Annotated in this window: 99 protein-coding genes, 2 rRNA genes, 2 pseudogenes and 1 riboswitch (2 of these 104 only partly in view); of the genes and pseudogenes, 86 read left to right on the forward strand and 17 right to left on the reverse strand. The window is 49.6% G+C overall.

Going from position 1 to position 115,343, the window contains the following annotated elements; all coding sequences use genetic code 11:
- Both MHH48_RS04690 and rrf read left to right on the forward strand, forming a co-directional pair.
- Window positions 1–516, forward strand: a 23S ribosomal RNA gene (locus MHH48_RS04690) (it extends 2,413 nt beyond the left edge of the window).
- Window positions 517–582: 66 nt separating this feature from the next.
- Window positions 583–699 (forward strand): 5S ribosomal RNA (gene rrf, locus MHH48_RS04695).
- Window positions 700–865: 166 nt separating this feature from the next.
- Here rrf and MHH48_RS04700 read toward each other — a convergent pair.
- Both MHH48_RS04700 and MHH48_RS04705 read right to left on the reverse strand, forming a co-directional pair.
- The gene (locus tag MHH48_RS04700; protein WP_256720791.1) at window positions 866–1,726 is read right to left on the reverse strand and encodes a hypothetical protein; all 861 of its coding nucleotides are present in this window, start codon (window positions 1,724–1,726) and stop codon (window positions 866–868) included.
- A 169-nt stretch (window positions 1,727–1,895) separates the two neighbouring features.
- On the reverse strand, window positions 1,896–2,801 hold the full coding sequence (locus MHH48_RS04705) for a LysR substrate-binding domain-containing protein (protein ID WP_179090722.1): 906 nt from the start codon (window positions 2,799–2,801) through the stop codon (window positions 1,896–1,898).
- A gap of 173 nt (window positions 2,802–2,974) precedes the next feature.
- On the opposite strand from MHH48_RS04705, the gene MHH48_RS04710 reads away from it, so the two are divergent.
- From MHH48_RS04710 to MHH48_RS04765, 12 genes are all read left to right on the forward strand, one after another.
- Window positions 2,975–4,012 (forward strand): ABC transporter ATP-binding protein, encoded by a 1,038-nt coding sequence (locus MHH48_RS04710; RefSeq protein ID WP_076325657.1) that lies wholly within the window; start codon window positions 2,975–2,977, stop codon window positions 4,010–4,012.
- Between the two features lie 22 nt (window positions 4,013–4,034).
- On the forward strand, window positions 4,035–5,102 hold the full coding sequence (locus MHH48_RS04715) for an ABC transporter substrate-binding protein (protein ID WP_076325645.1): 1,068 nt from the start codon (window positions 4,035–4,037) through the stop codon (window positions 5,100–5,102).
- A 306-nt stretch (window positions 5,103–5,408) separates the two neighbouring features.
- A complete protein-coding gene (locus tag MHH48_RS04720) occupies window positions 5,409–7,052 on the forward strand; it encodes an iron ABC transporter permease (protein WP_179090725.1) in 1,644 nt (547 codons plus the stop codon).
- Window positions 7,049–8,359 carry an MBL fold metallo-hydrolase gene (locus MHH48_RS04725; RefSeq protein WP_076325644.1) on the forward strand — a complete coding sequence of 437 codons (1,311 nt, stop codon included), beginning with the start codon at window positions 7,049–7,051 and terminating at the stop codon, window positions 8,357–8,359. Before MHH48_RS04720 ends, MHH48_RS04725 begins: the two co-directional genes overlap by 4 nt.
- Before the next feature lie 175 nt (window positions 8,360–8,534).
- The gene (locus MHH48_RS04730; RefSeq protein WP_179090724.1) at window positions 8,535–9,515 is read left to right on the forward strand and encodes a ketoacyl-ACP synthase III; all 981 of its coding nucleotides are present in this window, start codon (window positions 8,535–8,537) and stop codon (window positions 9,513–9,515) included.
- Window positions 9,516–9,726: 211 nt separating this feature from the next.
- Window positions 9,727–11,079 (forward strand): extracellular solute-binding protein, encoded by a 1,353-nt coding sequence (locus MHH48_RS04735; RefSeq protein ID WP_076325642.1) that lies wholly within the window; start codon window positions 9,727–9,729, stop codon window positions 11,077–11,079.
- Between the two features lie 115 nt (window positions 11,080–11,194).
- Complete coding sequence (locus MHH48_RS04740; protein WP_076325641.1) at window positions 11,195–12,151, forward strand: sugar ABC transporter permease; 957 nt, start codon at window positions 11,195–11,197, stop codon at window positions 12,149–12,151.
- Window positions 12,148–13,011, forward strand: coding sequence for a carbohydrate ABC transporter permease (locus MHH48_RS04745; protein WP_076325640.1), 864 nt, complete (start codon window positions 12,148–12,150; stop codon window positions 13,009–13,011). Before MHH48_RS04740 ends, MHH48_RS04745 begins: the two co-directional genes overlap by 4 nt.
- A gap of 80 nt (window positions 13,012–13,091) precedes the next feature.
- Window positions 13,092–14,813 (forward strand): sensor histidine kinase, encoded by a 1,722-nt coding sequence (locus MHH48_RS04750; RefSeq protein WP_076325639.1) that lies wholly within the window; start codon window positions 13,092–13,094, stop codon window positions 14,811–14,813.
- A gap of 16 nt (window positions 14,814–14,829) precedes the next feature.
- The gene (locus tag MHH48_RS04755; RefSeq protein WP_076325638.1) at window positions 14,830–16,173 is read left to right on the forward strand and encodes an extracellular solute-binding protein; all 1,344 of its coding nucleotides are present in this window, start codon (window positions 14,830–14,832) and stop codon (window positions 16,171–16,173) included.
- Window positions 16,174–16,197: 24 nt separating this feature from the next.
- A complete protein-coding gene (locus MHH48_RS04760; protein ID WP_076325637.1) occupies window positions 16,198–17,796 on the forward strand; it encodes a response regulator in 1,599 nt (532 codons plus the stop codon).
- A gap of 328 nt (window positions 17,797–18,124) precedes the next feature.
- Entirely contained in the window at window positions 18,125–19,096 is a 972-nt protein-coding gene (locus MHH48_RS04765) for a ring-cleaving dioxygenase (protein ID WP_076325636.1), read from the forward strand.
- A gap of 119 nt (window positions 19,097–19,215) precedes the next feature.
- Here the strand turns inward: MHH48_RS04765 and MHH48_RS04770 are convergent, their stop codons facing one another.
- Window positions 19,216–20,169, reverse strand: a complete 954-nt coding sequence (locus tag MHH48_RS04770; RefSeq protein WP_076325635.1) for a WYL domain-containing protein — start codon at window positions 20,167–20,169, stop codon at window positions 19,216–19,218.
- Between the two features lie 130 nt (window positions 20,170–20,299).
- Here MHH48_RS04770 and MHH48_RS04775 point away from each other — a divergent pair, with 130 nt between their 5' ends.
- A complete protein-coding gene (locus MHH48_RS04775) occupies window positions 20,300–21,193 on the forward strand; it encodes an SDR family oxidoreductase (RefSeq protein WP_076325634.1) in 894 nt (297 codons plus the stop codon).
- 170 nt (window positions 21,194–21,363) lie between these two features.
- Here the strand turns inward: MHH48_RS04775 and MHH48_RS04780 are convergent, their stop codons facing one another.
- Entirely contained in the window at window positions 21,364–21,621 is a 258-nt protein-coding gene (locus tag MHH48_RS04780) for a GlsB/YeaQ/YmgE family stress response membrane protein (RefSeq protein WP_076325633.1), read from the reverse strand.
- A 196-nt stretch (window positions 21,622–21,817) separates the two neighbouring features.
- Between MHH48_RS04780 and MHH48_RS04785 the strand changes: the two genes are divergently transcribed.
- From MHH48_RS04785 to MHH48_RS04830, 10 genes are all read left to right on the forward strand, one after another.
- Window positions 21,818–22,552: an acyl-ACP thioesterase domain-containing protein gene (locus MHH48_RS04785; RefSeq protein WP_306024481.1), complete on the forward strand. Its 735-nt coding sequence runs from the start codon at window positions 21,818–21,820 to the stop codon at window positions 22,550–22,552.
- A gap of 61 nt (window positions 22,553–22,613) precedes the next feature.
- On the forward strand, window positions 22,614–23,306 hold the full coding sequence (locus tag MHH48_RS04790; protein ID WP_076325631.1) for a response regulator transcription factor: 693 nt from the start codon (window positions 22,614–22,616) through the stop codon (window positions 23,304–23,306).
- 9 nt (window positions 23,307–23,315) lie between these two features.
- Window positions 23,316–24,302 carry a sensor histidine kinase gene (locus MHH48_RS04795; protein WP_076325630.1) on the forward strand — a complete coding sequence of 329 codons (987 nt, stop codon included), beginning with the start codon at window positions 23,316–23,318 and terminating at the stop codon, window positions 24,300–24,302.
- Window positions 24,303–24,859: 557 nt separating this feature from the next.
- On the forward strand, window positions 24,860–25,630 hold the full coding sequence (locus tag MHH48_RS04800) for an ABC transporter ATP-binding protein (RefSeq protein WP_076325629.1): 771 nt from the start codon (window positions 24,860–24,862) through the stop codon (window positions 25,628–25,630).
- Window positions 25,605–27,533 (forward strand): ABC transporter permease, encoded by a 1,929-nt coding sequence (locus MHH48_RS04805; protein ID WP_076325628.1) that lies wholly within the window; start codon window positions 25,605–25,607, stop codon window positions 27,531–27,533. Before MHH48_RS04800 ends, MHH48_RS04805 begins: the two co-directional genes overlap by 26 nt.
- 86 nt (window positions 27,534–27,619) lie before the next feature.
- The gene (locus MHH48_RS04810) at window positions 27,620–28,438 is read left to right on the forward strand and encodes an MBL fold metallo-hydrolase (protein WP_076325627.1); all 819 of its coding nucleotides are present in this window, start codon (window positions 27,620–27,622) and stop codon (window positions 28,436–28,438) included.
- A 280-nt stretch (window positions 28,439–28,718) separates the two neighbouring features.
- Entirely contained in the window at window positions 28,719–29,381 is a 663-nt protein-coding gene (locus MHH48_RS04815) for a response regulator transcription factor (protein ID WP_340390545.1), read from the forward strand.
- Between the two features lie 3 nt (window positions 29,382–29,384).
- Window positions 29,385–30,785, forward strand: a complete 1,401-nt coding sequence (locus MHH48_RS04820; RefSeq protein WP_076325625.1) for a HAMP domain-containing sensor histidine kinase — start codon at window positions 29,385–29,387, stop codon at window positions 30,783–30,785.
- A 61-nt stretch (window positions 30,786–30,846) separates the two neighbouring features.
- Entirely contained in the window at window positions 30,847–31,935 is a 1,089-nt protein-coding gene (locus MHH48_RS04825) for a hypothetical protein (protein ID WP_076325624.1), read from the forward strand.
- A 197-nt stretch (window positions 31,936–32,132) separates the two neighbouring features.
- The gene (locus MHH48_RS04830; RefSeq protein ID WP_340390548.1) at window positions 32,133–33,557 is read left to right on the forward strand and encodes an N-acetylmuramoyl-L-alanine amidase family protein; all 1,425 of its coding nucleotides are present in this window, start codon (window positions 32,133–32,135) and stop codon (window positions 33,555–33,557) included.
- 166 nt (window positions 33,558–33,723) lie between these two features.
- Here the strand turns inward: MHH48_RS04830 and lepB are convergent, their stop codons facing one another.
- Complete coding sequence (gene lepB / locus MHH48_RS04835; protein WP_076325622.1) at window positions 33,724–34,365, reverse strand: signal peptidase I; 642 nt, start codon at window positions 34,363–34,365, stop codon at window positions 33,724–33,726.
- Between the two features lie 465 nt (window positions 34,366–34,830).
- Between lepB and MHH48_RS04840 the strand changes: the two genes are divergently transcribed.
- Window positions 34,831–35,766, forward strand: a complete 936-nt coding sequence (locus MHH48_RS04840) for an NAD(P)/FAD-dependent oxidoreductase (protein WP_218641289.1) — start codon at window positions 34,831–34,833, stop codon at window positions 35,764–35,766.
- A gap of 266 nt (window positions 35,767–36,032) precedes the next feature.
- Here the strand turns inward: MHH48_RS04840 and MHH48_RS04845 are convergent, their stop codons facing one another.
- Both MHH48_RS04845 and MHH48_RS04850 read right to left on the reverse strand, forming a co-directional pair.
- Entirely contained in the window at window positions 36,033–36,488 is a 456-nt protein-coding gene (locus tag MHH48_RS04845; protein ID WP_144023514.1) for a hypothetical protein, read from the reverse strand.
- 256 nt (window positions 36,489–36,744) lie between these two features.
- Window positions 36,745–36,969 (reverse strand): hypothetical protein, encoded by a 225-nt coding sequence (locus tag MHH48_RS04850; protein WP_076325621.1) that lies wholly within the window; start codon window positions 36,967–36,969, stop codon window positions 36,745–36,747.
- Between the two features lie 196 nt (window positions 36,970–37,165).
- Between MHH48_RS04850 and MHH48_RS04855 the strand changes: the two genes are divergently transcribed.
- From MHH48_RS04855 to MHH48_RS04895, 9 genes are all read left to right on the forward strand, one after another.
- Entirely contained in the window at window positions 37,166–38,182 is a 1,017-nt protein-coding gene (locus MHH48_RS04855; RefSeq protein WP_083659812.1) for a zinc-dependent alcohol dehydrogenase family protein, read from the forward strand.
- Window positions 38,183–38,468: 286 nt separating this feature from the next.
- A complete protein-coding gene (locus MHH48_RS04860; RefSeq protein WP_076325620.1) occupies window positions 38,469–39,152 on the forward strand; it encodes a sigma-70 family RNA polymerase sigma factor in 684 nt (227 codons plus the stop codon).
- Window positions 39,152–39,604, forward strand: a complete 453-nt coding sequence (locus MHH48_RS04865; RefSeq protein WP_083659811.1) for a GNAT family N-acetyltransferase — start codon at window positions 39,152–39,154, stop codon at window positions 39,602–39,604. Before MHH48_RS04860 ends, MHH48_RS04865 begins: the two co-directional genes overlap by 1 nt.
- Window positions 39,605–39,963: 359 nt before the next feature.
- A complete protein-coding gene (locus MHH48_RS04870) occupies window positions 39,964–41,130 on the forward strand; it encodes a bis-aminopropyl spermidine synthase family protein (RefSeq protein ID WP_076325618.1) in 1,167 nt (388 codons plus the stop codon).
- Window positions 41,131–41,192: 62 nt separating this feature from the next.
- Window positions 41,193–43,328: a DNA topoisomerase III gene (locus MHH48_RS04875; RefSeq protein WP_076325617.1), complete on the forward strand. Its 2,136-nt coding sequence runs from the start codon at window positions 41,193–41,195 to the stop codon at window positions 43,326–43,328.
- 138 nt (window positions 43,329–43,466) lie between these two features.
- Entirely contained in the window at window positions 43,467–43,604 is a 138-nt protein-coding gene (locus MHH48_RS04880; RefSeq protein WP_012819087.1) for a hypothetical protein, read from the forward strand.
- 234 nt (window positions 43,605–43,838) lie between these two features.
- Window positions 43,839–44,102, forward strand: a complete 264-nt coding sequence (locus MHH48_RS04885; RefSeq protein WP_076325616.1) for a DUF1294 domain-containing protein — start codon at window positions 43,839–43,841, stop codon at window positions 44,100–44,102.
- A 120-nt stretch (window positions 44,103–44,222) separates the two neighbouring features.
- On the forward strand, window positions 44,223–44,657 hold the full coding sequence (locus MHH48_RS04890; protein ID WP_076325615.1) for a universal stress protein: 435 nt from the start codon (window positions 44,223–44,225) through the stop codon (window positions 44,655–44,657).
- Window positions 44,658–44,847: 190 nt separating this feature from the next.
- Complete coding sequence (locus MHH48_RS04895; protein ID WP_076325614.1) at window positions 44,848–45,126, forward strand: hypothetical protein; 279 nt, start codon at window positions 44,848–44,850, stop codon at window positions 45,124–45,126.
- 34 nt (window positions 45,127–45,160) lie between these two features.
- Here MHH48_RS04895 and MHH48_RS04900 read toward each other — a convergent pair whose 3' ends face one another.
- Window positions 45,161–45,772, reverse strand: a complete 612-nt coding sequence (locus MHH48_RS04900; RefSeq protein ID WP_076325613.1) for a histidine phosphatase family protein — start codon at window positions 45,770–45,772, stop codon at window positions 45,161–45,163.
- A 587-nt stretch (window positions 45,773–46,359) separates the two neighbouring features.
- Window positions 46,360–46,461, forward strand: a riboswitch (purine riboswitch).
- Between the two features lie 196 nt (window positions 46,462–46,657).
- On the opposite strand from MHH48_RS04900, the gene purE reads away from it, so the two are divergent.
- From purE to MHH48_RS05005, 21 genes are all read left to right on the forward strand, one after another.
- Window positions 46,658–47,143 (forward strand): 5-(carboxyamino)imidazole ribonucleotide mutase, encoded by a 486-nt coding sequence (gene purE / locus MHH48_RS04905; protein ID WP_009592351.1) that lies wholly within the window; start codon window positions 46,658–46,660, stop codon window positions 47,141–47,143.
- A complete protein-coding gene (gene purK / locus MHH48_RS04910) occupies window positions 47,140–48,327 on the forward strand; it encodes a 5-(carboxyamino)imidazole ribonucleotide synthase (RefSeq protein ID WP_076325612.1) in 1,188 nt (395 codons plus the stop codon). Before purE ends, purK begins: the two co-directional genes overlap by 4 nt.
- Window positions 48,328–48,330: 3 nt before the next feature.
- Window positions 48,331–49,626, forward strand: a complete 1,296-nt coding sequence (gene purB, locus MHH48_RS04915; RefSeq protein WP_076325611.1) for an adenylosuccinate lyase — start codon at window positions 48,331–48,333, stop codon at window positions 49,624–49,626.
- A 283-nt stretch (window positions 49,627–49,909) separates the two neighbouring features.
- Window positions 49,910–50,800 carry a phosphoribosylaminoimidazolesuccinocarboxamide synthase gene (locus MHH48_RS04920; RefSeq protein WP_076325610.1) on the forward strand — a complete coding sequence of 297 codons (891 nt, stop codon included), beginning with the start codon at window positions 49,910–49,912 and terminating at the stop codon, window positions 50,798–50,800.
- Between the two features lie 50 nt (window positions 50,801–50,850).
- Entirely contained in the window at window positions 50,851–51,096 is a 246-nt protein-coding gene (gene purS, locus MHH48_RS04925) for a phosphoribosylformylglycinamidine synthase subunit PurS (RefSeq protein WP_006208285.1), read from the forward strand.
- 4 nt (window positions 51,097–51,100) lie between these two features.
- Window positions 51,101–51,790 carry a phosphoribosylformylglycinamidine synthase subunit PurQ gene (gene purQ, locus MHH48_RS04930; RefSeq protein ID WP_076325609.1) on the forward strand — a complete coding sequence of 230 codons (690 nt, stop codon included), beginning with the start codon at window positions 51,101–51,103 and terminating at the stop codon, window positions 51,788–51,790.
- Window positions 51,768–54,011: a phosphoribosylformylglycinamidine synthase subunit PurL gene (gene purL / locus MHH48_RS04935; RefSeq protein ID WP_076325608.1), complete on the forward strand. Its 2,244-nt coding sequence runs from the start codon at window positions 51,768–51,770 to the stop codon at window positions 54,009–54,011. The genes purQ and purL overlap by 23 nt, the downstream gene beginning before the upstream one ends.
- Window positions 53,996–55,474, forward strand: coding sequence for an amidophosphoribosyltransferase (gene purF, locus MHH48_RS04940; RefSeq protein ID WP_076325607.1), 1,479 nt, complete (start codon window positions 53,996–53,998; stop codon window positions 55,472–55,474). The genes purL and purF overlap by 16 nt, the downstream gene beginning before the upstream one ends.
- 117 nt (window positions 55,475–55,591) lie before the next feature.
- Complete coding sequence (purM, locus tag MHH48_RS04945; RefSeq protein ID WP_076325606.1) at window positions 55,592–56,632, forward strand: phosphoribosylformylglycinamidine cyclo-ligase; 1,041 nt, start codon at window positions 55,592–55,594, stop codon at window positions 56,630–56,632.
- A complete protein-coding gene (gene purN / locus MHH48_RS04950) occupies window positions 56,632–57,243 on the forward strand; it encodes a phosphoribosylglycinamide formyltransferase (protein ID WP_076325605.1) in 612 nt (203 codons plus the stop codon). Before purM ends, purN begins: the two co-directional genes overlap by 1 nt.
- A 152-nt stretch (window positions 57,244–57,395) precedes the next feature.
- Entirely contained in the window at window positions 57,396–58,943 is a 1,548-nt protein-coding gene (gene purH, locus MHH48_RS04955) for a bifunctional phosphoribosylaminoimidazolecarboxamide formyltransferase/IMP cyclohydrolase (protein WP_076325604.1), read from the forward strand.
- A gap of 218 nt (window positions 58,944–59,161) precedes the next feature.
- Window positions 59,162–60,430 carry a phosphoribosylamine--glycine ligase gene (purD, locus tag MHH48_RS04960; protein WP_076325603.1) on the forward strand — a complete coding sequence of 423 codons (1,269 nt, stop codon included), beginning with the start codon at window positions 59,162–59,164 and terminating at the stop codon, window positions 60,428–60,430.
- 436 nt (window positions 60,431–60,866) lie between these two features.
- Window positions 60,867–61,583, forward strand: coding sequence for a response regulator transcription factor (locus tag MHH48_RS04965; protein ID WP_076325602.1), 717 nt, complete (start codon window positions 60,867–60,869; stop codon window positions 61,581–61,583).
- Between the two features lie 137 nt (window positions 61,584–61,720).
- Window positions 61,721–62,659, forward strand: coding sequence for a HAMP domain-containing sensor histidine kinase (locus MHH48_RS04970; protein ID WP_256720782.1), 939 nt, complete (start codon window positions 61,721–61,723; stop codon window positions 62,657–62,659).
- 91 nt (window positions 62,660–62,750) lie between these two features.
- Window positions 62,751–63,671 carry an ABC transporter ATP-binding protein gene (locus tag MHH48_RS04975; protein WP_076325600.1) on the forward strand — a complete coding sequence of 307 codons (921 nt, stop codon included), beginning with the start codon at window positions 62,751–62,753 and terminating at the stop codon, window positions 63,669–63,671.
- Window positions 63,668–64,375: an ABC transporter permease gene (locus tag MHH48_RS04980; protein WP_076325599.1), complete on the forward strand. Its 708-nt coding sequence runs from the start codon at window positions 63,668–63,670 to the stop codon at window positions 64,373–64,375. Before MHH48_RS04975 ends, MHH48_RS04980 begins: the two co-directional genes overlap by 4 nt.
- Window positions 64,376–64,389: 14 nt before the next feature.
- Window positions 64,390–65,124 (forward strand): ABC transporter permease, encoded by a 735-nt coding sequence (locus MHH48_RS04985; protein WP_076325598.1) that lies wholly within the window; start codon window positions 64,390–64,392, stop codon window positions 65,122–65,124.
- A 579-nt stretch (window positions 65,125–65,703) separates the two neighbouring features.
- A complete protein-coding gene (locus MHH48_RS04990; RefSeq protein ID WP_076325597.1) occupies window positions 65,704–67,014 on the forward strand; it encodes a maltose ABC transporter substrate-binding protein in 1,311 nt (436 codons plus the stop codon).
- A 97-nt stretch (window positions 67,015–67,111) separates the two neighbouring features.
- Window positions 67,112–68,425, forward strand: a complete 1,314-nt coding sequence (locus MHH48_RS04995; protein ID WP_076325596.1) for a sugar ABC transporter permease — start codon at window positions 67,112–67,114, stop codon at window positions 68,423–68,425.
- Complete coding sequence (locus tag MHH48_RS05000; protein WP_076325595.1) at window positions 68,425–69,267, forward strand: sugar ABC transporter permease; 843 nt, start codon at window positions 68,425–68,427, stop codon at window positions 69,265–69,267. Before MHH48_RS04995 ends, MHH48_RS05000 begins: the two co-directional genes overlap by 1 nt.
- A gap of 130 nt (window positions 69,268–69,397) precedes the next feature.
- Window positions 69,398–71,434, forward strand: coding sequence for a methyl-accepting chemotaxis protein (locus MHH48_RS05005; RefSeq protein ID WP_076325594.1), 2,037 nt, complete (start codon window positions 69,398–69,400; stop codon window positions 71,432–71,434).
- A gap of 644 nt (window positions 71,435–72,078) precedes the next feature.
- Here the strand turns inward: MHH48_RS05005 and MHH48_RS05010 are convergent.
- Window positions 72,079–74,220, reverse strand: a complete 2,142-nt coding sequence (locus MHH48_RS05010) for an alpha-amylase family glycosyl hydrolase (protein ID WP_076325593.1) — start codon at window positions 74,218–74,220, stop codon at window positions 72,079–72,081.
- A 436-nt stretch (window positions 74,221–74,656) separates the two neighbouring features.
- Here MHH48_RS05010 and MHH48_RS05015 point away from each other — a divergent pair, with 436 nt between their 5' ends.
- The 12 genes from MHH48_RS05015 to MHH48_RS05070 all read left to right on the forward strand — a co-directional run bounded on the left by MHH48_RS05015 (window position 74,657) and on the right by MHH48_RS05070 (window position 91,001).
- Window positions 74,657–75,802 (forward strand): serine hydrolase domain-containing protein, encoded by a 1,146-nt coding sequence (locus MHH48_RS05015; protein ID WP_076325592.1) that lies wholly within the window; start codon window positions 74,657–74,659, stop codon window positions 75,800–75,802.
- 313 nt (window positions 75,803–76,115) lie between these two features.
- The gene (locus tag MHH48_RS05020) at window positions 76,116–77,072 is read left to right on the forward strand and encodes a GNAT family N-acetyltransferase (RefSeq protein ID WP_076325591.1); all 957 of its coding nucleotides are present in this window, start codon (window positions 76,116–76,118) and stop codon (window positions 77,070–77,072) included.
- Between the two features lie 39 nt (window positions 77,073–77,111).
- The gene (locus MHH48_RS05025; RefSeq protein WP_076325590.1) at window positions 77,112–77,819 is read left to right on the forward strand and encodes a PIG-L family deacetylase; all 708 of its coding nucleotides are present in this window, start codon (window positions 77,112–77,114) and stop codon (window positions 77,817–77,819) included.
- Between the two features lie 508 nt (window positions 77,820–78,327).
- Window positions 78,328–78,942 carry an alpha/beta hydrolase gene (locus MHH48_RS05030; RefSeq protein ID WP_076325589.1) on the forward strand — a complete coding sequence of 205 codons (615 nt, stop codon included), beginning with the start codon at window positions 78,328–78,330 and terminating at the stop codon, window positions 78,940–78,942.
- 140 nt (window positions 78,943–79,082) lie between these two features.
- Window positions 79,083–80,030 carry a sugar ABC transporter permease gene (locus MHH48_RS05035; RefSeq protein WP_076325588.1) on the forward strand — a complete coding sequence of 316 codons (948 nt, stop codon included), beginning with the start codon at window positions 79,083–79,085 and terminating at the stop codon, window positions 80,028–80,030.
- Between the two features lie 18 nt (window positions 80,031–80,048).
- Window positions 80,049–80,888 carry a carbohydrate ABC transporter permease gene (locus MHH48_RS05040; RefSeq protein ID WP_076325587.1) on the forward strand — a complete coding sequence of 280 codons (840 nt, stop codon included), beginning with the start codon at window positions 80,049–80,051 and terminating at the stop codon, window positions 80,886–80,888.
- Window positions 80,889–81,042: 154 nt separating this feature from the next.
- Complete coding sequence (locus tag MHH48_RS05045; RefSeq protein WP_076325586.1) at window positions 81,043–82,410, forward strand: sugar ABC transporter substrate-binding protein; 1,368 nt, start codon at window positions 81,043–81,045, stop codon at window positions 82,408–82,410.
- Between the two features lie 98 nt (window positions 82,411–82,508).
- Window positions 82,509–84,320 (forward strand): sensor histidine kinase, encoded by a 1,812-nt coding sequence (locus MHH48_RS05050; RefSeq protein WP_076325585.1) that lies wholly within the window; start codon window positions 82,509–82,511, stop codon window positions 84,318–84,320.
- Window positions 84,313–85,935: a helix-turn-helix domain-containing protein gene (locus tag MHH48_RS05055; protein WP_076325584.1), complete on the forward strand. Its 1,623-nt coding sequence runs from the start codon at window positions 84,313–84,315 to the stop codon at window positions 85,933–85,935. The genes MHH48_RS05050 and MHH48_RS05055 overlap by 8 nt, the downstream gene beginning before the upstream one ends.
- Window positions 85,936–85,985: 50 nt before the next feature.
- Window positions 85,986–87,812 (forward strand): heparinase II/III family protein, encoded by a 1,827-nt coding sequence (locus MHH48_RS05060; RefSeq protein ID WP_076325583.1) that lies wholly within the window; start codon window positions 85,986–85,988, stop codon window positions 87,810–87,812.
- An 18-nt stretch (window positions 87,813–87,830) separates the two neighbouring features.
- On the forward strand, window positions 87,831–88,967 hold the full coding sequence (locus MHH48_RS05065) for a glycoside hydrolase family 88 protein (protein ID WP_076325582.1): 1,137 nt from the start codon (window positions 87,831–87,833) through the stop codon (window positions 88,965–88,967).
- A 147-nt stretch (window positions 88,968–89,114) separates the two neighbouring features.
- Window positions 89,115–91,001, forward strand: coding sequence for a DUF2264 domain-containing protein (locus MHH48_RS05070; RefSeq protein ID WP_076325581.1), 1,887 nt, complete (start codon window positions 89,115–89,117; stop codon window positions 90,999–91,001).
- 148 nt (window positions 91,002–91,149) lie between these two features.
- Here MHH48_RS05070 and MHH48_RS05075 read toward each other — a convergent pair whose 3' ends face one another.
- Window positions 91,150–91,857 carry a hypothetical protein gene (locus MHH48_RS05075; protein WP_076325580.1) on the reverse strand — a complete coding sequence of 236 codons (708 nt, stop codon included), beginning with the start codon at window positions 91,855–91,857 and terminating at the stop codon, window positions 91,150–91,152.
- 285 nt (window positions 91,858–92,142) lie between these two features.
- Between MHH48_RS05075 and ilvA the strand changes: the two genes are divergently transcribed.
- Window positions 92,143–93,408 (forward strand): threonine ammonia-lyase IlvA, encoded by a 1,266-nt coding sequence (ilvA, locus tag MHH48_RS05080; RefSeq protein ID WP_076325579.1) that lies wholly within the window; start codon window positions 92,143–92,145, stop codon window positions 93,406–93,408.
- Window positions 93,409–93,548: 140 nt separating this feature from the next.
- On the opposite strand, the gene MHH48_RS05085 is transcribed toward ilvA, so the two are convergent.
- From MHH48_RS05085 to MHH48_RS05095, 3 genes are all read right to left on the reverse strand, one after another.
- Window positions 93,549–94,487, reverse strand: coding sequence for a hypothetical protein (locus tag MHH48_RS05085; RefSeq protein WP_076325578.1), 939 nt, complete (start codon window positions 94,485–94,487; stop codon window positions 93,549–93,551).
- 126 nt (window positions 94,488–94,613) lie between these two features.
- On the reverse strand, window positions 94,614–95,276 hold the full coding sequence (locus tag MHH48_RS05090; RefSeq protein WP_076325577.1) for a DUF1129 family protein: 663 nt from the start codon (window positions 95,274–95,276) through the stop codon (window positions 94,614–94,616).
- Window positions 95,277–95,278: 2 nt separating this feature from the next.
- The gene (locus MHH48_RS05095; RefSeq protein WP_076325576.1) at window positions 95,279–95,614 is read right to left on the reverse strand and encodes a PadR family transcriptional regulator; all 336 of its coding nucleotides are present in this window, start codon (window positions 95,612–95,614) and stop codon (window positions 95,279–95,281) included.
- A gap of 82 nt (window positions 95,615–95,696) precedes the next feature.
- Between MHH48_RS05095 and MHH48_RS05100 the strand changes: the two genes are divergently transcribed.
- The 4 genes from MHH48_RS05100 (at window position 95,697) to MHH48_RS05115 (ending at window position 98,383) form a co-directional block, all read left to right on the forward strand.
- Complete coding sequence (locus tag MHH48_RS05100) at window positions 95,697–95,831, forward strand: hypothetical protein (protein ID WP_256720781.1); 135 nt, start codon at window positions 95,697–95,699, stop codon at window positions 95,829–95,831.
- A 225-nt stretch (window positions 95,832–96,056) separates the two neighbouring features.
- Window positions 96,057–96,311 carry a hypothetical protein gene (locus tag MHH48_RS05105; RefSeq protein ID WP_076325575.1) on the forward strand — a complete coding sequence of 85 codons (255 nt, stop codon included), beginning with the start codon at window positions 96,057–96,059 and terminating at the stop codon, window positions 96,309–96,311.
- Window positions 96,312–96,701: 390 nt separating this feature from the next.
- On the forward strand, window positions 96,702–97,529 hold the full coding sequence (locus tag MHH48_RS05110; RefSeq protein WP_076325574.1) for an alpha/beta fold hydrolase: 828 nt from the start codon (window positions 96,702–96,704) through the stop codon (window positions 97,527–97,529).
- A 77-nt stretch (window positions 97,530–97,606) separates the two neighbouring features.
- Window positions 97,607–98,383, forward strand: a complete 777-nt coding sequence (locus MHH48_RS05115) for a class III extradiol ring-cleavage dioxygenase (RefSeq protein ID WP_076325573.1) — start codon at window positions 97,607–97,609, stop codon at window positions 98,381–98,383.
- A 951-nt stretch (window positions 98,384–99,334) separates the two neighbouring features.
- On the opposite strand, the gene MHH48_RS05120 is transcribed toward MHH48_RS05115, so the two are convergent.
- The 3 genes from MHH48_RS05120 to MHH48_RS05130 form a co-directional block, all read right to left on the reverse strand.
- Window positions 99,335–99,874 (reverse strand): DoxX family protein, encoded by a 540-nt coding sequence (locus MHH48_RS05120; RefSeq protein WP_076325572.1) that lies wholly within the window; start codon window positions 99,872–99,874, stop codon window positions 99,335–99,337.
- Window positions 99,875–101,203: 1,329 nt separating this feature from the next.
- Window positions 101,204–101,728, reverse strand: a complete 525-nt coding sequence (locus MHH48_RS05125; RefSeq protein ID WP_083659814.1) for a DoxX family protein — start codon at window positions 101,726–101,728, stop codon at window positions 101,204–101,206.
- Between the two features lie 263 nt (window positions 101,729–101,991).
- A complete protein-coding gene (locus tag MHH48_RS05130; RefSeq protein ID WP_076325570.1) occupies window positions 101,992–102,534 on the reverse strand; it encodes a DoxX family protein in 543 nt (180 codons plus the stop codon).
- 1,005 nt (window positions 102,535–103,539) lie between these two features.
- On the opposite strand from MHH48_RS05130, the gene MHH48_RS05135 reads away from it, so the two are divergent.
- Both MHH48_RS05135 and MHH48_RS05140 read left to right on the forward strand, forming a co-directional pair.
- Window positions 103,540–104,028 (forward strand): DUF6022 family protein, encoded by a 489-nt coding sequence (locus MHH48_RS05135; RefSeq protein WP_076325569.1) that lies wholly within the window; start codon window positions 103,540–103,542, stop codon window positions 104,026–104,028.
- A 20-nt stretch (window positions 104,029–104,048) separates the two neighbouring features.
- Window positions 104,049–104,327: pseudogene (locus MHH48_RS05140) on the forward strand (acetyltransferase); the annotation flags it as partial.
- A gap of 8 nt (window positions 104,328–104,335) precedes the next feature.
- Here MHH48_RS05140 and MHH48_RS05145 read toward each other — a convergent pair.
- Entirely contained in the window at window positions 104,336–104,620 is a 285-nt protein-coding gene (locus MHH48_RS05145) for a hypothetical protein (protein ID WP_076325568.1), read from the reverse strand.
- Window positions 104,621–105,203: 583 nt separating this feature from the next.
- Here MHH48_RS05145 and MHH48_RS05150 point away from each other — a divergent pair.
- The 11 genes and pseudogenes from MHH48_RS05150 to MHH48_RS05200 all read left to right on the forward strand — a co-directional run.
- Window positions 105,204–105,881 carry a response regulator transcription factor gene (locus MHH48_RS05150; RefSeq protein ID WP_076325566.1) on the forward strand — a complete coding sequence of 226 codons (678 nt, stop codon included), beginning with the start codon at window positions 105,204–105,206 and terminating at the stop codon, window positions 105,879–105,881.
- Window positions 105,878–106,888, forward strand: coding sequence for a HAMP domain-containing sensor histidine kinase (locus MHH48_RS05155; protein ID WP_076325565.1), 1,011 nt, complete (start codon window positions 105,878–105,880; stop codon window positions 106,886–106,888). The genes MHH48_RS05150 and MHH48_RS05155 overlap by 4 nt, the downstream gene beginning before the upstream one ends.
- Before the next feature lie 92 nt (window positions 106,889–106,980).
- Window positions 106,981–107,694 carry an ATP-binding cassette domain-containing protein gene (locus tag MHH48_RS05160; RefSeq protein WP_076325564.1) on the forward strand — a complete coding sequence of 238 codons (714 nt, stop codon included), beginning with the start codon at window positions 106,981–106,983 and terminating at the stop codon, window positions 107,692–107,694.
- Window positions 107,691–108,440 carry an ABC transporter permease gene (locus MHH48_RS05165; RefSeq protein ID WP_076325563.1) on the forward strand — a complete coding sequence of 250 codons (750 nt, stop codon included), beginning with the start codon at window positions 107,691–107,693 and terminating at the stop codon, window positions 108,438–108,440. The genes MHH48_RS05160 and MHH48_RS05165 overlap by 4 nt, the downstream gene beginning before the upstream one ends.
- Window positions 108,437–109,195, forward strand: a complete 759-nt coding sequence (locus MHH48_RS05170) for an ABC transporter permease (RefSeq protein ID WP_076325562.1) — start codon at window positions 108,437–108,439, stop codon at window positions 109,193–109,195. Before MHH48_RS05165 ends, MHH48_RS05170 begins: the two co-directional genes overlap by 4 nt.
- 473 nt (window positions 109,196–109,668) lie before the next feature.
- Window positions 109,669–110,292, forward strand: a pseudogene (locus tag MHH48_RS05175) (erythromycin esterase family protein); the annotation flags it as partial.
- A 596-nt stretch (window positions 110,293–110,888) separates the two neighbouring features.
- Window positions 110,889–111,965, forward strand: coding sequence for a DUF3048 domain-containing protein (locus tag MHH48_RS05180; protein ID WP_144023513.1), 1,077 nt, complete (start codon window positions 110,889–110,891; stop codon window positions 111,963–111,965).
- A 231-nt stretch (window positions 111,966–112,196) separates the two neighbouring features.
- Window positions 112,197–112,811, forward strand: a complete 615-nt coding sequence (locus MHH48_RS05185) for a DUF47 family protein (RefSeq protein WP_053489885.1) — start codon at window positions 112,197–112,199, stop codon at window positions 112,809–112,811.
- Window positions 112,812–112,825: 14 nt separating this feature from the next.
- Window positions 112,826–113,815, forward strand: a complete 990-nt coding sequence (locus MHH48_RS05190; protein WP_076325560.1) for an inorganic phosphate transporter — start codon at window positions 112,826–112,828, stop codon at window positions 113,813–113,815.
- 100 nt (window positions 113,816–113,915) lie between these two features.
- The gene (corA, locus tag MHH48_RS05195) at window positions 113,916–114,872 is read left to right on the forward strand and encodes a magnesium/cobalt transporter CorA (RefSeq protein WP_076325559.1); all 957 of its coding nucleotides are present in this window, start codon (window positions 113,916–113,918) and stop codon (window positions 114,870–114,872) included.
- Between the two features lie 200 nt (window positions 114,873–115,072).
- Window positions 115,073–115,343, forward strand: the 5' portion of a protein-coding gene (locus tag MHH48_RS05200) for a YrhK family protein (protein ID WP_076325558.1). 95 nt of this gene lie beyond the right edge of the window; 271 of the gene's 366 nt are visible here — the first part of the coding sequence; its start codon is at window positions 115,073–115,075; its stop codon lies beyond the right edge, outside the window.

Here is a 115,343-nt window from a genome sequence, read left to right on the forward strand (position 1 = left end):
AAAGTCGGGCTTAGTGATCCGGTGGTACCGCATGGAAGGGCCATCGCTCAACGGATAAAAGCTACCCTGGGGATAACAGGCTTATCTCCCCCAAGAGTCCACATCGACGGGGAGGTTTGGCACCTCGATGTCGGCTCATCGCATCCTGGGGCTGAAGTAGGTCCCAAGGGTTGGGCTGTTCGCCCATTAAAGCGGTACGCGAGCTGGGTTCAGAACGTCGTGAGACAGTTCGGTCCCTATCTGTCGTGGGCGTAGGAAATTTGAGAGGAGCTGTCCTTAGTACGAGAGGACCGGGATGGACGTACCGCTGGTGCACCAGTTGTTCCGCCAGGAGCATGGCTGGGTAGCTACGTACGGAAGGGATAAGCGCTGAAAGCATCTAAGCGTGAAGCCCCCCTCAAGATGAGATTTCCCAACTAGTAAGACCCCTTGAAGACCACGAGGTAGATAGGTTGGAGGTGGAAGTGCAGCAATGCATGGAGCTGACCAATACTAATCGGTCGAGGGCTTATCCAAAACATATTTCAATGTGCTGCAAATTCGTTTCGTATCTAGTTTTCAGGTGATCAAGCATCTGAAGCGTTTGGTGGCGATGGCGGAAGGGTTCCACGCGTTCCCATACCGAACACGACCGTTAAGCCTTCCAGCGCCGATGGTACTTGGACCGAAGGGTCCCGGGAGAGTAGGACGTCGCCAAGCGAACAACCATAAAGACCGTTATCGAGTAATCGATAGCGGTCTTTTTTGTTATCCCCCGCACGAACTCGTGAAAAGAATCATGAAGCATCAGAAAGAAGGGCACCCGCTATTGGGCGCCCTTCTTTTCTTTACCTTAATATCTTTTTTTATCTTAAATATCTTTATCTTAGTATCTTTCCAATATCAGCTGTGTTTTCAAGCCGTCCGCAGGAAGCAGCCAACCGTTAGATCCGAGGGTGTCCATTAGCTCTGATCGGAGTTGGGAAGCAACCGAGACATCGGACGTTTTAAAAGAGATTTCGATCAGATTCTCGGTTCCTGTGCCGTCTGCATTGCGGATCGGCCAAACTTCGAGGCTCATTTTCTGGCCTTTCCATGATCCTTCATAGCGGTAGAACGTCAGCGGTCCATGAATACGGGACTGTGAGAGCTTTTGTTGACCCCAATTCGGAGAGGACCATTTTTTGAGCTTACCCGGTAGTTTGTCCAGCAGTAAAGCCAAAGCGTCTTGTTCGGATGGAAGCGTTGTGCCGGTTGTATTCGTGCCTACTTTCTTGGTGTTGGAGAAACTAAGCGTTTGTTTGCCGTAGCCCCAATCAATCTCGGCCTCGTAATTGTCATCCGAAGCATCAAAGCCTTCCTGGTTTGCCAAGCTGAGCGCCGCGTTAATATCTCCATTCACGATGGGATACCGTTTCTTATAGGTAAGCTCGTAGTTATCTTTATCCTCTTTTTTGCGAAAACGGACATTCCAGCCTTCGGCATCCAGTTCCAGGTTGTTTGTATCATAATAAGCAACACCGATCGCTTGGGGAACAGAGGCTATTCCGAATGCTTGAATGACTTCGCTCCGCAGGCTCCCACTGGATTCCAGCACGGTTTCGGGTTTGGCAAGGAACTTCACTTCATACGAAGGCACGGCATTGGCGGCGGCCGAAACCTCCGACTGGAGACCGGTTAGTCCACTTCCTAGAGTCGCGAAACCTACCATGAAAGACAACGTCAGCTGTTTCCATTTTCTCAACACAATCACTCCCATAAGCTGGATTTAGGTACACAGCTTACTTTAAACGCTGAATAATTGTGAGTTGTTAACGGGGGAGGGCGATTGTATCAAATGTTTATAGAATTATTGAATAGCAGCATACATTTTTTGTTAATCCATCCACATAGCTTACAGAATATACTCACCTAGATCACAGGACCTGCTCCAATTGTTTGCCCACTTCACGCAAAACCTCTTGAAAACGCTGAATTTGGACGGAAGGAAGACGGTCCTTATTATGGACGCTGAATATGTGCCGGGATGCTCGATGGCCGGGAATCGGCATAATGTGCAGTAAACCTTGCTGCTGCTCCCGTTGTACCGCCATCCGTGACATAAAGGAAACATGGTCCCCCAACAACACAAGTTGCTTGATCGCTTCCAGCGAGTCCAGCTTTACGGGACTCCGCATATGCAAACCATGCTGCTCCAGCCACAGGTCGGTCAGCTGCCTTGTGCTGGATTCGGTTCCATGCAAGGCGAAGGGAGTGCGAATGATCTGCTCGGGCTGCAGCGAATCCGTTTTGGCTAGCGGATGGTCAGGCGAACATATTAGGGCCAGATCATCTTTGCACAAGGACTCGGCCTGCAGACTGGACCCCGTAAAGGGTTCGGATGAAATAATGCCCAGATCAATCTGGTGCCGCGCTAGCATCTCACGGATAACCGGAGAAGGCTTGACGGATAAGGAGATCCGTATGCCAGGAAACTCACGGGCAAAGGTATTCAATATCGCGGGCAGCAGATAGGTGGCAGGGACATAACTGGCTCCAATGTGCAGCGTTCCCCGATATAAGCTGTCGTATTCGCGGACGACCCGCTCCGACTCCTTGGCAAGCGCGTTTATTTTTACCGCATAATGCAGCAGAGCTTGTCCAGCCTCGGTGAGAAATGTTTTTCCGCTTCGGGACTCAAACAGCCGGACTTGCAGTTCTTCTTCTAGTGACTTCATATGAAAAGTAACTGTTGGCTGCTTAATGCCAAGTATTTCTGCCACGCTGGTCATATGATGATGCCGGTCGATTAGCTCCACAATTTGCAGCTTCATCAGATTCATTCGTATATCTCTCCCTTGATGATTTCTTATTTATGCTCTCTATATAGATTTAATCTATGAGTATCAACAGAATTCAAACAAAAAGTTAATTCTGAGTTTACATTGGTCTAATACAACGCTTAAACGTAACCCTTACACTGGAAATAGCTTAAGAAGACAGGTTGGGATCGAAAGTGGATATTGAAATCAGGGGCATTCAAAAATCGTTTCAAGGTACACCCGCGTTACTTCCTACCGATTTAAAACTGCGTCACGGTCAATTCACCACATTGCTCGGGCCGTCAGGCTGCGGCAAAACGACACTGCTGCGGATGATCGCCGGGCTGGAACAGGCGGACGGAGGAGAAATCTATGCGGAAGACCGGTGTATCTACTCCGTGCACAAGAAGATTGATGTGCCGGCGCACAAACGCAACTTCGGGATGGTATTTCAGGATTTTGCCCTCTGGCCGCATATGACGGTATACGAGAACGTTGCTTTCGGATTAAAAGCGGCCAAGCTTAAGACGGATCTCAGGCAAAAAGTAACCGAAGCGTTGGCTATGGTCCGTTTAGAAGGAATGGAAGACCGTTATCCGCATCAGCTGTCCGGTGGACAACAGCAGCGGGTTGCATTTGCCAGAGCAGTAGCGATCCGTCCGGCTCTAGTACTGTTCGATGAGCCTCTGAGTGCGCTGGATGCGGTGCTTAGGGAGGAAATGCGGATCGAAATGATGTCGCTTGTGAAGGATATGGGGTTGACTGCCCTTTATGTCACACACGATCAGGTGGAAGCCATGTCGATGTCGGATGAAATTGTGGTCATGCGGAAAGGGGAAGTCCTGCAGCGTGGAACCCCGGAGATGATATATGAAACACCCAGTCATCCCTTTGTGGCTTCGTTTATCGGCAAGTCCAATTGGTTGACGGTCGATCACTCCATGGTGAGGCCGGAGCATGTGAGCTGGAGCAGGACAAGCACGGAGGATGCATGCTATCAGGCAACCGTGCTAAGCGTGAGCTATGTAGGCGAGCGATACGAAATTCGCTTACAGGTGGATGGTTTGGACAAGTGGACCGCTTACCTGGACAAGAGAATTCCGGTCGGAGAACGCGTGAATCTGTACGTGTCTCCGCATACGATCTGCCAGATGGGTGAAGGAACAAGTCATGATAAGAACGTGAGCATGCAACAGAATATAGCAAAACGCACACCTGCTGCTGCAGGCTAAGATGAAGGGGAGTTGGGGAGAAATGAGTCAATTGAAGTTCCGGAAAAAAAGCGCGGTACTGTTGTTGGCATCGGTTATGAGCCTAAGTCTGTTTGGATGCGGTAGTACGCCGAATGGGGATTCAGCTACTAAGCCGGCACAGGATACAGGCAAGCAAACTGCATCGGGGAGTGCGCAAGCCGGAGGTAAGCTCGTCCTTTACAGCGCTGGCCCTCAAAAGCTTGCCGACAATATCGTGAGCGGTTTTGAAGCTAAGACCGGAGTGAAGGTAGAGATGTTCCAAGGCACAACGGGCAAAATTTTGGCACGGATGGAAGCGGAAAAATCGAATCCGGTCGCGGATGTTGTCATTCTGGCCTCCCTCCCATCCGCACAGGCGCTCAAGGCGGATGGTCTGACATTGCCTTATCCTGAAGCTGCCAATGCGGACAAGCTGAATAAGGATTGGTCCGACGCGGAAGGAAATTATTTCAGCACAAGCGCATCGGCGCTCGGGATTGTATACAACACCAATCTGGTCTCTGCGCCGCCTCAAAGCTGGGCGGACTTAGGCTTGCCAGAGTGGAAGGATGCGGTCAATATTCCGGATCCGACGCTGTCGGGATCGGCGCTGGATTTTATCACGGGCTATTTGAGTGTGAAGGGCGACGCAGGCTGGAAACTGTTCGAGGATTATAAAGCCAATGGGACTGCTATGGCAGGAGCGAACCAGGAAGCGCTGGACCCTGTGATCACCGGTGCCAAGAGTTTGGTTGCTGCAGGCGTGGATTATATGGCTTATTCGGCTAAAGCCAAAGGCGAGCCGCTTGACATTGTATACCCGGAGGAAGGAACTGTCGTGAGTCCGAGACCGGCTGCGATTTTGAAATCCAGTCCGAACGTAGATAATGCCAAGGCTTTCATCGACTACTTGCTGTCTGACGAAGCGCAGAAACTGGTGGCGGATGCCTATCTGATTCCGGGTCGTGAGGATGTGGAGGCCGAAGGCCGGACCAATCTGAAAGATATTCCGGTGTTTAAAGTGGATTGGGCTTGGATGAATGACCATGGGGACGAGACGGCAGCACGTTTTTCCGAAGTATTCAAGTAAGTGCATAAGAGTGCGTGTTCAAAAAGGTCGGTTTTCAGCACCGAAGCTTATGCTTCCGATGTGCGTTTTTACAAAACGCCTTAGTTGGATGAAGCTAGGGAGTGAGGAGCGGAGCGTACGTAGTTTGTACGTGAGCACCGGAAGGCCCGGATGAATTCAAGATTCGATGCCGAGTTGCTTCTTGATTCACTTCGTGATCAAAATCGGACTTTTTGAACAACCTCTAGGAGCGAACCACAGGAAGGCAATGTGAGGTGAACCGCAGTGAGACCTGTCATCATGGACAGTCAGCGATTTTTACGGAAAATGGGCGTTATTCTCGCCCTTTTTCTTCTTATTATAAGCATCGGTGTGCCATTGCTGCTTATTTTTTGGCAAAGTGTATACCCGGATCAGCACTTCGATTGGCTGGCGCCGATACGAACGATAGCCGGTCATGAGCTGTCCGGTATTTTGCTGCAAACCATCTGGCTAGGGGTATGCGTGGTGGCAGGATCGACACTGTTTGCGCTGCCGCTTGCCTGGATGATGGCCAAAACCCGGTTGGGACAGCATCGGTGGGTGGACGTGATCTTGATGATTCCGTTCATGACCCCGCCGTATATCGGTTCGATGGGCTGGATTCTATTTATGCAAAAGGGCGGATATTTACAGCAGTGGCTGCCGGGAGCAGCGAGATGGAGCGATTCCTTCTTCAGCTTCGGAGGCATGGTGCTGATCATGAGTCTGCACTTGTTCCCGTTTCTCTACCTGCTGCTGCGGGACGCTTTGATCCGGATCGGCGGTAATCTTGAGGAGGCCGGAGCGGTTCATGGCGGAAGCGCAGGATACCGGTTTAGAAGAATCATAATGCCGCTGCTGTTATCCTCTTACGGCATGGGTGCGATGCTGGTGTTCGTCAAAACCATTGCGGAATTCGGCACGCCGGCAACGTTTGGTCGCCGCATCGGCTATTATGTGATGACCTCGGAAATCCACAAATATATTTCTAGCTGGCCCATCGATTTCGGTAAAGCGACCTCGCTGGCATCAGTCCTGCTGTCGGTTTGTCTGGTGATGTGGTACATGCAGTCTACGATCAGCCGGAGGTTTACCTACCGTCTTGTCGGCGGCAAAGGTCAGCGCTCCAAAAGATATTCGCTGCGCGGCAGCAAAGGCGCCGTCTGCGCTTTATACATCGGTTTGCTGCTGATATTGTCTGTCGGCATTCCTTATTTTTCAATCATTGCGGCATCCCTGATGAAGCTCCGCGGAGCCGGATTGTCCTTAGATAATCTGACGCTTGATCATTACAAGGAATTGCTGTCCTGGGGATCGGTCAGCCAGAAAGCCATTAGTAACAGTCTGGGTCTGTCGCTTGCAGCATCTACGGTTGCTGTTCTACTCGGTACCGGTTTTGCCCTAACGATCGGCAAGTCCCAGGCACGGCTGCAGCGGGTCATCGATCTGTTAAGTCTTTTGCCGAATACGGTCCCCGGCATTGTGATGGTGGTCGGTTTGATCCTGCTCTGGAATGCGCCATGGATGCCGGTTACGCTCTACAATACCTATGGGATGGTGGTGCTGACGTACGTCGTGCTGTTCCTCCCATACACGGTGCAATATGTGAAGGCCAGCTTTACGCAGATTGACGGTACCCTGTTTCAGGCGGGGCAGGTATTTGGAGGCGGTCCTCTGCTTATATTGCGGCGGATTCTGCTGCCGCTGATTATGCCCGGCATGCTGGCAGGATGGATCATGACCTTCACGATTGCGTCACGGGAGCTGGTCGGGTCACTGTTCATTTTGCCTCCATCGATGCAGACATCAGCTACATATATCTTTGCGCAGTTTGAGCAGGGACAGGTGTCTCTCGGGATGGCGATGGCCGTCGTCTCCGTCGGTATGACGGTGCTGCTGTTACTGCTGGTCGAAGCTATGAATTCTAAAAGAAAGTGGAATGCATCATGATGAAACTGACGGTGTGGGGCGGTGCAGGCGAGCATGGCCGTTCCGCCTATTTACTAAGTGGCAGCCAGGTTCATTTACTCCTGGATTGTGGCGTCAAGAAGGAAGGATCGGGAGACTATCCCATGATCCAGCAAGAACAGGTGCCGAAGCTGGATGCCGTGTTTCTGTCGCATGCCCATGAGGATCACTCGGTGGCGATTCCGCTCCTGTACCGGCTTGGCTATCAAGGAGAGGTGTGGACCACCCGTGAGACGGCAGCGCAGTTAACGACCTACTTTGCCTCTTGGAGAGAGTACACGGCAAGGGCAGGCGTAGAGCTTCCTTATATGGAGGAGGATCAGCTGGCGATCCGCTACCGGTACCTGGAGGAAGAGGCTGAGAAGTTGACATGGTTTGAAGCGCTTCCCGGCGTAGAGGTCATGTGGGGGCGAAGCGGACATATGGTGGGGGCTGTCTGGTTTTTGGTACAGGCTGAAGGAAAACGGATCTTTTATTCAGGAGACTATACATCCGAATCGCTGCTGCTTGAGGATGACAGCCCTGCGCTGGTAGACAAGCCTTCTTCCATGCTGCTGGATCTGGCTATAGTGGATGCGGCTTACGGGACCGACGCTAATTCACAGGCAGATAAACTGAAGCAATTGGAACAAAAGATTGAGAGCACGCTGCAAACCGGCGGGAAGGTATTATTACCGGTGCCGGCTGCCGGCCGAGGGCAGGAAATGATCCTATGGGCATACAGGAACTGGGGAAACGTGCCGATCGTGATCGAAGCGCCGCTGATCGAGGGGATGAAGCGACTGCTCGAGCGTTCGGAGTGGCTTCGCAGCCAGGAATCGGATCAAGGAATGAGAGATCAGCTGGAGTTATTACTGAATCGGAACGATTGGATCATACCGGCTAGCGAGGTGGAACGCGAGTCCTTGCTCCAGAAGCACGGGGCATCGCTATGGTTCGTAACCGATGGGATGATGCAGTCGAATCTTGCGCAGTGGTATTATAGCCAGATGTCCAGCGATACCCGGAATCTGGTCCTGCTCACGGGTCATGTTTCCCAGGGGACTTTTGGACATCGTCTCCTTCAACATCCGGCGTCATACGGTGCCTGCTCAGTCACAAAAATCAGGTATAAGGTACACCAGGGCCTGACGGACGTGCGCCAGATGATAACCGGCGTTCCAGCACTGCATACCGTACTCGTCCATGCAGACAAACGAGAAACGGACCGATTACGAGCCCGTCTGACAGAGGAAGCACCGAACCTTAACATTTATTCCATGTCGGTCGGTGAGGAAGTCTATTTCTAGTCGTGCTTAGAGAACCTTTATTGCTTTCGCGATAAAGGTTTTTTTGTGGAATGGCTGTTATGTGTTTAGATGTAGGTGAAGTTGGTGAAGGCTGTAATGAACATATATAAAAATAAATTAGTACCAAGTACTAGTACTTGGTGATATAATAGCTATAAACTTGGAGGTGTGAATGATGAGCCAATCAAAGTCAAGAATTACGGCAATCGGGACCTATGTTCCTGAACGGATATTAACCAATACGGATTTAGAGAAGATGGTTGAAACGAGTGATGAGTGGATTGTCCAGCGAACAGGCATGCGGGAACGCCGGATTGCCGCCCCGCACGAGTACGTGTCGGATCTTGCCATTAAAGCTGTGGAGGATATGGTTGATCGGTACGGCGTTACCGTGCAGGATGCGGATATGATTCTTGTAGCCACAAGTACTCCGGAGTATTCTTTTCCAAGTACAGCCTCCCGGGTGCAATCGAAGCTGGGCATTGCGAGCACGGGTGCGCTGGATCTGAATGCCGCCTGTGCGGGATTTGTATATGCGCTCCAGATGGCTGACGGATTAATATCCGGGGGAGCCTACCGTAAGATCCTGGTTATCGGGGCGGAAACCTTATCGAAGATTACGGATTACACCGACCGGACGACATGCGTATTGTTTGGGGACGGCGCCGGTGCCGTATTGCTGGAGAAAGATGAGGATTCGCCAAGTGTCATAGCGTCTGTATCGGGAACCTTTGGCGAAGGCGGCATTCATCTGTATAAAACAGCGCTCTCCGAGCAAATGGACGGCACGGAATTAAAGAGCGGCTGCCTTGTTCAAAATGGCCGGGAAATTTATAAGTGGGCCATTCGGAACATTCCGGACGGCGTTCGCGCTCTTTTGGCTAAAGGGGGCATGACTCCAGCCGAAGTGGATTGGTTTGTCCCGCATAGCGCCAATCTTCGCATGATCGAAGCGATTAACGAGCGGGGGCCATTTACAATGGACCGCACCTTAACCAGCGTCGAGTACCGCGGGAATACGTCGGCAGCCTCCATTCCGCTTGCACTTCAGCTGGCGGTGGATGAAGGACGGCTAAAAGCGGGAGACCACGTCTTACTCTACGGGTTTGGCGGGGGAATGACCTATGCCGGCTCCATCGTAAAATGGACGATATAAATTCGTTACATGAAAACGATGGAACATCATGAAATCTATAAGACCGCTATCGACATTCGATATGCGGTTTTTTTGTGCTGCAATTTTTGGATAAACGAACCTGAATCGTAATAAATTCAACTCAAATTCGAAAGTTTACCACCTCAAAATTTGGCGCCGCTTTCATTAGACTAAAGAAGAAAAATACGTTTCATGGAAGAGGGGTAGAACGATGAAAAGGTTTAAGTCATGGAGCATGCTGCTCCTGAGTATCATCATGGTGTTCACGCTGGCCGCATGTGGAGGCGGAGGCGGTAACGGAAGCAGTACGGCTGAATCTCCGGGGGGAGGCAGCAGCAACGAAGAGACGGACAATACGAAAGAAGGAACCGAGTCCACAGAGAAAATCGAGCTCTCCTTCTGGTCGCTGGGAACGACCAACTATGAGGATCTGGCGAAGGAATATACGAAGGAGCATCCGAACATCACGTTCAGATTCCAGAATACGTCGGACCAAACCGCACATCACAACAATCTGACGACAGCGTTGTCCGCAGGTTCGGGTGCGCCTGATATTTTCCAATTAGAAATCGCCTTTATGGAGCGTTTTATCAACAACCAGGATAAATTCTACAATCTGTACGATCTTGGCGCCAAAGACTTAGAAGGCAACTACCTGGAGTGGAAATGGAAGCAGGCCACATCGGTTGACGGCTCCTTCCAACTCGGTCTGCCTACAGACATCGGTCCTACGGTTGTATATTACCGTACGGATCTGGCTGAGCAAGCCGGATTGCCAACGGATCCGGACGGGTTTAGCGCAGCGATTGATTCATGGGATAAATTCGCCAGCGTAGCCAAGGACTTCACAAGCAAAACAGGAAAACCGTTCGCGGACTTGACGGACCTGGTATATAACGGGGTGCGCGACCAGTCCCCGGATCAAATCTACTTCAACAAAGAGGACGGCTCCTTTATCGGAGATACGAATCCGCAAGTGAGAAAAGCTTACGACTTTACGGTAAAAGGAATTCAGGAAGGCTGGATCGGCAACTGGATTCTGTGGTCTCCTGAATGGCAAAAAGCGATTAATGATGGAGACTTTGGCGTCATGCTCGGCCCGGCTTGGATTGCCGGCACGATCCGCAATGCCAAGGATACCGCCGGCAAATGGCAGATTGCCCAGCTTCCTGAAGGAGCAGGCAACTGGGGCGGTTCGTTCCTGACCTTGCCGAAGGAAGGCAAGCATTCTAAGGAAGCCTACGAATTTATCTCGTGGGTGCTCAACAAGGAGAATCAGCTAAAATCGTTCAAGGACAGCGGCTTGTTCCCATCTATCCCGGCGGTTTACAGCGAGCCTTCATTCACGGAAGAGAAGGATGAATTCTTCGGCGGCCAGGTCATTTCTGAAGCATATGCCAAATCGGCGGAACGCATCAAGCCGGTTTACTACGGACCGCTTCACGACCAGACCGACACGATTATCAAGAACGCGCTCAAAAACGTGCTGGAGAAAAAGGCCGACCCGCAAAAAGAATGGGAAAGCGCAATGAAACAAATCAAGACGCTGGTTGATCGCAGCTAGGAAAAGGATCATTCCTCGCTAGCCCGTTTAGCCCGTAATCCGTCCGAATCCGAGTAGGGAGGAAGCTCTCTTCGCTCGGATTCGGATTTATCCTTACCTACCTGGAGGTGCATTCATGGCAGACACAGCTACAGCAGAGTCACCGCAACCGGTGCCCCAGAGGCGGCGTTTGTTGACGGAGACCGTGCGAAGCCGGTTTACGGCTTATACATTCATATCGCCTTTCTTCATCTTGTTCGCAATTTTTGGACTGTATCCGATTCTGTTTACCATCTATTTGTCCTTCTTCAAATGGGACGCACTCGGACCGATGAAGTACGTCGGCTTCAAGAACTACGAGCTGATTACAAGCGACCCGACCTTCTGGATCGCGTTTAGCAACACACTCATTATGGCTTTGATGGGTACCGTGCCGCAGCTGATTGTGGCATTATTTGTTGCGGTTATGCTGGGCTCGGCATTGAACAAATTCAAGAACACATTCCGCATTCTGTATTTCATGCCGAACATCACCTCCATCGTTGCCGTGACGCTGGTGTTCAGTACGATGTTTGGCAACAACGGGATGGTCAACTGGATGCTGAACACCTTCGGCGCGGAAAGCGTACCGTTCAACTCCGGCTGGTGGGGTGTCAAAATCGCGATTTCGACCATGGTGATGTGGCGGTGGATGGGCTATAACGCCATTATTTTTCTGTCGGGTCTGCAGAGCATTCCGACCGATATTTATGAAGCGGCCAAAATCGACGGCGCCACCCGAGGCCAGCAGCTGCTCTATATCACGCTGCCGCTTCTTCGGCCATTCATTCTGTTTGTGACCTTGGTATCGACGATCGGCGCGCTCCAATTGTTTACGGAGCCATATGTATTCCTCGGTCAGTCCGGCACGGGCTCTACGCGTCAGGAAGGGGTAACGATGGTCACTTATCTGTATAATGAAGCATTTAAGAACGGATTTTTCGGTACGGCTGCGGCAACGGCGGTGCTCTTGTTTATCGCCACCATTCTGTTCTCGGTATTGAATATGATGGTGGGCCGCGAAGGTAAAGATACGGGAGGTAAAAAAGCATGAGCACAGTCGCCATAAGCCGAAAAAAACCGGATGAACCCGGTGTTGTCGCCAAATTCTTCTTCTACCTCTTCATGATCCTTGGCGCGCTGGTCTCGATCTTCCCGTTCTACTGGATGTTTGTCGTAGCTACGAATGACAAGGATGCGGCATTTCATATCCCGCCGCTGCTTACGCCCGGAACGGAGTTTCTGGATAACTTCTCGCGCGTGCTGGAGCGAACGGATTTTTTCAGGGCATTGATGAACTCGGTCGTTGTGTCTACAGCCGTTACATTGTCCGTTGTGTTCCTCTGTACGCTGGCGGGTTATGCTTTTGCCAAGTATGAGTTCCCTTTGAAGAAGACGCTGTTTGTTTTTGTCATTGCCACGATGCTTGTGCCTGCTCAGCTGGGCGTGCTTCCACAGTACGTCATCATGGCCAAGCTGCACTGGATCGACAGCTACAAAGCGCTGATCGTTCCCGCCATGGTCAATGCCTTCGGCATCTTCTGGATGCGGCAGTACATTGCTTCTGCCGTTCATACCGAGCTGATCGAAGCGGGGCGGATTGATGGCGGCGGACATTTCCGGATTTTCTGGAACATAGCCATTCCTGTCGTAACACCGGCGATGGCTACACTGGGGATTCTGAATTTCATGAATGTGTGGAATGATTTCTTCTGGCCGCTCGTCGTATTGAAAAACAGAGAGAATTACACCATTCAAATTGCGCTGCAGCAATTGTTCACCAATAAGGACGGCCTTGATTTCGGAATGATCATGTCGGCCACCTTCACGGCGACGCTGCCGCTTCTCATTGTGTTTCTATTGTTTAGCCGCTATGTCATCGCGGGTCTGACATCAGGCGCGATAAAAAGTTAACATGCGGGGTGATGTCTTACAAGGAATGCGGACTGTCATGAAGAATAATAGACATAGTAGAGTGGAGGGAGGAAGGATCCATGAAACTCCGCCGAAAGATATTGCTCGCTATTATTCTTCTGGTCTTCATTCCGGTTATTGCGCTGGGCGGGGTATCCTATTACAGCTTTTCAGAAGCGATGGAGAAGAAGTCGAATGATTTCTACTGGATTTCGCTTCTGGAAACGGATCGGAAGCTGAAGTTTGCCTTGAATGAAATCACGACGATATCGAACTCGGCGATCACCCAGCAGTCGGTTCAGCAGATGTTGAAACAGCCGGAATACGCGGTTACCTACGAGCAGCGTCAGGAGATCAACAATTTGATCAATCATCCGATGATTGCGTCGTTTGCCTTTTATTCCAACGACCAATTGCTTTATCATACGAATGGCGGAATGGAGCTTCAGGAGCTGAGACAACAGGAATGGTATGAAGCGGTGGAGGAGGCGGAAGGGCGCCCTGTATGGGTCGGTCCCGGCGAGAACGGCTCTGCGGCATCCGGTTCTCCCGTTTTGATCCAATCCAGAGTCATTAAGGATTATTACTCGCTGGAGGATATTGGGACTGTCATGATTTATGTGAAGCCGGATCTGCTCGATCAGGTATTCTGGGAGGCGGCAACGCTGAAGCAGGGAGATATTTTGCTGGTCAATAAGCAGGGTCGGATCGTATTCAGCAAGTCGGGCGGACATATCGGGGAGCGGACGGCGTTCCCGTTTCTGTCGGATAGCTATACGAATGGAAAAGGCTATTATATCGATCAATATGCCGATGAAAAATCGCTGATCACGTATTCTCCTTCGCATAATAAAGAATGGTTTCTGGTCGCTATCACGCCAAGCAAACTTATCTCGGCCGAATCGGTCTCGATTCGTAATCTGGCCTTGATTCTGGGATTGATCTCGCTCGTGTCGGCATTCCTGTTCGACCGTTTTTTTGTGCGCAGAATGGTGCGCAGCATCATCAGCGCGGTGAACGGGATGAAGCGCGTCAAGCAGGGAATCTTCGTTCCGATCCCATCGCATAAAGTGGCGGAGGACGAGACGGATCTGTTAATTGACGGCTTTAACCGGATGAGCACGCAGATCCAGGAATTGATCGGACAGGTCGAGACGGAACAGGCTCGGAAAAAGGAAGCGGAACTCCAGGCGCTGGTCGCTCAAATCAATCCGCATTTTATATACAATTCATTGGAATCGATTAATTCGATGGCCGTGCTACAAGGAAACAAGGATATCAGCAAGATGGTGGTCTCTCTTGGAAAGCTGCTTCGCATCAGCATCAGCGAGCATCATGAGCTCATACCGCTGAGTATGGAGCTGGAGCATGTCCAGCATTATATGCGGATACAGAAATTCCGGTTTGAAGAAAAGTTTGATTACGGCATAGAGCTTCCGAATACGCTGAAGCACTACGTTACGCAAAAGCTGATTGTTCAGCCGATTGTTGAGAACGCTTTATATCACGGGATTGAGCCGATGGAGGAAAGCGGATTGATCTCGATCAGGGTGTCCGAAGACGGCGAGGATATCGTGATTGATGTGGAGGACAACGGTCCGGGTTTTGATCCGGAGACGCTGATCAAACTGTGGAATACGGACCAGGGACAACTGAAGAAGTATCGCGAGAATGGAGTCGGTCTGAAGAATGTGCATGAAAGGCTGCGGATCCGGTTTGGCAGTCGTTACGGATTGATGATCTGTTCCTCGCCCGGTTACGGCTCCTTGATACGAATCCGAATACCGAAAATACTGACATGACAGGGGGTGCTGCAGCGTGAGGTGGTTTTGGAATTGGGGCTGGATTGTCGGATATGCCACGCTGCTAACGCTGTCTGTCGCGTGGGTTACGGTGCAGAGTCAGGGACCGGCCCAGGAGGAACAGCCGGAGAAAATTACGCTGACGTTCCGGCATTTCTGGAACAAGGAGCATGACAAACCGGTGCTGGCCATATTCGAGAGCATTGTCCGCACGTATGAGAAAGCGCATCCCAATGTAAAGGTGAACTTTGAGAGCATCGATCAGACGATTCATCGGGAGCAAAAGCTGAAAAGCGAGATGGTCACGGGTACGCCGCCGGATATGTTTGTCCTGTTCGGCGGAGCCGAGATTATGCCGTATGCCAGATCCAACCGGCTGATGGATTTAACGGATTTTTTGCAGGATACCGGTCTGAAGGAGCAATTCAAGGATCTGCACCATTGGACCTTCGACAATCGGATCTACGGCCTGCCTTTTGAGGGGCACGCGGAGCCGATCTATTATAACCGGGCTTTATTCCGGAAGCTGAATCTGGAGCCTCCGAAGACGCTGGCAGAGCTGAATGAGGTGATTCGCAAGCTTCGCGAGAACGATATCATTCCCTTTGCGCTTGGGAATGAAGACCGCTGGCCGGCAGGGATTTTTGCGCATTATTTCATGGATCGATACGCGGGGCCGGAGCTGATTGACCGGCTGGTTGAAGGAGAGGATCAGGTCAGCTTTGTGCATGAGTCATATTTGAAGGCGTTTGAGCAGCTGGAGTCGTGGATCAACGAAGGGGCGTTCAGTCCGAACGCGAATGATATTTCCACGGAAGAAGCGATAGCCCAGTTCACTGAAGGGAAAGCAGCGATGTATTTGAACGGCAGCTGGGACATCACGCTGTTCCGGAATGAGGATCATCCGGATTTTCAGAACGAGGTAGGCGTCATTCCCTTTCCGTCCCTTCTTCCCGGTGAAGAACGATCCTTGGCAGGCGGATACACCATTGGCATCGGGCTGTCATCGGATATGGATGAGTCGAAGAAGCAAGCGGCTTTGGAGCTGCTGGGCATGTTCTATACCCCAGAGGTGCAGACGCGGCTGGTGTATGAAGGGCTCCGCGTCCCTTCGATGAAGGTTGCCTATGATTCGAAGAAAACCGGGCCGGTGTTTGCTCAGGTCACGGAATTGATGGAGGAATCCACGAGTACCTTTCTGCCATATGACAACAAGCTGTCACCTGAGGTGAACCGTTTATTCCTCAAAGTGATCGAGGATATGATTGGAGGACGGACGCAAGCGGCCGGCGCACTGGAACAGATACAGAAGTCCTCGGTGCGCTATTGGCAGCTAAGGCGAAACACGGTGCCGGAGTAACCAAAAGAGACAAGGGGGAACGTCATGGGCGGATCGGATGGAAAATTCAGAGTCATTCTGGTTGATGATGAGCCGATCATTCTGCGCAGTCTAAGGGCAGCCATTCCCTGGGATGAGCTGGATCTGGAAGTCGTAGGGGAGGCCAAGACAGGGGACAGCGCTCTCAAGCTGGCGCGTGAAGTGTCGCCGCATATGATCATCAGCGATATTCGGATGCCGGGAATGGATGGCATTACGCTCATGAAGGAGCTGAAGGCGGATCAGGCACGGCGGATCATTATTTTCATTAGCGGGTACGGAGAGTTCGAATACGCAAGGGAAGCGCTGCGCGAAGGGGCTTTCGATTACTTGCTGAAGCCGATCGATCACGATGAGCTGACGGAAACGATAGCCAAGGCAGCCAGAACCCTGGAGAAGCAGATTGCGGATGACCACATGATGCACTCGATCAAGGTTTTATCGCTGCTGGCCCGGGAGAGGATGCTGACGGAATTTATCGAGGGAAATCGAAGCCCCTTGCAGCATATGCAGTGGTTGGAAGACAGCGAGCTGGAGCATGGATACACGATGGCCGTCATTCAATTGGATCATTACTTGCGGCTTAACGAGTTGTGGAGCATGGATGAGAAGCGCCTGTGGCTCTTTGCGGTACGGAACGTCCTCGAGGAATGGTCTTTGCAGCATGGCGGACTGACGGTATTCCCTTTCCGCAGCGGTGAATGGGTGCTGCTGTTTCCGAACCTGACGAAAGAGCGGCAGGAGGATATCGGCAGGGATCTGGTGCAATTGATCAAGCGGAATACGAAGCTGTCCTGCTCGGTCGGCTTCAGCCCCAGCATGGCCGGGATTGACCGCTTGGGGACGGCTTACGAGACGGCCGTCCGCGCCTTATACCAGCGGTTCTATTCCGGGGAAGAGGGTGTGTTCCTCGGGACTCCCGATTCCATTATGGAAACGGCCAGCGAAGCAAAGTATCCGAAGCATCTAGAGTCGCTCATGGTGGAAAGCATCCGCACGCTTCACAAGGAGAGGCTGTTGGAGCTTTTTGACGAGACCAAGGCTTATATCGAGGAGCATGCCTTCAGCCGGGAGATGACCGAGCGGGTGCTGCTGGAGATGAGCGTTGTGCTGTATCGGCAGTTTGAGCATATGAAGGTGCTGTTTGAGTGGTCGCTGGAGGAACTGCTGCAGGAGCTTCATGCTTCCCGCACCCTTCAGCAGCTGATGGATGTCATCAAGAGCCATTTCAGCAAATGGATTGCCGAGAGCCGGTCCGGGCAGGCCAAGGACAATGTCCAGGCCGTTATGGGTAAGGCCAAGGATTATATCGCGGAAAATTATCAGAAGGATCTCAGCATTGAAGAGGTTTCGGAGCTGGCGGATTTGAGCATCAGCCATTTCTGCACCCTGTTTAAGGCAACAACGGGATATACGTTTCTGGAGTACTTGACGGAATGCCGGATCGAGAAGGCCAAAAGCATTTTGCTGAATACGGATGTGAAGGTATACCAGGTAGCGCCGCTGGTAGGGTATCAGGACCCTCGATATTTCACGCAAGTATTCAAGAAAATAACAGGGAAAACGCCCTCCGAGTATCGCGAAGAGGCGATATCCAATACATAAAGAGGCGATGATTCGTTCGTGGTGTTACTGGGCCAATCATGTGAGGATAGCCTTCAGCATAGCAGGGAATGAATAACAGATCTATTTTTTCCGGGTTTGATCAGGGAAAAAAGGAGTTCTGTTATTTTTACTTTAAATATCTTAATATTAAGACTTGACGATTCCTGAGTTAAATACTAAACTGAGATTAAGCGCCAGATGCACACGATAAGTTGAGGAAGCAAAAGTGAAGGTGTTTTTTGAATAAGGCGTTTATCCAACAGGACAGGTGCCTGAGATAGTGTTTTGTTAATGAAGAATAAATCAAATATAGATGGAGGTTGAAGTCATGAAGTTTAAAGGAATTCATCACGTATCTGCGTTAACGGCTGCGGCTTCGCGGAACTTCGAATTTTATACGAAGGTTCTTGGCATGCGGCTGGTCAAGAAAACGGTGAACCAGGACGATGTATCGGTATACCATCTGTTTTATGGCGATGAAAAAGGAAACCCTGGGACGGAGCTGACCTTCTTCGAAATTCCGATGGCAGGCCGGACCCGCGAGGGAAACAACAGCATCTCGGCAACATCCCTCCGCGTACCTAGTGACCGCGCTTTGGAATATTGGACCCAGCGGCTGGATGAACATGGGGTAGAACGCGAGGAGATCAAGGAACGTGCCGGCCGATTGACGCTTCTCTTCAGAGATTTCGAGGGCCAGCGCATCATTCTGGTTTCGGATGAACATAATGAGGGAGTTCCTGGGGGCATCCCTTGGGAAAAGGGACCGGTTCCTGCGGAATACGCTATCATCGGATTAGGTCCGGTGCAGCTGACTGTACCTAATCCAGTGCAGACCGTGAAGGTATTGACGGAGCTGATGGGCTTCCGTTACAAAGGTCAGTATGCCTCGCCAGTAGACGGGCAGGCGGACATCCTTGTTTTTGAAACAGGAGAAGGCGGCGCGGGAGCGGAAGTGCACGTTGAAGAAAGAACGGACCTTCCGCAGGAGCGGCTTGGTCGGGGCGGCGTTCATCACGTTGCATTCCGCGTAGAGGACGAGGAGGAGCTCCGAGCATGGATCAACCGGATTGGCGATGTAGGATTTTCGAATTCGGGGTTTGTTGATCGTTTCTATTTCCGTTCCTTGTATTTCAGAGAGCCTAACGGTATTTTGTTCGAGGTAGCTACTGATGGCCCGGGTTTTGACACGGATGAGCATATCGATCATCTCGGCGAATCCCTTGCGCTGCCACCGTTCCTTGAGAAGAAGCGGGAACAGATTGAAGCCAACCTAAAGCCTCTCCATACCATTCAATAATGAGGGCGCATATATGCGCAGCAAAAAGCACCGGGCAAGCCTCCCTTTTGAGGCATTTGCCTGGTGCTTTTTTTTAGATAGCAGAAAGAAAGTATGTCGTTAGGCGTTTTTCTTATGATCTATTCATATAGCCGTGAAATGGCTTTTGCGGCTGTGCTGACATGCTCACGCAGCTCCTGCGGGGCCATCACCTCGATTTCCGCTCCGCAGCTTAGAAGTAATGCTGAGGCCGATTCTAAGGTGTTGAATTCCAAATCGGCTGCTATCCATCCGTCGTGCTGGCTTTCCATGTGGCATCGGATTATTTTTACGTATCGCTCGCGCTCAAAGCGCTTGATCAGAGAGACGGTCATTCGAACCTGTGCCGGATACTGCGGAAGATTCTGCATGAACCGTGCCAGCGACTCCTCCCAATACTCGGATAGATTAAAATCAGCCGGGCGCTCGAAGGTATCCTCGGACATGACGGCATCCACGATTCTCGATACACGGTAGGTTCGCATATCGCCTTCGGATTCCGCGACCACATACCAGGTGCTGCGTTTGGCAACTAGGCCGAGCGGATGAATGATTCTTTCGACCCGCTCCTCTCCCTTCATATATTGAATACGGGTGATACGATCCAGCCATAGTGCCTCCTGAAGCACTGTAAGATACGGATGCGATTCACGGTAGGAGTGCCAGCCTGCGCCATCAATATGGATTTTCTCCCGAATGATTTCGGCGTCCTGCCGAATGGAGCGGGGGGAAGAGGCCAATAATTTCTGATAAGCCGCATCAAACTGTTTGCGGATTCCCAAATCTCCGATGAGCGGACTATGACTGGAGACCAGCAGGGAGATAAGCTCGTCAGGCGTCATTCCGGTCAGGTTCGTTCGATAGCTCTCCTCCAGCACCCAACCGCCGAAGGAGCCTCTTTCCGCATAGACGGGAATACCGGCCGAGCTTAGACTTTCCATATCTCGTATGATGGTTCGTTCCGATACCTCGAGCTGCTCCGCTAAATAACGGGTGTTCTTCTTACCTCCGTTCTGGAGCATCAGCATAATGGACAATAGACGATCCGCCCTCAAGTCATGTCACCTCTTTAATATCTGTAGAAGATAATTGTATTGTAGCACGGATATAAGACAAGGGATGTCATATATGACTGATACGATAAGGATGTTGAGAAAATTCAGTATACAGGTAGGAGGTTACGCTATGAATAAGAATGAGCACAAGCCATTACAAGGTAAAGTAGCCGTCGTTGCCGGAGCGACCCGAGGGGCTGGCCGCGCCATTGCGGTGATGCTGGGTGCCTCTGGGGCAACGGTGTATTGCACAGGACGGAGCGTACGGGGGCAGGTATCGGATATCAAGCGTACCGAGACCATTGATGACACGGCGGATATGGTCACGGCGCGAGGCGGGATCGGCATAGCCGTGCAATGTGACCATACCGTGGAAGAGCAAGTAAAAGCATTGTTTGAACGGATTCGCGAGGACCAGCAAGGACGACTGGACATCCTCGTCAATGATATATGGGGAGGCGAGAACCTCACGCACTGGAACATCCCGTTCTGGGAGCAGTTTCTATCCGATGGATTGCTAATGCAGGAGCGAGCTGTCACCACACACATGATCACAAGTTATTACGGTGTTCCGCTGATGGTGGAGAACGGTAGGGGACTGGTTATTGAAGTTACGGATGGATCTACGTATCGGTATCGCGGGAACTTGTATTACAGCCTGGCAAAAATTTCGGCGATTCACCTTGCTGTAGCCATGGCGGAAGAGTTACGTCCATATCAGGTAACCGCGCTGTCCGTTACACCAGGATTTCTGCGTTCCGAACAAATGCTGGATCACTTTGGTGTTACGGAAGAGAATTGGCAGGATGCCACAGCGCAAGAGCCGCATTTCATAGAGTCGGAGACCCCGTATTTCCTGGGACAGGGCATTGCGGCGCTTGCGGCCGATCCCAATGTTGCCGACAAGAGCGGCAAAGCGCTAACTAGCTGGGATTTATCGGATGAATACGGGTTTAGCGACATCGATGGACGCAGGCCGCATTGGGGCAATTATGCGAAGAAGCAAGGACTTCCTCTTTCTTAAAAAGAAAGGGGAGCATGTAAAACAGGGTGACCTACCGCCATGATAGCGAATAGGTCACCCTGTTTTGTTGTGGATTTTTATTCGTTCATTCGCGAATACCGCTGCGTAATCTGGATCGTGCAGTTGCCGGTGAGTCACACCATGAAATCCAAAAATCCAGTTCAAGCAAGTTAGGAACGGCCGCGTCTCATCGAACCCATGATCAGGCTGACGATAAAGACAAGCACGACGGCACCGATCAGAGCAGGCAGGATGTAGAATCCTCCCATTTCCGGTCCCCAAGACCCGAGCAGAAGTCCACCCAGCCAAGCACCGACAAAACCGGCAATGATGTTACCGATGATACCGCCGGGGATGTCTCTGCCCATAATCAAGCCTGCAATCCAACCAATGATACCACCAACGATTAATGACCAAAGAAAACTCATTGTTTATCACCTCGTATAAGTTATAGTTGTTTGTGCCTTACTATTAACCAAAGACGTGATTTTTAAACCGGATGATGACGAAATCACTTTTTTCCAGCAGACGAAATACCGTGTCATGCTTTGATAAACGCCGGGTATTTGATTATGCTTGAAATAGGGTTAGTCTGATAATAATAAAGGAGCTGGCATGGGACTTATGGTTGAAAAATGGACAGAAGAATATACGATTCAATCGGTTGATGCAGATTTTAAAGGGGATTGCCGTTGGTCTTCGCTGCTCAGTATTTTGCAAAGAGCGGCTGACCGGCATATTGAGGCGCTCGGGATCAGTCGCGAGGAGATGATCGAGCGGGGCATGGGCTGGATGCTGATTACGCTGGAGCTTGATATGCGGCGCATGCCAAGGGATATGGAAACCGTATATGTGGACACCTGGAGCCGCGGGGCCAAAGGGGCGCTGTGGCATCGGGATTATCGGATAAAGAACGGCGATGGAGAATTGCTGGGCGAGGGCCGCTCGGTATGGGCGCTGGTGGATATTCATAAACGGAGAATTTTGCGTCCGTCCATGTTTCCATACGAGGTGCCGATCGGTCAGGAAACGGTTGGAGAACTGCCAAGCAAAGCCGTTTTGCCGGAAGGGGTACAGCTGGATGAGGCGTATACCTATACGGTCCGATACAGCGGAATCGATACGAATGGTCATTTGAATAATGCCCGTTATGCAGATCTGTGCTTTGACGTGTTAGATGATCAGGAGCTTCGGGAAGGGCAAGTGACCGGCTTCAAGATTACATATCATCACGAGGCCAGACTGAAGGATACGATGCTGATCAAGCGTTCGGTCGAAGAGAACAATCGGGTGTATGTGCAGGGCGCATCGCCGGACGGAATCAACTTTTTTGAAGCGGCTATCGTTAGGGAGTCATAACCATCAGGCGAATTCTTTCGAAGGGGAAAGAGCGGCCTGACGCTTCATGGAGGGTGAACGGATGTACAAAATCATGATTGTTGAGGATGACCCGAAGCTGGCGGGGATGCTGCAATCGCATATCGAACGGTACGGAAATGATGGGAAAATCATCGAGGATTTCGATCATGTGCTGGAGCAATTCCACGAGATAAAGCCGCATATCGTTCTGCTCGATGTGAATCTGCCAAGCTTTGACGGATATTATTGGTGTCGCCAGATCAGGTCGGTATCCACCTGTCCGATTATTTTCATATCCGCTCGGAACGGGACGCCCGATCAGTTAAGGGCACTGGAGAACGGAGCGGATGATTATATCACCAAGCCGTTTGCTTACGATATCGTCATCGCCAAAATCCATAGCCAGCTGCGTCGCGTATATGGCGATTATGCAGCAGCATCCGCCGAGCGTACGGTTGAGAAGGACGGGCTGGTCCTGTATCCCGAACGGATGGAGCTGATTCTCGAGGATCGGACATCCTTACTCACGAAAAAAGAAACAATCCTCCTGGAGACGCTGCTGAGCCGGAGCCCCCGTCTGGTCACACGCGAGACGATTCTGGAGAAGCTGTGGGATGATACGTTCGTTGACGATAATACGCTGAGCGTGAATATTAACCGGGTACGAAAACGGCTTGCGGAGTTAGGGATTGAGAATGCGCTGGAAACGATCCGTGGCTCCGGGTATCGGCTGCACACGGTTTGGAAGAGGTAAGGGAAGGCTATGAAAAAGCTGTTTTGGCGTGAGCAACTGCCCCTGATTCTATTTACGGTCGCCGAGTTGTTCGTCGTGCTGCTCGTATTCTGGTATGACGGTTATGATCATCCGGTGACAGCGGCCTATGCCGTTTTCCTCGGTCTGACCATTCTGGGCGGATACTTGGCATTCCGGTACTTCACGCACCGGGATTTCTACGAGCGGCTGTCACAGCCCATCAGGTCGCTGGAGGAATCGATCAAGCATAATGAATCGGCCCCGCTGCCTACGGCCCTTAGCGAGCTGATGGAAGAGCAATACCGTCAATACCGAACGGTCATGGAAGAATGGGAGCGCCGGCGGAAAGAGCATATGATCTTCATGAATCAATGGGTGCATCAGATGAAAACGCCGCTATCCGTCATTGAGATGATCATGCAAGAGGATTATAACGACTCCTTCAAGAGTATATCCGAAGAGTCCGACCGGATTCGGCGCGGGCTGGAGATGGTGCTCTACATGTCCAGGCTCGAAACCTTTGAGCAGGATTTCAGTGTGGAGCCCGTGAAGCTGCATCAGGCGGCAGTCGATGCAGTTCACGAGAATAAGCGTTATTTTATTCACAGTCATGTGTATCCGGAAGTCCGGATTGATTCGGATCTCACCGTCCAGACGGATGCCAAGTGGCTTCGGTTCATCCTGCTGCAGCTGCTATCCAACGCCATCAAATATTCCGCCGGTACCGGACTTAAGGTGACGATCCAAGCCCACCGGAGCGAGGATCACCGCCATGTCGTGCTGGAGATCACGGACCGGGGGATGGGCATACCCAAATCCGATATGAAGCGGGTGTTCGACCCGTTTTATACCGGGGAAAACGGACGCAAACTGAAGGAATCCACCGGCATGGGCTTGTATCTCGTTAAGGAGGTCGTTCATAAAATGAATCACCAAATCGAGCTGGAATCCGAGCCGGGGAGAGGAACGACCGTGAGGTTGATATTCTCGGGGTGAGGCCTGCTTGGTGTAGACGTCTCTTGGGTGGTTAGAGTTCATTTATTACAGTTGCAGGTGACATTGATGAAAATAGCATTATGTAGGCTGTAAAGCATGTGTTAGAGATATCTAGTTCGATTTCTTGTTAAACTTTGGATTGAATCACTTAAATACTTTATGAGGGCACCTTATCTCGGATAAACGATGGTTATTGAAATCATCATGAAGCCCTGAGATAAGGTTCTTTCTTTTGTTTTAAATAATGAGTAGGTATCGGCACGCGCCAGCGGAGAGGACGAAACGATTCCGAAGAAGCGAAGCGGTCGCCTTTGCACATTTTCACCACAGTGTAATCGTTCAGAAAATTTGGGGGTAACAGCGATCATAGGAACGTTACGTACTCGGAGCGGTCTTGAGAAGCGCATAAGTGACGTTTTTGGTGCTCCTTTTACTTTTAGTAAACATGAATCTTACATCGATGTAAGATTGGTGAAAGAGTGATCGATAGGAGAAGCTCCGGGGATGCTATACACTTACCTTACAAGATATGAAATAACGAAGGTGAGGTTTACAAGATGGAAATACTAAACGTGCGCAATCTGGGCAAAGTCTATAAAGCCGCGGTGTCCCACGAGGCGCTTTCCAATATCAATTTGAGTATTAACGAAGGGGAATTCGTTGGCATTATGGGACCTTCCGGCAGCGGAAAAACGACGCTGCTCAACATGATCTCCACCATCGACCGTCCCACGTCCGGGGAGATCACCATTGGCGGGGAAGATCCGTTCCGATTATCCCAGGATAAACTCGCCATGTTCCGCCGCCGTGAGCTTGGATTTGTCTTTCAGTCCTTCAACCTGCTGAATACACTGACGGTGAAGGAGAACATCCTGCTGCCGTTGGCACTGGACGGTGTGGATCTGGATGAGATGAACCGCCGGGTGGGCATATTGGCCGAGAAGCTGGGCATTACATCGATTCTGGATAAGCGGACTTACGAAATCTCGGGGGGGCAGGCGCAGCGGACGGCCGTTGCACGGGCCATGATCCATGTACCGAAGCTGGTCCTGGCCGATGAACCGACGGGCAACCTGGACTCCAAATCGGCGCGCGACGTGATGGAGATCATGGACCGGAGAAACAAGGAAGACCAAGTGACGATGCTATTGGTTACGCATGATCCGGTTGCCGCAAGCTACTGCAATCGGGTGGTGTTTATTAAGGACGGTCAGTTGTACAACGAAATCACGTACGGTGAGAGCCAGTCGGCCTTTTATCAAAAAATCATCAATGTGTTATCGCTGCTGGGAGGTTCGGGACATGAATTTTCGCCAGTTCGCCATTAACAATGTCCTGCGCAGCAAGCGCACGTATATCGCCCATTTCCTGAGCAGCGCCTTCTCCGTCATGATTTTCTTTACTTACGGATTGCTTTCGTTTCACCCCCAGATGAAGGACGGCCTGGTCTCTTCCAGCGAAACCATGTCCATGCTGGGAACGATGGGCATGACGGTATCCCAGTATATTGTGTTTGTCTTTTCATTCTTTTTCCTTCTGTATTCCGTGGGGGCCTTTATCAAAGTCCGGAAGAAGGAATTCGGCATACTGCTGATTCTCGGGATGTCCCGCAAGCAGCTGAACCGGATGCTGTTCATCGAAAATATTCTGATTGGCGTTGCTGCAATCGTAGCCGGGATCGGGACGGGCGTGCTGTTCTCGAAGCTGATTCTGTTAATCAGCGCCAAATTGCTGGCTGTGGATAACGGACTTCCGTTTTATTTTCCACTCAAAGCGCTTCTCATCACAGCAGCAGCTTATGCCGTCCTGTTCCTGTTGATTGCATTGTGCTCCTCGTTCATGCTGCGGAAGGGTACGCTGCTTGCGCTCGTGAAAGCGGAGGAAAGTCCCAAACCGCAGCCGAAGGCATCACCTTGGCTGGCCGTGCTGGCTGTCCTGTTGATTGGTGCTGGATACGGCATGGTTATGGCTTTTGCGATTCTCCAAATCTTTAATTTTATTCTGCTGTTTGGAGGGGTTGTACTTGTTATCATCGGTACGTATTTTCTCTTCACCCAGTTTAGCGTTTATTTTATGCGGTATTTGCAGAGGAAGGAGCGATTCTTCTTCCGTCGAACCAATCTGCTGACGGTATCGGAGCTACTGTACAGAATCAAGGACAATGCGGTAATGTTCTTCCTCGTTTCAGTCATTTCAGCATCTGCCTTTACCGGGATTGGTACCACGCTCGCGATCGGGGATCCGGGCCTGTCGGCCATGGAGAACCCCTATGCTTATACGTATTCCTTGTATAACGAGGATGCGGACAAAGGCAATCGGCATCTTGATATCATCAGGGAGGAGCTCAAGAAGGGCGGATTTGATTATAAGGAGGCGGAGGTTACCCCGATTTTCTCGGATAACGGGGTGATGCTGATTAAACTTAGCGAATATAACAATCTCATTCAGTCGCTGGGTTACCCGGCAGAAACATTGGGCAATCTTGAAGGGATCTTGACTCCGGGAACGGTCTCGGAGAAGAATAGCTACCGAATCGACGGTCCCTTGAATGATCAGTTAGAGGTATTAAACGGCAAGAAATCGGAAATCGTAAAGGTGCTCAAAGCCGAAACGTTCATTGCTGTACCTGCAGCCTACGGCGAGACACTGGTCGTATCCGACCGCTTGTACGAGGATGCGTTCCAGGCACAACAGGATCAGGATTACGGTTATGCGGCATACCATACATTTTACGTACAGGATTGGAAGAATACAGGGGATGTGTCCAGATCGATTCAGGATCGTCTTAACAAGAATGAAGACTACAGCTATTATCTAAAATCATTGTACTTGGAGTGGAAAAGCGCCCAGCAGCAGAACGGAATTCTGCTTATGGTTAGCGGCCTGGTTGGCATTGTCTTCTTCACCTTCGCGGCAAGCTTTGTTTATTTCCGGCTGTATGCGGATCTTGCTCGGGACGAACAGCAGTATCGCATGATTGCTAAGGTCGGCCTTAGTAAAAAAGAGCTTGGTACCATCATTACGAAGCAGCTTGTCATTATGTTCTTTCTGCCGATGCTTATCGCACTCATTCATAGCGGCGTTGCCTTCGTAGCCCTGCAGCAGCTGGTAGACTTCTCGATCGTAGGGCACAGTTTGAAGATTTTCATCTTCTTCCTGAGCATACAGATTATTTATTTCTTTATTACTCGCTGGCGTTATCTAGATCGTCTTAACAAAATCATTCAGTGAAAATCGCCATTTCTTCGTTGAAAAGTGCCAAAACGGGTATGTTATTACAAGAAGCACTTACAACGAGAAGTGGGGGCGATTCCATAATGAATCACAGCATGTTAAAGACGGGTGCCGTAGAGACTGAAGAGATTACGCCGGATATTCTTTCTTTGCGTACTGTAATGGTGAACGTCCAGATGATCGGTACGCCTGGAACGGGAGATTGGGTACTGATTGATACGGGACTCGGAAATTTTGAAGGCTCCATTGTAGAAGAAGCGGAGAAAAGATTCGGAAAGCCGCCGGTTTGCATCGTGCTTACGCACGGCCATTTTGACCATGTCGGGAATGTGAAGGCGTTGGCGGACCGCTGGAGCGTACCTGTCTACGCTCATCCGAGCGAACTGGCGTTTCTTACGGGAAAAGAAGACTATCCACCAGGAGATCCAAGCGTAGGCGGCGGATTGATGGCCCGCGTTGCTCCGATGTATCCGAACAAAGCCATCGATCTGGGCTCCAGGATACAACCTCTGCCGGAGGACGGCAGCGTGCCGGGTCTTCCTGAATTCAAATGGCTGCCGACACCAGGCCATAGCCCCGGCCACATCTCTCTGTTCCGCGAACGGGACCGAGTCCTCGTAGCGGGAGACGCGGTGATTACGGTGAAGCAAGAGTCGGCGCTAGCCGTCATCGGGCAGGAGAAGGAGCTGCATGGTCCGCCGATGTATTTTACGCCGGATTGGGATCTCGCGCGGGAATCGGTTCGCCGCCTGGCAAGCCTGAATCCCGAGGTTCTGATCACGGGACATGGGGTCTCGATGCGGGGTGAGGAGCTTACGGCTTCACTTGCACGGCTGGCCCGGGACTTTGATCGTTTGGCCGTTCCCGACCAAGGCCGATATGTGGATAAGGATATGAATTGATTGAGAACGGATCTAATTATCCGTTTCATGATATGAACGATTTATAAGCTAAACGAGACACCGTGAGGGCGATGGCCTTGCGGTGTTTTTTAATATGAGGCAGATTGTAATATGAAGTGTCTATATTAACTTGATACACACTTGGTGATGAACAGGCCGAAAAGTTCTATATAAATAAGAATGCGCTTAAAAGTTCGCGGAAATCGCGTATTTTTTATTTTATGGATATAATTCTTATACTAGGCATGCGACAAGATCTTATATTCATAGTGGAGGATTAATGATGGCAAAAATATTGGTAGTTGAAGATGAAAAACCGATTAGCGACTTGATTACAATGAATTTAAAGCTTGTGGGGCATCAGTTTTTTAAAGCTTTCAATGGGATGGAGATGCAGACAATTCTGGAACAGGAGAAGGTTGATCTCATTTTGCTCGACGTTATGCTGCCCGGTTTGGACGGTTTTGAGCTCATGAGACGCAATCGGCATTTAAATGTTCCGGTTATTTTTATTACCGCTAAAGATTCATTATATGACCGCATTACAGGGTTTGAACTCGGCGCGGATGATTATATTATTAAGCCTTTTGAAATTTTAGAGCTGCTTGCACGCATAAATGTGGTTTTACGTCGAAACGCACAGGAACATGACGGATTTATTGCGGAAGGGGTTGATGTCCGTTTGGCGGCACGGAAAATTTACAAGAACGGACAACTTGTCGAATTGACTGCAAGAGAGTTTGAACTGTTGGAGGTTTTGATTCAGAACAGAAATATCGCGTTGTCCAGGGAAAAGCTGTTGGAGCTTGCCTGGGGATATGAATTTGAAGGCGATACACGCACCGTGGACGTACATATCAGGCAGCTTCGCAAAAAATTAGGGTGGGAAGAACGCATAAAAACGATTTATAAGCTTGGTTACCGTCTAGAATCGGAGGGATGAGGCATGCGATTTTGGCAGAAAACACTACTGGTCGTGCTTATCTTGTTCATTCTGACCCTTGATGTAAGCGTAATTATGATTATGAAAAAAAGTTGGAATCTTAACATGGAAAGAGAGATTCAAAGGGCTTCTAGTGAGCAGGCATTAATTGCCAACAACATCTATGAAAATTTGAATTCAATCAAATCCCGGGGGATGTCCATTAATGATACCGTATTATTTGATGTTGCACGCTCTTATGCAGATTATTATCGGCAGCAGGGAATCGCTTTACAATTATGGGATCAGGGGCAGTTAGTGTATAGTGATGAGTCTGCTAAGAAGGACATGCCCTTAATACCAAATGAACAAGCAGATGAAGAAACGGCACACGAAGTTATCATATCCAAAGAGCTGCCATTTCCGTACAATCACCTCTTGCTGACATACCGGCGGGATATCGAGGAGTTGTATGCCAAACAAGCCGAATTAAATCGTTATTTTGTTTTTATCAATTTTATCGCCAGTCCAATTCTTATTATTTTGCTGTATATCCTGATCCGACAATTAACGAAACCTTTGCGGTTATTATCCAATACGACCAAAAATATCGCAGAAGGAAATTATGGTGAACGGGTGACTTTAAAGAACAACGATGAATTTGGTGAATTGGCGCAAAATTTTAACCAAATGGCCGAAGCTGTTGAACGTCATGTAACCGAGCTTTCTGCTATGGCTGAGGCAAAGCAAAGAATTGTCGATAACCTGGCTCACGAATTGAGAACCCCTCTGACAAGTATGCAGGGTTTCGCCCAATATTTGAATTCCGCAAACATTGGCGAAGAAGAACGAATGACGGCTAGCGGTTATATCTGGAGCGAAACATTGCGCTTGAAAAATCTGGTCTTTAAGCTGCTGGATCTCTCCATCCTAAGTCACCAGCCGATAGAACGTACACCTGTGTCAGTTGTTGATCTGTTTGAATCCGTCCGGCGAACGGAACACAATAATTTGGAGATGGCTGGTATTGAACTTGTCCTGCAGGTTGAACTCGACAGCGTATGGGGGGATCGTGATCTGCTAGCGTCTTTTCTGATCAATTGCATTGAAAATTCAATTCACGCTTCATCCGAGGGTTCCGAAATCAGACTTCTTGCTTATGAACAGAATTCCACAGCTGTACTGGAGGTGCGCGACTTTGGGAGAGGTATGAGCGCCAAGCAGGTGGAACATGCGTTTGAGCCATTCTATCGAGTGGACAACGCCCGTTCGAGAGAACATGGAGGAGCAGGACTTGGTTTATCTTTATGCCGTCAAATTGCGGAGGCGCATCAGGCGATGCTGTTTCTCGAATCCAAGGAATATATCGGCACAACCATCCGAATTAATTTACAACTTCATAACAACAACCTTCTAACTCCATAACATATTTAAATTAAGGTATGCATAGGCGGACAAGCCTACTTAAAAAGTGGAGGTTTTAACTGTGAACAAAAAGAATGTCCTGGCGGCCCTCGCTATAATCGCCATTTCTGGGGGATTGCTTGCAGCCAGCACGTTTGCTGTCCTGCATTTTGTTCCCACGCCTGTACCTGAACTGTATGGGGAATCTAAGCGGCAAGGAATACCCCCAATGACTTTAGCAAACAGCAAGATACCGATTTTAAAGGTAGAAGCGTCAATGCCGGCAACGACTGTTAAGGAATATCTGGAACAAACGATGACGGAGGAGGATATTCAACAAATCTATCATTATTTTGACAACATCAAGGTTGAAGTGGAAGCAAGTAACCGTAAAATAACTGATCCGGAGGCTAAAAGGTTGGAGGTACTGAAGGAACAATATATTTATGAAGGCGTCCGTCCGCAAAAGCCTTTGCCCCTTAAAGAGGGAAATTATAGTTTCTATTTAGACTTGAGTAAAGCAACTTATGTATATCCCGAGCGGCTTCTGACAGATGAGGAATTATTGCAGTATATTGATTGGCACTCCCGAGTGAATTTTGCTCTGAGCAAACGGATTGTCAAACCCCAGCCCGATTCGAAAGATATAAGTGAAGCAGATGCGTTGGCAAAGGCTCATGACAGTGTAACTCGTCTGTTTGATGTCGATGTCTCCAAACTGAAAGTAACCATATTGTATAATAAATTTGGCCCTGGGCAAATTGGAGAATGGATTGTTCATTTTCAGCCTTACAATGTGGAGAGACTGCAAGCAAGCGCAGAAACTTATTTTATGTATGATGTATTCATAGATTCCTTGACTGGGAATGTGATCGATACCACTCTTTTCAATTCTAACTATAAGAGAACGCCCATCACAGCGGCTATGAAAGAGCAGATCAAACAGGATCACAGCTGGATCGATGCGGCTAAAACCATAGTAAGAGAGAAACAGGGGGATACTCGTGCAATCACAAATACGTCATTCATTGAGGATGTCAAAAATGATCAACGTGGTGTTGTAGCCATATCCATCAGCTTGGAAGACGGTAACGCATATACAGCAGAATTGCGATATCCCGAAAAAACGTTACGATGTCTTATATATGAACCAGCTCCAAAGAAGATATAGTCATAGAATATGTTTTATATAAAACAGAAAAATGTTGCATGTGATAACATAGAACTCTTTCAGAATTGGTTTGTCTAATTAAATCATCTACAATGTATCATCAGACAAAAATCCCATTTCTATATTGAAGTGGGATTTTTGCGTCCATAAACGAATGTATTAAAAATATGTAGCAAAAGAAATCATAGTAGAGGTGCATGATGAAAAAAGCCATTCTCTTATTGTTTTTATCCCTATTCTTTCTTATCATTTTACCAGATCAAAGCCATGCATCAGCTAATCAATCTAAGATCATATTAGACGGTCAGGAAGTGATATTACCTTCTGATGTCCAGGTCACAGTGATGAATAAGCATGTTATGATCCCAATTCGTGTTGTTGCTGAGAATCTAAAGTTTAGAGTTAATTGGGATCAAAAATCGCATCTTGTAAAAATCCAGCAAAATTCAAAGATAATCTCTTTACACGTTGACCAAAGAGAAGCGAAGGTAGCAGGGAAGCCCGTATTACTGGATATTGCTCCTCAAATTCTGAATAAAAGTGTAGTCGTTCCGATACGCTTCGTAAGTGAACAGATGGGACTGTCTGTGAGTTGGGACAACAAAGATAAAATTGTACATCTGACAAGCAGCACCAATAATTCCGCTCAAACTGAAGATTCCACTCCCAATTCAGAAAACAATGAAAAAGTATCGTTAAAACATATCAACGAAATTAATTTTTTGAATAACCAACTCGTTGTAAGCATGGATGGAAAAGTTACCCCAATCATTTCACATTTAAAAGACCCTAATCGAATTGTTTTTGATTTACCTAATACAACGTTTGGTGATTTATCTCAACCATTAGATTCGGGATCTATGGGGAAATTGGATGTTAGTGGTCAACCCCATGTATCGGAAGTGAGATATTCGTTATTTAGTCGTGATCCAGATCAAGTCAGAATCGTGATTGAATTAAAACACGCTAATACAATTCAAGTAAATCATGAATTTATCGGTGATCAACTGGTTATTGATTTAAACGATACAGGCGATTTCGAATCTCCTATTCAAGAACCCTTGGCAGGTGAGCGGGGGAGAAAGATTGTAATGATCGATCCTGGACATGGAGGGAGTGATCCGGGAACGACAAGTATTTCTAATAAACATGAAAAAGATTTTAACCTTGCTTTATCTCTAAAAGTACAAGAACTCCTTTTGAAGGAGCCTGAAATCGAAGTATGGATGACCCGCGATAGTGACGTGTACCCTACCCGAACGGAACGTGTGCAGCTCGCCAATAAAATAAATGCCGACGTATTTGTATCTATACATGGAAACAGTGTTCTCGAGTCACCTCAAGCCAATGGTACAGAGACTTACTATTATCAGCGAAGCAGCAGTAAAGAGCTGGCTGATGCTATTCACAAGCGTTTAATTAAAGCGATAGGTCTGAAAGACCGCGGTGTAAAAGATAACAGTTTTCAAGTTATTAGAGAAACGAAGATGCCTGCTGTTCTATTGGAAGTTGGGTTCCTGAGCAATATCTCCGATGAAAAAGCGATGCTATCCAATACCGTACAATACAAAGCTGCTCAAGCTATTGTCGATGGAATAAAAGAATATCTTAGCATCAGGTAAGTAAAACAGGAAAAATGCAAACTGGCTATGTTTATTAAATTGTTGATATATGGAGATTGTTTTAGGAAAACGAAGGAGGACTAGAACTTTAATCGATTATAGGAACCGCATTTTATCACTCAACGCTCGTTGAAAAGAATACATAGAATTTTTCCATTAAAATTCTTTAGTAACCCCTAGCCCCTAGTACTTTACCTTGAATATTTTTTAAAGGAACGGGGCCAAAATGACGACTGTCCACACTTCTTTCCCAATTATCACCTAAGACAAATATATGTTCTTTAGGAATTTTAATTTTAACCATATTCTGTTTGAAAAAATCATTTTCTTCCTGAGTTAATTTAAAATTAGAGTCACTTTCTTTTTGTTTATCAATGTATTCCTGCTCAGTTAGACCGTATTTTGCTGCCACACCGTAAAAACCATCAAGTTTTTTGTCATTGACATAAACCACTCCTTTTTTTATTTCCACATTATCCCCCTCACTTGCGATAAGTCTAGAAATATAATGATCAGCTAATTTAAAATCTGGGTTATCTTTAAATCCCTCGAACTCTGGAGGTATAAAATAAACAATATCGCCCGGCTTCATGATCATACGGTCAATTTCCGAGTCAATTACTAACGCACCATCTTCAGTATAATGATATTCTGATCGTTGACGGCTCATGTTGTCGATTTTATAGTCAACTGTTTTTAATACCTTTGGTTTTTCTGAATCATTTAAGCTTTCCGTAGAAGTCTTATCTGTAGAACATCCCGACATTAGAAAAATCAAAATAATACCAAGAATCCACTTTCTTCTCATCTCAGCACCTCCTGCTGTAGTACTTCCGGTCAAATCATAATATGCACTCTATTAAATTAAATGAGTCCATATTATATGAACTATTTTAATTCAACCACGGATACATGTTTTCCACTCCATCTTTAATGAATTCTGAGATGTTTACTGAGTTTTGCTCAGTTAGTAATCTCCCATTCATAAATATCTGCCTTTATTCTCTCTGAAATTGTTGCGGTAACATTCACATCAGGATTAAACGTTTGCCATGTGTATCCCGTGTTTCTATTATTGCGGTAAGTGTTATTTTCATGAACGATGTTAGCTCCGCTCCCATACATTCTAAAGTTTTCCGTCGTTTGCCTGACGCCACCCCTTAAAGAAAAACATTCTTGACAGCTTTCATTCTTTACGGTTATTATAGACCCGTAATATCCATTATATAATCGTACTCATTTCACTAAGAGATCGTTATAAGGAGGAAAGAACATGATGAATCGCAATACTTCAGAAGACCATGATGATATCTTCGATGTGGCGGTGGTAGGGGCAGGAGCTGCAGGGCTAAGTGCAGCACTGTTTCTCACTCGAGCTCGTCGCCGAACAGTCATTTATGACGGAGGACCCGTTCGTAATTCAATGATCTCTAAGATTCATGAATACCTTGGGTATGAAGGAAGTACACCGGCCGAATTCCTGGAACGTGGGCGTTCCGAGGTGGTAAGCTACGGCGGAGAAATTCGCAGTGAGACCGTATTGAAGATCGAAGCAAGGCCCGATGGGCTCTTTGATGTCTGGGGCAGCAAGATGAAGATCACGGCTCGGGCCGTAGTACTGGCCACAGGGCTAGTCGATGTGCTCCCCATGGTGCCTGGCTTAAAAGAGGGGTTGGGCAAGTACGTTCATCTGTGCCCATGCTTCAGCGGATATGAAGTTCGGGACAAACCTTTCGTAGCCTTTGGACTACCGGAGCGCCTTGCCCAGCTTGGAAAGTTCCTGACCGCGTGGTCTTCAGACGTAACGGTCGTAAGCCCACACGAGTTCGACTCCGAAACGCTGACAAGGCTTGATGGATTCGGAGTTAAAACCGTTCAAGACGAGGTGACCGGTCTGGTAACGGAAGGGGACCAACTCGTCTCCATCGCCACAGCGAGCGGCACGGAAGTGCCATGTGAAGCAGTTTTTGTGGCGGCCCCTTTCAAAGCTGCGTCTGAACTGGCTGCCTCTCTCTGTGAAGTAGACGAAGCCGGTTTCGCAGTTACCGATACGTACGGAAGAACGAGCCGACCAGGAGTATGGGCGATCGGGAATGCTACGGATCAGCTTGCCCATCTCGTTCATTCAGCCGCCTCCGGTGCGAATATTGGACCTTGGGTCGTTGACTATTTGCTTGAAACATCCCTGAATCCGAAGAAGAAAGAATAGGCACGGATGACCGAAATTTCTTTTTCGCGCACCCAGGCGCTGACGGTGAATCGGCTGATGGCTGCGTATTTTGGAGACATGGACCACGCATCAATGGTGAAATTAATCGAGTCTCTAACTATGTGAATACAGTGCTGCGACACAAACAAATAAAAAGATAAAAGCATCGCTTAAGCCTCTGTATAAGCTTAAACGATGCTTTTTCTATATTAGGGTATTGCGAAATCAAATCTATTTCCGATTTTTCCTTTTAAAACCGTTTTCTATTACCGGAACTCATCCTTGTGTCCGCCAAACTGGAAACCGAATTGACCACTATAACCGCCTAAATGGCCCCCGGCATCGAAGCCAAAACCATGTCCCCCACCAAGATGTGCACCGGTATAACCACCGACACCATATTTTCCACCAAGATATCCACCTGCATGAACTCCCATCCCATGACCACCACCGAGTTGGCCGCCAGCATGAACTCCTACTCCATAGTCACCGCCGAGATGGCTCCCAGCATGAGCTCCTATTCCATGGCCACTCCCGAGATGACCACCGACAAACATACCTGCTCCATAATCACCCCCAAGCTGTCCACCAGCATGAACACCAATGCCATGTTCGAAATGATTGCTATTAGAAGGATAAACGCCATAATATGGTGCAGGATACGGATAATAAGATGGTTGAGGGGATTGACGATATGAGCATAAATATGGGTTAATTATCATTAATAAGCCTCCAATCTGATCGATGATTGTAGCTTATTCAGAACTAATAAAACATGATACTTGACCATTCCAATATAGGAAAAATACAGAATACAGGGTCTGCAAGGGCTTCATATTGTCGAGAATCCCTGTCCTTTTTCACCTCAGCCCAGTAGACTATCGAACGTAGGCTGTGGCTTAGAGGATTTTTTTAGATGTCTACTTGACGGGGGGAACTTCATTCAGCGGTAGCCTCTTGTTTATGGTTGTTGAGCTCTTAATCCTGGGCTGGATCCTCATCCATGCCGACGCCTGAATCAAATACACTGTCCCGCGGAACTTTCGTGAGATCTAGCTTTAGCTTCACTTGGTCATTGATATTCCCATACCAGGCCTCAAAGGAGTCATCCAACTGCTCCTCTCGATCACGATCCTCGTTCACATCTGAATCAACTTCGATTTTATTACCTAATACCTCGTAGTCGTCTTTGGGGTGGATCATACTTTACTTCAACTCCTTCGTATACGAATTGAATTAAAATTCCCTATAAAACTAATTTTATACATGGTTTTCTTTTAAAGCTTAGGTGAACAAGCTGATAAAACAAAAAGAGGGTGTCCATCGTCATTTTTATGCTAATTACAATTCGACAGCTATTCCATTAATCTAACGGGCTGCAAGGATAATTCAGTAAGGAGTGAGACGCATTAAGGAGTTTATTTCTTTACAGTATAAGAAGTTTGGAAATCCTCTTGAGGTGTTGGAATTAGAACAACGAGTAGACGATATACAACTTCAGCACGACGAAATAGTGGTTCGAATGATTCTTAGTCCAATCAATCCTTCTGACCTAATTCCGATTCGAGGTGCCTATAAACATCGAATTCAGCTGCCAGAAGTACCAGGATATGAAGGGGTTGGTGTTGTTGAAGCTGTTGGTTCATCCGTAACAACATCCCTTTTAGGTAAACGGGTACTGCCTCTACGTGGTGAGGGAACTTGGCAACAGTACGTGAAAACAAAAGCCAATTTTGCAATTCGAGTTCCCGTTGAAATTAATAACGAAACAGCAAGCCAAATGTACATTAACCCTATGACAGCGTGGCTTATTTGTACAGAAGAATTGCGGTTAAAGTCTGATGATGTGTTAATTGTAAATGCTTGCGGTTCTGCAATAGGACGTATTTTTGCACAGTTTTCAAAGGTGTTTGGATACAGATTGATTGCGGTGGTAAGAAATGATAGACATACCCAGGAACTGCATTCGCTTGGTGCTTGGGCGGTAATTGACACGTCTAAAGAATGGCTTGTCCATCGAGTTTTGGAATTGACCTGTGGGATGGGGGCAACGGCCGGTATTGATAGCATTGGCGGGCAAGATGGACACGACCTGATTGAGTGTATCCGTCCAGGTGGCACAGTCTTAAGTATTGGTCTTATGTCAGGAACCCAAATGAATTGGGCTCAGATACACCAAAAACATTCTAATATCAGAGTGAAGCCATATTGGCTTAAAAGATGGATTGAAGGTATCTCCGATGTTCGGTGGCATGAAACTTTTGGTGATGTATTCAAATTGGTGATAGATGGGGAATTGACTATTCAAGCACCAAGAACGCGTTTTAGTCTACGGGAATATGAGAAAGCAATTATAGAAACTCAACAAAGTGGTCACATAGGGAAGGTGATTTTGGAACCATTTTTATTCAACTAACGCGCTAATGGTCTTCGTTCGCATTAAGAGTTATAACCGGCCTCGTAAATGTACTAGGCTGGAAGTCCGATCACGAAGCCTTCATGGAAGAATTGTCGAACTTTGATTGATAATGCATCATGACGAATATTCAATATGGAAATGATGAACGGATTTGTGCGAAAATGAAGGTGATGGTAATCCGGCTTTTTTTAAAAAAAATGATGAGCTGACGTGAACCTGAACACGTTCTGATGCATCTAACATATGTAAGGCCAAGAAAGTGTTGCAGAGGAGGTCTCCCAATGTGAATAAGAAATCAAATATAGAGCACGATGTTCAGCTTGCCAAGCATGGGGATCGAGAAGCCTTTAGCAGGCTGATCCACGCTTGCGAGCGTAATTTGTACGGCTTAGCCCGTTTGTACCTGAAGCGGGAAGAGGATTGTGCGGATGCTGTACAGGAAGCGATTTATAAATCCTTCGCAGCTATGCCTACCTTAAAGGAGCCTGCTTATTTCAAAACATGGTTGTCCCGTATTCTCATTCATGAATGCCTGCAACTGCTGCGTTCCCAGCAGCGGCTGCGCACGGTTGAACTTGCCAATGGCGGTGCCGATTCACTGCCGTATGAAGCGATCGAACTCAACGAAGCCGTGACTCACCTGGATGATGATTTACGCAAGGTCATTCAGCTTCACTATTACCGGGATATGCCGGTTAGCCGTATCGCCAAGATCGTAGGAATACCGCAAGGAACGGTAAAATCCCGGTTGTACCGAGCCCGCGCCATTTTGGCGGAAAGATTGGATCCCTCCACGGAAAGGAGCGTGAGCCATGACCCGATAGTAGGTAAGGAGTCGAGTCGGGATGACTTTGCTCCTATCCTACAGCCTGGTAGTGTTGTACTTCTGCCAGCCAAATCGATCTGGACGGCTAGGCTTGCCGGGGATTACGATATCATTCACAGATCATGGGGTGTGGCGGTTTAATGGGAACGAATCCGAACGTCAGATTGATGGACAAAACCGACCTTGGAGCATGCTCCGAGCTGATGCTCAAGGTCTTTAGCGGCGAACCCTGGTACGACCAGTGGGACTCCGTACAGCATGTGCAGCAATACCTCACGGAATTTATGGACAATCCGGTATTTCTGGGGTTTGTTATCGAACAGGATGGTAAGATCCTCGGTGCCTCTTTTGGTCATACGAAGAGCTGGTATAGCGGTAAGGAATATCATATCCAGGAATATTATATCGATACCGGTAGGCAGGGCAGCGGATTAGGCTCGGCATTAATGAATGGAATGAAGGCATACTTAAGTTCAATTCACATTCATTGCATGGTGCTGCTAACGGAAAAGGATCTTCCGGCGGAAGTTTTTTATCGGAAACATGGTTTTGAAGTGAAGAAGGATATTATTTTTATGGCCAACAGATTTTAGTCGGCGGAATTTATATTGAAAAAATAGGGAGCTGTCTTGATGTCGGTGTGTGTTCTTAACTAACCAAATTTTATAGGACTCTGGCTTGTGCATTGCGAAAAAACCCACTTTATGTGAGTTTTATTTGTCATGCGCGATGGTTCTGAGTCCACCTGGTTAAGAACACAACAGCCATCCCTTATATATTGACTGTACAGCCGTGCTCTGGGCACGGCTTCCCGCTTGGGAGACAGAAGATGGACGATGGTTCATGGACTTCTGTCCCTTTTTTTTCATTACTGCAGCACGTATGGGGGTCACGTGTGTTCTTTTCCAGGGGTAATAACAAACTCATATTCAGGAAAAGAGCGTGATTTCACATGATCCATTATATAGAAGAAGTGAAAACCAAGGTTCGTCTGCAGGAAGGCGTCCAGGTGATCGAACAGCTGCTGGTAGCGAGTTATATGCGGCCCGGTATATCAACCAAAGAGCTGGCACGTCATACGTATCTGCCGGTTCCGGTTGCTTCGGCGATCAAGAAGGAGCTCATCAAGGCAGGGGCTCTCATTCAAGACCGGGGGGTGCGCTGCACCGATTCCGGGAAGTCCTATATTGAACACGAGCTGGGGTATGGAGGCATCGATATAGATCTGTATCAGAAGCTTCTGGCCGGCGAAGTCGATTGGCAGGAGGAGCTTTCTGATGTACTAGCGAGGCTCACGGAGATTCTGGAGATGCGTCCGCAAGTCGATGTACAGATTGACCAATCCCAATGCACGGTAGAGACGAGTCTGCGGAGGGCGATTCTGTGTCTGAGGGAGCACTGTCTGATCGGGAAGAACATTCTGTGTGTTGGCGATGACGACCTGGTGAGCATCTCGCTTGGTCTGCTGCTTAAACGGCTGTTCCCGCACGCGAAGGACCAAAGAGCCGCCATTACGGTTATGGATATCGATGAGCGATTCCTGCGATTTATCCAGGGCGCGGCTGCAAAAGAAGGCTTATCAGTTACATGCAGGCATATCGATCTCAGGCAGCCTTTGCCTGAGGGCTTGAACGGGCAATATGATTGCTTTTTCACGGATCCGCCATACACGCTACAAGGGCTGACTCTGTTCTTATCCAGAGGCATTAGCGCGCTGAAACGCGAGAAGGGATGCCCCATCTTTCTCTCCTTCGCCCACAAATCTCCCGATTTCACATGGTCCATGCAGCGTGAATTCGTCCGTATGGGTTTATCGGTAAAGCAGGTCCTGCTTCATTTCAATCAATATATTGGAGCGCAGATGATCGGTAATAGCGGTCAGATGATCGTGTTAACAACGACGGAATTTACGGCGCCGCGTGTTACAGATTCTTTCGAGGATGAGCTCTACACAGGCGAGGTTAGGCGAACCGTTCGAACCTACAGATGCATCCAATGTCAGGGTGAGCTGCAGGTGGGCGTGCAGGGTGATTTTGCCACGATCGAGGATTTGAAGAAGCAGGGCTGTCCGGTATGCGTCAATCATACGTTCACATGGCTGGCTAAGAAAACGATCTGACTTATCTTTGTGGAAACAATCGAGGGGAGGTTATAATAGGGGAATAGAGGAAGGGGAGGGCTATGAAAGTATTAGTATTGGCTGAGAAGCCGTCCGTTGCGAAGGAAATTGCGAGAGTAATGGGCAGCCGCGAGAAGCAGAAGAATTATTTTGAAGGACCAAAATATATTGTGACCTGGGCGCTTGGACATTTGGTAGGACTTGCCGAACCCGAGGACTATGATAAGAAGTACCAGACCTGGGTTCTGGAGGATTTGCCCATCCTGCCGGATAACACAAGGCTTAAGGTGTTGAAGGAAACAAGTCACCAGTTCAAGACGGTCCAGCATCTGATGAAGCGCCCGGATGTCGGCGAGATGATTATTGCCACTGATGCTGCCCGTGAAGGAGAACTGCTTGCGCGCTGGATCCTCAAAATGGCGAAGTGGAACAAGCCGTTCAAACGGCTGTGGATTTCTTCCCAGACGGATAAGGCGATCAAGGAAGGTTTTGCATCACTCAAGCCGGGGCAGCAGTTCGACAGGCTGTATGAGTCCGCACGCTGCCGGGCGGAAGCGGATTGGATGGTTGGGCTGAATGTGACGCGTGCGCTGACGACCAAATTTAATGCACAGCTGTCGGCAGGCCGGGTTCAGACGCCAACGCTTGGGATGATCATGGACCGGGAGAAGGAGATTGTGAATTTCCGCTCCCAGGAATATGAGACGCTGCAGGCGGATCTGGGGAGCTTTGAGGTATCGTGGCGTCCGGCCGGCGTAGACGGTCGTCTATTCGAGAAGGATAAGGCGGCCAAGCTGAAGCAGAAGCTGGAGGGCAGCACCGGAAAAATCGTCAGCGTGAAAAAGAGCGAAAAAACCGAACCGCATCCGCTGGCATACGATTTGACCGAACTGCAGCGGGATGCCAACCGCCGATTCGGGTTCTCGGCCAAGCAGACCTCGAATGTGCTGCAGCGCCTGTATGAGCAGCATAAGCTGGTCACCTATCCGCGTACGGACAGCCGTTACCTGACATCCGATATGGTCGGAACGTTGAAGGAAAGGCTGTCGAGCATTGCCATCGGGCCTTATGCGTCCATTGCTCGTCCGTTGCTGCGTAAGAACTTATCGCCAGGCAAACGGGTCGTGGATGACAGCAAGGTTACGGATCATCATGCCATCATTCCAACCGAACAAACCGTGCTGTTGAATCAGTTATCTGTCGATGAACGCAAGCTGTACGATCTTATCGTACGCCGGTTCATCAGCTTGTTCTATCCTCCTGCCCGTTACGATAACGTATCGGTTACAGTTCAGATTGAAGGAGAGCAGCTTTACGCGAAAGGGACTACGATCAAGGATAGCGGCTGGCGTGAGGTATACGGCGGCGATTATGATGATGACGCTGACGACGAGCTGGACGATGCTCCGGGTCAGTCTTCAGGCAAGCTCCTGCCGGAGCTGCGAGAAGGAGAGTCGGTGAAGGTGGTCCGCTGTGTGCTGAAACCGGGACGTACCCAGCCGCCGAAACGTTATAACGAAGCGGCGCTGCTCTCCCAGATGGAGAAGCATGGACTTGGAACCCCCGCAACCCGGGCTGATATCATCGAGAAGCTGGTTAGCTCGGACACGATTGAACGGCAGGGGCAATCCCTCCATCCGACAGGCAAAGGCAAGCAGCTGATTGAGCTTGTCGCTCCAGAGCTGAGAACTCCGGAGCTCACGGCGCGCTGGGAGGCCGAGCTCGAACGGATTGCGAAGGGGCAAGGCAAGCCGGAACCATTCTTGCGCGGAATACGGGACATGACCAAGAAGCTGGTCACGGATGTGAAGGGAAGCGAAGCGGAGTATAAACCGCATAATGTCTCGAACAGCCACTGTCCGGATTGCGGGACAAGACTGCTGGAGAAGAAGACCAAGCGCGGCAAGCTGCTAGTCTGCCCGAGTGACGACTGCGGATATAAGCGTTCAGGCGAGAAGCGTCTGTCCAACCGCCGCTGCCCGCAGTGCCACAAGAAGATGGAGATGAAAGAAGGCAAGGCGGGGCTGTTCGTGCAGTGCCTGGGCTGCGGCATTACAGAAACGCTGAAGAAGGACGCCAAGCATGTGAACAAACGCGAGGAGCGGAAGCTCGTGCAGCAATACAGCAAGCCGGAGTCGATTGGTTCGAACCTGGGCGACCTGTTGAAGGCGGCCCTTGAACAGAAGGGGAAGGAATAAGCTGCAATGGTGAGCTTGTCGAGGGATGCTACTCAGTGCCACGATGTGCATCTTCCAAGGCTTGAAATGCGTTTTTCTTGCCGTTGTTAGCATAACCTCGGGTGCAATGGCTCATTCTACGGACAGGGGGTGATTTGCATGCCGAATCATAAAGCAAGAAAAACCGAAAACCAGCAGAACAAATCAAGCATTCTTGAGGAGAGCAAGACCCTCAAACCGAAAAAGGCTGCAGACTATGTTCCGAGCCTGAACGAAATATCCAAGAATGAATCATAAGTTTTCGTAGTGGTTGAGTATGGTCTGGTTGTCATTATGCCGGACACGGGTCCGCTCCGATTTATGACGCCGGCCGTGTCCTAATAATGGCATTCATAGATGGCTTGGCCATGGCTAAGATTGTTTAGCCGGCATTGTCTTCATTAGCCTGCAGTTCTATAATAACAGTAGAACGCAAAGCAAATGGCTGATTGGGCAAGATCGATCAGTTGGAATGGGGGTGCGTGAACCAACGTGAGACCTGCACTGATCGTTTGGTTTATTTTTATCAATGCGGTAGCCTATCTGGTCATGTCCGAGGATAAGCGGCGTGCCCGAATGGGACGGGATCGGGTTCCGGAGCGAACACTATTTCTGCTAGCTGCCATCGGCGGGGCCTTGGGTGTATGGATTGCCATGTACCGCAAACGTCATAAAACGAGGCATTTATCTTTTAAACTGGGCGTGCCGCTGTTGTTAGTCGTGAATGTTGCGCTATACACGTACTTCTGGGGATAAGTCGGATTCATCTGAATTACATAGGAACATCACAGCAAGTCAGCAAGCTCGTTTCATATCGGTATGAAGTTGTTTAATAATAAGTAGTAGGTCTTTTAACTATAGAAAGAGGTGGCCTGTATGCTTTTTACTAAAATTCTTCTAGCTTACGACGGCTCCAAAGCAGCAAATAAAGCGCTCGGACGTGCGGTTGAACTTGCTAAGGTAACACCGGGAGCTACGCTGGATGTCATTCATGCTTACGATTTTCCGCGTTTCTTCGTTGGGGAAGGGCTTGCCCCGATTCCAGCTTCACTTAATAAAGATGTCTACGATCTTGCCGTGCAGACGACAGAGGAAATCCGCGAGCGGATTGAGAACTCAGGCGTTACCGGTCAAGTGGAGATGATCCAGGGTCCTCCGGCTGAAGTTATTCTGGAGTACGCGAATCAGAACGGCAGTGATCTTATTGTCATCGGCAGCCGCGGTCTTGGCGGAATTCGCGAGTTTGTACTCGGCAGTGTCAGCCATAACGTAGTGCAGCATGCAAAGATCCCGGTACTGGTAGTGAAATAATGTTGTTGGGGACGCTGAGGCGTCCTTTTTTTCTGAGAAAGTAAGTCAATGTCGTTTTTCTTGGGTTCAAACGTTCTTCGGTTTTGCATCCGCAGGTACCGCTTCATTCTTATCGTACTCGATAGGGTCTGCGTCTTCGATCTAACAGCGGTCCGTTAGGGTGATAGTTTTTTTATAAGCGGAGGTTCATATGGAAATTATTCTACTTATAGTCTTGGTTGTTTTGGTCTGTCTTATGGTTTCCAGTCGAATGTCGGCAATGGAGAAGCGAATGAAACTGCAGCAGAACACATTAAAACAAATTGCAAACCAATTAGGCATACCCGAGCCACCGGTACATGAGGAAGCCAAAAGGCTGCTGGAGGATGGGCAGGAGATTAAAGCGATTAAAATCGTACGAGAAGAATTAGGATTGTCTTTGGTGGAAGCCAAACAATATGTAGATGCCATGAAGCATGGTGAGCAGTAGAACGGGCGTGAGATGAAACGCAGTTTTTTTTCAGTTATAGATGAGGTGTTGCATTCTCCAGGGTAAGCTCCCAACGTCCGTCGCGGTATTCGATCTTGTGCAGCCCAGTGTTCGCCACGGGAAAGAACGGATTCTTATTGCTCCATGTTATATCCTTCATCAGATGATAAATGATATTGATAACTCCACCGTGAGTGACAACCAATACGTTCTCATGATTATTCGCCGATACCTGATCTTGGCATAGTCTGGTGAAGGTTTCCTTAATCCGCACAAAATTCTCCTGGGGGCTCTCACCGCCAGGGTATTTTTCGTCCATCCGTAAACTGGAGAAATACAAACCTGGATACCTCTCCTCTGCTATAGGGTTGGGCATTCCGGCGAGCAGACCATTATTCATCTCCCGCCAATCCTCGAAAGCTTGAAAGGGAAGGCCAAGCTTATCGGCAATGATGGCCGCAGTCTGATAAGCCCTCTGCAGATCGCTGCACACGATCCGGTGGATATTATAAACATGCTTGTGTTCATTCAAGTATTGCCCCAGCTTCTCCGCTTGCCCGATCCCTTCGTGTATGAGCCCGCGCTGGCTCCACCCTCCGCGGTACCCTTCTTCATCTTGACCATGCCTAACGAGATAAATAGCCATCGGTTCCTCCTAAGAAATAGATTCTGTTTTATGACATTTAAAAATAATGTCAGGTTAGATGTTTTGTCGTATTTCATATTCATGTCGGATGATAAGATTTCGACACTCGCCCCCATCTTCCTTGCAAGTAGCTACAATTAAAGAGCAGAATGTGGTCTTATTTTATTCTGCGATAACACTTTTCCCTTACCCTCTATGCAGCAGCAAAAAAATTCTTTATTGAAGAAACTCCAGCGGAGCGGACGAATCGTGGATGGAGAAGCGCCAGCGTTCGCCTTTAAACACGGGAAACATCCCTATTTAGTTCAATCCAGTTTCCCGTGTTTAATAGCCGATTGGAATCACGATGCGTCAGCGCAGCGGCCGCCTATGCTTCACATAGTACCGTTTACAGCTTTTCGTGTCCGACAATTGTTACGCCTTATAAAGGCCGCAATCTTCAGGGAGTTTTTGCTGCTGCATGCTTACTCCCTAGATACGAACATTATATTTTCTATAAATCCGATTGTTCGTGTTTAGGTTGACATGAGGTGTCAGAAATTGATAAACTGAGGATGTTGAGGTTCAAAATAACTTATGAAGCGTGATTGATGAAATTTAATATTTCTCGTATAAAGCCGGGGATATGGCCCGGAAGTCTCTACCCGGAAACCGTAAATTTTCGGACTACGAGGGAATACAAACGGTGCGGCTACGACGGGGCTTGATTTCGTGTTTGCCTCTTAGGCGAGCGGATGCGCAAGATTCTTCTGCTTGACGCAGGCAGCAGCGTTCGTAATCCTTGTATGTCCGAGACCTGCACAGACTTTGTGTTTACGGGATCGGACTTTTTTTTCAGCAGTTAACCATGATATTGTCGAATTTCGAAGAAAGCGGGGGTAACTCATGACAGCACAAGTAGGAGTCATTATGGGAAGCCAATCAGATTGGGATACGATGTCCCATGCATGTCAGGTGCTAGACGAGCTTGAAATTCCTTATGAGAAAAAAGTCGTATCCGCTCACCGGACGCCGGACTTGATGTTCCGGTATGCCGAGGAAGCGGAAGGCCGGGGGCTTCGCGTCATAATCGCCGGAGCCGGCGGAGCCGCTCACTTGCCCGGGATGGTCGCTTCGAAGACGGTATTGCCGGTCATTGGCGTTCCGGTGAAATCGAAAGCGCTGAAGGGGTTGGATTCATTGCTGTCGATCGTGCAGATGCCAGGGGGCATTCCGGTAGCGACTGTAGCGATCGGCAAAGCGGGAGCCACGAACGCCGGATTGCTCGCAGCCCAGATTTTAGGCACTTCGGATGCAGGGATTCGCGAAAGAGTGCAAGCGCGCCGAGACCGTATCCGTGATGAAGTGCTGGAAAGCAGCGATAACCTATGATGGGGAACGGAGCACAGCAGACGCGAGTATCCGGCAAAAAGCTACTGCCTGGTTCCGTCATTGGCGTACTTGGCGGGGGACAGCTCGGACGGATGATCGCGCTGGACGGGATCCGGATGGGATATTCGTTCGTCACCCTCGATCCGACGCCGAACTCCCCGCTCGGCCAGATGGCCGAGCAGGTTACGGCCCGGTATGACGATGTGGAGGCTGCCCGGCAGCTCGCCGTCAAGGCTGATGTCATTACGTACGAATTCGAAAATGTCGATGCGGGCGTGGCCCAGCTTCTGGAGGAGCAGTCTTATGTTCCGCAAGGAAGCAAGCTGTTGTACACCACGCAGCACCGGCTGCGCGAGAAGGCCGCGATTGAAGCGGCCGGCGTACCGGTTGCACCGTATCGTGAAATAACAAGTTTGGAAGATTTACGATCCGCCGCCTCTGAACTTGGACTTCCCTGCGTGCTTAAGACCGCCATGGGAGGTTATGATGGTAAAGGGCAAGCGGTTCTCCGCAGCGAAGATGAGCTGGAATCAGCCTACAGGGAGCTGGCTGCCAGCGGGACTGAGCTGGTGTTGGAGAAGTTTGTGAAGTTTGCGTGCGAGATCTCTGTGATCGCGGCGCGCACCCCCAGCGGCATCGTGAAGAGCTTCCCTCCGGCAGAGAACGTGCATGTCAACAATATCTTGCACTTGTCGATTGTGCCTGCTCGCGTGACGAGTGAAGTAAAGCGTAAAGCATGCCAGCTCGCGGAACGCGTGGCAGAAGGAATGGGGGCTGTTGGCCTGCTGGCTGTCGAGATGTTTGTGACCGAGGATGGGGAGCTGTACGTGAATGAGCTTGCACCTCGTCCGCATAACTCGGGTCACTATACGATGGAGGCATGCTCAACCTCCCAATTCGAGCAGCATGTGAGAGCGATCTGCGATTTGCCGCTCGGGGACACAACGCTGCTGAGCCCGGTCGTCATGGTGAACCTCCTGGGGCAGCATCTGGAGGAAGCGGTACGGCGTTTTGGAGAGCACGACGCGCTTGCAGAGTCTCTCGGCGTTGTGCCTAAGCTTCATCTATACGGCAAGAGCGAGTCGAAGTTTAACCGCAAGATGGGACATATCAACCTCTTGTGCGGGGATGTCGATGCAGCGCTTGAATGGGTAGAGAAAATGAATATTTGGAGGCAGGATTAAACGATGATTGAACGTTACAGCAGACCGGAAATGCGGGCGATTTGGACCGAGGAGAACAAATTCAGAGCATGGCTCGAAGTGGAATTGTGCGCATGCGAGGCATGGGCCGATCTTGGTGTCATTCCGAAGGAAGATACCGTTAAGCTTCGCCAGAATGCGACCTTTAATATGGACCGGATTTATGAAATCGAGCAGGAAACCCGCCATGATGTCATCGCTTTTACCCGCGCGGTATCAGAAAGCCTTGGCGAGGAGCGCAAATGGGTCCACTACGGATTGACTTCGACGGATGTGGTGGATACCGCGATGGGATATCTGCTCAAACAAGCCAACGATATTTTGGAGCAGGACATCCTGCGTTTTATCGGTATTTTGAAAGAGAAGGCACTGGCCTACAAGCATACCCCGATGATGGGCAGAACGCATGGCGTGCACGCAGAGCCGACAACCTTCGGTTTGAAAATGGCGCTGTGGCATGAGGAGATGATCCGCAACCTGGAGCGTTTCCGCCATGCGGCTGACGGCGTGCAGTACGGCAAAATTTCCGGCGCAGTTGGAACGTATGCCAACATCGATCCTTCGGTTGAAGAATTCGTCTGCCGCAAGCTCGGTACGAAGCCGGCGCCGATCTCGACCCAGACGCTGCAGCGTGACCGTCATGCGGAATACATGGCAACACTTGCGCTGATCGGTACTTCGCTTGAGAAGTTCGCTACTGAAGTACGCGCGCTCCAGAAGAGTGAGGTTCGCGAGGTCGAAGAGGCATTCGCCAAAGGACAAAAAGGCTCCTCCGCGATGCCGCATAAACGGAATCCGATCGGTTCGGAGAACATCTCGGGTCTGGCGCGCGTCATTCGCGGCCACATGGTTTCCGCTTACGAGAACGTGTCGCTCTGGCATGAGCGGGATATTTCCCACTCCTCGGTAGAGCGTATCATCCTGCCGGACGCTACGATGCTGCTGAACTACATGCTGAACCGCTTCGGCAACATCGTGAAGAACCTGACGGTCTTCCCGGAGAACATGAAGCGCAACATGGCTCGCACATACGGCGTTCCTTTCTCCGGCCGGATCATGACGAAGCTGATCGACAAGGGCTTCAGCCGCGAGCAAGCTTACGACACCGTTCAACCTCGAGCCATGCAGGCATGGGAAGAGCAGCGTCAATTCCGCGAAATCGTGGAATCCACGACTGAGATCACCGAGGTGCTCAGCGCCGAGGAGATCGAAGATGCATTTAATCCAAGCTGGCATCTGAAGCATGTGGATACCATTTTTGCCAAGTTGGGACTGGAGTAAGTTAGCTGGCATAGGAAGTTTCTACAACGGAGAAGGCGGAATTGTTTTGTAGAAGCGCAGCGGTCGCCTTTGTCCCCGGATTTCAACCTTTAAATCATATTTATGGAAATCTGGGGGCAACAGGGATCGGAAAAATAATCCGCATTCGTAGTGATGAACAAGCTAAAGATCTTTAGTTCACCTTTAGTCCATATGATATTGAGCATTCTATTTTTCATCCGACAGAACTATAGGGAGCGACGGTCTCAGGCTGAGATATACGTCGCCCCAAGGGGAGGAACACATGACATTACCGGCATTATCGACCGCCACTCATCTGGTCAACGTACCGCTGCTGTATAAGGGCAAGGTTCGTGAATTGTACGACCTGGGCGAGCATGTACTCATTGTAGTAACCGACCGTATTTCCGCTTTTGACTATGTGCTGGAGCCTCCTGTACCGGCCAAAGGAACCGTGCTGAACAAACTGAGCGCCTTCTGGTTTGAACAAACGGAACAGCTCATCAGCAACCATGTTGTGCATACGGACGTGAACCTCCTGGGCGATGCCGTCAAGGACAAGGATCTGCTGGATGGACGAATCATGGTGTGCCGCAGGGCCGAGCGTATCGATATCGAATGCGTGGTGCGCGGATACATCACCGGCGGAGGCTGGAGGCAGTATCAATCCTCGGGAGAGGTCAACGGCATTAAGCTGCCGGAGGGCCTGCGTAAGAATGAGGCTTTTCAGGAGCCGATCTTCACGCCTGCTGCCAAGAACGATGTCGGTCATGACGAGGACATCCCGCTATCCCGCATGAAGGAGCTTGTCGGCGAGGAGCTCGCGCTGCAGCTGCAGGACAAAAGCCTGATGCTGTACAAGTTCGCCCGCGATTATTGCAGCAAGCACGGCATTATTTTGGCCGATTGCAAGTTTGAGTTCGGTTTGATCGACGGAGAGATCATTCTGATCGATGAGATCTTCACGCCGGATTCCTCCCGTTTCTGGGATGAGAAGAATTATGCGCTCGATATTGAGATTGACAGTATGGATAAGGAGCCTGTACGCACGTATCTCGCTTCGTCCGATTGGGATAAGAACAGTGAGCCGGATCCCCTGCCGCAGGCCGTGGTGGAGGAGACGACGCGCCGCTACACTGACATTTACAGCCGAATCACGGGCGCAAGTCTGTAAAGCTTTTATAAACCATTTCATTCATATATACCGAGGAGGAACAGGATACAATGTTGAAAGCAAAGGTCTACGTCACGATTAAGCAGAGCGTATTGGACCCTCAAGGGGTAGCGGTGCAAGGTGCACTTCATTCGATTGGGTACAAGGAAGTGGAGAGTCTGCGGATCGGTAAATATATGGAACTTGAGTTGGGTACGGACAACCGTGAGGAAGCCGAACAGCGAGTGAAAGAAATGTGTGAAAAGCTTCTGGCTAATACGGTGGTTGAGAACTACCGTTATGAATTGGAGGGCTAAACCAATGAGATTTGCAGTGCTGGTCTTTCCTGGCTCCAATTGTGATATTGACTGTTATAAGGCGGTAGAGGAGGCAATCTCGCAGCCGGTGGATTATGTGTGGCATACGGCTACGGATCTTTCCCCATACGATTGCATTTTGGTACCCGGCGGATTCTCCTATGGAGATTATCTCCGGTGTGGTGCGATTTCCCGATTCGCCCCGGTTATGAGCGAAGTGGCGAAGGCGGCAGAAGAGGGCAAGTATATTCTTGGCATCTGCAACGGATTTCAGATTTTGACGGAAGCCGGACTCCTTCCGGGAGCACTGCGCCGTAATGATTCAATGAAATTCCGCTGCCATGACACGGTGCTCAAAGTGAACAATAATACAACGCCGTTTACGCGCGATTACGCGGAGGGGCAAGAGATTGTCATTCCCATTGCGCATGGCGAGGGCAACTATTACTGTGATGAAGAAACACTTCAAAAGCTCCGGGACAACCGGCAAATCGTATTTACGTATCAAAACAATCCGAACGGCTCGATTGAGGATATCGCAGGCATCTGCAACGAGCGGGGCAATGTGATCGGCATGATGCCGCATCCGGAGCGCGCGGTCAGCAGCTTGCTTGGCTCGGATGACGGTAAAGCAATGTTTACATCCATATTACAGGCATGGAGGGATACTCATGGAGCAGCAAACGTCCGTTAAGGAACCGACAGCAGAACAGATCGCAGAGCATCAGATTTACAAGCAAATGGGAGTTTCGGACAGCGAGTATGAGCTGATCTGTTCCTTCATGGGACGCAAGCCGAATTACACGGAAATCGGCGTATTCAGTGTTATGTGGTCCGAGCATTGCGCCTACAAAAATTCCAAGCCGCTGCTTCGTCGCTTCCCGACAAGCGGCCCGCGCGTCCTGATGGGACCGGGCGAGGGCGCTGGGATCGTCGATATCGGCGACAACCAGGCGGTTGTATTCAAAATCGAAAGTCATAACCATCCGTCCGCTGTAGAGCCTTATCAAGGTGCAGCCACGGGCGTTGGCGGCATTATCCGCGATATTTTCTCCATGGGGGCAAGACCGGTAGCGATTCTCAACTCGCTTCGGTTCGGCAAGCTGGAGAGCGATCGCGTTAAATATTTGTTTGAACACGTGGTATCCGGTATTGCCGGTTACGGCAACTGCATCGGGATCCCGACGGTAGGCGGCGAGGTTGTATTCGACGAAAGTTATGAAGGCAATCCGCTGGTCAATGCGATGTGCGTCGGCGTTATCGACCATGATAAGATTCAGCGCGGCGTTGCAAAAGGGGTAGGCAATCCGGTCTTCTATGTCGGCCCTCCAACTGGCCGCGATGGCATCCACGGGGCGACCTTCGCTTCCGTAGAGCTGACGGAGGAATCCGAAGCGAACCGTACGGCCGTTCAGGTCGGCGATCCCTTCATGGAGAAACTCGTGATGGAATCCTGCCTCGAGTTGATTGATTCCGGCATCGTGCTGGGCATTCAGGATATGGGCGCGGCTGGGTTGACTTGCTCCAGTGCGGAAATGGCAAGTAAAGCAGGCAACGGTCTTGAGTTGTACCTGGACCAAGTGCCTCAGCGCGAAGAGGGCATGACGCCTTATGAAATGATGCTATCGGAATCCCAGGAACGGATGCTGTTCGTGGTTGAGCCGAAGCATGAAGCGCAAGCGCGCGAAATCTTCGAACGCTGGGGCGTTATCTGCGCCAAAGTCGGCAAAGTGACGGACGATGGTCGCCTGAAGCTGATCCACCACGGTGAGGTGGTAGGCGACATGCCGGTTAAAGCGCTCGTAGACGAATGCCCGATCTATAACAAACCATCCCAGGAACCGGCTTATTACAAAGAGCAGGCTGCGGTGGATACGCTTCGTTATGAAGAAGTGAAGGATTTGGGCGGTGCCCTTAAGAAGGTGCTCGGTTCGCCAAGCCTTGCAAGCAAAGCATGGGTATACAACCAATACGATTATATGGTTCGCACCAGTACGGCCGTTCGTCCGGGTTCGGATGCTGCTGTCGTAACGGTGCATGGAACACGGAAAGCCCTGGCGATGACAACGGACTGTAACGGACGTTACGTCTACCTCGACCCTGAGCTTGGCGGCAGAATCGCCGTTAGCGAAGCAGCGCGCAATATCGTGTGCTCCGGTGCCGAGCCGCTGGCGATTACGGATAACCTGAACTTCGGAAGCCCGGAGAAACCAGAAATTTTCTGGCAGATGGAAAAAGCCGTGGACGGCATGGCGGAAGCTTGTCGTGAGCTTGAAACGCCGGTCATCGGCGGTAATGTCAGCCTCTACAACGAGAATGCCAAAGGCGCGATTTATCCGACGCCGGTTGTCGGCATGGTCGGCCTGATCCATGATACGGATCATATTACAACACAAGGCTTCAAGGCGGAAGGCGATGCCATCTATGTGCTGGGTGATACCCGTGCGGAACTTGGCGGCAGCGAGTTCCAAGCGATCATTCACGGGGTGTCGGAAGGCAGACCGCCTGAACTGAACCTGGATACTGAGAAGAAATTGCTCGGCGGCGTACTGAAGGCCATCCAATCCGGTCTGGTACAATCCGCGCATGATGTGTCGGAGGGGGGACTTGCAGCCGCGCTGGCGGAGAGCTGTATCAGCGGCAACGTTGGGGCGAGCGTACAATGGTCAACCGATCTGCGTAACGACGTAGCGCTCTTTAGCGAGAGCCAATCCCGGATCGTGTTGTCGGTGTCCCCAGATCATAAGAATGCGCTGGAGAAGCTCCTGCAAGAAGCGGGTGTTCCATTTACCGCGCTTGGCGTAGTCGGCGGGAATAAGCTTAGCATTAACATTAACGGTGCTTCTGCGCTGGAAGAATCCGTGGAGGCTTTGAAATCCGTCTGGGAGGATGCCATTCCATGTCTCATGAACTGATACCCGAAGGACTGTGGACAGGGGATTACTACAATGAGGGAACAGGTCAGAGCGATATTTTCGATACATTAAAAGAAGAGTGCGGCGTATTCGGGGTGTTTGGGCATCCCGATGCCGCCTCCCTTTCCTATTACGGGCTTCACGCCCTCCAGCACCGCGGCGAGGAAAGCGCAGGAATCTGCGTGGCCGATGGCGAGAACTTCAATTATCATCGCGGTATGGGGCTGGTAAAAGAAGTGTTTGATAAAGACAAGCTGGAATCGCTGAAGGGCAGCATGTCGATCGGGCATGTTCGTTATTCAACCAGCGGGGACAGCGGGCTGACGAATGCGCAGCCGCTCGTCTTTAAATACCGCGAAGGCAATCTGGCAATCGCAACGAACGGCAACATCGTCAATGAGCCGAAGCTTCGGCGCGAGCTGGAGATGGAGGGTTCCATATTCCAGACGACCAGCGATACGGAGGTTATTGCGCATCTGATTGCACGGTCGCCGAAGGACTTTGTCGAGGCTGCCAAGGATGCCTTGCGGCGTCTGGTGGGCGGGTTTGCCTTTCTGCTCATGACCAATGACAAGCTGCTCGTCGCCTCGGACCCGAACGGACTCCGTCCGCTGACGATGGGCCGTCTGGGCGATGCGTATATCTTAACCTCCGAGACCTGTGCACTTGAAGTCATCGGGGCGGAAGCGATCCGCGATGTCGCTCCCGGGGAGCTGCTGATTCTCGATCGGAACGGGCTTCGGGAAGAGCGGTATACGGAAGCGGGACGCAAAGCGTTGTGCGCGATGGAATATATTTATTTCTCCCGTCCGGACAGCGATCTGAACGGCTCCAACCTGCATTCGGCCCGCAAACGGATGGGCAGCAAGATGGCCCTGGAATCGTTCGTGGATGCGGATGTGGTTACGGGCGTACCGGATTCCAGCATCTCGGCCGCTATCGGTTATGCCGAGCAAACGGGCATTCCTTATGAGCTGGGATTGATCAAGAATAAATACACGGGCCGGACGTTCATTCAACCGAGCCAGGAGCTGCGCGAGCAGGGCGTGAAGATGAAGCTGAGCGCGGTACGGCGTGTGGTCGAAGGCAAACGGGTGGTCATGATTGATGACTCCATTGTACGGGGAACCACGTCCCGTCGGATCGTCAATCTGCTTCGCGAAGCGGGCGCGACCGAAGTGCATGTACGGATTACGTCGCCGCCGTTCAAGAATCCTTGCTTCTACGGCATCGATACGCCGGACCGCAGGGAGCTGATCGCCTCCGAGAAAAGCATCGAGGAAATCTGCCGGGAGATCAACGCGGATTCCTTATCGTTCCTGAGCCCGGAAGGACTCATATCCGCCATTGGCGGTTATGATGAGCACAGCCCTAAAGGCGGCTTGTGCATGGCCTGCTTTGATAATGATTACCCGACACAGATTGATTTTAACGGGGAAGAGAAGATGGGCTGCAGCTGCTGATTCTGCAGTGGACAGCCATTTTTTCTAGGTTTTATCCTTTAAGCTGATTATTGATTAAGCCTATAAATGATATGTGAACGGATACTATCGTCATAACGAAAAAGGAGTGTTGAGCGCGTGTCGGATACTTACAAACAAGCAGGCGTGGATATCGCTGCAGGCAACGAAGCGGTAGAGCGGATGAAAAAGCATGTCAAAACGACTTTCAGACCGGAAGTCATGACCGACCTCGGGGGTTTTGGCGCACTGTTCAAGCTGAATAAAGACCAATATGAAGAGCCGGTACTCGTCTCAGGCACGGATGGCGTCGGCACAAAGCTGAAGCTCGCATTCGCGATGGACCAACATGATACCATCGGCATTGATGCGGTAGCGATGTGCGTGAACGATATTGTGGTGCAAGGCGCAGAACCGCTCTTTTTTCTCGATTATTTAGCGTGTGATAAGGTCATTCCGGCCAAAATCGAGTCCATTGTCAAAGGGATCGCTGACGGATGCAATCAAGCAGGCTGTTCCTTGATAGGCGGAGAGACGGCGGAAATGCCAGGCATGTACAGCGAAGGCGAGTATGACATCGCGGGCTTTACCGTAGGCATTGTCGACAAAAGCAAAATGATCAACGGGTCGAATATCGCGGCAGGCGACACGGTGATTGGTCTAGCATCCAGCGGTGTGCACAGCAATGGCTTCTCGCTTGTCCGCAAGCTGCTTCTGGAGGACGCCGGCTACTCCCTGCAGCAAGAGCTTCCGGAACTGGGCGGGCGTCTTGGGGACGTGCTGCTCGCACCAACAAAGATTTATGTGAAGCCGCTTCTTGGACTGTTGAAAGAGATCGAAGTAAAGGGCATGGCGCATATTACGGGCGGCGGATTCATCGAGAATATTCCGCGCATGCTGCCGGATGGCGTCAATGTCGACATCGAATACGGCTCTTGGCCGATTCTGCCGATCTTTAAGCTGATGCAGGAAAAAGGCAACATTTCGAACAAGGATATGTTTACGACATTTAATATGGGAATCGGCATGGTGCTTGTCGTTAAGGAACAGGATGCAGACGGGGTGCTTCAATACCTCCGCTCCGCAGGCGAAGAGGCTTATGTGATCGGCCGCGTGACCGAAGGCGAGCGTCTCGTAACCTTCACGGGAGCTGAGGTGTAATGAGATCGTTTCGGATTGCGGTTTTCGCTTCCGGCAGAGGCAGCAACTTTCAGGCTTTGGCAGACGCGCAGCACAGGGGGGCTTTGGGCGGCGTAATCAGCATTCTGGTATGCGATAAGCCGCAGGCTCCCGTCGTGGAGCTGGCTCAAGCGGCGAATGTGGATGTATTCGCGTTTCAGCCGAAGGAATATGCCACGAAGGAAGATTACGAACGTGAAATTGCGGTAGAGCTTCAGCAGCGCGGTGTCGAATTAATTGTCCTTGCAGGATATATGCGGTTGTTGAGTCCGTCCTTTGTCGAGTTCTATAGCGGCCGGATTATTAACATTCATCCTTCGCTGCTGCCTGCTTTTCCTGGTAAAGACGCGATTGGCCAAGCGCTGGATTATGGCGTGAAGATGACCGGTGTCACGGTTCATTTCGTTGATGGCGGCATGGATACCGGACCGGTTATTGCTCAGAAAGCTGTAGAGATCAAGGAAGGCGATACGGCGGAATTGCTGGCACAGCGTATTCACGCGGTGGAGCAGAAGCTATACTCCGAAGTCGTCTCCTGGTTTGCCCAGGGGCGGATTTCGCTGAACGGGCGGAATGTGACGATTACCGAATAAGCTTTTGTAATAAAAGCGGACAAGGCCTTACGGTGAATCGACATGTTCGATATTTCTCGGGAAATAATTTGCAATTATGGGTCTTCGACAGCATCTACGGAATCAAGACAGGTCTACTTAGTTGATTTTCATTCAAAATAGGGGGTATGAACGTGGGTATCAAAAGAGCTTTGGTCAGCGTTTCGGATAAAACCGGCATCGTGGAATTTTGCCGCGAGTTGTCTTCATTGGGTGTAGAGATCATTTCGACAGGAGGAACGAAGAACCTCCTCGCCAAAGAAGGAGTTCCTGTCATCGGCATTTCCGATGTGACCGGATTCCCGGAGATTCTGGACGGACGCGTCAAAACCCTTCATCCAGCCGTGCACAGCGGTCTGCTTGCCATTCGTGACAGCGAAGAGCATCAGCGTCAGATGCAGGAGCTGGGCCTCGATTATATCGATATGGTCGTGGTTAACCTGTACCCATTCCAGGAAACGATTGCGAAGCCGGATGTCGAGTATGAAGATGCAATCGAAAATATCGACATTGGCGGTCCAACGATGCTGCGTTCGGCTGCGAAAAACCATGCTTTTGTGAGCGTGGTTGTCGATGCGGCGGATTATGGCAGCGTGATTGAGGAAATCCGCGGCGGCGGCGACACGACCTTGGAAACCCGTAAACGTCTTGCAGCCAAGGTGTTCCGTCATACGGCAGCCTACGATACGTTGATTTCCGACTATTTGTCGAATGTAACGGGCGATCCGCTTCCTGAGCGCTTTAGCGTGACCTACGAGAAGATTCAGGACCTTCGTTACGGCGAGAATCCGCATCAAAAAGCGGCCTTTTACCGTAAACCGCTGGCACCTGCGGGTACCTTGACGACAGCGGAGCAGCTGCATGGCAAAGAGCTCTCCTACAACAATATCAATGATGCGAACGCAGCCCTGCAGATCGTGAAGGAGTTTGACGAGCCGACCGTGGTGGCCGTGAAGCATATGAACCCTTGCGGCGTTGGCATCGGGACGAATGTGCTGGAAGCTTATCAAAAGGCTTATAACGCCGACCCGACATCCATCTTCGGCGGCATCGTGGCAGCGAACCGGACGATTGATGCTCCGACGGCGGATCTGCTGAAGGATATCTTCCTTGAAATTATCCTGGCACCGGACTTCACGCCGGAGGCGCTGGAGATTCTGACGAAGAAGAAGAATATCCGTCTTCTGAAGATGGGCGAGTTCGGCTCGGCCAAGGAGCGCCAAAGCACGCTTGCCGTGACAACCATCGAAGGCGGCATGATTGTGCAGGAAAGCGATGTGCATTCCCTGGATGCCACAGACCTGCAAGTTGCAACAGATCGCAAACCAACGGAAGAGGAGCTAAAGCAGCTGCTCTTCGGCTGGAAGGTTGTAAAGCACGTGAAGTCCAATGCAATCGTATTGGCGGCAGACGACATGACCGTTGGCGTTGGCGCTGGCCAGATGAACCGTGTCGGCTCGGCGCGCATTGCGGTGGAACAGGCAGGAGAGAAAGCCAAGGGCGCCGTTCTTGCTTCCGATGCGTTCTTCCCGATGGGAGATACCGTAGAGCTTGCAGCGAAAGCCGGCATTACCGCCATCATTCAGCCGGGCGGCTCCATTAAGGATGAGGAATCCATCAAGGCTGCCAACGAATACGGGATCGCCATGGTCTTTACTGGCGTGAGACATTTTAAGCACTAATTCATAAGCATAAAATGGGAGCTTCGCTGCATCCGTCAGGCTGCAGCTGAAGGATCACCTTTCATCCAGCAACATATAGAGGCGACGCCGCTCTTTCGAGCGCGCCGCCTTTAAGTTTAAGGGGACCAGAAGGTGAGGGCGACTTCACGCTTCGCCCTGTAAATCATTCATGTTATGAAATTTTTTCGGTAAATTGAAATGAATCGGGAGGCAAAACCATGGATATTTTAGTTATCGGAGGCGGCGGAAGAGAGCATGCCATCGTATGGGCACTGGCGAAGAGCCCGAAAGCGGATAAGATCTACTGTGCACCCGGCAATGCTGGCATCGGACAGCTGGCCGAGTGCGTGCCGATTGCGGTATCGGAGTTTAATAAGCTGGCGGCATTCGCAGTGGAGAAGCAAGTGGGACTCATTGTCGTCGGTCCGGATGATCCGCTGGCTGACGGTATCGTAGACGCGTTTGACGCTACAGGCATCCCGGTATTTGGTCCGCGTAAAAATGCAGCCGAAATCGAGGGCAGCAAAACCTTCATGAAGGATCTGCTCCATAAATACGGCATTCCGACGGCAGCTTACGCGAAGTTCGACAATTATGAGGAGGCGCTTGCTTACTTGCGCCAGCAAGGCGCGCCGATTGTCGTGAAAGCGGACGGGCTCGCAGCCGGCAAAGGCGTTACCGTTGCAAGGACGATAGAGGAAGCCGAGCAGGCGCTCAGCGACATCATGCAATCGAAGGTGTTTGGCGATGCCGGAAGCCGGGTGGTCATCGAGGAGTTCCTGGAGGGCCAGGAAATGTCGATCCTGGCCTTTGTGGATGGTGAAACCGTGAAGCCGATGTCGGCGGCACAGGATCATAAACCGGCTTATGATGGAGATCAGGGACCGAATACGGGAGGAATGGGAACGTATTCGCCATTGCCTCATATTCAAGCAACCATCATTGAAGAGGCGATTGAGACGATCATCAAGCCTACGGCAAAAGCGATGGTAGCCGAAGGGCGTCCATTCCGGGGCGTTCTGTTCGCCGGATTGATGATCACGCCGGACGGCAAACCGAAGACCATCGAATTTAACGCCAGATTCGGCGACCCGGAAACGCAGGTTGTATTGCCGCGTCTGAAGACGGACCTGCTTGACGTTTTCCTTGCTGCCGTAAATGGTAATCTGGCTGACCTTGAGCTGGAGTGGAGTGACGAAGCGGCTGTATGCGTCATTCTGGCTTCTAGCGGTTATCCTGCATCGTATCCGAAAGGAATTGCGATCACTGGGCTAGAGAATGGGCAGGACGGGACGATTGTATTTCATGCGGGCACTTCTCGCGATGCTGATGGAACGTGGAGAACGAATGGAGGACGCGTCCTCGGCGTTGTCGGTTTAGGGGCTGATATCGCTTCAGCACGTGCGAAAGCCTATGAACGGGCAGAAGCGATTTCGTTTGAAGGCAAGCAAAACCGGACGGATATTGCGCTGAAGGCGCTTGTTTAGAGTCATTTTCTGGCTAATAAAAATACTTGAAAACAAAAGGAGTCTTCGTCGAGAAGACTCCTTTTGTTTGTAATCATAACCAGATTCACGAGCCTAACGTCTGTCCGACTTCTTGTATTATTCGATCAGTTGATTATTTATATTAATTTAACTGTAACATAAATCCCTGTCTGGAACTGCCAAAAGGGCCTATATACGCTGTGCGTGAGAGGAGCAAATAACCGTGCTCTGCATAATGATGCCTTGTATTAATTTATACTTTGTTCAGTTTCTGTTTACCTAATGTTAACTTTGCATCGATAGGATGATTAAGAAAGGATAGAGTCGATCCATTTCCAGCACCTCTTAGCAGATAATCTGAGCTTTTGGGAGATGACTCTGTTATATAATAAAATCAGCTGTTTGTAGAATTATGAAAGTAATGGGGAAAAATGCTATGGATAATATTTCTGTACTGCTTGTGGATGATGAACAGGGGTTATGCGATATGTTGACTACCGTGTTGAAGAAGGAAGGCTTTCGGCATATTCGAAGCGTGGGTACAGGGAAGGAAGCGGTGCGAATATTAACGGAGTTTAATCCGGACGTGATCATACTGGATGTCATGCTTCCGGATGAGGACGGCTTTGAGGTGTGCCGAAAAATTCGCAAAATGACCGAAACGCCGATTCTCTTCCTTACTGCCCGGGACTCTGACTTGGACAAGCTCATGGGGTTTGGAATTGGGGGGGACGATTATATTACGAAACCATTCAATCCATTGGAAGTTGTTGCCCGCATTAAAGCTCGCGTGAAATATAAAGTACAGCGGGAAAAATTGGCCCTGTCACGGTTATCCGAACTGGATTTTGGTTACTTTCGGGTAGACCTCGCAGCGGGGGAGTTGATCGTAAATGGAAACCACGTGGAGTGCCCGGCACGCGAATGGGAGCTGCTTGTGTTCCTATGCCGAAATCCAAATCGTATATTTAGTACACGCCAATTATACGAATCAGTTTGGAACGAGTCATACCTTGGGGATGAGAAGACGGTTGTAATCCATATTTTCAGATTGCGAAAAAGGATGGAGCCCGACCCTGGAAATCCCCGGTTTCTTGTTAATGTAAGAGGGCTTGGCTACAAAATGTTGGCCCCAAGGAAGGAGCAGCAATGAATCCAATGGTCAAAATGGCTTTTCGCTTTATGAAGCTAACCATCCTTTGGGTGATGACTTTTGTCTTCATATTTATTATATGCGCAGTTATATTTATATATCTTCAGGAGTGGTTGAAGTCCTGGGACACGATATCCATGAAGAGTTTTTTAGCTGTTACAGGATTCCTACTAACGGTCATTTTTATTATTGCTTACGGTTGGTGCGTGGGCAAACCGCTCACTTATTTAATCCGTTGGATCAACAGGTTATCCGAGGGGAATTACAGCCAGCCGCGGGAACATTTCAGTCGGCCGAACGAAGTCTCCGACGCCTCATTACACCATAACCAGTGTCGTTATCCGTATGTCTTATATAAAGAATTATTTGATCAAATGACTCAATTATCGAATCAACTGCTGCAAAGCGAAACCGATCGATTACATATGGAGGTTAAGAAGCAAGAGTGGATTGCGTCGATCAGCCATGATCTCAAGACGCCGTTGTCGTACATCGAAGGCTATGCTCATATGCTCTCAGCTACCGATTATGATTGGAACGATGAAGAGAAACAGAATTTTAGCAGGCAGATCAGCGGCAAGACTGCGGAAATAAAGCAGCTAATCCATGACTTAAATCAAACAGGCCGGTGGTCAGTCGAACAGTTCCCGATGAATAGAAAATCTGATGATGTAGTGAATTTTCTGCGCGATATGATAATAGATATCGCCAACCACCCGTTAGCCGAGCAAACTTCCTTTATGTTTAATACTGAAGAGAGCGGGTGCATGATGGAGTTTGACAGCAGGCTGTTGGGTCGAGCCCTTCAAAATGTAATCATGAACGCGGTTATCCATAATCCGCCAGGCACCCAAGTTCAATGCGATATCTCTGTAAAGGAGAACCATTGTTACATTGTGATCGAGGATGATGGAAACGGGATCGAGGATACGATATTAAGACAGGTTTTAGATCAATCGGGTAAAGGAATAGCTATAGCCAATGCCTTTGTTGAAGCTCATTCTGGCCGCATGAGCATTCTACCGGCGGATAGTAAGGGTACCCGGGTTGAATTTGTATTGCCGATCAGCCCCTAAATTATCCTGTCGTTCATTTCATGTTTACCTCCTGTTTATTTCCCATTGCTAAACTTTAAATGTTAGTTAAGCCATGCAGGAGGAATAAGAGATGAACGAATATGCGATCGATACACATCAACTGACCCGAAGATTCGGGCAGCGGGAAACAGTAAAGCAGATTAATTTGAAGGTTCCCAAGCGGGAGGTCTATGGATTTTTGGGGCCAAATGGAGCGGGTAAGACAACAACGATTCGGATGCTTCTAGGACTCATCCGCTCGTCATCAGGGGAGATTCGCATACTTGGCAAAGATCTGAAGAAGAACCGAATGGACATTCTGAAAGATGTGGGTTCTCTCGTAGAATCTCCTTCATACTATGCTCATCTTTCAGGATACAATAATTTGAAAATCATGGCGCTAATCCACGGCATACAAGAATCCAGGATTCAGGAGGTTCTGGAATGGGTGAGGCTAAATCATGCAGCTCATCAGTCGGTCAGGAGTTATTCACTTGGCATGAAGCAGCGGCTAGGGATAGCAATGGCGCTCATTACGAATCCCAAATTATTGATTCTGGATGAGCCGACGAATGGACTTGATCCATCGGGAATTCAGGAAATTCGAGAGCTGATTACCAGACTTCCTCGTGATTTTGATATAACGGTTTTGCTCTCAAGCCATCTATTGAGCGAAATTGAGCAGGTTGCAACCTGGGTGGGAATTATTAACCACGGGGAAATGATTTTTCAAGGACCGCTTCAGGAATTAACTGACCGAAGTAAGCCTTATGTATGGATTGAGATGGATCGGCCTGTAGAAGCAGCAGCTGCTCTGAACGATCATGGATGGGAGGCGGAACATGAAATAACAACTGGTCAGATCAAAACTTCCATGATCATCAGGCCGCAATCGGCGGAAATGATTCGCTTTCTTGTGAATCGGCAATATGATGTATACCGAGTAACGGAGAAGAAGAAGACCCTTGAGGAAATCTTTCTGGAATTGACCGGTCAGGAGAACAGCTTATGATACTGGAACTGATGCGTGCAGAGGGATTAAAGCTGAAGCGATTATGCCGGTGGATGCCTCTCATTCAAGGCATCATTTTAATCAGCATGACGGCTCTTGAGTGGTATCTTTATTTTCGTCAAGGACCCGGGGGGATCTACGCTGGCTTTGCCGTAATGTATATGTTTTTATCTTTCATTTTTTTATTGGGAATTACACTCCTAGCCAGTATTATGGCCGGTACCGAGCACGAAACCAAGGCATGGAAGCAGCTTCTCGCGATGCCTGTTCCCAAAGGCTCTGTATTCCTGGCGAAATTGGCTTGGATATTTATTTTGCAGTTATGTACCGTAATCATTACTATTGCTGGCATGTGCATGATCTGGGTTCTATACTCGGATGAACCGATACCATGGGGAATTATGATATTGCAGCCTCTATTCGCATGTTTGGCAACACTGCCGATGATGGCCATTCAGCTCTGGTTGTCTACTGTATTTTCCAACCAGGCATTACCGCTGGCTATAGGGATATTTGGATCTATCTCCAGCCTGTTTTTAGCTCGAAGCCATTCTTTTGTGATTCAGATTCTTCCCTGGTCGTATCCGTCGTTATCCAGTCCGCTTGTCCCTGGTCATATGCAGTGGATTGGCATCTCACTCGGAATAGGGGTAATGCTGTCGGTTCTGGGAGCTCTCCTGTTTGCCAGGCGAGAATTTGAATAGGAGGTTGCCGGATCATGAGAATGCTGTTACGTGCTGAAGGAATGAAACTTCAATGGAGAATTATATTTTTACTCATTCTATTGGATACGCTGATCAACTCAGCGATGGGGGCGATGCAGCTTCAGAGTTTAAGGGACTTTTTTCCGCCTAGCTGGTCTACGCTTTATATACACAGCGTCAATCTTCATTCTATGTTTTTCTATCCTCTGTATAGCGGGATTGTAGCATCTTTATTGTGTTTATATGAGCATAAAGATGGGGGCTGGAAGATCACGATGAGTTTGCCGGTCCCCCGGTATAAGGTCTTTTACGCGAAATATATTTTGTTGGTCGGGATTCTGGCGTTGGTGCAGATCGTATTTTTGCTCGGCTATCTTGGAACTGGTTATCTTGTCAAGGCTCCTGAAAGGATTCCGTGGGAGTCATTACTGTATTCAGTCATTGGGGGATGGATAGGAGTTTTACCACTCGCAGCTTTACAACTTATGGTTTCGATAAGAGTGCGTAATTTCGGAGCATCGCTGGCGATGTCCATAGGTTATGTGGTACCGAATATCGTGCTGACAGGTTTTCATTCTGCTATTGGGGCCTGGCTTCCGTTTACCATTCCCTACTATGTTATGATGCCACAGGCAGCGCTTTACGCGCCGAGAGTTGAACCTTATAGCTTGTGGTCAATTGTGATATTTACGGGAATGGTGTACTTGTTGATGGGGCAGAGGTTCGTTGAAAAAAGGGATTGGTTGTAGCCCGACCGCTAAACATATAGGTGGTCAATAGGTTTTCTTTACCCTGGTGTACTAACACCAGGGTTTGTTATATCATGGGTCCTGCTCACAAAGATACCCCCTTACACATTTTTGATAAAGATAGGGACGGAACTAGGCTGATATATGAAGAGGAGATAACCATACTATGGAGCTTCAATGGTACGTCGATCGGTGGAAGTCGAAGTATTAACTATTGTGCAAACGTTTGTGCAACATTCGAGCGTTTTACAGCCGTTCTCGTCCATTTTTGAGAGTAGAAAGACTGAATTGCACAGCATATGCACAACTATTTTTATGATAACTTACGAAATAGAGTGAATAGTGAAGGTAATAAGAGATTATTTGCTTAAAACGGGTAAAAATGATCTGTGCAAACGTTTTTACATTCGATAATAAATGTTGTATGATGTTTTCAGTGAATGAAGCGCTTTCTCGACGGGATTTTTCCTGAGTATCTCGCCAGATGCTACATAGAAAAAGAGACGCTGAAAATTTCTGAAATCGTTTGCGCAGATTTCCAACATTTTCTGATCATTTATTGAGAGGGGTAATCATGGAATGAAGATGAAGAAACTACTTACGCTAGCTGCAACCTTCACGTTGGCGTTCTCCATTACAGCGTGCGGAGGAAATTCACCTGCTCCTGCTGCTGAGGCACCTGCTGAGAATCCACCGGCACAGGAGACGCCGGCCGAAAATACAGAAGCACCGGAACTTAAGCCAGAGGAAGGCGCTAAATTGATCGTATGGGAAAGTAGAGACGAAAGAGCCTACACGGATGCGGTTGCTAAAGAATTTACCGAAAAATACGGTGTTGAAGTAACAATCGAAGAATTGTCTCCAACCGACCAAGTGACCAAGCTTCAACAAGATGGACCATCCGGATTGGGTGCTGACGTTGTATTGTTCCCTCACGATAACCTGGGTAAAGCCGTAGCTACAAACCTGGTTCTGCCAAATGATTACTTCGAAGAAAAAACGAAGAGCAGCAACACTGAAGCCGCTATCCAAGGCGTAAGTTATGACGGCGTTCTGTATGGATACCCGCGCGCTGCTGAAACATACCTGATGTACTACAACAAAGACTTGGTAAAAGAAGTTCCAACAACGATGGAAGAGGTTATTGAGTTCAGCAAAACCTTCACAGACAAATCCAAGAACAAGTATGGATTCATGTTCGAAACAGGTAACCTGTACTTCGCCTATCCATTCCTTGCTTCCAATGGCGGCTACATCTTTGGTAACGGCGGCGCAGATGTCAACGATATCGGCCTCAACAATGAAGGCGCAGTCAAGAGTATGGAAGTTTACGCAAGCCTGAAAGAAATCCTTCCGGTTAAATCCGGCGACATTACGCCTGATATTAAACGCGGACTGTTCACATCCGGCGATCTGGCTATGGACATTAACGGACCTTGGGAGCTTGGCGGATACAAAGAAGCGCTTGGCGACAAGCTTGGCGTTGCTCCAATCCCAACCATCGGCGGCCAGCCTGCTGTATCGTTCTCCGGTATCAAAGCTTGGTACGTAAGCTCGTTCACGAAATACCCGCAAGCCGCTCGCTTGTTCGCGGACTTTGCAACAAGCAAGGAAGCTCAATTGAAACTGAGCGCATTGGTTGGATCGGTTCCGACAAACAATGAAGCTCAAGAAGACGATCAAATCAAGAATGACGAGTATGTATCCGCATTCACAGAGCAATTCAAATCTTCCCAACCGATGCCATCCGTTCCTGAAATGGCTAACGTATGGTCTCCTGTAGGTGCTGCATTGGCTGAGATCTGGGATAACAACAAAGACGTAAAAGAAACGCTTGATAAAGCTGTAAATCAAGTAAAAGATCTCAACAGTGGTGGAGCTAGCGAGTAATTACGTTCTTATATAATACGAGAAAGATGAAGAAGTTCACCCGCCGAACAACCGGCGGGTGATTCCTCGATTATATGGAGAGGAGAATGGAGGGAGCATGCGTCAACATCGTACGACAGCAGCCGTATTATCAGCCATCTGTATGGGTCTGGGTCAGCTTTACAACCGGCAATGGATCAAAGGCGTTCTTTTACTTATCGTAGGTATATTCAGTCTGTATTACTTCATCAACAACCTGGGTGATGCCATCTGGGGAATGACAACTTTGGGGGAACAGGGAAGCCATTTAGAGAAAGTCAACGGTTTAACCCAAATGGTAGCAGGTGACCATTCCATCAATCTCCTGATTGAAGGACTTATCACCATGATTATGTTTGCGATTTTTCTTATTGGGTATTATGCCAATATCAAAAACGCATATAACGCTGGAAAACTAAGGGAACAGGGTGTAAAACCCAACAACTTCAGACAGACCCTTTATTATATTTTTGAATGGAAATTCGCGCAATCGTTCCTGACACTGCCGGCGATCGGTATTTTGTTTTTTACGGTCATGCCGATTATCTTCATGGTCATGCTGGCGTTTACCAACTATTCCGCTCCAAACAATCTGCCGCCGGCGAATCTGGTTGACTGGGTCGGTTTCAAAACCTTTACCAATCTCGTTGCATTGAAATCATGGAGCCACACCTTCTTCGGCGTCCTGACCTGGACGATCATCTGGGCGGTGCTGGCAACAGTAACGACGTATTTTGGCGGTGTGCTTGTTGCACTGCTTATTCAACAAAAGGGAATTCGTTTCAAAGGCGTATGGCGTGTCATTCTGATCATTCCATATGCGATTCCGCAGCTGATTTCTTTGCTAGTGATGCGTAATATGTTTAACGGGCAATTCGGACCGATCAACCAGTATTTAAGATATTTCGGTTTGGAAGGCCTGCCATGGCTGACCGATCCGGTCTGGGCCAAAGTGACCGTTATTATCGTCAATATGTGGGTAGGTATCCCGGTATCCATGCTTCTTGTCATGAGTGTCCTGACTACGATTCCGAAGGATCTCTATGAAGCGGCCGATGTGGATGGGGCGACCGGATTCCAGAAATTCAAGATCATCACCCTGCCGATGATTATGTTCTCGACGGCACCGGTACTGATTACGCAGTTTGCCGGTAATATCAATAACTTTAACTTGATTTTCCTCCTGACGAACGGGAATCCGGTTGTGGGTGACTATCAATACGCGGGCGCGACGGACCTGCTGGTAACCTGGCTCTATAAACTGACGCTGGATCAGCAGCGCTACAGCATGGCATCGGCCATCGGTATTATCATCTTCATGATTATTGCGACCTTCTCGATTTACAATTATCGCAGAACCAGATCCTTTAAAGAGGAGGATATGATCCAATAATGGGAATTAAAATGAGAAATGCGATTCGCCTGACGGCAAGTTACATTACGCTTGTCATCATCGCGATCGGTTGTATTTACCCGGCGCTCTGGATTATTCTGGCCTCTTTCCGTCCCGGAAAGTCGTTGTACAGCAAATCCTTGATTCCAGAATCTTTTACGCTCAGTCATTATAAAGAATTGTTTACGTCCCAAAGCTTTCTGTTTGGCACGTGGTACATGAATACATTGAAAATTGCGATATTCTCCATGATTATCGGGACCATTCTTGTTCTGCTTACAAGTTATGCGGTATCCCGGTTCCGGTTTAAAGGCCGGCAGAATGCGCTATCGGTCATTCTCGTGCTGGGGATGTTCCCAGGCTTCATGAGTATGATCGCCTTGTATATCCTGCTGAACTCCCTGGATCTGCTGAACACGCATGCGGCAATGATTATCGTGTATGCGGCAGGGGCGCCGCTAGGCGGAACTCTGATCATGAAGGGCTTTCTGGATACGATACCGCGAAGTTTGGATGAAGCGGCGAAGATCGACGGAGCCACCAATTTCCAGATTTTCCGCAAAATCATTCTGCCGTTGTCAAAGCCGATGATCACGTATATGGGCTTGACCCTGTTCGTTGGTCCGTGGGTAGACTTTATCTTTGCCAGACTCGTGCTCCGGACAAAAGAAAACTGGACGCTCGCCGTCGGTCTATGGGATCTCGTCAACTCGACTCAAGACAGTAACTTTACGCTGTTCGCAGCGGCATCGGTGCTGATCGCACTGCCGATCACCCTGCTGTTTGTGTTCCTGCAGCGTTTGCTGGTCGATGGCATGACGGCTGGTGCAAGCAAAGGGTAAGGAACGGATAGCTAATCGTATGGATTCATCATAAGACAGATAGATAGAGAGAACAGCGAAGAGACACAGCCAGTAACCGCTAGCTGTGTCTTTTCGCATTCAAACATGCGATGCAGGGGGACATATTCATATGAACATGATGAGACGTTTTCAATTCAAAGCAGTTGGGATGAAGCTGTTTGTTATCTTTTTTACCACGATCGTGCTGTTATCTTCGGCGTTGGGGTTATTATCGTATTTCATCTCCAAGGACACGGTGATGGATCAGGTGTCAGAAGCGACTTCGGGGCAGATGATGCAGGCGGCGGACAAGCTGGATTTTCTGCTGGCCCAATATGAAGCCGCTTCCCGGCAATGGGCGCTGGATACGGTGCTTCGCGAGGACCTCGTTACGGTGAGTAGTGCGGGTATCGGCATTCGGGACAAAACGCAGGCCGAGAACCGAATCCGTGAGAAATTGAACGGGATGGCATCTTCCGATAAACGTCTGCAGGGCATGCGTCTGGTTGCGCCCAATCTTCAAGCTCAAAGCTCCTATAATTCAACAGGCTTATCGGGAATGTCATCCGCGGATGGCGTGAAGGCGAAGATAGACCGGATTATCCAGGCCGATGGTGAACCGGTATGGTTCCCCACTGAGGTTCAAGGTTTTATGGAGAACGAGAAAACCGCCACCATGTCGATGGGGAGATTGCTGAAAAACCTGAAGAATCCGAATGCGCAGTATATCCTGCTGATCGATATCAAGAACGAGGCGGTCGGAGAGGTGCTGACCAATCTAAAAATAGGGAACAACGGTCGGATGCGAATTGTTGCCGAGGATAACCGGATCGTACACGACATGGACACGGCCCAGCTGATGCAGCCGTCCACCATTACGGTCCCTCAAGATGCCGAGGAAGCAGGGATTTATTACACCGCCGATGAGCAGATGGTAGTGTATACACCGCTGAAGACGGCTCCTTGGCATATGGTTGGATTTGCTCCCGTTAGCGATTTCGTGCAAGCCACAGACAAACTATTGTTTGTAACGCTTGCGGTCATTGTGGCCGCGGTGCTGGTCGCTATATTAATAGGCTATTATATGATGCGTTCCATTGGCCGCCCGCTGAATCAGATGTGCCGTCTGATGGAAGAGGGTGAGCAGGGGAACCTGAGGGTTCGAACCGAGTTCCAGCGTGCGGATGAAATTGGTCGTCTCGGTCACAGCTTCAACCGGATGATGGGGCAAATCGCGGCTTTGGTCGATCAGACGAATGCTTCCGCGAAGGAAGTGCTGGCTACGGCGGAGGAATTGGCGGAAGCATCGAAGGGAACCTCGCTGACGGCTGGTGAGATTGTATCGGCTATGGAGCAGATTGCACAGGGAAGCGCAAGCTTGGCGATGGAAGCCGAACGGGAGAATCAGCTGGCTGAGAACATTGGCGCCCAGATGAGCAAGGTTTCGAATTCGAATCAAGTGATGGAGGCATCGGCCGATCGCGTGCTTCTGGTGACGGGAGAGGGCGCACGGCATATGGACAATCTGGTGGAGAAATCCACGCGGATTAATCAGGTGAACCGGGCCATCGTCCAGAATGCGGAGAAGCTGAAGGAGAACACCGCGTCGATTCACAAAATATTGGAGCTGATGTCGGAGATCACGCATCAAACCAACGTGCTGTCTATTAACGCGACGATTGAAGCGGCCCGTGCGGGGGCAGCAGGCAGCGGCTTCATGGTCGTAGCCAATGAAGTGCGGAGCTTGGCGGATCGTTCCAAGGAATCGATCCAGACCGTAGGCGCGATGATCAAGGATATCCGCTCTGAAGTGCAAGGCTCCGTGGATGCCTTGACGTCGGCATCGCCGCTCTTTGACGAGCAGCTGCATTCGGTGCAGGAAGCCCAGGGCGTATTTGATCATGTTCGCCACGAGATGGATGCTCTTTTGGCCGAGATCCGCGAATCGACCCGTTCGGTCGAGGTACTGATCGGTTCCCAGCTTACCCTGACCGACTCGATCTCGGAGGCGAGCTCGATCGTGCAAGAGACCAGCGCCGCCACGGAGGAGGTCGCTTCGATGTCATCCGAGCAGTTCAAGGTGAGCGAGAAGCTGGTTGTCCTGTCTTCACGCTTGGAGGAGCTGTCGGAGGGTTTGCGCAAGTCATTGGTGATGTTTAGGACGTAAATAGTTTTCGTAATGATGTGATGGCTATGCAGCACTCCGCATGCGGATCATGCTTCCGATCCCTGTTATCCCCGGATTTCTATTGGAATGATATTTATGGTTGAAATCCGGGGATAAAGGGGACCGCTTCGTTTCTCCACCATGATTCCGCCTGCTCCGTTGAAGCTTGTGGGGAATCGATTCGTCCTCTTTCGCTACTGCGTGCTATGCACACAACCACTTACGCTAAGGTGTGGGGATGGAAAAGAGCCGATGAAGGAGAACATCTTCATCGGCTCTTGTTGGTGGGAGTGCTGGGATTGAGCGCGAGACCGTTGAACTACCTCGTACGCTTGTTGAGTTACTACCTGCTGAGCACGCTCTCCCTTTGGGAATCGCTTCATGTAGCGCGGGGAACGTTGGGGTACTTCGTGCGTAACGGGCTATTGCCTGCTAGATTATGAACTGCATGAATAAAACCAGCTCTGGGAATCGTCCCGGAGCTGGTTTTATTTAGGGGCCACTCCTTCGCATAAAATAGGGGCGGTTCTGCTGGCCGGAGCGGTGAAGGAATGATACGTTCCTGCGGGCTTACGGCTGCCAATTCACATTAATGGTGGCCGTGCCTCGCTGGAGCGGTGAAGGAATAGTACGTTCTTACGGGCTTACGGCTGCCAGTTCACGTTGATGGTGGCTGTGCCGTTTGCTGGAGCGGTGAAGGTATGGTTCGATCCGCCCTCCCACGTTACCGTCGAGCCTTGTTTCTTCAGAAATTTGAATTCGATGGTTTTACCGGCCGGTACGCTGACGTCGTAGTACCAGGTTGGGTATTGGTAGATGACCTGGTTGTACAATGGCCCGACAGCTTTGGCAGGGTCCCAATTGCCGAGCTCGCTCACGCTGCCTGCCAGGTACACGTTTTGTCCAAGTGCGGTGGTGGCATTGTTTACCACAAACCGGACGCTGACTTGATCCCCGGTCAACACTTCGAAGTTGTCGTGCACATTGCTTGAAGTGCCAGCGCTATTGGCGACTTTGATGTTATATACGCCACCAGCAACCGCAGGGATTTTCACTTTGATCTGCGTGTCCTCCCATGCTGTAACGTTAGCACCCGTTACGACCGTTGAGCCGAAGTATACCGTGCCTTTGGTTGCGCCGAAGCCGCGGCCGTCAATGGTGATGGTTGCGCCCGGTTTGGCCATCATCGGGCCTACGTGCCCGATCGTTGGCGAAGTCACGGCCGTGGTATATTGCCATACGGCCGTACCGCCGGCAGCCAGCGTAAAGTTGGAAGCTGCTCCGCCTGTGCCAACGGTCAAGCTGTTGCCGTTCAGAAGTCCGCCCAGCACGTCGGTATAGCTCCCGGCAGGCAATGAAGTCGCCAATCCCGTAATGGAGACCGGTGTGTTCACGTTGCGGTTGACAGCGATAAGCGCCACGTTGTTGCCGAATTTGCGTTCATAGATCAGGACATCATTGTTGATCCAGCGCTCCTGCGTCGTTCCATAGGCGATGGCCGGATTGGACTTGCGCAATGGGGCCAGCTTTTTAATTACTTGGTAAGCTGTAGTCGTCGTAGAGAAAGAAGGAATCCGTGCCCGGTTGTCTGGGTCGTTGCCACCGGACATGTATTGTTCGGTTCCGTAATAGATGGCTGGCACCCCGCGCGAGGTGAGCGTGAAGGCCAAGGCCTGTTCCAGCTTGCGGCGGTTGTCGCTGCTGTTGTGGAACCGCTCCATATCATGGTTATCGATGAACGTGACCTGATCCTCCACTTGGGCATAATCGGTGGCCGAGCCCTCCAGCATGGACTTCAGACCGTACATATTGTCGGTGTTGTCCCTGAACACTTGGCGTACCTTTTGTGCGAAACGGAAGTCCAGCAGGCTCATGCCGGATTCGTTGGCGAACTTATGGTTCTCGGCACTCACTTCGTTCACGCCGAGGAACCATTCGCCGAAGGTGAAGACCGGCTTGTAGTTGTTGACGGTAGCCATGAAACTCTTCTGCCAGCCAAACGGCATATGTTTCACCGCGTCCATTCGAATGCCGTCAATGCCCAGATCGAGCCACATTTTGATGGCATCTTTCAGGTAGGTATCCACGGTGCTGTTGTTGTGGTTCAGGTCAGCAAGGTCATACAGGTTTTTGTAAATCCCGTTCTCTGTCGTCGAAAAATCGGTGCCTCCGTTATGATGGAACAAATTCTGCGTATCGTTCGTGTATCCGCCGAGCAGGGTGCCGTTGTTGTACAGCTTGCCGTTCTCCGCGAACGACGGCTGGTCCGAGGAAGCGGGAGAGGTGTGGTTCGGTGCGAAGTCGATGATGACTTTAATATTCTTGGCATGAGCGGCAGCGATGAGATTCTGGAAATCGGCGATCGTGCCGTAAGCCGGATTCGTTTTCTTGAAGTCTCTGGCCCAATAGCCGTGATAAGCGGTGTTGTTCACGCCGGAATAGTTGATGACGCTGTAGATGTTCTCGACAGGCTGGGAGATCCAGATGGCGGTAACGCCCATGCCGGTCAGGTAGCCGTCATTGATTTTGTTAATGATCCCTTGCCAGTCACCGCCGCAGTACAGCCTCAGATTGGTACAGGTACCGTCAAAGGCAGGTCCGGTTGGGTTGTTAGCAGCATTGCCGTCGGAGAAACGGTCCGTAAAGATTTGATAAATGACATCCGTGCTGAAATTTTGCTTGTTGGATACCGAGGTATCCGGGGCTGCATGGGCTGGGCCAAGCAAGCTCAGGACCAGGGACAAGCTAAGGGCAAGAGCAGTTGTCAGTTTGTAAAACTTTTTCATCGTAATTCCTCCTATGTAGTTGATAAAGAGAAGGCTGGTTTTACTAGCTTATCGGCTGCTTGAGCATCACCTCCCATACAAAATCGGGCAACAAAAAACCCCGGAATCTCCTGTAGAGAAACCGGGGTTGTTCCATACCGGATGTGCGGTTACGGAATGCATGGCCCTTAAATTATGCGAGTGTTTGATTTCAACAATATTGTAAATGAAAGCGAATTCAAGTGTCAATACGTAATATCCAAATAAAAGGGAAATTCATGTCGGGTGTGGTGAAATTAAATTTTATAATCATCAATTTTTATTGAAACAAAATTTTATGGGTCATATAATAGGTTTAGGAAACGTTTACATTTTTCGAAGAAGCTGTTGATGCGGATGGCATGTTTGTTTTTCAGTTGATCCGACACAAGGACTTGATGTAAAGGAGGGAATAACAATGGAGCATCATGCGGAGGCTGGTGCAGAGCAGCTTGGATTGGGAATCAAGGGAGTGAAGTCGGCTTGCGCCGCCATTGAACGCGAGATTGCCGCAGGTACGACACCGGGAGCCGTACTGGGTGTTATGCATGAAGGCAAGCAGTGGTCCTATAGTGCCGGTTATGCCAACCCCAAGCCGAAGCAGGGCCAGCCTGTGCCGGCCAGCAAGGATACGTTATACGATTGTGCGTCCTTAACGAAGGTGGTGGTTACGCTCCCGTTGATTCTGCAATTGATCGATGAGGGAGTCTTGACCCTAAGCACAAAAGTGAGTGACATTCTGCCTTCATTCGGAACGGCAGGAAAAGAAGAGATTACGGTAGTCCAGCTGCTGACGCATACTTCCGGGCTCCAGGCGGATATGAACCTGCACTCGCAGGGCTGGGATAGGGAGCGGATGTGGGATGTCGTTCTTACCGCGCCGCTCGCGACTAAGCCGGATACCGAAGTGATTTACAGCGATTTGGGATATTTGGCGCTTGGCCGCATTATTGAGAAGTCGCTGGGAATCCCATTAGACCAAGCAGTAAAGGGACGGGTGTTAGATCCACTCGGCATGCGTTATGCCACGCTGACTCCTTTGCCGGAACAGCCCGGCCGCTATGCCGCAACGGAGTATGAGAATACCATCCAGGATCATCTGTGCGGGATCGTACATGACGAGAAGGCGCGGGCCTTGGGTGGTGTATGCGGCCATGCCGGCTTGTTTGCCACAGCAGGCGATCTGCTGCAGTACGCCAGAATGTGGCTGGAACAAGGGGCGATCCCGGCAACGGAAGGTTCAGAGTCGGGGGGTGGCGAATCCCGCATTTTATCTCGGGCTGCGGCCATTGCGGCCACTCGTACCCATACGGGACATATTCATGGCTCCAACCGTGGTCTGGGGTGGGTACTGAAAGGGGATAAGATGGATGCTTCCGGTGATTGGATGGGTCCTGGCTGTTACGGACATACCGGCTTTACCGGAACCAGCATGTGGATCGATCCCGAGTTGGATCTTGCGGTCGTTCTGCTGACAAACCGCGTATACGGGGGGCGGGGCTGCAGCGTGGCTCAGCTGCGGGCCCAGGTTCATAACGCTTTAACAGGAGCCGTGGCATGGTAAGACGAGGCTCCGGCATAGGGCGACAGCCATCCAAGCATGCCCCCGGACAACGCACCGTGTGCAGGGAGCAGTGCGCACGATGTATAAAATAGCGGTTTTCGTTTCGGCAGCAACGCGGGGGCGATATAACGCCGGATGGACTTAAGGAATGGCCAATTGAGCCAGTACATTTATGGGAGCTCGTACATTGATGTCCCGTATAGCCATATGGAAGTCTTCCTTAATTAAGATCAACCGGTTGCATTCCGTTCGCGGCAATTGAAGCGAATCCAAGCGAATCCTATGAATTACGATTATAAGGAGGGATAACGCAATGCCTAGTTTAACCTACAGGTCTTACCGGCCTGGAGAAGAGGAAGGGATTACGGCTCTGTGGAACGCCTGTCTGCCGGGAGATCCCATCACCCGGCTTCGTTTTCGAAATCTGGTGCTGCTCGACCCGAACTTTGATCCGCAGGGACTGCGGATCGCGGAGCAGGAGGGCCGCATTGTGGGCGTTCTGTATGCGGTGCGCCGGAGATTGCCGATGATCGGCACCGAACTGGACCCGGATCACGGCTGGATCACTTTCTTCTATACCGATCCATCGGTTCGAAGACAGGGGGTGGCATCGCGGCTGCTGCAGGACGGCGAAGACTATCTTCGCGATCATGGACGCAGCAAAGTCTTTTTCTCCTCATATGCCCCGAATTATATCGTTCCGGGCATCGATGGCGAGCGCTATCCAGAGGGCTTGGCGTGGCTTGCGGCAAGCGGCTTTACCCGCAATTACACGGCGGTTGCGATGGATCGCTCCCTGGTCGATTTTCATATGCCGCCGGAGGTTGTGGAGCTAAAGCGGCAGCGGGAGCATGAAGGCTTTACTTTCAAGCCGGCTCAGGACAGCGATCTTGTGGAGCTGATCGAGTTTGCGACGGACGTGTTTAACCCGGATTGGGGCCGGGCGATTCGTGAGGGACTGCTCCAGCGATTAACAACGGATCAGATTCTGATCGCGCGCGATCAAGGGAAGCTGGTGGGCTTCTGCCTGCATGGCGGATATGAGGGCGTAGCTGAACGATTCGGTCCGTTTGGCGTGGATCCGTCGATGCAAGGGGAGGGACTCGGAAAAATCCTCTTGTATGACTGCCTTGCTCTTATGCGTGCTCAAGGACTGCACGGTGCCTGGTTCCTCTGGACGGGCGAGCAGAGTCCCGCAGGCCATCTGTACCGCAAAGCCGGCTTCGACGTGACGCGCCGGTTCGATATTATGAGCAAGCCGCTTCAATAGATAGCCTCGACTACATGGATATATAAAGGAGAGATTACATTGACGGAAGCAAAACAGCATCACATTTTGGCGATTGGCGGGCATGCGGGCGATATGGATCTTACGGCAGGAGCCGTGATCGCCAAATACACGCAGGCTGGCCACAAAGCGACGTTTCTTCATCTAACGCCAGGTGAGAAGGGACACCCCCGTCTGACGCCGGAGGAGTACGCAAAGCAAAAGATTGACGAAGCTCACCAATTTGCCGATATCGTCGGCGCGGATGTGCGGTTCCTTGCCTACAAGGATGCCGAGCTTCCGCTGGACGAGGAAGTGAAGTATCAGGTCGCCGACGTCATACGGGAAGTGAAGCCGGTTATCATCATCACGCATTGGAAGGAGAGCATCCATAAGGATCACTCCAATACCCATTACATTGTAGAGGACGCCCGCTTCTACGCGGGGCTCAAGACGATTGAACGCGAGCTTCCGGCCCACTATGCCCAGCATTTATATTATGCGGACAATTGGGAGGACCCGTATGATTTTCACCCCGAGGTGTTTATCGATATTCCGGACGAAGCCTATGAAACGTGGGTGAGAGCCATGAACGTGTACGCTTATGCACGCGGGGAAACCTACGGCTTCCCGTTCATCGAATATTACAAAGCGCTCACGATTGTGAGGGGAGCTCCGGTGAACTTTAAGCGCGCGCAGGCCTTCGCGGTTCCAAGAGGCGCGTTGACCAAACGGTTACAATTTTTCTAAATATATGGTTTTTCATCCAATCAACTGGAATAATCGCTAACATTCTCACAAAAAAATTGTGAGAAATACCAAAACATCCACTGACATTATACCTATCTTTTGATATAATGAGTGATGTTACGGGGGAACACGTACGGAATCATATATAGAGAATACAAACAGGAGAGGAAGTCTTCCATAGTGGAGGCTTCCTCTCTTTTCGTTTCGTTTGTCACGGGTTGTGAAGAACGGGCGACATAGCGTTTCCGATTGCAGCTCTGGCGGAAGGCGGAAGGGCGGGCGTTGCATTTTTTAAAATCCATGGTATGATGTATTTAAAGAATCTTAAATTAAAGATATTGAAACAGGATATTAGGGCGGCATCTGATGGGGATTGCGACCTAATTTCTGATGTGATTTTTAGGGCAGCCATTGGTCCTATTGGGTATTCCGGGGCATTCTAACATCAAGGTTGTCAAACGGATTCGAAATTGAACCATATCACCAATCGAAGGGAGACTATAAGCATATGGAACATACGCATATTTACCGCCAGGGAACCTCTCCGGAGGCACCAACCTTACTATTGCTGCACGGCACCGGGGGGAACGAGGAGGATTTGCTGCCGCTGGCCGAGATGATCTCGCCAACGTCGAATGTGCTCGGCGTCCGCGGGAACGTGCTGGAGAACGGCATGCCGAGATTTTTCCGGCGTCTGGCCGAAGGCGTGTTTGATCTAGAGGATCTCGTGAAACGCACGCACGATCTGAATGAATTTCTGAACTGGGCAGCCGCCGAGTACGATTTTGACCGCAGCCGCATCGTGGCAGTCGGGTATTCAAACGGCGCCAATATTGCCGCCAGCTTGCTGTTCCACGAAGGGGACGCGCTGCAAGGGGCCATTCTCCACCATCCGATGGTTCCGCTGCGGGATAAAACCTTGCCGGATTTGACCGGCGTTCCGGTCTTCATCGCGGCCGGCCGGCGCGATCCGATGTGCACGCCGCAGGAGAGCGAGGATCTGAACGAACTATTGAGCGGGGCAGGCGCGGACGTGAAGCTGCATTGGGAGAACGGGGGACATCAGCTCAGCCGTGCTGAGGTCGGGATGGCCGCTGCCTGGTTTAAGGAGAAGTTCCTGTAATACAGGGCATGCCAAGTTCCATGATGCTTTCCCTATCTAATCAAGTAAAAATGAAAGCGAATATGATCAAAATACCGTCAATACGTTGGCGGTATTTTTTTTATACTTAACCCATCGAATAAGAATCGAGGGGGTCCGACATGGCACAGACAATGGAGACGATGAAGAAGCCTGGCGCCCAGCCGACGCGGGAGGACAAGTCCAGGGGATCCTTGCAGCGGGGAGAGAATCTATGGGGGATCGCATTCGTAAGCCCGATGCTGATCGGCGTTATCATTTTGGTGCTGTTCCCGATACTGGCTACGCTCGTGCTGGGGTTTGCCGATTGGAATTTCGTGCAGGGCTGGGACGGCATCCAGTGGGTCGGGTTTCAGAATTTCCGCCAGCTGCTGGAGGATGACATGTTTATCAAGTCGGTACGCAACAACATCTTGTTTCTTCTGACGGTTCCGGTCTACATGATGATCTCGATGACGCTGGCCATCTTGATCGACCGGTTTGTCTATATGAAGGGCTATTTTAAAGTGGCTTACTTCATGCCCTACATATCCAACATCGTGGCGGTGGCCGTCGTATGGCAGGTGCTGTTCCAGCCGTCCTACGGTCCGATCAACGAAATACTCCGGACGCTCGGGATGTCCGATCCGCCCAAGTGGATCGCGGATCCCAATTTCGCGCTGATTTCCATCATGCTGATATCGATCTGGATCTCCATCGGCTTCAATCTGATTATTTATATCGCCGGCCTGCAATCCATTCCGAAGGATCTGTACGAGGCGGCGGACATCGATGGAGCCAACGGCTGGACCAAGTTCAGGCGCATTACGCTGCCCCTGCTGTCGCCGACGTCATTTTTCCTGCTGGTGACGGGCGTCATCTCCACGTTCAAGGTGTTTGATATCATTGCCGTCATGACGCAAGGGGGACCGATCGGCTCCACCACTATGATGGTCTGGTATTTGTACGATACGGCTTTCATTAACCTGAAGGTAGGTTATGCATCATCCATTGCCGCTGTATTGTTCGGGTTTGTCATGCTGATCACGCTCGGTCAGTGGGCCGCTCAGAAGAAGTGGGTCAACTACTAGGAGGGAGGGCGCTGCTTTATGGGGACAAGAGTCGGCGTTGACTTGCGCAAGCTTATCGTCACGATCGTAATGTTCGTGGTGAGCATTCTGTTTCTCCTCCCTTTTATCTGGATGCTGGTTACATCCTTTAAGGTGGAGAGAGACGTATTCGTATATCCGATTCAGTGGATTCCGCGGGAGTGGAACGCGATTCAGAATTACAAGGAGGTATGGTTCGGCGATTATCCCTTCTATCTCTATTATTGGAACTCGATCAAGGTCAGCCTACTGACCACGATCATCTCGGCCATGGTATCCGCCCTGGCAGCCTACGGCTTCTCCAAAATCCGGTTTGTCGCCGGCAATTGGCTGTTCATCATCGTGCTGGTGACCTACATGATTCCGGGCCAGGCCATCCTGATCCCGCAGTTTATTCTGTACCGCAACATCGGGCTGTTCGATAACCATTTCGGGCTCATTATGCTGGGAAGCTTCAGCGTGCTGGGAACGTTCATGCTCAGGCAATTCTTCATGGGGGTGCATCAGGAATTCATCGAATCCGCCAAAATCGACGGCGCGAACCATCCGCGGATCTTCTGGTCGATTGCGCTGCCGCTGGTAAAACCCGCTGTTGCCACGTATGCGATCCTGCGGTTCATCTGGACGTGGAACGATTATCAGAATCCGCTCATCTTCCTGCGGACGGACCGGCTGTTCACGATTCCGCTGGCGATGCAGAAATTCACCTCCTTAAGCGGAGAATTCTATTCCCTGATCATGGCGGCTGCCGTGTCGGCGATATTCCCGCTGCTGATCGTTTTTATCATCGGCCAGAAGAGTGTCATCGAAGGCATTGCGCTGGGCGGAGTCAAGGGGTAGGAGCCTCGGGAATGAACGGGGTAAAAATAGTTCCAACATCAGTAAAGATTGTTTTATGGTTGAGATGTAAGCGCTCTATATAATGTGGATAGTTACAGCTAGAATCGTCACGACCTTACATACCGATAGATATCAATGGGGAGGGTTACAGACAATGATGAACAAGAAATGGTGGTCAGGCGTTCTCACGGCCGCGATGGTGATCGGCTTGCTGTCCGGCTGCGGCGGAGCGAAAGAGGATGCGGCGCAAGAGGGTTCCGCGCAAGGGGGCAAGACCAATCTGAGGCTGTACACCTATGGCACGGAGGAAGCTTACAATTGGAAGAAAACGATCCAAGCTTATGAAGAGGCAACGCCGGGCGTGACCATTGAGCTGGTCCAGCTCAGCGAGAAGGGGGATACGCAGGAGGCGTTCAAGAAGCTTGACCTGGAGGCGGCATCCTCGGCCCAGATGGACATTCTGATGTTCAGCGATCCGGCGGGTTATGCGCAGCGGGTGGCGCTCGGCATGGCAGAGCCGCTGGATGACTTTATTGCGAAGGACGGGTACAGTGTGGAAACGGATTATAAAGTGGATACTCGCCTCGACGGCAAGGTCTACGCGCTGCCCGGCAAGTTCAACCCATGGTATGTGCTGCTGAACAAGGATCACTTGGAGGAAGCGGGACTGCCGGTTCCAACGGACTGGACCTGGGACGAATATGCAGATTATGCCAAGAAATTGACCCAGGGCGAAGGAGCGTCGAAGCGCTACGGGACGTATTTCCATGGTCCGCAAGGGGGCGGATGGCTGGAGTTTCTGAAGCTGATGATGGCCAATCAGCCTCAAGATACCGATTATTTGAAGGCCGACGGCTCTTCCAATCTGGATAACCCGACCTTCAGACAGACGCTGGAACTGCGTCTGCGGATGGAGAAGGAGGACCAATCCTCGGTGCCTTACACGGACATGATCTCCCAGAAGCTGAATTACCGGACGCAATTCTTCAATCAATCCGCAAGCATGATCACGATCGGCAGCTGGATGAACACGGAGATCGGCGGAACGGATAAAGTGCCGCTGGACTTTAATATCGCCGTAGCCCCATTCCCGAAAAACGAGGAAGGCGATCCGACAGGACTTACGCCGGTAACCACGGATTACGTGGCGGTGGCGGCCAAGTCGAAGCATAAGGAAGAGGCTTATAAATTCGTCCGCTGGTACACAACGGAAGGGCAAATCGTGCAGGGCAAGAATATTCCGGCCTGGCAGCAGGTGAAGACCGAGCAGGTGGAAGAGATCATAGACACCATTCTGTCGGGCACGAAAAGTCCGGAGAAGGTAGACAAAAAATCGCTCGTGGACACATTGGTTGCCTCGAAGGCCTCGGCCATCGTGCCTCCGGCGCCTTATCAGGCGGAAGTGTACGAGGCGGTGAACGAGGAATACGAGAAGCTGATTCTGGGCAATCAGGATATTGATCAGACCATCGCGAATTCGCAGGAGCGAGTGAACAAAATTATAGAATCCAACAAAAAATGATCTGGTATAATAGACAAAAAAATCGGGACGGAACTCTTCGTCCCTTTTTTTGAATTCGCGTACATCATTCCCGTCACGCCATACCCGAGGTGGATCCTATGCCCGCACGACTGAAGAGCCTGATCCCGAGCTCCATCAGGCACAAGCTGATTTTGGCTGCCGTCACCTGCATCGTCGTTCCCGCCATCGTCAGCTTGATTCTGTACAATTCGTTAACGAAGGAAGCCTTGAGGCAGCAGGCGGTATCCAACGCAAGCGATGCCCTTCAGCTGGTCCGCGGATCGGTGACGAATCTGCTCTTAAGCAAAATCAATATCGCCAATTACATTCAGATGAATTCCGGTTTAAATTCCTACTTCAAGCAGGTGGTCTCCGGCAACGAAGACCCGGATCCTTACCGCAGGTTCATAGAATCTAACCGGGTATTGGAGCATCTGGACAGCTTGACGGTCGTTGGCGAGAAAAGTTATGTCACCGTCATTCTGGAGAACGGCTCCTATTACATGAATTATTCCGTAAGCGATTACAATCCGCTTGATTACAGGCAGCGCCCATGGTTCGGCCAGATTTCGGAGCTGCAAGGCTTGGAGTCCTTGTGGACGGAGCCGGAGGCCACGATGTTCCGCTCCGATCAAATCGATCATCCGACGCAATTATCGGTGGTGCGCACGCTCCGGCTGCCGGATTCCGAAATTTACGGCTACGTGATCGTGACCTTCATGGAAGATCAGATCAGCGGGATCTTCAACTCCCTTTCGGAAGGCAACGATATGGTGCTGCTGGATGCCAAGGGAACCGTCGTTTCCGGCAGTTATCAGAACCAGATCGGAACGACCTTTGCCTATCTCGATGACTTGGATCAAGAGAAGCCCTACTCAATCGTGCCGATGAATGGGGAGAAACAGCTGATGGTTCACCAGGACATCCCCTTTGCCGGGTGGCGGCTGGTGCTGATGCAGCCGTACAAGGATGCGATCGTCAATATCAACTCGATTTTCAACCGGGTGTTCTGGTTTCAGATGTGCTCCTTCCTGATCTTTCTGCTGCTGCTCATTGCGCTTGTCCGCGCGTTTACCCAGCCGTTAGTCAAACTCGGCAAAGTGGCGTCCTCCGTGCAGCGCGGAAACCTGGAAGTCAGGTCGAATGTTCATGGCAATGATGAGGTTGGACGACTGGGTCATTTATTCGACGACATGCTGGACCGGTTCAAAGCCATGATCTCGGAAATATCCGAGAACCAGGCGAGAAAACGAAAAGCGGAGCTCCGAATGCTCCAAGCCCAGATCCATCCTCATTTTCTGTTCAATGTCTTGAATTCGATCCGAATGAAGGTCATGAAACGGGGCGATCCCGAGAGCGCCAAGATGATCGGCTCCTTATCTGTACTGCTCCGCATGACGATCAGCCGCGAGGAGGACGAGATTGCGCTTCACGAAGAGATCGACCTGATCTCGCATTATATAGCCCTCATGAACCTTCGGCAGAAGGAGGAGGTCAGGCTGGAGCTGGATCTCGCGCCGGAGGCTTTCCTCTTCAAGGTGCCGCGCTTTTTTCTGCAGCCGATCGTGGAGAATGCGTTAATCCATGGGCTCAACCAGCAGGCAGGGACGATTCGGATTGCAGCCGCCATGAAGGGCAGGCATCTTGTGCTGGCGGTGAAGGACGACGGCATCGGTATGGATGCCGCCATTCGGGAGTCGATTGCCCGGAGAATCCAGGGCGGATCCGCCGGATCCTCGATGCAGGAGGAGGCAAGCGGAGGCAGTTTCTCCCATATCGGTCTGCAAAATGTGATGGAACGGATGAGCATTGTGTTCGGCGAGGCTTTTCAATGCCACGTCTACAGCGAGCCTGGCCAAGGAACGGTGATCGAAATGTTTATACCGGAAAGAGGGAATGCGGATGTATAACGTGATGCTGGTAGACGATGATTATCCCGTCATTGAGCTGTTGTCGGAGGCCATCTCGTGGAATGAGCTGGGCTTGAATCTGATGGGAAGCTATGAGAACGGAATGAGTGCCTGGGAGGAGGCAAGGTCTTCGCCTCCGGACATTCTGATTACGGATATCGGCATGCCCAAAATGAACGGGCTTGAGCTGTCCGCACGCATCAAAGAAGTGAAGGCCGATGTGCGGATCGCCATTCTGTCCTGCCATAACGAGTTCCAATACGCCCAGCAGGCCATGCGCTTGAACGTGCAGGATTATCTGCTGAAGGATACGCTCGACCCCGAGGAGCTGGCACAGCTGCTGAGGCGGTTCAAGCAGGCGATGGACGAGGAAGCCCAGAAGGGCTGGGAGCAGTCGCGGATGGTCCATCTGGTGGACGAATCCAAGGAGCTGCGGAAGGAGCAGAGCCTTAAAAATTTCATCCATCAGCCCTTGCTGTCCACCGAAACATGGCGGCATGAGCTGTCGGAGTACGGAGTGCTGAAGCCGGGTTATCACTGCCTACCCGTGGTCGGCCATCTGGAGGATGTCCGGGAGATCAAGCACCGCTTCGCTTCCAACCAGACGCTGCATTTTGCTCTGGGCAATGTGCTGCGGGAGGTGCTGGATCAACTGAATCCGGATGCGGTGCATGTCCTATACGATGCAAAGTCTTCGCTGCTCCTGTTCGCGTATCGCCCCGGCTTGGGCAGCAACATATACGATGAGGCCGCAGCCTGCTTGAAGGAGGTGCAGCGGACGCTCGAGCGCGTGCTGCGAATTCGCATGTCGTTCCTGATCGGCCGGGGGTGCGCGGATCCCGAAGGCTTAAAGGCAGGGCTCAATGAACTGCTAGCCTGCCGGCATCAACGATTCTATCTGGAGCCGCAGGAGATATCCAAACTGAACGGAGCGCTTGAACAGAAAAGTCTGCATGGGAATCCCGATCTCTTCGTTTATTATGACCGGGCCAGTTCGGAGCTGCGGGAATCGCTGCTCGGAAAAGAGGGGTTATGCGGGGTGCGCGACACGGTCGATCGGTGGATCTCATGGATTCAGGAGAAGCGGTACGCACCAGAATCGGTCAAGGACTGGGTATTGAAGCTCCTGCTGGATCTGAAGCTGAGGCTTCATCTCCTGCATTCGCTGTCACCTGCGTATACGGCCGATGCGCTGCACAAAGAGATCATGGACATGGATTCCCTGAACGAGCTGAAATCCTGGCTTCACGATTATTTGGAATCCACCATGCAGGCTATGGACCGGGGATTCGGGGGCAGCAGACGATCGGAAGTGGCGGAGGCCTGCAAATACGTGTCCCTTCGGCTTGATCAGAGGATCACGCTGGATGACGTTGCGGGCTGCCTGCACCTGAATCCGAGCTATTTCAGCCGCATGTTCAAGAAAGAAACCGGCGTCACCTTCATCGAATACGTCACCCGCTTGAAGATGGAGCGCGCCAAGGAGCTGCTGCGGCAGACGGACCGCACGGTCGGTGAAATCTGCGAAAGTCTGGCTTACGACAATGTGAGTTATTTCAGCAAAACATTCAAGGCGTATGCGGGGGTAACCCCCGTAGAGTTCCGGAACGGTTGAAAGGCGTCTCCAACAGGCGTTGAAACGGGAAGGAGGAGGGTCTTAGTCCGATGAACAGGATACAGGAGCTGACAACGATTGCAAACGGGATGGCTCCCGCCGATCTGCGGATGTATTACAAAGGTGGGGACCAGAGGTCCTTCTGGGAAGACATCCGGAGAAGCAAAGATTACGAGCAGGACATATCCGAGATTCGCGAGGAAGGGGAGCGGCTGCTGTCTGACCCGAACCCTCCGCTGACGTATGACTTGTTCACCCAGTTTTCCCGGCAGGGAACAAGGCTGGATTATGAGAAGGTTTATTTCGAGCGAAGGCGCCGGCTGAATACCTTTGCCCTGTTGACCCTTCTGGAGCCGGATAAAGAAGCGTACCGGACGGCTCTCCAGGAGATGATCTGGTCCATCTGCGATGAGTATATCTGGTGTTTACCGGCGCATGTGAACGCGGAATCGCCCGGCGGCATCAAGGGGACGATTGATCTGTTCAGCGCCGAGACCGGGTTTACCCTCAGCGAAATCCGCGTGCTGCTGCGGGACCATCTGCCTTCGCTGCTGATCTCAAGAATCGGGGAAGAGGTTGAAGCGCGGTTGTTCATTCCTTTTCTAAGCCACGAGCACGGCTGGGAGACGGCGACGCATAATTGGTCTGCCGTCTGTGCCGGTTCCATCGGCTCTGCCGCGCTGCTGCTTATGGAAAGCGGGGAATCTCTTGCGAAGGTTCTGCTGAAGACGGAGTGGTGCATGGACTATTACCTGCACGGCTTTGGCCCCGATGGAGCCTGTCTGGAAGGGCTGGGATATTGGAATTACGGGTTCGGGTATTTCGTGTATTATGCCGATTTGCTTCGCAAGCGCAGCAAAGGTGCGATGGACTGGTTTCGTACAGAGAAGGTCGGCCGCATCGCATTGTTTCAGCAGCAGGGCTTTATGGGAGGAAAGGCCGTCGTCAACTTCTCCGATTCGCAGCCGGAAAGCACAGTACATATCGGCTTGTCTCATTATCTGGCCGGATTGTACGCAGACTTCGAGTCTCCGCCGCAGTCTCTCCGGTCGGGTTACCGCGACGACCATTGCAGCCGCTGGGCTCCGGCTTTGCGCAACCTGATCTGGCGGAACCCCTTGCTGGCGGGAAGCGATTGGGAAGAGGCAAGTTATTATTTGCCCGATGCCCAGTGGCTGATCTCCCGCAGCTCATATGGAGACCAAGTATATGCGTTTGCCGCCAAGGGTGGTAGCAATCACGAACCGCACAACCATAATGATCTTGGGCATTTTATCCTGTACGGCGCCGGGGAAGTATGGTGCTCGGATCTCGGCTGCGGCGAGTACACGGCGGAGTATTTCGGCGAAGGACGGTATGGCTATGATTGCAACGGCTCCCAAGGCCACTCCGTGCCGATCATCGACGGCCATGTTCAGCAAGAGGGCCCGGATAGCGCCGCGGTTGTATGGGAAGCGGTGACGGGTGAAGCCGTGGATCGGCTTGCGCTTGAGCTGACCTCGGCCTACCGGGTTCCTGCGCTTCAGTCATTCACGAGGACGCTGGAGTGGAACAAGCAGGGGAACCGGCCGGAACTGACGCTGAGCGACCGCTTCACGTTCGATTCGCCCCCAGGCAGCTTGGTGGAGCGGATCGTGACGATGGTACAGCCCGAGCTGAAGTTGCTTGATGGCCGGTGGGTTGTCGCGTTAAGGAGAGCGGGAACTCATGAGCCCGGCCTGCTGGTCCACTACGACAGCGAGCTTGTCGAGCCTGAGCTGACAAGGCATGTCTTCCGTGATCACTTTGGCCAGGAAGCGGCTTGGTATGCCATGGATTTCAAAGTGAAGGCCCCTGGCTTGCATGCGAATATTGGCTTCAAATTTCAATTCATATGAACAGAGGAGTGGAGAGGAATGAAAACGGAGATCGCTTTGGATTGGTTGACGGAGGCCTGGGAGAAATCGCTTGCGAAGACGCAGCGGAACGTAACGCGGATTGGGGCGGGATTTCCGCATGCCAGCCAGAATGGAGTCTACCAGCTGGAGCCGCCGCATTGGTGGACGGCCGGCTTCTGGCCGGGAATGCTGTGGCTTCTGTACAATGACAGCGGCCTGGCTGAGTTTAGAACCACCGCCGAGCAGTGCGAGCTCATTCTGGATGACGTGCTGAACCAATATGTGCGCCTGGATCACGATCTCGGCTTCATGTGGACGCTGACGAGCATGGCCTCCTACAAGCTGACCGGCAACGAAGAGTCCAAGGGTCGGGTACTGAAGGCGGCAAATTACCTGGCGGCACGCTTCAACCTGAAGGGTCAATATATTCGAGCCTGGAATCCGTGGTCGGAAGGGGAGGATAACGCGGGGCTCGCCATCATCGATTGCGCCATGAATACGCCCTTGTTGTTTCTGGCCTCCGAGATCAGCGGTGATCCCCGCTACCGGCATATTGCCGAAGCGCATATGGATACGGTGGTCCGGGACTTTGTCCGGCCGGATGGTTCCGTCTATCATATCGTACGGTATGATCCGAATACCGGTGAGCGCCTGGAAGGGATCGGGGGGCAGGGCTTTGCTCCTGAATCCGCCTGGTCCAGGGGAACAGCGTGGGCGATTTACGGCTTAACGCTTGCGTACCATCATACAGGCAAACCGATTTACCTCGACACGGCCAAAACGGTGGCGCATTTCTTCCTGGCGAACCTGCCGGAAGATCATGTGCCGTTCTGGGACTTCCGCGCGCCGGATGAAGCCCGCATATATCGGGATTCTTCCGCCGGTGCCTGCGCCGCAAGCGGGCTGCTGCTTCTGGCGGACAAGGTGGATCAGGGACAGGCAGCCGTATACCGGAAATCCGCGGTCCGGATTTTGGAGTCGCTGTACCGGAATTACGGCACGTGGGACAACGATGAAGAGGAAGGCTTGATTCTCCACGGGACCAGTCATTATCCGGAAGGCAAGAATATCGATGTGCCCCTGATTTACGGCGACTTTTTCTTTGTCGAAGGACTGGCGCGGTTGAGAGAGAAGGGGCCTTTTTACTGGGAATAACGGAGATTGAAGCGGACGGATCGGGTACAAGGATAGGAACTAGAACAGAAACAGGAACAAGAAAAAGCAGAGGAAGAGGATAAGAGATGTAAACGCACCAGGAAATGAATAAAAGAAGCATCCCCGGAAATGGAGTGAGCATTTAAGATGAGTATACAGGTTACTGGGAATCCCGAGGGCGGCTTGCTCCATCCGGTTGCCCGGAATCCGCTGCGGACAAGAGAGGATGTGCAGGAAGCACTCACCCAACTGCTAGGGCCTCTAAATAAATGTTACACCGAGGGGCGCGCACGATTAATCCTCGACCGTTCGGGCGCCGACGCCTATGTCGATATTGCGGAGATGGAAGGCTTCTCTCGCGTGCTGTGGGGGCTCGTACCCGCCGTTGCCGGGGGATCCCATGGGGATCTGTGGGAGCTCTGCCTGCATGGGATACGCTCAGGGACGGATCCGGAGCATGCGGAGTACTGGGGGAAGGTTAACGACTATGATCAACGTCTGGTGGAGATGGCGGTATTCGGATTGGCCTTCAGCCTGATTCCGGAGCGGATCTGGCAGCCGCTGAGCGATGCGGAGAAGTCTAATCTCTATCAGTGGCTCGATCAGATCAACCATCACCCTTGCCATGATTGCAATTGGCTATTCTTCCATGTCCTTGTCAATGTCGGTTTCCTCAAGGTGGGATTGCCATACGATGCCGGGCAGTTGGAGAGAAATCTCCAACGAATTGAAGAGTTCTATCTGGATGCAGGCTGGTATAGCGACGGAATCGGGGGGCACAGCGATTACTACGTGCCGTATGCTTTCCATTTCTATGGTCTGATCTATGCGCAGCTGATGGAGGACCAAGATCCTGAGCGTGCCGGACGTTTCAGGGAGCGGGCGGCTTTGTTTGCCCAAGATTTCGTCCACTGGTTTGCCCCCGACGGGGCGGCTGTTCCTTACGGGCGCAGCTTGACATATCGCTTTGCCCAGTCTGCCTTCTGGTCGGCTGCGGCCTATACAGGGCTGGAAGGGTTTAGTCCGGGCCAGTTGAAGGGGCTGGTCCTTAGAAATCTCAGATGGTGGTTTCAGCAGCCTATTTTTGACCGGGACGGCGTGTTGACAGTGGGTTACGCTTACCCAAACCGAATCATGTCGGAGAACTATAACGCCGCCGGTTCCGTGTACTGGTCGCTGAAGACGTTCCTGATCCTGGCTCTGCCGGATAGCCATCCGTTCTGGACGGCCGAGGAGCAGGAGCTGGCGGAGACGGGACGCATCTCGGTGCAGGAGCATGCACATCTGGTGATTTGCCGTGAGGCGCAGACCGGCCATGTGGCCGCATTCAATACGGGCCATCCATCTACCAACGAGCATACGCATACTTCTGCCAAGTACGAGAAGTTTGTATACTCTACCGCCTTTGCGTTCAGCGTTCCGAGAGCGGAATGGGGGCTAGCCCAGGGAGCTTTTGATTCCATGCTGGCCCTTAGCGAGGGCGATCGACTGTTCCGGGTCAAACGCTTATGCGAGGAGACGCGGATACAGGAGCATGTGCTGTATGCACAATGGAAGCCATGGAGAGATGTGGAGGTACGAACATGGCTAGCGGCGGGACTGCCTTGGCATATTCGCATCCATCGGATCAGCACGGGAAGGAGTCTCGATGCTGCGGAAGGCGGGTTTGCGTTGGGCTTAGGTTTCCTGCATAGCTCCCGAGCGGGAGATGGAGCAGCTTCGGCTTCCGGCACTTTCGGCACCAGCGCCATCTATGGCATGCTCGGTTACGATACGGCAGAGCTCATCTATCCCCATGCCAATACCAATCTTCTGCGTCCCTGCACCGTCATTCCTACGTTAAGGGCGGCGCTCGAACCCGGAACCCATTGGCTCATATCGGCCGTGCATGGCACCCCCAGCGCTCCCGGCACTCCCGCCATTGAGGAGCCTTCCATGGAAGACGTGAAAGAGGGGCTGGGCGTCGAGATCTTGCAGCGTCAGATTTCAATCACCACGCAGACGGGGAAAGTCATCGTGATTCCGATGGACTAACAAGCAGGTGGTCTCACCCTAACAGGTATGAAGCAGTGGTTTGTCCGAGTTAATATAGATCATACAGATAGACAGGCGAAAACCGGGGGTCATTAACCCCCGGCTTTCAATATCATGGACTTCCGCCCGCGCGAATCATCGCAAGGACTTATTTTGTCAAATAGGAACTGGTCAGAGGAACAAACAGGGAAGTGCCCGGACCTTCCTCAACGATCTCCACAAAAATAAAATCGGCAGCCGATACATCGACGTCTACGCCGACCAGGCCATCTTCAGCAGCCAGGGACACCTTTTTGAGCGTTGAGTTGTTGTGGTCCATAATGACGATTTCTTGCGCACCGCCAGTCACGGCCAGCTCAAGATGCAGTTTGGCATATTTTTTACCCGTCATGATCTGGAAGCTGTTGCCTTGTTTGGCCGAATCGGTATGTAAATAAACGTCTTTATAATCCTTGCCTTTGTAGACCGTATCGCTGGAATCTTTGGTGTGCCAGGCTGATGTCCCCAATACGGAGGCTCCGAGCGAGCTTAATGATAACGGACTGGAGGTTTCGGATGGGGATCCCTGATTGCCGCCAATCAGTACTGAAGAAGTTGCGCTGTCATAACGAATGTCGATGTCCATCAGATCGCCTACAGCTCGCACAGGCAAGTACGTCGTGCCGTTGTAGGTGATCGGCAGCACGGTTTTACCGTTTGCGTCTTTCGGCGTTACCACCGTACCGTTTAACTTCAGGGAGATCTTGCTGTTCAAATAGGCTTTGATTGGCTCCAAAGCTGACGATGCCATAGCGCCTGTACCGATCCCCAGCGTGAGCGTACCCGCCAATAACCCATACAATACTTTCTTCTTCATTAAAACCCCTCCCAAAATTTAGGTTAATTTTCATGCTTTATAGTAGTAAAGTATCAGAAGGAAGTCAACCCTCTTTAAAGGGAAGGTCCGATCCTTCATAGCCATATACGGGTATCAGCTGTGCATTCGGGCTATGTTGGTTGCGAAAATGACTCTTTTACGAAAGCTTGCCAGAAAAGGGCGAGATATTTTCATGAAAAGTGATACAATGATAGAAATACGTAAATAAGGGTAGCGGAAGGATCAACGTTTACCTGGCAGCGAAGTGGGAGTGTGATCGAGAGAATGGAAGAGACGTATACGGCAAAACGGGCAGTCAGCATGGAGGACATCGTACGCGCACACCACGTGCTTCGTGAAGTGATCGTGCGGACACCGCTGCAGCGGGACGCTGTGCTATCGGCAAAGTATGACTGCGAAGTGTATTTGAAACGCGAGGACTTGCAGGTGGTTCGCTCCTTCAAGATCCGTGGCGCTTACAATATGATTCGCAGCTTGTCGGATGAGGAACGGGGCAACGGAATTGTGTGCGCCAGTGCGGGAAACCATGCGCAAGGGGTAGCTTTCTCCTGTAATGCGCTGAATATTAAAGGCAAGATTTATATGCCGAGTACGACCCCGAATCAGAAGGTGAAGCAGGTGAAGCGTTTTGGCGGGGGCAGTGTTGAGGTCATTCTGATAGGGGATACCTTTGACGATGCTTATGCTGAAGCGATCAAGGCCTGCGATGAGTATGGCATGACCTTTATTCACCCGTTTGATGAAGCGAAGATTATCGCGGGCAATGGCACGATCGGGATGGAGGTTATGGAGGAGCTGGACGCACCGGATTATATGTTTGTTACTATTGGCGGTGGGGGTCTTGCCGCAGGCGTGGCAACGTATGTCAAAACCGTCAGCCCAGCGACGCAAGTCATTGGCGTTGAACCGCTTGGGGCCGCATCCATGATTGAATCCAAGAAGCAGGGCGAGGTCGTCACGATGCATGAGATCGACAAATTCGTGGATGGCGCCGCCGTGAAGCGTGTCGGACAGCTGACTTATGATATATGTTGCGAGTTGGTCGATGACATCGTGACGGTTCCGGAAGGAAAAGCCTGCACCACCATTCTGGAACTGTATAACGAGAATGCGATCGTTGTCGAGCCTGCCGGGTCGCTGGCCGTGGCTGCGCTGGATATGAACCGGGACCGGATTCGCGGAAAAACGGTGGTATGCATCATCAGCGGCGGCAATAACGATATCGACCGGATGCAGGAAATCAAGGAGCGCTCCTTAATATATGAAGGGCTGAAGCATTACTTCATGATTAACTTCCCGCAGCGTGCGGGAGCACTCCGCGAGTTTCTGGAAGAAGTGCTAGGTCCAGACGACGATATCGCACGCTTTGAATACACGAAGAAGCATAACAAGGAAGACGGACCTGCCCTGGTGGGCATCGAGCTGTTAAGGCCCGAGGATTACGGTCCGCTGGTAGAGCGGATGCAGCGCAAGGGTCTGGATTATACGGAGCTTAACAAGAACATGAACCTGTTCAATCTGCTGATTTAAGAGGTACAGGCCACGATAAATAGGCACAGACCACGATCAAAAGCCGGATTCTCCTATAAACGGGAATCCGGCTTTTTTCATACCTATTCATTAGGTTGGTGATCCTGCTGAACATAGGGAATGGTTTGTGGTTCGTTCGTCTAGTCGAGCGGAACCGCCTTCGCACGATATTGCTCAACCTCCTGGGTCAGCTTGTCCTTGTTGCTCTCAAGCACTTCAGACCAGGACTTCAGCTTTTTCAGAAGAGCGCTTTTGGAGACGGCGTCGCTGTCCTTAAGGACGTTATCGAAGGCTTGCCGCACTTCCGGATCGAGCAGATTGTCCTCGTACTTGAACAGTGGCGTATTGTTGTAGCCATAGAATAAGCTTAGCTCGGTAAAACGAAGCTTCAGCTTCACATCAGCGGCCCGGTTTGATTTGGGATATGCCGTGATAAAAGCCTCCTGCGAAAGTCCTCGTTCAATGACCTCGGACCAAGGGATGACCAAGGCCGCATCACTGACCGCAGGCTTCTCGGATTCCACGATCATGATGTCGATATAGGCTTGAAGATCCTTATTGATGTAAGACTTGTATGGTTTCAGTGTCGTATAGTCAATAATCGGGAAGATGACGCCTTCGGTCGTATACAGTCTGTAGCCACTGTCTCGCAGGTTGATGAGCACCTTGCGCAGCGTGTCGTCCTTGGCTTTGTTAATGGTGGTGTTAATCGGCTCCCCGTATTTGTACAGGTTCATCAGCTTATCTTGAATGCCGATTTCATACACCTTGTCGGTTTTTGCCGGGAGCGCATCATTCATCGCGTTCTCCAGTTTGAGCACCAGCATGGTCGCCTGATACGTGGTTACGCTGCGGATATGCTTGGTGATGTAAGACTTGGCATAAGCCACATCGGATTCCTTCAGCAGTTTACTGGCTTTGTTGTACACCGCATTGCCGAAGGCGGTAGCTATGCTTGAGACGGCGGTTGAACTAGCTTGTGATACGGATGCAGTTGCTGCGTTAGCGATGACGCCGGTCTGGATCGATAGAATAAGTGCAAGGATGGCAGCAATCGCGGATTTTTTGGATTTTGACATATATATTCCTCCCTTACCACACATTACCCTTATCCTATCATCTTCTATAGAACATTAGTTTACATTGATCGAAAAAATATTAAAGATTTTGTTAAGCTCCGGCCGCGAATCCATGACGAGTTTGTATTATTTGCTCGAAAAAAGCAGTTTCGTCCCGACGATTCCGACCAGGAATATGACGAGACTGATCCATGGCGCTATCGTCAGAACCGGCAGCAGCCGTCCCAGCCACACGCCGGCTACCAGAATCAATACGGTGATGGCGACATAAATTCCCATATTGCGAACATTAATCTTGCGCTTGTCCTCCTCCGGCTTGAAGGTGTCGCTCTTCATCCATCTTAACAATGCGTGGATAAGCACATAGGAACCGCCTGCTATCAAAATCAGGGTGGAAATACGTACCTGCGTCATGCGCTCAACCGGCCCTCCGGCCCACATCGTGATGAATCCGACCAGCGCTTGGACGAAGAAAAACCAGGTTAAGGCAATCCAAGGGATCATGAAATGGTATTGGAGACTGCTCAGGCCTTTTATTTTTGGCAGCTGCTCCACGAGCTCCTTGCAGTAGGATTCGGGATCGCTTCCGAACACATCCTCGGCGCTCCTGCCCTTGGCTTGGGCATCCAGCAGGTGCTGGGCGATTTCAAGCAGCAGTTCCTCGCCTTTTTGCTCCTGCACGAAGCTGCTGCGGATATAGACCACCATGTCTTGGTAATAGCTAAGATTGTCAGGCGTCATGGCATCCTGGAGTCGGTTGTTCTCTTTGATCATTTGTTTGGTATTCATCTTCACTGTCCTCCACGGGTAAGAATATGGTCCACACTATCTTTAAGCGTTCCCCAATGTTCCTTGAATTGTTGAAGAACATGCAGACCTTTATCGGTCAGATTGTAATATTTACGGGGCGGTCCCCCGGCACCGGGCGCAGGCCGCAGTGTCCCTTCGATAAGCTGGTCTTTCTGCATACGAAGCAGCAGGGGATAAATGCTGCCTTCGCTTACAAACGTTAGTCCGCTGTCTTCCAGCAGCGTGCTAATCTCATAACCATATACCTCCCGATGCTCCATAAGAGAGAGAATGCAGCCTTCGAGAATGCCTTTTAGCATTTGACTTTGGGTGGTCATGAATGGGGTTATCCTCCTTCAAGTATGTTGCTATGCAAGGTAGCGGGGCGCATTTAGGCTGGGCTGCAAATGAGAATGATAAATGCCGAGTGACGAATTGACAGTGATGCCGGATGAGAATGACAATGGCGACGGCAACGGCAACGGCAACGGCAACGGCAACGGCAATAGTGAATGGCAATTTGCAATGACAATGGCGAATTACAATTGTGAATAACGAATAGCAAAACCTTGATCCCTACAAAACGGACGTCCCTTTCAGCTACCTTGTTATGCAATATATCATAACAACAGCATACTTGCAATGCAAGGTAGCTTAAATAATCCATGTCGTATTCGTGAACCAGGTATAATTCTGCCGTTCCTATTTCACAATAATAAGCATTCTGAAGCAATAGACGACCCTCTAAACATTTAGGGGTAAAAAGGAGGAGTTCTTTAGGTGAGTGCTAACTTTTATGACGATGAATTGCATGGTGGAGACGCTGTGCCGGCAAACGGGCAAGAGGTTGTTGCAGGTAACAGTGCAGCCGACGTGATGTTTGGCCAGCCTGAAGGGGGATACGCCTCCGGGGATGATGAAACAGATCTGTCTGTATCAAGCTTATGGGAGAACGACCCTATTGGGAAGACCTGGATGAACGATTGGAGCGGACGAGAAGAGACCCATGCGATGTTTCGCCAGAGCTACGAGTAAGGCTGAAGATGCGGTGTGAAAGCTGATGAAGATTGAAGTGGACAAGATAAGATGCATGCTGGGGTTTGCAAAGCCGTGAGTGTAGGTTGAAAACGGTTCGGAGAACTGGGCGGAACTATAGTTTAGGAGAACGATGTCACGTTTGTCTGTGGTATAAGTAGTGGTTGAATGGACCGTTTCATAACCGGTGGAGCTGTAGTAGAAGGCGCCACGGAATATAGCCGATTTCCACATGCATCGGACGATCATATCTTGCACGTAGTTTGCCGTCTGCCATTTGCGTTGACAATCCATAATCACGATGCTAAGATAGGTTTATCTAATTCATATTAAACTTATCGGAATTGTTAATATTATGATTAAGGCGTGTTATCGCAAGGAGGAATCGGCATGGAGCGGCAAATTACAATCCGGCATAATCAAGAAGAACTTACGGCAACCATCCATTACCCGTTGAAGGAAGCGGCCCAAGGAGGCAGGTGCAATCGGGTACCGTTGGTCATCATCTGCCACGGCTTTGTTGGAAGCCGGATCGGCGTGGACCGGCTGTTTGTCAAAACGGCGCGTGAGTTTGCCGATGACGGGTACATGGTGATCCGGTTCGATTATATCGGATGCGGGGAGAGCTCTGGCAATTACGGAAGCGAGGGGCTCGACTCGATGATTGCCCAGACGCGTTCCGTTCTCGATTATGGACTCAGCTGTGCCGATGTCGATCCGACGCGCATCACACTCATCGGACATAGCTTGGGTGGCGCTGTCGCCCTGCAGACCGCCGTTCGTGACCGGCGGGTGAAGAATCTGATTCTGTGGTCTGCGGTAGGTTATCCGTTCAACGATATCGTCAAAATCACTGGTCGCGATGTGTACGACACCTCTGTTAAGTCGGGAACCGCTGATTATTTGGGATACTCGTTTACCCCGGTCTTTTTCGATTCGTTGGCACAGGGTCAGCCTTTCCAGGAAGCGATCAAGTTTACGGGCAATGTGCTGGTGATACATGGTACCTCGGATGAAGTCATTCCGGTCGATTACGCATTTTTGTACCAAAAAGTGTTCTGGATGCGCCAGGAAGGCCGCTGCGATAAGGAGATCATCTTCCAAGCCGATCACACGTATTCCGCCGGGCCTCAGCGCGAGCTGCTCCTAGAGCGGACACGGGATTGGTTGAACGAACAGGAGAACATTCAGCAGGAGTGGCAGCACTGGATGATTTAAGGGAGTTATTTGGCATATTGGGCGATTTAACGGTACAATAGAGTTGTCCCTTGATTTTGAAGCTGGAGGTGGCATCGATGACGTTACCTGCTTTATTTATTGCCCATGGTTCGCCGATGATGGCCCTGGAGGACAACGAGTATACCCGCTTCCTTGAGCAATTGGGGCGGGAGCTGCCTGTACCTAGAGGCATAGCGGTATTTTCTGCCCATTGGGACGATCCGGATCAGCGGCTGACTGAAGATGCCGTGCATGGCACGATGCATGATTTTTACGGATTTCCGGATGAAATGTACCAGATCACGTATCCTGCCCCAGGCAGCGCGGAGCTGGCTGCTCAGATTCGTCAGCGTTTTGAGGCAAGCAATCTGCATGCCAAAGCCGTGACTGGCCGTGGACTGGACCATGGGGTATGGGTCATTCTGCGCAAAATGTACCCCGATGCGAATATTCCTGTGGTGGCCTTGTCTGTGGACTCCAAGCGCTCGCCACACGAACAATATTCCATCGGTACGATGCTGTCCGATTTGCGTGAGGAAGGCATCCTGATTATCGGGAGCGGCGGTTTGGTGCACAATCTGCGGATGGTGCATGAGAGCGATGAGCCTGATGAATGGGCGGCTGCATTCGATGAATGGATCGCGAAGCAGCTGACGGAATGGAATCTGAATAATTTGTTTGCGTTTGACAAAAAAGCGCCTCATGCCAGCGATGCGGTCCCTTCTTATGGACGGGAGCATTTTGTCCCTTTGTTCTATGCAATGGGTGCTGCCGATACCGGCCGCAAGGCAAAACGATTGTTTCAATCTTACCAATATGGCAGTTTGAGTCTGAACTGCTGGTCATTCGAATAATGAGATGCCGGGCTTGGATCACAAGCTCGGCTTTTGTTGTTTTAGAGGGGATTGTGTGTGGGATTTTCTGTTGGCAGCGAGTCGGGGCAGATGTCTGTGGGGGAGAAGCAGAAGATAGTGGGGGGCGTTATTGGGTAACCAGTGCACTTGGTAAGTCCGTCGGCGGCCCGGCAGTTCGGACCTCAGATCCGCTATTTTCGTAATCGGCATGATATTGCGAGGTTTATCAGACACAGAATCCGTTAAGTTGCAGATCAGTGCACTTGCTCAGACCGTAGGGGCCGCAGTATCGGACCTCAGATCCGCTATTTTTGCTATAGGCACGGTATTGCGGGAGTTATCGGACACACGATCCGTTAAGTTGCCGATAATCCGTAAAATGATGGCCTCATTCGGGGAATAACGGATCTCTGGTCCGTTCGTGTTAAGGAAATGGTGCTTTTGGTCAAAATAAGGTCCGCTGAGTCCGCTAAATTTGTAAGTCGCTAGGCAGTGTGCCGTAATGTACGTCGCTCGAACGTAAGCATAAGCTCAAATGTATGCAAAGCTCAAACGTATGACGGCGCTCGAATGAGTACAACGCTCTTTGGACCTCAGATCCGCTATTTTTGCTATACGCACGGTATTGCGGGAGTTATCGGACACACGATCCGTTAAGTTGCGGATAATCCGTAAAATGATGGCCTATTTCGGTGAATAACGGATCTCTGGTCCGTTAGTGTTAAAGAAATGGTGCTTTTGGTCAAAATAAGGTCCGCTGAGTCCGCTAAAATTGTAAGTCGTTAACAGTTTCGCATGTACTCGTTAAGCAATGTTGTATAAACTCGTTAAGCAATGCTGTATGTAACAACGCTCGAACGCTGCCATAACAAAAAACAACCCGGCTTGATTGCTCAAGCCAGGCGCTCTAATCAATAGGTTAGAATTTTTTAACTACAGTTGCTTACCATGTTATGCCGTTTGTTTTTTGAATGGTGTGTGCGTGGTTCCGTCGCCTTTGGTTGTTTTATGGGTCATTTTGTTCCACAACCCGCGGAGGTAAGGGAGTACCCAATGGTCGAAACCGATTTTACCGGCGTTGGCAGCAGCGACGATGATCAGCACTTCAAGCAGTAACATTTGGGCGTTGGTGCTCACGGTGCCCGAGAAGAGGAACGCAGCGTTCATAACCAGTCCCATCAGGGCGGCGAAGGTTGTGAAGGTACCGAGAATGAGTCCGAGACCTACCAGGAATTCACCGAGCGGGATGATGACATTGAAGAGCTTCACGCCTGGCAGTGCTCCGTGTTCGAGGAACGCTGCCCACCAGCCTTGTACGGCGGGGTGATCGCCGGCTGCCTTCGCAATCGCGCCTTGCAGGAAGCCGCCTGCGTCAAATCCTCCTGTCAATTTACCCCAACCTGCTGTCAGCCATTCATAACCGATGTAGACACGAATGATAGTCAGCAGCCACATTGCAAATTTGTTTGTTCTCAGCCAGTTGTTAAACATATAAACCACTCCTTAAAAGTATGAATTTTCTTTTTATGAAAGCTTCCTTGCAAATTCTCAGGTGCGTTGAAGTTCTGCGTTGTTGTTGTTTCAGGAAGATGATCATCTCTTTCATGTCTTTATTATATGTGAAATAAATCACAATATATGTGATTAAAATCACATTCGTGATAAATATCATAAAAAATTTTACGGGTTGACGCAGTTAACGTACAGCAAAAGACGGATGATCGGGATTGAGGCCGCGATCACCCGTCGGTAGAAGTTAAGAGGTACAGTTAAAGTTACAGTTATGGTGTAGTGTTGTAGTAGAGTAGTTGCAGCAATAAGTAGTTTGCAGGTGCGGGAAGTAGTTGTAGAGGTAGTAGTCGTAGAAGCAGTAGCTGTGGTAAGTAGCACTATAATCTCAGTAGTAGTTGCAGCAACAGTAATTGCAGGAGCCGTGTAGAAGTAATCGCCGCAACCAGTAGTAGCGCACTCGCATAGTGCAGGAGCGGCAGTTTCAGCAATGGAAGCGACAATGCAGCAGTGAGCAGCAGTGAGTAGCAGGAAGTAGCAGCGATAGTAGTAGTAATTTGCTGCAGCAGCAATAGGAGTAGCAGTGCAGTAGTGTGGTAGCCGCAGCAGTAGCAGCAACAGGAATTATAGTAGCCGTGGTATAAGCGGCAATCGCGGCAATCAGTAGTAGTACTAGCATAGCTGTAGCAGTGGCAGTTTCCGCAATGAGTAACAATGCATAGTAATTGCAGTAACCGTGGTATAAGCGGCAATCGCGGCAATCAGTAGTAGTACTAACATAGCTGTAGCAGTGGCAGTTTCAGCAATGAGTAAAAAAATGCAGCAACAAGTAGTAGCGATAGTAGTAATTGCGGCAGCAGCCATACGAGTAGCAGTAGCAGTGCAGTAGTCGCAGCAATAGGAACAGTGCAGTAGTAGCAGTTGCACTAACAAAACTGGTTGCAGCAGCGTGTCACAACAGCACTAACAGCCAACAGAAGTAGTGACGTACAGGCTTGCAGCAGTTGCACTAACAGAAACAGTAGCAGTTTCCCGAACCAGCACCAACAGCACCATCAGCCAGGCGGCAGCAGTATGCAGTTGTGTAGAGAAGCAACAGTAATAGAAACAACAGTAACCTGCAGTTTGCATGAAAAAGCTCAAAGAGGAGATAGGCAGTCAATCGGATTAAGCGGTGAGAATGAGTCAGTCTCCACTTTTTGAGAGGAGGGAAGTCAAGCGGCAGCTTACAGAAGAGGAAGCAAGCCGCTTTTGATTCTAGTTATAGCAACCAGCTAATGTTCATCGGTGTTGATTTAACTTTAAAGCTCTTCAGACTGCCTGATTCTGTAGAGAGGAGGGGTCACTGCTGATTTTTGCTTTGCGGGTGAATTTATCTTGGAGGTAGGACATGAGCCAGCGGTCGAGCCCAATCTTTCCGGCATTTGCAGCCGAGAGGATGATCAGAAATTCGAGCAGTAGGAGCTGCCCATTGATGCTGATGGAACCGGAGAAGAGATACGCGGCGTTCATCACGAGCCCCATCAGGGCGGCGAACACAGTGAATGTGCCGAGAATGAGGCCAAGTCCGACGAGGAATTCGCCTAGCGGAATGATGACGTTGAACCATTTTACGCCCGGCAGCGCGGCATGCTTCAGGAATACGGCCCACCAATCCTGAACTGCGGGATGCTCACCAGTGGATTTGGCGATGGCCCCCTGCATAAATCCGCTTGCATCGAAGCCTCCCGTTAACTTGCTCCAGCCTGCCGTCAACCATTTATACCCGACATACACCCGAATGAACGTCAGCAGCCACATTGCGATTTTGCTTGATTGCAACCATTGAATTAACACCAGCATCACTCCTCCATGAATAATCATTCTCTTTTTCTGTTTTCAGATTTTTGCAAATTTGAAATTCGTAAGCGCGATGGAAGCCGAAAAAAACAGCAACGATCTATTTAATGTCGCATCCTAACAAATTATTCATATTTGCAAAAATCTGTATTTAAATACAGTATTCGCAAAGGTCGGAACTTGGCATGGGTTCTTGGCATGAAAAAAAGACGATGGAGAACCGAATGGTTCTCCATCATCTCGTGTTTGATGCTTTATCTTTACGCGGTGCGTTTTTTAAGCGGTGTTGGCGCGATACCTTCATCTTGGTTTGTTTTGTGGGTCATTTTATTCCACAGGCCACGAAGGTAAGGGAGTACCCAACGGTCGAGACCGATTTTACCGGCGTTGGCCGCAGCGACGATGATCAGCACTTCAAGCAGTAACATTTGGGCGTTGGTGCTCACGGTGCCCGAGAAGAGGAACGCGGCGTTCATAACCAGTCCCATCAAGGCGGCGAAGGTGGTGAAGGTACCGAGAATGAGTCCGAGACCTACCAGGAATTCACCGAGCGGGATGATGACGTTGAAGAGCTTTACGCCCGGCAATGCCGCGTGCTCGAGGAACGCTGCCCACCAGCCTTGTACAGCGGGGTGATCACCGGTTGCATTGGCAATGGCGCCTTGGAGGAAGCCCCCTGCGTCAAATCCGCCGCCTGTCAATTTACCCCAACCTGCTGTCAGCCATTCATAACCGATGTAGACCCGAATGATGGTCAGCAGCCACATTGCAAATTTGTTCGTTCTCAGCCAGTTGTTAAACATATAAACCACTCCTTAAATGAGTTTTGATTTTTTTGGATTAATGGTCATTACGTTGTTTCTGATATCGTTGTTGTTGGTTCTTGTTGCCTTGGGAAGTGATCACCTTCTCTATGTCTTTATTATAAGTGAAAATATTCACATTACATGTGATAAATATCACAAAGTTGTGAACGTTTCGAAATGAGCGCTCCGCAGAGGGGGTTATATCCAATGTGGGCACCGATTTCTGGGTGCGCGATGCCTAGTTAGGAGCACGCTTGGATGGCTGTCAGGCTGCCATTCACCTGCTTTCTGCTTAGAGCCATAAAGTACTGCTATATCTATGTCATCATGTTATCCATTATCCGTTTGTTACATTTAACGATCATTGTCGGGGGTTGTTGACTCCAACATTATCAGCGATGCGATCAAGACGAAGCTTTTTGTCCAAAATGTTTTAGCACATCATTTCATAATGGATTTCATAAAACCTAAATCTATAAAGTAACGGGCAGCACAGGAGAAAGGATTAAAGATTGTCTTCGATTGTCTTCGATTGTTTCCGAGAAGCCTGTTGTTTGAATCAAGCGATATAGAAAATAGAGAGCTCGCGCCTGAAGTTTGATCGTTTTGTGTAGGTAAGCTTGAATACTTTCAGAAAGCCTCATCGCATGCTCGAATCGTTATCAGGGTCTCGCTTAGCAGTGAACAGGCCGCTCTGCACCCAGTAACGGATTGCCGATTTAGGAGCCCCTGTTCGTCTGGAACCTCGTGGATGCTGAAATATTGGTTAGAGTCGTTAGCTCGACTACCTTCAGAACACGATTTCAACTCCCTTACCAGTTGATCTAATCTTACTTTTTTCCGATGCAGCATAACCTAACCTTCGTAAAAAATGCACAACATTAAAACCATTGTAATGTAATTCTGGATTTTTTATTGATTTCCTTCATATTTACCTCCTAAACCTTCCAATTGGCTTTCATGTTGTATGATGAAAATAATCCAATTCAAGGAGGAGTTTATATGACAGAAAAACCAGTATTGCGTTCGGACATGACCATTGAGGAGATTTGTGTGGCAGGTAATCAATATATTGAATCGGTATGGAAAACACTATACGATTCGATGTTTGATGAGTTAACGATCGCTTTTCGTGAAATCGAGGATGCTGCCTATGGGCGCTATTTGGACCAGTTGATGCCCGCACTATTTGAGAGCCTTGAAGACGCTGGGTTCGAAGCAACCGAGCCCCTCAAGGAGCATGATTTCATCATCGGGAAATGTTTGCTATTTCGCAATTCGCTTGAAAAATGGGGAACCGAGGAAAATAGGTCTAGAATTTTCTGGAACGTGATACGTAGTAAGAATGGTCAACAACCCATTGGAACTTTATTGACGGAAATCCCTCATTCTCATCTGAAGTTCGACATTCCTAGGGCACCTTTACTATATTCGCTGAGCGAATATGAGAGGGAACAAATCGCGCGAGGGATTCGACGGATTAAGGAATAAGAATAGTCGTAAAGGAGAGCATGCTTATGTTTGGTCCAAATCCCAATGAAAAGTATCCGATACCGGGGAATCGTAACTTACAGTTTATTAAGAACACAATCACAAAGCCTAACATTATGGTAGGGGACTATTCCTATTACCATGCATTAAACGGAGAGCTGTTCGAAGATCAAGTATTGTACCATTATGAGCTCATCGGGACCAAGTTGATCATTGGGAAGTTCTGTTCGATCGCTCCTGAAGTCAGATTTCTTATGGATGGCGGCAATCACAGGATGGATGGGTCAACCTTTCCGTTTATATCCACCTACAACACCAAGTGAACCAGAAAAAGTTTGATTACCTTTTGCCATAGGCTGGGCTGTACACTCTTTTTAGAGACCGAAGTAGCATGCTCCTTCACAAAACTCGCATCCTCCTCACTAAACTCTTCTCCGACCTCATAACGAGAGTTAATTTCATCCAACTTTTCTCGAATTTGAAGATCGGATAATCCTTCTTCAGACGCTGCGAATGCCATACCAACTCCGCTAAGAGTAAGTGCCATAACAAGTAATGGTGTCAAAGCCAGCCTCATGATTTTCTTTAACATAATAAATCCTCACATTGTTGTATTTTGAACCTTATTAATTGTGGCTCTAATAGAATAAACACCTAGAAACAGGAAAGGTTATGGAAAATATTAAAAAAACAGACTGATCTATGGAAGACCTTAATTTAAATGTCGGGTGACAAAAACATAGTAACATTAGAAGCCGCTGATTATGCGGCTTTTTATATTTATGTTATCAAGCTCTTGTGAAAATACAATGACAAGAACTTGATAACATTCCCGATATGATTTCATCGACGACGGCAGACGCCCTTTTATTAAACTAACGGGCAGAATAGTTTAACAAAATAAAGGAGCATTCTGCTTGTGGCATCTGCTCCTTCTTCATGTTGCCGTTCAGGATCAAGCTGTCTACATTTCAGGAGGCAGCTCGTCTAATACTCCGATAATGCCTGTTTTTGGTACGAGTTTCATATTTCGGAACCCAATTATGATAATATATGAAAAAGTATGGAACGAGAAGTGGGATAATTGGCTTGACGATGAAGCAACCTGGAGGTTTGTCAATGCGATTGGTTCGGGTTCTGCATTTATTAATACTATGTAGAGAGAGTGATGTTACTTGAAAAGAAACGTATTATATATTGAAGATAATGAGAAAATAGGCAGTTGGGTAAAGGAAGAATTGGAACAGCGAGGGTTTTCAGTTCAGTGGCTGCTAACTGGTGAAGGAGCCGAAAGAGAAGTCAATCAGCATGAAATCGTTATTTTGGATATCATGTTACCCGGTTTAGACGGATTTACTGTGGGAAGACGATTAAAGAAGGCAGCTCCTGCTGTTCCTATTTTGCTGTTAACTGCTCGAACATCGATAGATGATAAAGTAGATGGTTTACAATTTGCTGATGACTACTTAACGAAACCATTCCATACAGATGAATTAGTTGCAAGATTAGAAGTATTAATCCGTCGTAATGGTGGAACAAAATCCGAACGCATTTCATTAGGAAATCAGATTGAAGTAGATCCAGAAGCTCAAATGATATTTGACAAACGCACAGGAGAAGAAATTATATTAACAGGGAAACAGCATCAAATCTTAATGTACTTCTTACGTCACCCTAATCAAGTTTTAACAAAAGAACAAATTTATGAAGCTATTTGGGAAGAAGCTTATATAACTGGTGATAAAACATTAATGGTGCATATCCATCGACTGCGACAAAAATTAGAACGTCATCCGGATTCCTCAGAGATTATTGAAACGTTGAAGGGAATAGGCTATCGGGTGAAACTATGAAACAGAATAGATCATTATTTCATCGTTTTCTAAAAGTGCATTTTCTATTTATCTTTTTTCCTCCCATTTCACTTATTTTCTTCAGTGCGTTTTTTGGGATTTCTGATATGAATGAAAAAGTTCTGAACACGTTAAATCTATTTTACGTTACCATACTTTTGTTTGGTTTTATTATTGTAGCATTTGTTATATTATCTTGGCTGTTCTTCTTGAAACTTCAAAAACGTCTAGCCCGCTTACAGGAAGTTATGTCATTTTCAGCTAAAAATAATTCATTTCCTAAACCCATATCTGTTCAATCGGATCGCATGGATGAGATAGACCAGTTAGGAATTTCTTTTAATTGGATGATTCAGCAGCTTGAAGACAGTCGCAAGCGAGCATTTGAAGAGGAATTATTACGACATCGACTCATTGCGAATTTATCTCACGACTTACGAACGCCACTTACCATTTTGAGAGGACATGTCACCAGTTTAAATAAAGAATCCATGAGTTTCGAAGGACAAAACTCGTTAACAGAGATTAACCATACGATTACAAGAGTCGGAGATCTAATGGATGATTTACTGTCCTACACATTGCTTACATCAGGGAAACATCCTTTTGGGCCCGTTTCAACAGATATTGTACGTTTAGTAAGAGCATCTGTTGCTGCGTGGTATCCTGTGTTTGAAGATAAAGAAATTCAGCTCGATGTTGATTTACCGGCAGAGGAGACTTTTTATTGGGAAGCAGATCCTAATTGGATGACACGGGTTTTGGATAATTTATTTCAGAATATTCTTCGCCATGCAGCAGAGGGAAAATATGCAAACATTGTGGTTGATGTAGAAAAAGAACAGATCATTATTGCAGACAGAGGTCCAGGTTTGGATAACTCTTCCTATGAGCGTGGGGCGGGGATTGGTTTATCGACTTGTAATTATATGTTGAAAAAAATGAATCTGAAAGCGAACTTTACATCAAATGAAAATGGCACAAGTGTAGCTATTGCAAGGGCTTAACCTAAAGGTAATCCAGAAGTAAACCACATGATAGCTGTGATGTAACTTTGCTTCTATATAATTGGAACCATAACGGAAAGGAAGTGTTATGGTTGCTTACCATTAATAACTTAGTCAAATATCGCGGAACTCAACAAATCTTATCAGGTATCAGTTTTAAAGCGAGACCTGGTAGAGTGACTGGTTTTTTAGGTCCGAATGGGGCAGGGAAAAGTTCTACACTACGCATCCTGCTTGGATTAGATCGTGCCACCTCAGGGAGTGCACTCATTAATGGCAAGCCATTCGCAGAATTACATAATCCTCTAGCAACAGTAGGTGCCGCACTGGATGGATCTGGAGCTCATCGTAGGCGAACAGGAAGGGCCCATTTACGTTGGATTGCTCGTGCCGCAGGATTACCTAGTTCACGTGTCGAGGAAGTTCTGGAAATAGCGGGTCTTACTAATGCAGCTGACAAAAGAGTTGGGAATTATTCGCTTGGCATGGGGAGAAGACTTGGAATGGCGGCTGCACTACTGGGTGATCCCCAAATATTGGTTCTAGATGAACCAGTAAATGGGCTCGACCCGGAAGGAATTCGTTGGATCCGGACATTTTTACGTGAACGTGCTGAGTCTGGCAACACGGTGTTACTATCCAGTCATTTAATAGGAGAGCTTGCAGAGACTGTTGATGATGTGGTCATTATTAAGCATGGAACAATCGTTGCAGATGGAACATTGGATGAAGTAATAGGTAACCATTCCACGCTGGAGAAAGCTTTTTTTGCCCGGACATCTGAACATGCAGGTGATGTTGTATGAGAGCATTCAACGCGGAACTATCTAAATTGTTCTCCCTGCCGGGCATTTGGCTTGCCTTTCTTATTGGAGCATTTTCCCCTGCGGTCATAGCTGCCTTAGACAGTATAGCACAAAAAGAGGATATTATAGCTGGAGTCAGCACACGGCTATTGGAAGTTGGCTATATTGGATTAGCTCTTGGTGTACAAGGTGTCATCATTCTTGGTGTGCTTGCTGTCAGTAGCGAGTATTTGACAGAGAGCAGTGAATCTGGCGGAGGACAACAGATTACAACAAGTTTAACGGTTGTTTCATCGAGACTTCATTTTTTGCTGGCAAAAGCAGGCGCTGTGACAGTAATCAGTATACTGCTTTGTATTGTTGCTATAATGACAACTGTGTCAGCCTCGCATCTAGTTCTTGGTGAGTATACCCCTGCATTTGAATGGTCTAAACTGCTCGGCGCAGTTTGTTACTGGACATTCACTGCTCTTTTAGCATTTGGGATTACTGTTCTAACTAAGAATGGCACTATTCCGCTTGCTGTGCTCATCATAAATACATCCGTTGTATCATTTAGTTTCCTGTTTTCTAAGGTTACAAAGTTAGCGTTATACTTACCGGATAGGGCTGGCCTTGAAATGTTTATGTTTCTGAGCGACAGATTTCTCACCCCGTTCACAGGCGGCTTAGTCATGTCTGCCTGGGTAGTCGTTCTATTCATTGCTGCAGCTATTGTATTCCATAGGAGGGACGTTGCAGCATGAGTGTCCCCTCTAGTAGAAAGATAACACAAATCCTTCGTGCTGAACTGGATAAATTAGTAACATTATCATTGACATGGCTCACTCTTATGGGTACATTCATTCTTAATTTACTTTTAGCCGCAGCTTTTACTTCGGTTGGTCTACAAGGTGCAGCAGGGACGCAAAGTATACTGAATATAGGACTTTCTTCTATGGGATATCTTCAAGCAGGGTTCATTATTCTTGGGATCTTAGCTACTTGTTCGGAGTATACCGGTGGACAGATTCGAACTACATTAACTACGATACCTTGGCGTGGGTTTCAACTATCCACGAAGTATTTGGCATTGGCAATTATAACCGTTCCTATGGCGTTTATTATTGCTGCATCAGGTGTGCTATATACTTTTATAATGATGAGGGACACAGCAGTAGTGATTGAAATAGACACAATGATAGAAGCATTAGTAGGCGCAACAGGCTATCTAACATTAACCACACTTCTCAGTGCAGCTATAGGTGCTTTACTGAGACGAACCACTCCTGCTTTAGTGATACTGCTTAGTTATTATTTCATTGTCAGTCCATTGTCGAGAGATTTTCTACCTAGTATTAAAAATTATTTTCCGGATACGGCAGGATCTTATATGTATATGCCGCCTTCCTCTGATAAAATAAATGCCCTTACAGTAATGCAAGGGACAGGTATTACAATGTTATGGACAGTTATCTTTATTACAGTAGCTATTGTATTTTACCGTAAACGAGATGCCTAAGTGTTTCATCATTTATACACATCATCTGGCAGTTTGTATAATCTACCATATGGTGATGTTTGGTTAAAAGATGTTTTTGAGCAATCCAATGAATAAATATTTCATCTAAGAACGGATTCTAACCTTTTTGCAGGCTGTCGAAAGCGAGAATTCAAGGTTCGTGCTGGATGTGTAGTAAAAAAGTCGAACGCTTGACTTCCTAAATCTGAGGAATCCAGAATTGAAGGGCTTCGGCATCAGATAACGAATTACCTTGAAAGAGATCAGAGACAAAGCGAAGAGAGGGATTCCATCATCGGAATACCCTCTTATTTCCATTTGTATGGCTGATGGTATGTCATATCGGTCAGTAACATTCGGTCACTTCTTTGGGAAGGTGTGTCATATGACATTTTGACACTGTTGCACATGACAACGAGTGCAGTAGGATACAGAAGAGAATTTTGGGAACTAGAATATCTCTTATCAAACCTTTATTAGAACAAAATAAAAGTAAGCTGAATGGAAAATCCCAAGAGTTCGCATGAATCAAACAAAATGCACGTATTATCGAGCAATTTACGACAATGGCAGCTTCATATCCTGATAACCAGAAAGACTTTTATTTGAAACATGATATTGCCATGTATGAAAATGCGAAGTGGACAGAAGAACATGTAGGAAAAACAATCGTGTGGGGCCATAATGGACACGTTTCGAAAACAAACATGATCCCTTTCGTATACCCTAAAGTAGCTGGGCAGCATTTAGCAGAACATTATGGGAAACGGTATGTATCCATTGGAACATCTGTCTATGAGGGACGTTACAATGTTTATAACAGTAACCAAGAATTTGGGCCCTATGGAACATTAAAATTAGATGACCCGAATAGTTATAACTATACGTTTGGACAAGTCAATTACGACCAGTTTTTTGTTGATTTACGTAAGGCAAGCGGAGTGACAAAAACTTGGCTAAACGAGCAACATCCCGTTTTCGCTGGAATAACTATGGTAGGTCCAGATATCCCAACAACTGTTGATTTATCATTAGGTAAAACATTTGACATCATCGTTCAAATTCAGAAAGTGAATCCATCTCAACTGAATCAATAAAATCTTAATTAAAGTACAAATGGATGAGTTTTGAAGAAGCAAAAGAAAAAGTCTAGTCAACGATGAAGTGCTTGGATGACAAGAACATGTATGCTTAAAAGTCGCGCTTAGTTGCGGCTTTTTTTTTGTTTTAACGATTTATGTTCTTGTCAAAAACCAATAGACTTGAAGTTTTTTAGTGGGATATGGATTACATGGCGCTTTGCTGCTAGAGAGCAATACTAGAATCATGAACATTCCAGCCACCAGATACTTTGATCAATTACATATGTCCCAAATACAGCCTTTGACTAAGCAAAGAAGAAAAGGACCTGCGGTGTCAGGTCCTTTTCTTCAGTGAACATCGAAGACTTGCTTTAAGAAATCGGGTTACCTTTGATATTCATCTGGATGTATCCCCTTCTATATACAGACAAAGCACGATACAGACAAAGCACGGATTTTGTGATTAAATGTAAACTAAAGTTGATTGTTGTTTGGGAATTTTGGGCAAATAGGTTGGAAATTTAGGGTAATAAGTAATGGGAGCGTTCATAGGGGGAAACAATATGCATAGCAAAGGGTCTTTCAGGAAATTCGCATGGAGGACAAGCTTGTTGTCGATGGCGACAGTATTGCTGCTGTCCGGATGTGGTGGTAAGCAGCAGGCAGAGTCTGTCCCGGCGCCGGTGGTGGAGGCTCCGATCGAGCAGCCAGTGGAAGTGCCTCAGGAGAATGCATCTTCTCCATATAAGGCGCCTCTGACCGGATTGCCGTTAGAAGCGTCACTGACGCAGCGGCCGCTGGCCATTATGATCAATAACGCCCCGGCGGCAAGGCCGCAGTCGGGTCTGGGACAAGCGGACATGGTGTATGAAGTGCTGGCGGAGGGAGGGATCACGCGTTTGATCGGCATTTTCCAAAGCCAGAGCGGCATTGAGAAGATCGGGCCGATTCGCAGCATTCGTCCTTATCTGATCAATCTAGGCGAGAGCTACGGCGGTGTTCTTGTACATGCTGGCGGCAGCCCTGAAGCTTATAGCATCATCCAAAAGCAAGGCAAGCAGGATATGGACGAGATCGGAAATGCAGGCTCTTTCTTCTGGAGAGACAAGGAACGCAAAGCGCCGCATAATCTGTATTCCAGCGACGAGAAGCTCCGTGAAGGAGCAGCCAAGCTTAATTATGGCAACGACGTGAAAGTGCCGCAATATTCGTTCTATTCGGAGCCGCCGGCTGCAAGCGGCGATGGTGCAGAGGGAACGGCGCCTGTGGAGGTTGTGTCCGGCGAACCCGGGGAGAAGGTAGAAATCAAATTTTTACTGGATAGTTATGTAGTGGCTTATCAGTATGACGGTTCGACCAATACGTACAAACGGTGGGTCAACGGATCGCCGCATGTGGATCTCAACGATAATGTTCAGCTGGAGGCCGCGAATGTAATTGTGCTGGGGGCGGATCATAAAGTGCTGGATGATGTGGGCCGGCTTGCCGTGAATGTGGAAACGGGCGGGAAAGCGATGCTGTTCCAGCGCGGAGAAGTCATCGAGGGGCAGTGGGTACGCGCAGCGGGCGATGCGATCCGTTTCGTGAAGGACGGCAAGGAAGTGCCGTTGGTGCCGGGAACGACGTATTTCAACATTGTGCCGAATTCGCCTTCTTTTGAAAGCCATGTGACCATTACGAATCCTTGATGCATAAGATGTGGATGGAGGATGCTCTGTCGGGATAATTTGCACTCATACGGAGATGTTAATAGGCAGGAGAATTGAAGCGATATCCATGCATCTTCTTTTTTGTTAGTTCCTTACATTTCTGAGTGTTACTTTTCTATACACACCCTGCCATGGATGTGATAAGATAGTCAAGGTTGTCTATCTTTTGAGGGCGTTCGCGGCAATTTATCGAAAAAAGGGGTTAAGAGTATGAAATTGAAGAAGAAGGATATATTCTTCCAAACGCTGGAGAATATGGCCGATACGGTGGTACAAGCCGCAGATTATTTTTCGCAGCACGTTTCCAATCTTCAAGATGTGCTTGAATTTGCCAATGAAATGAAAAAATACGAGTCCCAGTGTGATACCTATACACATACCATCATTACTGAGCTCAACAAAACGTTTATCACGCCAATCGAACGCGATGATATTATGGACCTGACAACCAGCATGGACGATGTGATGGACGGATTGGAAGCAACCGCATCCCGGTTCTATATGTACAATTTGGGGAAACCTGACGAGTACATGGTACAGTTTGCTGAAATTCTGCGTCAATCGGCTTACGAAATTCAGAAAGCCATTCATTTGCTCTCTCAAAAGAAACTTCTGGCTATTCGTGAGTACACGATCCGCTTGAACGATCTGGAGAACCAAGGCGACGAGCTGCTGCGCATCTGTATCAAGGATCTGTTCGCCACCGTCTCTGACCCGATTCTGCTGATCAAGAAAAAAGAGATTTACGAACGTCTTGAAACGACCACGGACACCTGCGAAGACGTGGCAAATATGCTGGAATCCATCATTATGCGCAACTCGTAAGGGAGTCCTGAACAATGGATACAACGATGTTAGTATTAGTAATTGTTGTTTTTTTGGCGCTTGCATTTGACTTCATCAACGGGTTTCATGATACGGCGAATGCCATTGCAACGTCGGTATCAACCCGGGCCTTGAAACCGCGGGTAGCCATATTGCTTGCAGCCAGTATGAACTTCATCGGTGCGATGCTGTTCACAGGGGTTGCCAAAACCATCGGCGGCAGCGTCGCGGATCCGACCAAGCTGGATAACGGGATCGAGGTTGTTATTGCAACATTGCTTGCAGCCATCATCTGGAACCTGGTTACCTGGTGGTTCGGATTGCCTTCGTCCTCTTCCCATGCGTTGATCGGGGCATTGGCCGGTGCGGTATTTGTCGGCGCGGGAAGCGACATGCTGAATTATGCCGGATTTAAGGATATCGTCTTGGCGTTGATCCTATCGCCTATCATTGCCTTTGTGATCGGTTATCTGGTCATGCAGCTGCTCAAGGTTATCTTTGCTAAACACAGCCCGCATACGGTGAATAAAGGCTTCCGTACGATGCAAATCTTTACGGCAGCACTTCAATCCTTCACGCACGGTACCAACGATGCACAGAAGGCGATGGGGATTATCACCTTTGCTCTGGTCACCTCCGGTCAATTGACAGAGATGGAAGTTCCGCTCTGGGTTAAAATTTCGGCAGCGACAGCGATGGCGCTCGGGACCTCGATCGGTGGCTGGAAGATCATCAAGACCATGGGTACGAAAATTTTCAAAATCGAGCCGATCAACGGGTTCGCAGCTGACTTCTCGGCCGCATCCGTCATCTTCTCGGCTACGCTGCTTCATCTGCCGATCAGTACAACCCATGCGATCACCTCGGCAATTCTCGGTGTAGGCTCAGCGAAACGCTTCTCCGCCGTGAAATGGTCTCTGGCAGGACGCATTATTGTGACTTGGTTTATTACGATTCCGATTACGGCTGTACTGGCAGGAATCATATTTAAAATTCTTTTCTAAAATGTAATTACACATAGATAATGGATAGTAGTGGGCCAATCAGGAATCGATTGGCTTTTTTTGTTTAACGAAACCGAAGGTGCAGGGAAGGAGTCGTATCATGATTCGTACGTTATCTATTACGCCAAGCAACGAAGCCGTAATCGGACTTTCACTCGAAGAGATTCGAATAGAGGACTATGCCTGGATTTGGGTCGATTTCAGTGAGCCCACCCCGGAGGAGGCCCGGATGCTGGAGAGCTACTTTCACTTTCATCCGCTGGCGGTGGAGGATTGCCTGCACATTCTGCAGCGGCCAAAGCTGGATTATTACGAACAGATGCAGTTTTTTGTCCTGCATGCCCTTCAGCCGGATACTCTGGAAGTCGTCGAGGTGGATCTGTTTCTTGCACCTTCGTTTATTGTCTCCTTCCACGAAAAGGCGCTGCCCGAAATGAATGACGCTTGGGAACGCGTGACCTCGGTCGCCGGCAAGGGTCCGCTGGGCCAGGACGGTCCGAGCTTCACGGCCTATACGATCGTGGATAAGCTGGTGGATCAGTACTTTCCCAGCTTGTTTGCCATCGAGGACGAACTGGCCGATCTGGAAAGCCGAGGGGAGAAGGATTCGGTGGAGGAGCTAATGAATCAGGTGTTTGCGCTGCGTTCGAGGCTGCTTCGCCTGCGGCGGACGGTTGTGCCGATGCGGGATTTGCTGTACCGGATCGTGAACTCGCAGCATTTGGAGCACCACGCGCACCATGCATATTTTTCCGATATCTACGATCATCTGCTGAAGCTGGCGGACATGATCGAGGCCGACCGCGAGATGACGGCGGATCTTCGTGACAGCTACATATCCGTGAATTCGAACCGGATGAACACCATCATGAAGACACTAACGGTGATCACGACCATCTTCATGCCGCTCACCCTGATTGCCGGGATTTATGGGATGAATTTTCAGAATATGCCGGAGCTGGAGTGGCATTACGGTTACTTCTTCGTGCTGATTCTCATGTTTGTGCTTGGCGGGGGCATGGTGATGTGGTTTATGCGCAGAGGCTGGTTTAAATAAAAAGGTTTATTATGACGTGGACATCGTGATGCCATTCGGAAGTAGAGGCATGTTAGTCAGAGTATCGGTGGTCCAAGTCCTTGCTAGGGAAGTTATCGGATAGGCGGGTAAGGTTGTCCTGCACCATAAGGCGAATGCTAAATCGCTGGGGTTTCTTGTTTCTCCGTAAGGGGTAAAGGCTTGCTGAGGAGGGACTGCATATGAAACTCAGGCTCAAACCACATCCCAAGAAGCGTTCATCGCGTCAACCAGATGAGCCTTTGCGTTCCCGGCTGCTGCGCCGGATGCTTCGCTTGGCTTGGAAGCGAAAACGAAAGCTGGCCGTTACGAACCGCTATGAGGTGGGCATGGTCATCAGCGAGATTGCGACGGGCCTGTTGTTCATTGCAGGCAGCATCATGATGTTCTATCCCCATATGAAGCGAATCCCGACCGTACTGTACCTGCTGGGCAGTATTATGATGCTGCTGC

It is taken from the genome of Paenibacillus sp. FSL F4-0100, assembly GCF_037993005.1.
In the GTDB taxonomy this organism is placed as follows: Bacteria; Bacillota; Bacilli; order Paenibacillales; family Paenibacillaceae; genus Paenibacillus_AQ.

Excerpts from the sequence above, each read along its gene's own strand:
- MHH48_RS04705 (WP_179090722.1), bottom strand. The coding sequence starts at position 2,801 with ATGAATCTGATGAAGCTGCAAATTGTGGAGCTAATCGACCGGCATCAT.
- MHH48_RS04715 (WP_076325645.1), top strand. The coding sequence starts at position 4,035 with ATGAGTCAATTGAAGTTCCGGAAAAAAAGCGCGGTACTGTTGTTGGCA.
- MHH48_RS04720 (WP_179090725.1), top strand. The coding sequence starts at position 5,409 with ATGGGCGTTATTCTCGCCCTTTTTCTTCTTATTATAAGCATCGGTGTG.
- MHH48_RS04725 (WP_076325644.1), top strand. The coding sequence starts at position 7,049 with ATGATGAAACTGACGGTGTGGGGCGGTGCAGGCGAGCATGGCCGTTCC.
- MHH48_RS04730 (WP_179090724.1), top strand. The coding sequence starts at position 8,535 with ATGAGCCAATCAAAGTCAAGAATTACGGCAATCGGGACCTATGTTCCT.
- MHH48_RS04735 (WP_076325642.1), top strand. The coding sequence starts at position 9,727 with ATGAAAAGGTTTAAGTCATGGAGCATGCTGCTCCTGAGTATCATCATG.
- MHH48_RS04740 (WP_076325641.1), top strand. The coding sequence starts at position 11,195 with ATGGCAGACACAGCTACAGCAGAGTCACCGCAACCGGTGCCCCAGAGG.
- MHH48_RS04745 (WP_076325640.1), top strand. The coding sequence starts at position 12,148 with ATGAGCACAGTCGCCATAAGCCGAAAAAAACCGGATGAACCCGGTGTT.
- MHH48_RS04750 (WP_076325639.1), top strand. The coding sequence starts at position 13,092 with ATGAAACTCCGCCGAAAGATATTGCTCGCTATTATTCTTCTGGTCTTC.
- MHH48_RS04760 (WP_076325637.1), top strand. The coding sequence starts at position 16,198 with ATGGGCGGATCGGATGGAAAATTCAGAGTCATTCTGGTTGATGATGAG.
- MHH48_RS04765 (WP_076325636.1), top strand. The coding sequence starts at position 18,125 with ATGAAGTTTAAAGGAATTCATCACGTATCTGCGTTAACGGCTGCGGCT.
- MHH48_RS04775 (WP_076325634.1), top strand. The coding sequence starts at position 20,300 with ATGAATAAGAATGAGCACAAGCCATTACAAGGTAAAGTAGCCGTCGTT.
- MHH48_RS04780 (WP_076325633.1), bottom strand. The coding sequence starts at position 21,621 with ATGAGTTTTCTTTGGTCATTAATCGTTGGTGGTATCATTGGTTGGATT.
- MHH48_RS04785 (WP_306024481.1), top strand. The coding sequence starts at position 21,818 with ATGGTTGAAAAATGGACAGAAGAATATACGATTCAATCGGTTGATGCA.
- MHH48_RS04790 (WP_076325631.1), top strand. The coding sequence starts at position 22,614 with ATGTACAAAATCATGATTGTTGAGGATGACCCGAAGCTGGCGGGGATG.
- MHH48_RS04795 (WP_076325630.1), top strand. The coding sequence starts at position 23,316 with ATGAAAAAGCTGTTTTGGCGTGAGCAACTGCCCCTGATTCTATTTACG.
- MHH48_RS04800 (WP_076325629.1), top strand. The coding sequence starts at position 24,860 with ATGGAAATACTAAACGTGCGCAATCTGGGCAAAGTCTATAAAGCCGCG.
- MHH48_RS04805 (WP_076325628.1), top strand. The coding sequence starts at position 25,605 with ATGAATTTTCGCCAGTTCGCCATTAACAATGTCCTGCGCAGCAAGCGC.
- MHH48_RS04810 (WP_076325627.1), top strand. The coding sequence starts at position 27,620 with ATGAATCACAGCATGTTAAAGACGGGTGCCGTAGAGACTGAAGAGATT.
- MHH48_RS04815 (WP_340390545.1), top strand. The coding sequence starts at position 28,719 with ATGATGGCAAAAATATTGGTAGTTGAAGATGAAAAACCGATTAGCGAC.
- MHH48_RS04820 (WP_076325625.1), top strand. The coding sequence starts at position 29,385 with ATGCGATTTTGGCAGAAAACACTACTGGTCGTGCTTATCTTGTTCATT.
- MHH48_RS04830 (WP_340390548.1), top strand. The coding sequence starts at position 32,133 with ATGATGAAAAAAGCCATTCTCTTATTGTTTTTATCCCTATTCTTTCTT.
- lepB (WP_076325622.1), bottom strand. The coding sequence starts at position 34,365 with ATGAGAAGAAAGTGGATTCTTGGTATTATTTTGATTTTTCTAATGTCG.
- MHH48_RS04840 (WP_218641289.1), top strand. The coding sequence starts at position 34,831 with ATGATGAATCGCAATACTTCAGAAGACCATGATGATATCTTCGATGTG.
- MHH48_RS04845 (WP_144023514.1), bottom strand. The coding sequence starts at position 36,488 with ATGATAATTAACCCATATTTATGCTCATATCGTCAATCCCCTCAACCA.
- MHH48_RS04850 (WP_076325621.1), bottom strand. The coding sequence starts at position 36,969 with ATGATCCACCCCAAAGACGACTACGAGGTATTAGGTAATAAAATCGAA.
- MHH48_RS04865 (WP_083659811.1), top strand. The coding sequence starts at position 39,152 with ATGGGAACGAATCCGAACGTCAGATTGATGGACAAAACCGACCTTGGA.
- MHH48_RS04870 (WP_076325618.1), top strand. The coding sequence starts at position 39,964 with ATGATCCATTATATAGAAGAAGTGAAAACCAAGGTTCGTCTGCAGGAA.
- MHH48_RS04875 (WP_076325617.1), top strand. The coding sequence starts at position 41,193 with ATGAAAGTATTAGTATTGGCTGAGAAGCCGTCCGTTGCGAAGGAAATT.
- MHH48_RS04880 (WP_012819087.1), top strand. The coding sequence starts at position 43,467 with ATGCCGAATCATAAAGCAAGAAAAACCGAAAACCAGCAGAACAAATCA.
- MHH48_RS04890 (WP_076325615.1), top strand. The coding sequence starts at position 44,223 with ATGCTTTTTACTAAAATTCTTCTAGCTTACGACGGCTCCAAAGCAGCA.
- MHH48_RS04895 (WP_076325614.1), top strand. The coding sequence starts at position 44,848 with ATGGAAATTATTCTACTTATAGTCTTGGTTGTTTTGGTCTGTCTTATG.
- MHH48_RS04900 (WP_076325613.1), bottom strand. The coding sequence starts at position 45,772 with ATGGCTATTTATCTCGTTAGGCATGGTCAAGATGAAGAAGGGTACCGC.
- purE (WP_009592351.1), top strand. The coding sequence starts at position 46,658 with ATGACAGCACAAGTAGGAGTCATTATGGGAAGCCAATCAGATTGGGAT.
- purK (WP_076325612.1), top strand. The coding sequence starts at position 47,140 with ATGATGGGGAACGGAGCACAGCAGACGCGAGTATCCGGCAAAAAGCTA.
- purB (WP_076325611.1), top strand. The coding sequence starts at position 48,331 with ATGATTGAACGTTACAGCAGACCGGAAATGCGGGCGATTTGGACCGAG.
- MHH48_RS04920 (WP_076325610.1), top strand. The coding sequence starts at position 49,910 with ATGACATTACCGGCATTATCGACCGCCACTCATCTGGTCAACGTACCG.
- purS (WP_006208285.1), top strand. The coding sequence starts at position 50,851 with ATGTTGAAAGCAAAGGTCTACGTCACGATTAAGCAGAGCGTATTGGAC.
- purQ (WP_076325609.1), top strand. The coding sequence starts at position 51,101 with ATGAGATTTGCAGTGCTGGTCTTTCCTGGCTCCAATTGTGATATTGAC.
- purL (WP_076325608.1), top strand. The coding sequence starts at position 51,768 with ATGGAGCAGCAAACGTCCGTTAAGGAACCGACAGCAGAACAGATCGCA.
- purF (WP_076325607.1), top strand. The coding sequence starts at position 53,996 with ATGTCTCATGAACTGATACCCGAAGGACTGTGGACAGGGGATTACTAC.
- purN (WP_076325605.1), top strand. The coding sequence starts at position 56,632 with ATGAGATCGTTTCGGATTGCGGTTTTCGCTTCCGGCAGAGGCAGCAAC.
- purD (WP_076325603.1), top strand. The coding sequence starts at position 59,162 with ATGGATATTTTAGTTATCGGAGGCGGCGGAAGAGAGCATGCCATCGTA.
- MHH48_RS04965 (WP_076325602.1), top strand. The coding sequence starts at position 60,867 with ATGGATAATATTTCTGTACTGCTTGTGGATGATGAACAGGGGTTATGC.
- MHH48_RS04970 (WP_256720782.1), top strand. The coding sequence starts at position 61,721 with ATGAAGAGTTTTTTAGCTGTTACAGGATTCCTACTAACGGTCATTTTT.
- MHH48_RS04975 (WP_076325600.1), top strand. The coding sequence starts at position 62,751 with ATGAACGAATATGCGATCGATACACATCAACTGACCCGAAGATTCGGG.
- MHH48_RS04980 (WP_076325599.1), top strand. The coding sequence starts at position 63,668 with ATGATACTGGAACTGATGCGTGCAGAGGGATTAAAGCTGAAGCGATTA.
- MHH48_RS04985 (WP_076325598.1), top strand. The coding sequence starts at position 64,390 with ATGAGAATGCTGTTACGTGCTGAAGGAATGAAACTTCAATGGAGAATT.
- MHH48_RS04990 (WP_076325597.1), top strand. The coding sequence starts at position 65,704 with ATGAAGATGAAGAAACTACTTACGCTAGCTGCAACCTTCACGTTGGCG.
- MHH48_RS04995 (WP_076325596.1), top strand. The coding sequence starts at position 67,112 with ATGCGTCAACATCGTACGACAGCAGCCGTATTATCAGCCATCTGTATG.
- MHH48_RS05000 (WP_076325595.1), top strand. The coding sequence starts at position 68,425 with ATGGGAATTAAAATGAGAAATGCGATTCGCCTGACGGCAAGTTACATT.
- MHH48_RS05005 (WP_076325594.1), top strand. The coding sequence starts at position 69,398 with ATGAACATGATGAGACGTTTTCAATTCAAAGCAGTTGGGATGAAGCTG.
- MHH48_RS05010 (WP_076325593.1), bottom strand. The coding sequence starts at position 74,220 with ATGAAAAAGTTTTACAAACTGACAACTGCTCTTGCCCTTAGCTTGTCC.
- MHH48_RS05015 (WP_076325592.1), top strand. The coding sequence starts at position 74,657 with ATGGAGCATCATGCGGAGGCTGGTGCAGAGCAGCTTGGATTGGGAATC.
- MHH48_RS05020 (WP_076325591.1), top strand. The coding sequence starts at position 76,116 with ATGCCTAGTTTAACCTACAGGTCTTACCGGCCTGGAGAAGAGGAAGGG.
- MHH48_RS05030 (WP_076325589.1), top strand. The coding sequence starts at position 78,328 with ATGGAACATACGCATATTTACCGCCAGGGAACCTCTCCGGAGGCACCA.
- MHH48_RS05035 (WP_076325588.1), top strand. The coding sequence starts at position 79,083 with ATGGCACAGACAATGGAGACGATGAAGAAGCCTGGCGCCCAGCCGACG.
- MHH48_RS05040 (WP_076325587.1), top strand. The coding sequence starts at position 80,049 with ATGGGGACAAGAGTCGGCGTTGACTTGCGCAAGCTTATCGTCACGATC.
- MHH48_RS05045 (WP_076325586.1), top strand. The coding sequence starts at position 81,043 with ATGATGAACAAGAAATGGTGGTCAGGCGTTCTCACGGCCGCGATGGTG.
- MHH48_RS05050 (WP_076325585.1), top strand. The coding sequence starts at position 82,509 with ATGCCCGCACGACTGAAGAGCCTGATCCCGAGCTCCATCAGGCACAAG.
- MHH48_RS05055 (WP_076325584.1), top strand. The coding sequence starts at position 84,313 with ATGTATAACGTGATGCTGGTAGACGATGATTATCCCGTCATTGAGCTG.
- MHH48_RS05060 (WP_076325583.1), top strand. The coding sequence starts at position 85,986 with ATGAACAGGATACAGGAGCTGACAACGATTGCAAACGGGATGGCTCCC.
- MHH48_RS05065 (WP_076325582.1), top strand. The coding sequence starts at position 87,831 with ATGAAAACGGAGATCGCTTTGGATTGGTTGACGGAGGCCTGGGAGAAA.
- MHH48_RS05070 (WP_076325581.1), top strand. The coding sequence starts at position 89,115 with ATGAGTATACAGGTTACTGGGAATCCCGAGGGCGGCTTGCTCCATCCG.
- MHH48_RS05075 (WP_076325580.1), bottom strand. The coding sequence starts at position 91,857 with ATGAAGAAGAAAGTATTGTATGGGTTATTGGCGGGTACGCTCACGCTG.
- ilvA (WP_076325579.1), top strand. The coding sequence starts at position 92,143 with ATGGAAGAGACGTATACGGCAAAACGGGCAGTCAGCATGGAGGACATC.
- MHH48_RS05085 (WP_076325578.1), bottom strand. The coding sequence starts at position 94,487 with ATGTCAAAATCCAAAAAATCCGCGATTGCTGCCATCCTTGCACTTATT.
- MHH48_RS05090 (WP_076325577.1), bottom strand. The coding sequence starts at position 95,276 with ATGAATACCAAACAAATGATCAAAGAGAACAACCGACTCCAGGATGCC.
- MHH48_RS05095 (WP_076325576.1), bottom strand. The coding sequence starts at position 95,614 with ATGACCACCCAAAGTCAAATGCTAAAAGGCATTCTCGAAGGCTGCATT.
- MHH48_RS05100 (WP_256720781.1), top strand. The coding sequence starts at position 95,697 with ATGCCGAGTGACGAATTGACAGTGATGCCGGATGAGAATGACAATGGC.
- MHH48_RS05110 (WP_076325574.1), top strand. The coding sequence starts at position 96,702 with ATGGAGCGGCAAATTACAATCCGGCATAATCAAGAAGAACTTACGGCA.
- MHH48_RS05115 (WP_076325573.1), top strand. The coding sequence starts at position 97,607 with ATGACGTTACCTGCTTTATTTATTGCCCATGGTTCGCCGATGATGGCC.
- MHH48_RS05120 (WP_076325572.1), bottom strand. The coding sequence starts at position 99,874 with ATGTTTAACAACTGGCTGAGAACAAACAAATTTGCAATGTGGCTGCTG.
- MHH48_RS05130 (WP_076325570.1), bottom strand. The coding sequence starts at position 102,534 with ATGTTTAACAACTGGCTGAGAACGAACAAATTTGCAATGTGGCTGCTG.
- MHH48_RS05135 (WP_076325569.1), top strand. The coding sequence starts at position 103,540 with ATGACAGAAAAACCAGTATTGCGTTCGGACATGACCATTGAGGAGATT.
- MHH48_RS05145 (WP_076325568.1), bottom strand. The coding sequence starts at position 104,620 with ATGTTAAAGAAAATCATGAGGCTGGCTTTGACACCATTACTTGTTATG.
- MHH48_RS05155 (WP_076325565.1), top strand. The coding sequence starts at position 105,878 with ATGAAACAGAATAGATCATTATTTCATCGTTTTCTAAAAGTGCATTTT.
- MHH48_RS05165 (WP_076325563.1), top strand. The coding sequence starts at position 107,691 with ATGAGAGCATTCAACGCGGAACTATCTAAATTGTTCTCCCTGCCGGGC.
- MHH48_RS05170 (WP_076325562.1), top strand. The coding sequence starts at position 108,437 with ATGAGTGTCCCCTCTAGTAGAAAGATAACACAAATCCTTCGTGCTGAA.
- MHH48_RS05185 (WP_053489885.1), top strand. The coding sequence starts at position 112,197 with ATGAAATTGAAGAAGAAGGATATATTCTTCCAAACGCTGGAGAATATG.
- MHH48_RS05190 (WP_076325560.1), top strand. The coding sequence starts at position 112,826 with ATGGATACAACGATGTTAGTATTAGTAATTGTTGTTTTTTTGGCGCTT.
- corA (WP_076325559.1), top strand. The coding sequence starts at position 113,916 with ATGATTCGTACGTTATCTATTACGCCAAGCAACGAAGCCGTAATCGGA.